This is a genomic window from Mesorhizobium sp. B2-7-1, assembly GCF_006440735.1.
Taxonomy (GTDB): Bacteria; Pseudomonadota; Alphaproteobacteria; order Rhizobiales; family Rhizobiaceae; genus Mesorhizobium.
This window is the reverse complement of the sequence record NZ_VFUA01000004.1, coordinates 1-113,129: the sequence shown is the minus strand read 5'-3', so window position 1 is coordinate 113,129 and position 113,129 is coordinate 1. Positions and strand designations below refer to the sequence as shown.

Annotated in this window: 108 protein-coding genes and 1 tRNA gene (1 of these 109 running past the window's edge); 65 read left to right on the top strand and 44 right to left on the bottom strand. The window is 64.3% G+C overall.

Annotation, left to right across the window (positions count from 1 at the left end):
* The 8 genes from FJ471_RS03220 to FJ471_RS03185 all read left to right on the top strand — a co-directional run.
* Window positions 1–1,290, top strand: partial view of a ribonuclease J gene (locus FJ471_RS03220; RefSeq protein WP_140801715.1) — the 3' portion only. 381 nt of this gene lie to the left of the window's left edge; 1,290 of the gene's 1,671 nt are visible here — the last part of the coding sequence; the start codon falls outside the window, past its left edge; the stop codon is at window positions 1,288–1,290.
* A 110-nt stretch (window positions 1,291–1,400) separates the two neighbouring features.
* A complete protein-coding gene (mce, locus tag FJ471_RS03215) occupies window positions 1,401–1,805 on the top strand; it encodes a methylmalonyl-CoA epimerase (protein ID WP_140801714.1) in 405 nt (134 codons plus the stop codon).
* Window positions 1,802–2,086, top strand: a complete 285-nt coding sequence (locus tag FJ471_RS03210; RefSeq protein ID WP_140801713.1) for a DUF1467 family protein — start codon at window positions 1,802–1,804, stop codon at window positions 2,084–2,086. The genes mce and FJ471_RS03210 overlap by 4 nt, the downstream gene beginning before the upstream one ends.
* Before the next feature lie 573 nt (window positions 2,087–2,659).
* The gene (proS, locus tag FJ471_RS03205) at window positions 2,660–3,988 is read left to right on the top strand and encodes a proline--tRNA ligase (RefSeq protein WP_140801712.1); all 1,329 of its coding nucleotides are present in this window, start codon (window positions 2,660–2,662) and stop codon (window positions 3,986–3,988) included.
* On the top strand, window positions 3,985–5,271 hold the full coding sequence (locus FJ471_RS03200; RefSeq protein ID WP_140801711.1) for a lipoprotein-releasing ABC transporter permease subunit: 1,287 nt from the start codon (window positions 3,985–3,987) through the stop codon (window positions 5,269–5,271). Before proS ends, FJ471_RS03200 begins: the two co-directional genes overlap by 4 nt.
* Window positions 5,271–5,951, top strand: coding sequence for an ABC transporter ATP-binding protein (locus FJ471_RS03195; protein ID WP_140801710.1), 681 nt, complete (start codon window positions 5,271–5,273; stop codon window positions 5,949–5,951). The genes FJ471_RS03200 and FJ471_RS03195 overlap by 1 nt, the downstream gene beginning before the upstream one ends.
* Before the next feature lie 41 nt (window positions 5,952–5,992).
* Window positions 5,993–6,208 carry a hypothetical protein gene (locus tag FJ471_RS03190; RefSeq protein WP_140801709.1) on the top strand — a complete coding sequence of 72 codons (216 nt, stop codon included), beginning with the start codon at window positions 5,993–5,995 and terminating at the stop codon, window positions 6,206–6,208.
* 428 nt (window positions 6,209–6,636) lie between these two features.
* Window positions 6,637–7,887 carry an SRPBCC family protein gene (locus FJ471_RS03185; RefSeq protein ID WP_140801708.1) on the top strand — a complete coding sequence of 417 codons (1,251 nt, stop codon included), beginning with the start codon at window positions 6,637–6,639 and terminating at the stop codon, window positions 7,885–7,887.
* A gap of 182 nt (window positions 7,888–8,069) precedes the next feature.
* On the opposite strand, the gene lipB is transcribed toward FJ471_RS03185, so the two are convergent.
* The gene (lipB, locus tag FJ471_RS03180) at window positions 8,070–8,813 is read right to left on the bottom strand and encodes a lipoyl(octanoyl) transferase LipB (RefSeq protein WP_140801707.1); all 744 of its coding nucleotides are present in this window, start codon (window positions 8,811–8,813) and stop codon (window positions 8,070–8,072) included.
* Between the two features lie 239 nt (window positions 8,814–9,052).
* Between lipB and FJ471_RS03175 the strand changes: the two genes are divergently transcribed.
* Window positions 9,053–9,137: transfer RNA gene (locus tag FJ471_RS03175), tRNA-Leu, on the top strand.
* 157 nt (window positions 9,138–9,294) lie between these two features.
* On the opposite strand, the gene FJ471_RS03170 is transcribed toward FJ471_RS03175, so the two are convergent.
* From FJ471_RS03170 to FJ471_RS03145, 6 genes are all read right to left on the bottom strand, one after another.
* A complete protein-coding gene (locus tag FJ471_RS03170) occupies window positions 9,295–11,979 on the bottom strand; it encodes a phosphoenolpyruvate carboxylase (RefSeq protein WP_140801706.1) in 2,685 nt (894 codons plus the stop codon).
* 112 nt (window positions 11,980–12,091) lie between these two features.
* Window positions 12,092–12,991 carry a succinate--CoA ligase subunit alpha gene (sucD, locus tag FJ471_RS03165; RefSeq protein WP_040981997.1) on the bottom strand — a complete coding sequence of 300 codons (900 nt, stop codon included), beginning with the start codon at window positions 12,989–12,991 and terminating at the stop codon, window positions 12,092–12,094.
* A gap of 14 nt (window positions 12,992–13,005) precedes the next feature.
* Complete coding sequence (locus FJ471_RS03160; RefSeq protein WP_140801705.1) at window positions 13,006–14,193, bottom strand: malate--CoA ligase subunit beta; 1,188 nt, start codon at window positions 14,191–14,193, stop codon at window positions 13,006–13,008.
* 21 nt (window positions 14,194–14,214) lie between these two features.
* Window positions 14,215–15,165: a CoA ester lyase gene (locus tag FJ471_RS03155; RefSeq protein ID WP_140801704.1), complete on the bottom strand. Its 951-nt coding sequence runs from the start codon at window positions 15,163–15,165 to the stop codon at window positions 14,215–14,217.
* A gap of 10 nt (window positions 15,166–15,175) precedes the next feature.
* A complete protein-coding gene (locus tag FJ471_RS03150) occupies window positions 15,176–16,366 on the bottom strand; it encodes an aminotransferase class V-fold PLP-dependent enzyme (protein WP_140801703.1) in 1,191 nt (396 codons plus the stop codon).
* A 122-nt stretch (window positions 16,367–16,488) separates the two neighbouring features.
* Entirely contained in the window at window positions 16,489–17,160 is a 672-nt protein-coding gene (locus FJ471_RS03145) for a response regulator transcription factor (RefSeq protein ID WP_246684582.1), read from the bottom strand.
* 360 nt (window positions 17,161–17,520) lie between these two features.
* Here FJ471_RS03145 and mgtE point away from each other — a divergent pair, with 360 nt between their 5' ends.
* Complete coding sequence (gene mgtE / locus FJ471_RS03140; RefSeq protein ID WP_140801702.1) at window positions 17,521–18,939, top strand: magnesium transporter; 1,419 nt, start codon at window positions 17,521–17,523, stop codon at window positions 18,937–18,939.
* A gap of 143 nt (window positions 18,940–19,082) precedes the next feature.
* Complete coding sequence (locus FJ471_RS03135) at window positions 19,083–19,469, top strand: MerR family DNA-binding transcriptional regulator (protein WP_027168973.1); 387 nt, start codon at window positions 19,083–19,085, stop codon at window positions 19,467–19,469.
* A 9-nt stretch (window positions 19,470–19,478) separates the two neighbouring features.
* On the opposite strand, the gene FJ471_RS03130 is transcribed toward FJ471_RS03135, so the two are convergent.
* Both FJ471_RS03130 and FJ471_RS03125 read right to left on the bottom strand, forming a co-directional pair.
* Complete coding sequence (locus FJ471_RS03130) at window positions 19,479–19,958, bottom strand: isoprenylcysteine carboxylmethyltransferase family protein (RefSeq protein ID WP_140801701.1); 480 nt, start codon at window positions 19,956–19,958, stop codon at window positions 19,479–19,481.
* Complete coding sequence (locus tag FJ471_RS03125) at window positions 19,955–20,956, bottom strand: DUF1624 domain-containing protein (protein ID WP_140801700.1); 1,002 nt, start codon at window positions 20,954–20,956, stop codon at window positions 19,955–19,957. The genes FJ471_RS03130 and FJ471_RS03125 overlap by 4 nt, the downstream gene beginning before the upstream one ends.
* Before the next feature lie 228 nt (window positions 20,957–21,184).
* Between FJ471_RS03125 and FJ471_RS03120 the strand changes: the two genes are divergently transcribed.
* From FJ471_RS03120 to FJ471_RS03085, 8 genes are all read left to right on the top strand, one after another.
* Window positions 21,185–22,384 carry an MFS transporter gene (locus FJ471_RS03120; protein ID WP_140801699.1) on the top strand — a complete coding sequence of 400 codons (1,200 nt, stop codon included), beginning with the start codon at window positions 21,185–21,187 and terminating at the stop codon, window positions 22,382–22,384.
* A 232-nt stretch (window positions 22,385–22,616) separates the two neighbouring features.
* Window positions 22,617–23,690, top strand: coding sequence for an ABC transporter substrate-binding protein (locus FJ471_RS03115; protein WP_181179126.1), 1,074 nt, complete (start codon window positions 22,617–22,619; stop codon window positions 23,688–23,690).
* A gap of 30 nt (window positions 23,691–23,720) precedes the next feature.
* Window positions 23,721–24,440, top strand: coding sequence for an ABC transporter ATP-binding protein (locus FJ471_RS03110; protein WP_140801697.1), 720 nt, complete (start codon window positions 23,721–23,723; stop codon window positions 24,438–24,440).
* Window positions 24,437–25,201, top strand: a complete 765-nt coding sequence (locus FJ471_RS03105; protein ID WP_246684581.1) for an ABC transporter ATP-binding protein — start codon at window positions 24,437–24,439, stop codon at window positions 25,199–25,201. Before FJ471_RS03110 ends, FJ471_RS03105 begins: the two co-directional genes overlap by 4 nt.
* The gene (locus FJ471_RS03100; protein WP_140801696.1) at window positions 25,198–26,085 is read left to right on the top strand and encodes a branched-chain amino acid ABC transporter permease; all 888 of its coding nucleotides are present in this window, start codon (window positions 25,198–25,200) and stop codon (window positions 26,083–26,085) included. The genes FJ471_RS03105 and FJ471_RS03100 overlap by 4 nt, the downstream gene beginning before the upstream one ends.
* On the top strand, window positions 26,085–27,158 hold the full coding sequence (locus FJ471_RS03095; RefSeq protein ID WP_140801695.1) for a branched-chain amino acid ABC transporter permease: 1,074 nt from the start codon (window positions 26,085–26,087) through the stop codon (window positions 27,156–27,158). Before FJ471_RS03100 ends, FJ471_RS03095 begins: the two co-directional genes overlap by 1 nt.
* Window positions 27,155–28,045, top strand: a complete 891-nt coding sequence (locus FJ471_RS03090) for an MBL fold metallo-hydrolase (protein WP_140801694.1) — start codon at window positions 27,155–27,157, stop codon at window positions 28,043–28,045. Before FJ471_RS03095 ends, FJ471_RS03090 begins: the two co-directional genes overlap by 4 nt.
* A 31-nt stretch (window positions 28,046–28,076) precedes the next feature.
* On the top strand, window positions 28,077–28,649 hold the full coding sequence (locus FJ471_RS03085) for an isochorismatase family cysteine hydrolase (protein ID WP_140801693.1): 573 nt from the start codon (window positions 28,077–28,079) through the stop codon (window positions 28,647–28,649).
* Between the two features lie 13 nt (window positions 28,650–28,662).
* Here FJ471_RS03085 and FJ471_RS03080 read toward each other — a convergent pair whose 3' ends face one another.
* Window positions 28,663–29,268 (bottom strand): TetR/AcrR family transcriptional regulator, encoded by a 606-nt coding sequence (locus FJ471_RS03080; RefSeq protein WP_140801692.1) that lies wholly within the window; start codon window positions 29,266–29,268, stop codon window positions 28,663–28,665.
* A gap of 137 nt (window positions 29,269–29,405) precedes the next feature.
* On the bottom strand, window positions 29,406–30,581 hold the full coding sequence (locus FJ471_RS03075; RefSeq protein ID WP_140801691.1) for an aromatic ring-hydroxylating dioxygenase subunit alpha: 1,176 nt from the start codon (window positions 30,579–30,581) through the stop codon (window positions 29,406–29,408).
* A gap of 103 nt (window positions 30,582–30,684) precedes the next feature.
* Between FJ471_RS03075 and FJ471_RS03070 the strand changes: the two genes are divergently transcribed.
* The 3 genes from FJ471_RS03070 (at window position 30,685) to cobO (ending at window position 32,651) form a co-directional block, all read left to right on the top strand.
* Window positions 30,685–31,371 carry a gamma-glutamylcyclotransferase gene (locus FJ471_RS03070; RefSeq protein ID WP_140801690.1) on the top strand — a complete coding sequence of 229 codons (687 nt, stop codon included), beginning with the start codon at window positions 30,685–30,687 and terminating at the stop codon, window positions 31,369–31,371.
* A 124-nt stretch (window positions 31,372–31,495) separates the two neighbouring features.
* A complete protein-coding gene (gene cobU, locus FJ471_RS03065) occupies window positions 31,496–32,035 on the top strand; it encodes a bifunctional adenosylcobinamide kinase/adenosylcobinamide-phosphate guanylyltransferase (RefSeq protein WP_140801689.1) in 540 nt (179 codons plus the stop codon).
* 1 nt (window position 32,036) lies between these two features.
* Window positions 32,037–32,651, top strand: a complete 615-nt coding sequence (cobO, locus tag FJ471_RS03060; protein ID WP_140801688.1) for a cob(I)yrinic acid a,c-diamide adenosyltransferase — start codon at window positions 32,037–32,039, stop codon at window positions 32,649–32,651.
* On the opposite strand, the gene cbiB is transcribed toward cobO, so the two are convergent.
* Window positions 32,648–33,655 (bottom strand): adenosylcobinamide-phosphate synthase CbiB, encoded by a 1,008-nt coding sequence (cbiB, locus tag FJ471_RS03055; protein WP_140801687.1) that lies wholly within the window; start codon window positions 33,653–33,655, stop codon window positions 32,648–32,650. The genes cobO and cbiB overlap by 4 nt on opposite strands.
* Here cbiB and cobD point away from each other — a divergent pair.
* On the top strand, window positions 33,654–34,709 hold the full coding sequence (cobD, locus tag FJ471_RS03050) for a threonine-phosphate decarboxylase CobD (protein WP_140801686.1): 1,056 nt from the start codon (window positions 33,654–33,656) through the stop codon (window positions 34,707–34,709). The genes cbiB and cobD overlap by 2 nt on opposite strands.
* A complete protein-coding gene (locus FJ471_RS03045) occupies window positions 34,706–35,215 on the top strand; it encodes a tyrosine phosphatase family protein (RefSeq protein ID WP_140801685.1) in 510 nt (169 codons plus the stop codon). Before cobD ends, FJ471_RS03045 begins: the two co-directional genes overlap by 4 nt.
* A 9-nt stretch (window positions 35,216–35,224) precedes the next feature.
* On the opposite strand, the gene FJ471_RS03040 is transcribed toward FJ471_RS03045, so the two are convergent.
* Window positions 35,225–36,022, bottom strand: a complete 798-nt coding sequence (locus tag FJ471_RS03040) for a creatininase family protein (protein WP_140801684.1) — start codon at window positions 36,020–36,022, stop codon at window positions 35,225–35,227.
* 67 nt (window positions 36,023–36,089) lie between these two features.
* Entirely contained in the window at window positions 36,090–36,473 is a 384-nt protein-coding gene (locus FJ471_RS03035; protein ID WP_140801683.1) for a RidA family protein, read from the bottom strand.
* 251 nt (window positions 36,474–36,724) lie between these two features.
* Between FJ471_RS03035 and FJ471_RS03030 the strand changes: the two genes are divergently transcribed.
* From FJ471_RS03030 to FJ471_RS02990, 9 genes are all read left to right on the top strand, one after another.
* Window positions 36,725–37,729: an ABC transporter substrate-binding protein gene (locus FJ471_RS03030; protein ID WP_140801741.1), complete on the top strand. Its 1,005-nt coding sequence runs from the start codon at window positions 36,725–36,727 to the stop codon at window positions 37,727–37,729.
* Between the two features lie 15 nt (window positions 37,730–37,744).
* Entirely contained in the window at window positions 37,745–38,566 is an 822-nt protein-coding gene (locus FJ471_RS03025; RefSeq protein ID WP_140801682.1) for an ABC transporter ATP-binding protein, read from the top strand.
* A complete protein-coding gene (locus FJ471_RS03020) occupies window positions 38,553–39,404 on the top strand; it encodes an ABC transporter permease (RefSeq protein WP_140801681.1) in 852 nt (283 codons plus the stop codon). The genes FJ471_RS03025 and FJ471_RS03020 overlap by 14 nt, the downstream gene beginning before the upstream one ends.
* 33 nt (window positions 39,405–39,437) lie before the next feature.
* Window positions 39,438–40,739 carry a cytosine deaminase gene (locus FJ471_RS03015; protein WP_140801680.1) on the top strand — a complete coding sequence of 434 codons (1,302 nt, stop codon included), beginning with the start codon at window positions 39,438–39,440 and terminating at the stop codon, window positions 40,737–40,739.
* Window positions 40,739–42,142, top strand: a complete 1,404-nt coding sequence (locus tag FJ471_RS03010; protein ID WP_140801740.1) for an FAD-binding oxidoreductase — start codon at window positions 40,739–40,741, stop codon at window positions 42,140–42,142. The genes FJ471_RS03015 and FJ471_RS03010 overlap by 1 nt, the downstream gene beginning before the upstream one ends.
* On the top strand, window positions 42,142–42,723 hold the full coding sequence (locus tag FJ471_RS03005; RefSeq protein WP_181179124.1) for an NAD(P)H-dependent oxidoreductase: 582 nt from the start codon (window positions 42,142–42,144) through the stop codon (window positions 42,721–42,723). The genes FJ471_RS03010 and FJ471_RS03005 overlap by 1 nt, the downstream gene beginning before the upstream one ends.
* The gene (locus FJ471_RS03000; protein ID WP_140801678.1) at window positions 42,723–43,310 is read left to right on the top strand and encodes an NAD(P)H-dependent oxidoreductase; all 588 of its coding nucleotides are present in this window, start codon (window positions 42,723–42,725) and stop codon (window positions 43,308–43,310) included. Before FJ471_RS03005 ends, FJ471_RS03000 begins: the two co-directional genes overlap by 1 nt.
* Before the next feature lie 77 nt (window positions 43,311–43,387).
* The gene (locus tag FJ471_RS02995) at window positions 43,388–43,621 is read left to right on the top strand and encodes a hypothetical protein (RefSeq protein ID WP_140801677.1); all 234 of its coding nucleotides are present in this window, start codon (window positions 43,388–43,390) and stop codon (window positions 43,619–43,621) included.
* Window positions 43,618–43,815, top strand: coding sequence for a type II toxin-antitoxin system RelE/ParE family toxin (locus FJ471_RS02990; RefSeq protein WP_246684580.1), 198 nt, complete (start codon window positions 43,618–43,620; stop codon window positions 43,813–43,815). Before FJ471_RS02995 ends, FJ471_RS02990 begins: the two co-directional genes overlap by 4 nt.
* A gap of 142 nt (window positions 43,816–43,957) precedes the next feature.
* Here the strand turns inward: FJ471_RS02990 and FJ471_RS02985 are convergent, their stop codons facing one another.
* From FJ471_RS02985 to FJ471_RS02965, 5 genes are all read right to left on the bottom strand, one after another.
* Window positions 43,958–46,405 (bottom strand): FAD-dependent oxidoreductase, encoded by a 2,448-nt coding sequence (locus FJ471_RS02985; RefSeq protein WP_140801676.1) that lies wholly within the window; start codon window positions 46,403–46,405, stop codon window positions 43,958–43,960.
* Window positions 46,402–47,583 carry a pyridoxal phosphate-dependent aminotransferase gene (locus FJ471_RS02980; RefSeq protein WP_140801675.1) on the bottom strand — a complete coding sequence of 394 codons (1,182 nt, stop codon included), beginning with the start codon at window positions 47,581–47,583 and terminating at the stop codon, window positions 46,402–46,404. Before FJ471_RS02980 ends, FJ471_RS02985 begins: the two co-directional genes overlap by 4 nt.
* The gene (locus FJ471_RS02975) at window positions 47,583–48,482 is read right to left on the bottom strand and encodes a homocysteine S-methyltransferase family protein (protein ID WP_140801674.1); all 900 of its coding nucleotides are present in this window, start codon (window positions 48,480–48,482) and stop codon (window positions 47,583–47,585) included. The genes FJ471_RS02980 and FJ471_RS02975 overlap by 1 nt, the downstream gene beginning before the upstream one ends.
* Window positions 48,479–50,932, bottom strand: a complete 2,454-nt coding sequence (locus FJ471_RS02970) for an FAD-dependent oxidoreductase (RefSeq protein ID WP_140801673.1) — start codon at window positions 50,930–50,932, stop codon at window positions 48,479–48,481. The genes FJ471_RS02975 and FJ471_RS02970 overlap by 4 nt, the downstream gene beginning before the upstream one ends.
* Before the next feature lie 99 nt (window positions 50,933–51,031).
* On the bottom strand, window positions 51,032–51,619 hold the full coding sequence (locus FJ471_RS02965; RefSeq protein ID WP_246684579.1) for an XRE family transcriptional regulator: 588 nt from the start codon (window positions 51,617–51,619) through the stop codon (window positions 51,032–51,034).
* Window positions 51,620–51,854: 235 nt separating this feature from the next.
* Between FJ471_RS02965 and FJ471_RS02960 the strand changes: the two genes are divergently transcribed.
* Window positions 51,855–52,559, top strand: a complete 705-nt coding sequence (locus tag FJ471_RS02960) for a nitroreductase (protein ID WP_140801672.1) — start codon at window positions 51,855–51,857, stop codon at window positions 52,557–52,559.
* A gap of 7 nt (window positions 52,560–52,566) precedes the next feature.
* On the opposite strand, the gene FJ471_RS02955 is transcribed toward FJ471_RS02960, so the two are convergent.
* The 5 genes from FJ471_RS02955 to FJ471_RS02935 form a co-directional block, all read right to left on the bottom strand.
* Entirely contained in the window at window positions 52,567–54,009 is a 1,443-nt protein-coding gene (locus tag FJ471_RS02955) for an MFS transporter (protein ID WP_140801671.1), read from the bottom strand.
* Window positions 54,010–54,300: 291 nt separating this feature from the next.
* A complete protein-coding gene (locus FJ471_RS02950) occupies window positions 54,301–54,888 on the bottom strand; it encodes a sarcosine oxidase subunit gamma (RefSeq protein WP_140801738.1) in 588 nt (195 codons plus the stop codon).
* 7 nt (window positions 54,889–54,895) lie between these two features.
* Window positions 54,896–57,904 (bottom strand): sarcosine oxidase subunit alpha, encoded by a 3,009-nt coding sequence (locus FJ471_RS02945; protein WP_140801670.1) that lies wholly within the window; start codon window positions 57,902–57,904, stop codon window positions 54,896–54,898.
* Window positions 57,901–58,179, bottom strand: a complete 279-nt coding sequence (locus FJ471_RS02940; RefSeq protein WP_140801669.1) for a sarcosine oxidase subunit delta — start codon at window positions 58,177–58,179, stop codon at window positions 57,901–57,903. Before FJ471_RS02940 ends, FJ471_RS02945 begins: the two co-directional genes overlap by 4 nt.
* 14 nt (window positions 58,180–58,193) lie before the next feature.
* A complete protein-coding gene (locus FJ471_RS02935; protein ID WP_140801668.1) occupies window positions 58,194–59,453 on the bottom strand; it encodes a sarcosine oxidase subunit beta in 1,260 nt (419 codons plus the stop codon).
* Between the two features lie 193 nt (window positions 59,454–59,646).
* Between FJ471_RS02935 and FJ471_RS02930 the strand changes: the two genes are divergently transcribed.
* The 16 genes from FJ471_RS02930 (at window position 59,647) to FJ471_RS02855 (ending at window position 79,041) form a co-directional block, all read left to right on the top strand.
* Window positions 59,647–62,136 (top strand): mechanosensitive ion channel family protein, encoded by a 2,490-nt coding sequence (locus tag FJ471_RS02930; RefSeq protein ID WP_140801667.1) that lies wholly within the window; start codon window positions 59,647–59,649, stop codon window positions 62,134–62,136.
* Window positions 62,137–62,425: 289 nt separating this feature from the next.
* A complete protein-coding gene (locus tag FJ471_RS02925) occupies window positions 62,426–62,689 on the top strand; it encodes a hypothetical protein (RefSeq protein WP_140801666.1) in 264 nt (87 codons plus the stop codon).
* Between the two features lie 246 nt (window positions 62,690–62,935).
* Window positions 62,936–64,369 (top strand): UbiA family prenyltransferase, encoded by a 1,434-nt coding sequence (locus tag FJ471_RS02920; protein WP_140801665.1) that lies wholly within the window; start codon window positions 62,936–62,938, stop codon window positions 64,367–64,369.
* A complete protein-coding gene (locus FJ471_RS02915; protein ID WP_140801664.1) occupies window positions 64,369–65,721 on the top strand; it encodes an FAD-binding oxidoreductase in 1,353 nt (450 codons plus the stop codon). The genes FJ471_RS02920 and FJ471_RS02915 overlap by 1 nt, the downstream gene beginning before the upstream one ends.
* 123 nt (window positions 65,722–65,844) lie before the next feature.
* The gene (locus FJ471_RS02910; protein ID WP_140801663.1) at window positions 65,845–66,279 is read left to right on the top strand and encodes an EamA family transporter; all 435 of its coding nucleotides are present in this window, start codon (window positions 65,845–65,847) and stop codon (window positions 66,277–66,279) included.
* Complete coding sequence (locus FJ471_RS02905) at window positions 66,276–67,283, top strand: NAD(P)-dependent oxidoreductase (RefSeq protein WP_140801662.1); 1,008 nt, start codon at window positions 66,276–66,278, stop codon at window positions 67,281–67,283. The genes FJ471_RS02910 and FJ471_RS02905 overlap by 4 nt, the downstream gene beginning before the upstream one ends.
* Before the next feature lie 22 nt (window positions 67,284–67,305).
* Window positions 67,306–68,781 (top strand): aspartate aminotransferase family protein, encoded by a 1,476-nt coding sequence (locus FJ471_RS02900; RefSeq protein WP_140801661.1) that lies wholly within the window; start codon window positions 67,306–67,308, stop codon window positions 68,779–68,781.
* Between the two features lie 12 nt (window positions 68,782–68,793).
* The gene (locus FJ471_RS02895; protein WP_140801660.1) at window positions 68,794–70,026 is read left to right on the top strand and encodes a hypothetical protein; all 1,233 of its coding nucleotides are present in this window, start codon (window positions 68,794–68,796) and stop codon (window positions 70,024–70,026) included.
* Window positions 70,023–70,781 carry an FkbM family methyltransferase gene (locus FJ471_RS02890; RefSeq protein ID WP_140801659.1) on the top strand — a complete coding sequence of 253 codons (759 nt, stop codon included), beginning with the start codon at window positions 70,023–70,025 and terminating at the stop codon, window positions 70,779–70,781. Before FJ471_RS02895 ends, FJ471_RS02890 begins: the two co-directional genes overlap by 4 nt.
* Before the next feature lie 154 nt (window positions 70,782–70,935).
* Window positions 70,936–73,497 carry an FAD-dependent oxidoreductase gene (locus FJ471_RS02885; protein ID WP_140801658.1) on the top strand — a complete coding sequence of 854 codons (2,562 nt, stop codon included), beginning with the start codon at window positions 70,936–70,938 and terminating at the stop codon, window positions 73,495–73,497.
* Window positions 73,498–73,663: 166 nt separating this feature from the next.
* Complete coding sequence (locus FJ471_RS02880) at window positions 73,664–74,428, top strand: site-2 protease family protein (protein ID WP_140801657.1); 765 nt, start codon at window positions 73,664–73,666, stop codon at window positions 74,426–74,428.
* Between the two features lie 60 nt (window positions 74,429–74,488).
* Complete coding sequence (locus FJ471_RS02875) at window positions 74,489–75,430, top strand: phosphoribosylaminoimidazolesuccinocarboxamide synthase (protein WP_140801656.1); 942 nt, start codon at window positions 74,489–74,491, stop codon at window positions 75,428–75,430.
* 78 nt (window positions 75,431–75,508) lie between these two features.
* Window positions 75,509–76,351 carry a DUF1194 domain-containing protein gene (locus FJ471_RS02870; protein WP_140801655.1) on the top strand — a complete coding sequence of 281 codons (843 nt, stop codon included), beginning with the start codon at window positions 75,509–75,511 and terminating at the stop codon, window positions 76,349–76,351.
* A 113-nt stretch (window positions 76,352–76,464) separates the two neighbouring features.
* Window positions 76,465–77,415 carry an ABC transporter substrate-binding protein gene (locus tag FJ471_RS02865; RefSeq protein ID WP_140801654.1) on the top strand — a complete coding sequence of 317 codons (951 nt, stop codon included), beginning with the start codon at window positions 76,465–76,467 and terminating at the stop codon, window positions 77,413–77,415.
* A gap of 61 nt (window positions 77,416–77,476) precedes the next feature.
* Window positions 77,477–78,253, top strand: a complete 777-nt coding sequence (locus FJ471_RS02860; protein WP_181179122.1) for an ABC transporter permease — start codon at window positions 77,477–77,479, stop codon at window positions 78,251–78,253.
* Window positions 78,250–79,041 carry an ABC transporter ATP-binding protein gene (locus FJ471_RS02855; RefSeq protein ID WP_140801653.1) on the top strand — a complete coding sequence of 264 codons (792 nt, stop codon included), beginning with the start codon at window positions 78,250–78,252 and terminating at the stop codon, window positions 79,039–79,041. Before FJ471_RS02860 ends, FJ471_RS02855 begins: the two co-directional genes overlap by 4 nt.
* A 17-nt stretch (window positions 79,042–79,058) precedes the next feature.
* On the opposite strand, the gene FJ471_RS02850 is transcribed toward FJ471_RS02855, so the two are convergent.
* The 3 genes from FJ471_RS02850 to FJ471_RS02840 all read right to left on the bottom strand — a co-directional run bounded on the left by FJ471_RS02850 (window position 79,059) and on the right by FJ471_RS02840 (window position 80,978).
* The gene (locus tag FJ471_RS02850) at window positions 79,059–79,997 is read right to left on the bottom strand and encodes a GlxA family transcriptional regulator (RefSeq protein WP_254633786.1); all 939 of its coding nucleotides are present in this window, start codon (window positions 79,995–79,997) and stop codon (window positions 79,059–79,061) included.
* A gap of 310 nt (window positions 79,998–80,307) precedes the next feature.
* Window positions 80,308–80,442, bottom strand: a complete 135-nt coding sequence (locus tag FJ471_RS35500; RefSeq protein WP_112099240.1) for a hypothetical protein — start codon at window positions 80,440–80,442, stop codon at window positions 80,308–80,310.
* 350 nt (window positions 80,443–80,792) lie between these two features.
* Window positions 80,793–80,978, bottom strand: a complete 186-nt coding sequence (locus FJ471_RS02840; RefSeq protein WP_140801651.1) for a hypothetical protein — start codon at window positions 80,976–80,978, stop codon at window positions 80,793–80,795.
* Between the two features lie 219 nt (window positions 80,979–81,197).
* On the opposite strand from FJ471_RS02840, the gene FJ471_RS02835 reads away from it, so the two are divergent.
* Entirely contained in the window at window positions 81,198–82,097 is a 900-nt protein-coding gene (locus FJ471_RS02835) for a LysR substrate-binding domain-containing protein (protein WP_040981895.1), read from the top strand.
* 1 nt (window position 82,098) lies between these two features.
* Here the strand turns inward: FJ471_RS02835 and FJ471_RS02830 are convergent, their stop codons facing one another.
* Complete coding sequence (locus FJ471_RS02830; protein ID WP_140801650.1) at window positions 82,099–83,061, bottom strand: alpha/beta hydrolase; 963 nt, start codon at window positions 83,059–83,061, stop codon at window positions 82,099–82,101.
* Window positions 83,062–83,292: 231 nt separating this feature from the next.
* Window positions 83,293–83,478 carry a hypothetical protein gene (locus FJ471_RS34700; RefSeq protein ID WP_095765549.1) on the bottom strand — a complete coding sequence of 62 codons (186 nt, stop codon included), beginning with the start codon at window positions 83,476–83,478 and terminating at the stop codon, window positions 83,293–83,295.
* Window positions 83,479–83,770: 292 nt separating this feature from the next.
* Between FJ471_RS34700 and FJ471_RS02820 the strand changes: the two genes are divergently transcribed.
* Window positions 83,771–84,793: an acyltransferase gene (locus tag FJ471_RS02820; RefSeq protein WP_224667531.1), complete on the top strand. Its 1,023-nt coding sequence runs from the start codon at window positions 83,771–83,773 to the stop codon at window positions 84,791–84,793.
* 127 nt (window positions 84,794–84,920) lie between these two features.
* Here FJ471_RS02820 and FJ471_RS02815 read toward each other — a convergent pair whose 3' ends face one another.
* Entirely contained in the window at window positions 84,921–86,990 is a 2,070-nt protein-coding gene (locus FJ471_RS02815; RefSeq protein WP_140801649.1) for an ASKHA domain-containing protein, read from the bottom strand.
* Between the two features lie 89 nt (window positions 86,991–87,079).
* Here FJ471_RS02815 and FJ471_RS02810 point away from each other — a divergent pair, with 89 nt between their 5' ends.
* Window positions 87,080–87,322, top strand: a complete 243-nt coding sequence (locus FJ471_RS02810) for a hypothetical protein (RefSeq protein WP_224667529.1) — start codon at window positions 87,080–87,082, stop codon at window positions 87,320–87,322.
* Between the two features lie 79 nt (window positions 87,323–87,401).
* Here FJ471_RS02810 and FJ471_RS02805 read toward each other — a convergent pair whose 3' ends face one another.
* From FJ471_RS02805 to FJ471_RS02780, 6 genes are all read right to left on the bottom strand, one after another.
* Complete coding sequence (locus FJ471_RS02805; RefSeq protein ID WP_140801647.1) at window positions 87,402–88,376, bottom strand: methyltetrahydrofolate cobalamin methyltransferase; 975 nt, start codon at window positions 88,374–88,376, stop codon at window positions 87,402–87,404.
* A gap of 142 nt (window positions 88,377–88,518) precedes the next feature.
* Window positions 88,519–89,610, bottom strand: a complete 1,092-nt coding sequence (locus tag FJ471_RS02800; protein ID WP_140801646.1) for a methylenetetrahydrofolate reductase — start codon at window positions 89,608–89,610, stop codon at window positions 88,519–88,521.
* Window positions 89,607–90,197, bottom strand: a complete 591-nt coding sequence (locus tag FJ471_RS02795) for a methylenetetrahydrofolate reductase C-terminal domain-containing protein (protein WP_140801645.1) — start codon at window positions 90,195–90,197, stop codon at window positions 89,607–89,609. Before FJ471_RS02795 ends, FJ471_RS02800 begins: the two co-directional genes overlap by 4 nt.
* Window positions 90,190–90,492: a virulence factor gene (locus tag FJ471_RS02790; protein WP_112099163.1), complete on the bottom strand. Its 303-nt coding sequence runs from the start codon at window positions 90,490–90,492 to the stop codon at window positions 90,190–90,192. Before FJ471_RS02790 ends, FJ471_RS02795 begins: the two co-directional genes overlap by 8 nt.
* A 134-nt stretch (window positions 90,493–90,626) precedes the next feature.
* Window positions 90,627–91,409, bottom strand: a complete 783-nt coding sequence (locus tag FJ471_RS02785) for a formyl transferase (protein WP_140801644.1) — start codon at window positions 91,407–91,409, stop codon at window positions 90,627–90,629.
* Between the two features lie 91 nt (window positions 91,410–91,500).
* Window positions 91,501–92,076: a DUF4893 domain-containing protein gene (locus tag FJ471_RS02780; RefSeq protein WP_140801643.1), complete on the bottom strand. Its 576-nt coding sequence runs from the start codon at window positions 92,074–92,076 to the stop codon at window positions 91,501–91,503.
* A 126-nt stretch (window positions 92,077–92,202) separates the two neighbouring features.
* Here FJ471_RS02780 and FJ471_RS02775 point away from each other — a divergent pair, with 126 nt between their 5' ends.
* Entirely contained in the window at window positions 92,203–93,117 is a 915-nt protein-coding gene (locus FJ471_RS02775) for an NAD(P)-dependent oxidoreductase (RefSeq protein ID WP_140801642.1), read from the top strand.
* 5 nt (window positions 93,118–93,122) lie between these two features.
* On the opposite strand, the gene FJ471_RS02770 is transcribed toward FJ471_RS02775, so the two are convergent.
* Window positions 93,123–93,752, bottom strand: coding sequence for a DUF1638 domain-containing protein (locus FJ471_RS02770; protein WP_140801641.1), 630 nt, complete (start codon window positions 93,750–93,752; stop codon window positions 93,123–93,125).
* 53 nt (window positions 93,753–93,805) lie between these two features.
* Between FJ471_RS02770 and FJ471_RS02765 the strand changes: the two genes are divergently transcribed.
* A complete protein-coding gene (locus FJ471_RS02765; RefSeq protein WP_041003961.1) occupies window positions 93,806–93,940 on the top strand; it encodes an entericidin A/B family lipoprotein in 135 nt (44 codons plus the stop codon).
* An 85-nt stretch (window positions 93,941–94,025) separates the two neighbouring features.
* Here the strand turns inward: FJ471_RS02765 and FJ471_RS02760 are convergent, their stop codons facing one another.
* Complete coding sequence (locus FJ471_RS02760; RefSeq protein ID WP_140495658.1) at window positions 94,026–94,724, bottom strand: B12-binding domain-containing protein; 699 nt, start codon at window positions 94,722–94,724, stop codon at window positions 94,026–94,028.
* Between the two features lie 272 nt (window positions 94,725–94,996).
* Here FJ471_RS02760 and FJ471_RS02755 point away from each other — a divergent pair, with 272 nt between their 5' ends.
* The 8 genes from FJ471_RS02755 to FJ471_RS02720 all read left to right on the top strand — a co-directional run bounded on the left by FJ471_RS02755 (window position 94,997) and on the right by FJ471_RS02720 (window position 103,628).
* Window positions 94,997–96,571, top strand: a complete 1,575-nt coding sequence (locus FJ471_RS02755; protein WP_140801640.1) for a trimethylamine methyltransferase family protein — start codon at window positions 94,997–94,999, stop codon at window positions 96,569–96,571.
* A gap of 89 nt (window positions 96,572–96,660) precedes the next feature.
* The gene (locus FJ471_RS02750; RefSeq protein ID WP_140801639.1) at window positions 96,661–97,356 is read left to right on the top strand and encodes a 4Fe-4S dicluster domain-containing protein; all 696 of its coding nucleotides are present in this window, start codon (window positions 96,661–96,663) and stop codon (window positions 97,354–97,356) included.
* 86 nt (window positions 97,357–97,442) lie between these two features.
* Complete coding sequence (locus tag FJ471_RS02745) at window positions 97,443–98,120, top strand: FadR/GntR family transcriptional regulator (RefSeq protein ID WP_140801638.1); 678 nt, start codon at window positions 97,443–97,445, stop codon at window positions 98,118–98,120.
* Window positions 98,117–99,418: an MFS transporter gene (locus tag FJ471_RS02740; protein WP_140801637.1), complete on the top strand. Its 1,302-nt coding sequence runs from the start codon at window positions 98,117–98,119 to the stop codon at window positions 99,416–99,418. Before FJ471_RS02745 ends, FJ471_RS02740 begins: the two co-directional genes overlap by 4 nt.
* Before the next feature lie 117 nt (window positions 99,419–99,535).
* The gene (locus tag FJ471_RS02735; protein ID WP_140801636.1) at window positions 99,536–100,267 is read left to right on the top strand and encodes a dienelactone hydrolase family protein; all 732 of its coding nucleotides are present in this window, start codon (window positions 99,536–99,538) and stop codon (window positions 100,265–100,267) included.
* A 182-nt stretch (window positions 100,268–100,449) separates the two neighbouring features.
* Entirely contained in the window at window positions 100,450–101,010 is a 561-nt protein-coding gene (locus FJ471_RS02730) for an RNA polymerase sigma factor (protein ID WP_140801635.1), read from the top strand.
* Window positions 101,011–101,012: 2 nt separating this feature from the next.
* Window positions 101,013–103,202 carry a VWA domain-containing protein gene (locus FJ471_RS02725; RefSeq protein ID WP_140801634.1) on the top strand — a complete coding sequence of 730 codons (2,190 nt, stop codon included), beginning with the start codon at window positions 101,013–101,015 and terminating at the stop codon, window positions 103,200–103,202.
* Between the two features lie 120 nt (window positions 103,203–103,322).
* Window positions 103,323–103,628: a hypothetical protein gene (locus FJ471_RS02720; protein ID WP_246684577.1), complete on the top strand. Its 306-nt coding sequence runs from the start codon at window positions 103,323–103,325 to the stop codon at window positions 103,626–103,628.
* 10 nt (window positions 103,629–103,638) lie between these two features.
* On the opposite strand, the gene bmt is transcribed toward FJ471_RS02720, so the two are convergent.
* From bmt to FJ471_RS02705, 3 genes are all read right to left on the bottom strand, one after another.
* A complete protein-coding gene (bmt, locus tag FJ471_RS02715; protein ID WP_140801633.1) occupies window positions 103,639–104,661 on the bottom strand; it encodes a betaine--homocysteine S-methyltransferase in 1,023 nt (340 codons plus the stop codon).
* 83 nt (window positions 104,662–104,744) lie between these two features.
* Window positions 104,745–105,347 (bottom strand): urea carboxylase-associated family protein, encoded by a 603-nt coding sequence (locus tag FJ471_RS02710; protein WP_140801632.1) that lies wholly within the window; start codon window positions 105,345–105,347, stop codon window positions 104,745–104,747.
* Window positions 105,348–105,398: 51 nt separating this feature from the next.
* Window positions 105,399–106,256 carry a helix-turn-helix transcriptional regulator gene (locus FJ471_RS02705; protein ID WP_140801631.1) on the bottom strand — a complete coding sequence of 286 codons (858 nt, stop codon included), beginning with the start codon at window positions 106,254–106,256 and terminating at the stop codon, window positions 105,399–105,401.
* A gap of 228 nt (window positions 106,257–106,484) precedes the next feature.
* Here FJ471_RS02705 and FJ471_RS02700 point away from each other — a divergent pair, with 228 nt between their 5' ends.
* Together FJ471_RS02700 and FJ471_RS02695 are read left to right on the top strand one after the other, a co-directional pair.
* On the top strand, window positions 106,485–107,495 hold the full coding sequence (locus FJ471_RS02700) for a fatty acid desaturase (protein ID WP_140801630.1): 1,011 nt from the start codon (window positions 106,485–106,487) through the stop codon (window positions 107,493–107,495).
* A gap of 74 nt (window positions 107,496–107,569) precedes the next feature.
* A complete protein-coding gene (locus tag FJ471_RS02695) occupies window positions 107,570–108,406 on the top strand; it encodes a PhnD/SsuA/transferrin family substrate-binding protein (protein ID WP_140801629.1) in 837 nt (278 codons plus the stop codon).
* Here FJ471_RS02695 and FJ471_RS02690 read toward each other — a convergent pair.
* The 3 genes from FJ471_RS02690 to FJ471_RS02680 all read right to left on the bottom strand — a co-directional run.
* Window positions 108,374–109,714, bottom strand: a complete 1,341-nt coding sequence (locus tag FJ471_RS02690) for a Xaa-Pro peptidase family protein (protein ID WP_140801628.1) — start codon at window positions 109,712–109,714, stop codon at window positions 108,374–108,376. The two genes, FJ471_RS02695 and FJ471_RS02690, sit on opposite strands and share 33 nt — an antisense overlap.
* A 15-nt stretch (window positions 109,715–109,729) precedes the next feature.
* Complete coding sequence (locus FJ471_RS02685; protein WP_181179120.1) at window positions 109,730–111,124, bottom strand: glycosyltransferase family 39 protein; 1,395 nt, start codon at window positions 111,122–111,124, stop codon at window positions 109,730–109,732.
* 201 nt (window positions 111,125–111,325) lie between these two features.
* Window positions 111,326–113,129: FAD-dependent oxidoreductase (locus tag FJ471_RS02680; RefSeq protein ID WP_140801626.1), on the bottom strand; the 1,804-nt coding region annotated here is incomplete at its 5' end.

Sequence of the window (113,129 nt, the reverse complement as noted above, 5' to 3'; positions counted from 1 at the left end):
GCCGGCGAGAAGTTCACCGTCGGACCTTTCGAGATCGAGGCCATCCCGGTGGCGCATTCGATCCCCGAGCCGATGTCGCTGGCGATCACCACGCCCGCCGGCACGGTGATCCACACCGGCGACTGGAAGATCGATCCGGCGCCGACGATCGGCCCGAAGACCGACGAGGCGCGCTTCCGCGCCTATGGCGACAAGGGCGTGCTGGCGCTGATCTGCGATTCCACCAACGCGCTGCGGGAAGGGGAGTCGCCCTCGGAAGTGGCGGTCGGCGAAGGCCTCAAGGGCGTCATCGAGAAAGCCAAGGGGCGCGTCGCCGTCACCACCTTCTCCTCAAATGTCGGGCGTATCGTTTCGATCGCCAGGGCGGCGCGCGATGCCGGCCGGCAATGCCTGGTGCTCGGCCGCTCGCTGAAGCGCGTCATCGATGTGGCGGGTGAGCTCGGCTACATGGATGGCCTGCCGGAGTTCATCGCCGAGGAAGACTACGGCTATATCCCGCGCGAGAACCTGGTGATCATCTGTACCGGCAGCCAAGGCGAACCGCTGGCGGCGCTGGCAAAGCTTTCGCGCGACGAGATGAAGTCGGTGGCGCTGACGGCAGGCGATACGGTGGTGTTTTCCTCGCGCACCATTCCCGGCAACGAAAAGGCAATCCTCGAGATCAAGAACCGGCTGATCGACCTCGGCATGAAGATCATCGAGGACGGCGACGCGCTGGTGCATGTCTCCGGCCATCCGCGCCGCAGCGAATTGCGCAAGATGTATGAATGGGTGCGGCCGCAGATCGGCGTTCCCGTGCATGGCGAGGCGGCGCATCTGGTGGCGCAGGGCTCGCTGATGTCGATGTCGGGCATCGGCCAGGTGGCGCAGGTGCGCGACGGCGACATGCTCAGGCTCTGGCCAGGCCCGGCGACGATCATCGACCAGGTGCCGTTCGGCCGGCTTTACAAGGATGGCAATCTCATCGGCACCGACCAGGCAATGGGCATACGCGACCGCCGCAAGCTCTCCTTCGCCGGCCATGTCGCGGTCAATGTCGTGCTCGATGACAAATATGAGCTTGCCGGTGATCCCGACCTGGTGGCGATCGGCGTCGCCGAGGCCGATGCCAGGGGCGAGACGCTGGAAGACCTGATGCTCGATGCGGCAGTCGGCGCCGTGGACTCGATCCCGCGCCAGCGCCGAAAAGACCTCGACCTGGTGCAGGAAGCGGTGCGCCGTGCCGTGCGCAGCGCCGCCAACGAAGCCTGGGGCAAGAAGCCGCTGGTGACGGTGTTCGTCACGCGGTGACGAATAAGGGAATAGGGGAGTAAGACAGTAGGGCAGTAGGGAAAGCGAGCAGTTGCTTGTTTTCTTGTTTTTCCCCCTACTCCCTTACTCCCCTAAAAGCGGAGCGCTTTATGCTTGGACGCCTGAACCATGTCGCGCTTGCCGTGCCGGACCTTACCGCGGCGATGGCTGCCTATCGCGATACGCTGGGCGCGCGATTGAGCGAGCCGCAGGCGCTGCCTGAACATGGCGTGACCGTGGCGTTCGTCGATGTCGGCAACGCCAAGATCGAGCTGCTGGAGCCGCTGGGCGACGCCTCGCCCATCACGGCTTTCCTTGAGAAGAACCCTTCGGGCGGCATGCATCATGTCTGCTACGAGGTCGACGATATCCTGGCTGCCCGCGATCATTTGAAGCAAAGCGGCGCCCGCGTGCTGGGCGACGGCAACCCGAAGATCGGCGCGCATGGCAAGCCGGTGCTGTTCCTGCACCCCAAGGATTTCTTCGGCACGCTGGTCGAACTGGAGCAGGTATGAACTGGATCCTGTTTGCCGCGCTGTTCTTCGTCACCTGGTGGGTGGTGCTGTTCGTCGTCCTTCCGTTCAGCCTGCGCACGCAGGACGACGATCAGGATGTCACGCTTGGCACCGTTTCCAGCGCGCCGCGCGGACCGCATATGCTGCGCGCCTTCATCCGCGCGACGATCGTGACGGTGATCGTGATGGGCATTCTCTACGGCCTGACGATTGGCCTGGGATTCAGCTTCGACGACATCATGCGGATCATGCCGGACTTTAGTCCGGACGTCAGTCATTGAGGCTGAAGATACAGTTTCCGCAAGTATTGGGAAGCATACGCCCGCAAAGGTTGAAATCGGAAGCCGGCTTTCGATTTCAACGGCTGATCACGCCTTATGCTGTGTGGCAGATGGTTGTGCTAAGCAGATGATTGCACAAAAAAAATGCAAGGCACGAGGCCTTGCAATTTAAACGCGTCCGATCCGTTTCCGGTGTCCGGCGGCAGCGAGTTACCGCGCCTAGATCGCATCCTCCCAAGACTTTGACCGCGTAGGAGAGCAGATTTTTTTCCGCCCTCTCGGTTATCGGGGCACACTAGACCAAGGCAGGTGAAAATGTCACGAAGAATTTTGCCTCGAAACAGGCAATATCGTGCTGCACTGCACAATAGTGCGGCAGGGCTTGCTTGTGAATCGATCAAAAAGCCATTTGCGGCACTTTGCAGCCAAAATTGCCTTTTTGGTAAGGTGCAGAAGGCCCCGATACTTTGGGGCACTCGGGTTCCCATTCTGCCATGAAATGGCTATGAAGCCCGGGCAAGCAGCCCTTTCGCGCCGATTCCCGCGCGTCATTTTTCATTCACGGACCAGTCCATGCGTTTGTCGCGCTACTTCCTGCCCATTCTCAAAGAAAATCCCCGCGAAGCCGAGATCGTCTCGCACCGGCTGATGCTGCGCGCCGGCATGATCCGCCAGCAGGGGCAGGGCAGCTTTTCGTGGCTGCCATTGGGCAAGCGCGTGCTGGACAAGGTCTGCCGGATCATCCGCGAGGAGCAGGACCGCGCCGGCGCGCTGGAAATCCTGATGCCGACGATCCAGTCGGCAGATCTGTGGCGCGAGAGCGGCCGTTACAACGACTACGGCAAGGAAATGCTGCGCATCAAGGACCGCCAGGATCGCGACATGCTCTACGGTCCGACCAATGAGGAGATGGTCACCGAGATTTTCCGCGCCTACGTCAAGTCCTACAAGGACCTGCCGCTCAATCTCTACCACATTCAGTGGAAGTTCCGCGACGAGGTGCGCCCGCGCTTCGGCGTCATGCGTTCGCGCGAGTTCCTGATGAAGGACGCCTACTCCTTCGACCTCGATTTCGAGGGCGCCAGGGCCGCCTACAACCGCATGTTCGTCTCCTATCTCAGGACGTTCACGCGCATGGGACTGCAGGCCATTCCGATGCGCGCCGACACGGGTCCGATCGGCGGCGACCTCAGCCATGAGTTCATCATCCTGGCCGATACCGGCGAGAGCCAGGTGTTCTGCGACCGCGCTTATCTCGCGCTCGACGTGCCGGGCGCCGGCACGGATTTCTCCAACGACGCCGAGATCGGCGACATCGTGAAGAAATGGACGACGCCTTACGCGGCGACGGACGAAATGCATGACGAAGCAGCCTGGGAGAAGGTCTCCGAAGGCGACCGGCTCTCGGCGCGCGGCATCGAGGTCGGCCACATCTTCCATTTTGGCGAGAAATACTCGAAGCCGATGAACGCCAAGGTGACCGGCCCCGACGGCAAGGACCATTACGCCTCGGGCGGCTCCTACGGCATCGGCCCGTCGCGTCTGGTCGCGGCGATCATCGAGGCGAGCCATGACGAGAACGGCATCATCTGGCCGGATGCGGTGGCGCCCTTCGACATCGGCCTGATCAATATGAAGGTCGGCGACGCCGAATGCGACCGCGTCTGCGACGAGCTCTATGCCGCGCTTAACGTCGCCGGCAAGGACGTGCTCTATGACGACACCGACCAGCGTCCGGGCGGCAAGTTCGCCACCGCGGACCTGATTGGCCTGCCATGGCAGGTCATCGTCGGACCGCGTGGCGTGGCCGCCGGCGAGGTCGAGATCAAGGACCGCAAGTCGGGTGAGCGCGAGACGCTGCCGATCGCCGAGGCCAAGAAGCGCCTGGGTGTCGCCGCATGAGCGAGGCGGCGACAGCGGCCAGATCAGCGGCGGGCGCTTTCTCCGGCTTCGAGCGCATGGTGGCGTGGCGCTATCTGCGGTCGCGCCGCAAGGAAACGGTGATCTCGGTCATCGCCTCGATTTCCTTCCTCGGCATCATGCTCGGCGTCGCGACGCTGATCGTCGTCATGGCCGTGATGAATGGTTTTCGCGCCGAACTGCTCACCCGCATCCTCGGCGTCAACGGCCATCTCATCGTGCAGCCGCTCGATTCGCCGCTGGAGGATTACGCCCAGGTGGCGAGCCGTATCAACGGCGTCCCCGGCGTCAAATACGCCATCCCGCTGATCGACGGCCAGGTGCTGGCGCAAGGCAATGTCGGCGGCGGCACGGGCGCCCTGGTGCGCGGTATTCGCGGCGAGGACCTCGGCAAGATTTCGATCGTCGCCAGCAACATCAAGCAGGGCACGCTCGACGGCTTCGACACCGGCGATGGCGTGGCGATCGGCAAGCGGATGGCCGAAAGCCTCGGGCTTGTGCTCGGCGACACCATCACGCTGATCTCGCCCGACGGCGACGTGACGCCGCTCGGCACCACGCCGCGCATGAAGGGCTACAAGGTGGCGGCGATCTTCGAGGTCGGCATGTCGGAATATGACAGCTCGATCGTCTACATGCCGTTCTCGGAAGCGCAGCTCTATTTCAACATGGACGGGCGGGCGCAGACCATCGAGATCTATGTCGACAACCCGGACAATGTCGACGCGCTGAAGCCGCTGGTCGAGCAGGCGGCGCAGCGGCCGGTCGACCTCGTCGACTGGCGCCAGCGCAACGAGACCTTCTTTTCGGCGCTGCAGGTCGAGCGCAACGTCATGTTCATGATTCTGACGCTGATCGTGCTGGTGGCGGCGCTCAACATCATTTCCGGCCTTATCATGCTGGTGAAGGACAAGGGCCACGACATCGCCATCCTGCGCACCATGGGCGCCTCGCGTGGCGCGATCCTGCGCATCTTCCTGATGACCGGGGCGGCGATCGGCGTCACCGGCACGATCGCCGGCGTCCTGCTCGGCGTCGTCATCTGCCTCAACATCGAATCGATCCGCCAGTTCTTCTCGTGGATGACAGGCAAGATACTATTCAATCCGGAGCTCTATTTCCTCAGCCAGTTGCCGGCCAAGATGGATCCGCGCGAGACGACTTATGTCGTCATCATGGCGCTCGGCCTGTCGTTCCTGGCGACGGTGTTCCCGGCCTGGCGCGCCGCCCGGCTCGATCCCGTCGAAGCCTTGAGGTACGAATGATGGCCGAGGCCATTATCGAATTGAAGGGCGTCGAGCGGCACTATGTCCAGGGGCCGCGTAAGCTCACCATTTTGAACGGCGCCGACTTTTCGCTCCGGCGCGGCGAGATGGTGGCGCTGGTGGCGCCGTCCGGCACCGGCAAGTCCACTCTGCTGCACACTGCCGGTCTGCTGGAGCGGCCCGATGCGGGCGACGTGATCCTCTCCGGCCGTGCCTGTGGCCGGCTGTCGGACGAGGAGCGCACCGCGATCCGCCGCAACGATGTCGGCTTCGTCTATCAGTTCCATCATTTGTTGCCGGAGTTCTCGGCGCTCGAGAACATCATGATGCCGCAGCTGATCAAGGGGCTTCCCGCCAAGGACGCTTCGGAACGGGCAGCGCAGCTTCTCGACTACATGCAGATCGGCAAGCGCGCGCAGCACCGGCCGGCCGAGCTTTCCGGCGGCGAGCAGCAACGTGTCGCCATTGCCCGCGCGGTCGCCAATGCGCCGCTGGTGCTGCTGGCCGACGAGCCGACCGGCAATCTCGATCCGGTCACCGCCTCCTACGTGTTCGACGCGCTGGAGGCGCTGGTCAGGCAGTCGGGCCTCGCCGCGCTGATCGCCACCCACAACCACGAGCTGGCCTCGCGCATGGACCGGCGGGTGACGCTGGCCGAGGGTAAGGTGGTACCGCTGTAGCGGCAAAACCAATCGGTCTGCCAACTGAAAAGGATGGGTTGGTGAGCAAGGCCGGACATATTGTCAGTTGGGGCTTGCTTCTGCTGCTACCGCTCTTCGCGGTAGTGCTTTGGCAATGTGATGTCGTGAACAATCAGGTCGATCTTTGCGACGATCCAACATCGGGGAAATATATCTGGAACGATGAGCAGCGGGCCAGAACATGCAACGGTCCGCCGGTCCTCGCGCCATCTCCGGTCGTCGACGGCGACCACTGATCGACGTGCCCTGGGGCCGGGTAGCCGGCACTCGTCAACCTTTCCTTAACCCTGCCCAAACGGACCGCGCGGATTCACTACAGCGCGCCGTCGACGGTCGTTGACATTCGAACAAAATTAGAACAAACTACGAACATACTAACAACGGAGAGAGTTATGTCTGATCTGGTTCAGGATGTCGTCTCGCTGGTTTGCATGAGCACCTTCCTCGTTTCCATGGCGATCTGGATCGGCGCCATGTGATCAGGCGGCCTGGCCGCTGTACGGGATGGGGAAGGCCCCGCCCGTTGTTCGGGCGAACAAGAGCCCGCTAATGTTTGGGACGGTAAGAGCCGTCCTGGGATGGGCAAGAACCCGCCTATTGTTGTTAAGTCTTTCTTCGCTGCGCCGCCGCTAGGCTGCTCCCCTAAGACAGGGAGCGAAGGCAAGTGTCGGTCATCGTCACGGTCACTCTCGTGGCCGGCAATCTTGGACTGATCTTTCTTCTGATGACCGTGCCGCTCGGACTGCGCACGGTGACGGTCAGCCGCGTGATCAAGGCCGACCGCGACCGCCTCTGGCAGGCGCTGTGGCCGTTCGGCAGCAATGCCGGATGGTCCGGCGAAATCCTCTCCGCCGAGCCGGTGGACGGCGAGGGGACGGCGCTGATCAGATTGTCCTGGGACGGCCGTGACGGTCGGCCCATCGAACGCAAGGCGCGGTTCGAGGACGTCGGCGAGGGCAGCCGCTTCGCGATGACCGTCATCGAGGACACGGCGCTCGATCCCTCGTTCTGGGCGAACTATCGAGAGACCGTCGCACTTGTGCCCTTGGGCGATGCGACGCGGGTCACGCTCACCCAGACCGACCGCTATCGCGGCGTCGCGTTTCTGGTCTTCCGTTTCTTTGCCATGCGCCGCGAGCTCAGCAAGCTGGATGTCTGGGCGGCGACCGGCACGTATCGCAAGGGCGGCTGGTTCGAGCACCCGGTGAGCCAGATCGGCTTCGCCGTGCTCTCGGCCCTGATCCTGTGGCCCTTCTTCGGCCTCAATCTCGGCGGCCTGGCTCTCGCCGCGATCCTGACCTCGGTGGTCGCCCTGCACGAACTTGGCCATATGGCGGCCTTCCGGCTGACAGGACATCGCCGGGCGCGGATGATCTTCATTCCGCTGCTCGGCGGCATCGCCATCGGCGGCAGGCCCTATGACAGCCGCTTCGAGGTGGCGTTCGTGGCGCTGATGGGCGCTGGCTTCTCCGCTTTCCTGGTGCCGGTGCTGATTGCCGCCAGCGGCTTTGCCAATGGCGAAGGCCATCGGCTTGCCGCCATGCTCCTGGCCACGCTTGCCGGCTGCGCGTCGCTGTTCAACATCGCCAATCTGGTGCCGGTGTGGAAATTCGACGGCGGCCAGGTGCTGCGCCAGATCTGCCCGGGGCCAGCGGCACTCGCGCTGGCGTCCTTCCTGCTGTTGTCGGCGCTGCTGGCGCTCGGATGGCGGGCCGGTTTCTCGCCGAGCTTCCTGCTGATTGCCGGCGCGGTGTTCGCGATCCTCAGCCTGATCACCGTGGGCAGCGGCGTGAAGCCGCGCCATGAGCTGAAGCCGATCAAGACCTTCGACCGGCTGGCCATGGCCGGCGCGCTGCTCGCCGTCTTTGCCATCCATGGCTACGGGATGCTTTGGGCTTCGGCACAGCTCATGTAAGGGTGTGCTGATATTCAGGTGATGCCGGCCTGCAAACGCTGGCTTCCTGCGCTTCCGGTGCTCACGTACTTAAGTACGCTCCGCCCCGGTTCTCGGAACCCTGCTTGTTTGGTCGCTTCGCGCCCGTCTTCGACTCCGACTCGGCCTGACCTGAATCTCAACACACCCTGGCCGGAGACAATTCAGCCAACCTTTCGAGCAGGCTCGGCAGCAGACACAGCTGCAGGGCCAAACACATCCTCGAACGCCGATTTCAGCGCCAGGTCGAGGTCGGCCATGGTGACCGGCAGGCCGAGATCGACCAGGCTGGTCACGCCGTGGTCGGAGACGCCGCAGGGCACGATGCCGCCGAAATGCCCGAGGTCCGGCTCGACATTGATGGCGATGCCGTGGAAGCTCACCCAGCGGCGCAGACGGATGCCGATTGCAGCGATCTTGTCCTCGGCCGGCGTGCCGTCGGGCAAAGCAGGGCGGTCCGGCCGCACCACCCAGACGCCCACGCGGTCCTCGCGCCGCTCGCCGCGCACGTTGAAGGCGGCAAGCGTGGCGATGATCCATTGCTCGAGCGCCGCGACGAAGGCGCGCACATCCTCGCGCCGGCGCTTGAGATCGAGCATGACATAGGCCACGCGCTGGCCGGGGCCGTGATAGGTGTATTCGCCGCCGCGCCCGGCGGCAAAGACCGGGAAGCGGTCGGGATCAATCAGGTCCTCGATTCGCGCGCTGGTGCCGGCGGTGTAGAGCGGCGGATGTTCGACCAGCCAGACCATCTCGTTGGAGGCGCCGCTGCGGATCGCTTCAGCGCGCGCCTCCATGAAGGCCAGCGCGTCCGGATAGGACGTCAGGCCGGGCTCGATCACCCATTTCACCGGCGCCGAGTCGGGGAGCGGTAGGAACGACGTGGCGATCTGGCTGCGTTCTGTCATGGAACTTTCTCGATGTCCCTCTCATATGGCGGCAATCGGCCAAAACGTCCAGTTTCACCAGCGTGAAGCCGGGCCGTGAAGGGTTGTGCATGCCACTTTGTCCGATGCATGTCGTTCTCCCAAAACCGCTCCGCACTTTTGGGCGACATGCATTAGCGATTATTCCGCTCAGCGCACTTGTTTCGCCGGAAACGATTTGCTACAGGCCCCGGGCCGGACGGTTCCGGCTCCTACCACGTGCGGTCGTGGCGGAATTGGTAGACGCGCAGCGTTGAGGTCGCTGTGGGGCAACCCGTGGAAGTTCGAGTCTTCTCGACCGCACCATTCTCTCCAAAAGCCAGCTGAATTCGGCATCGGCAAGCGGATTGTTCTTGTCGCTCCTGCGGCTTCCTCGGATCAAAATGAAAGCGGTGGCGGGCCATGAAGACCACACCGCCAAAGTCTGACGCGAGGACATTTTTCCGCAATTTGGCCAAACGGCCTACCCGGTCCAGCCAAGGCCTGCCGAAATGCAGTTGATCGACACCAGCAGGGCGTCGGTCGCCCGCTTCTGATCCGCCGTGCCGGTGCTTGCTCGGACTTCACGCAGCAGATCGACCTGCAGCCGGTGGATGTCATCCATCTGCCGGCGCAGATTGTCGAAACGCCGCTTGAACATCGGGAAGCGCGCGGAAAGATCACCTCCGGTGAGGTCGCCGATCAGGCGCCGCGTCAACTCGTATTCGGCCGCGATGCGGGCATAGATTCGGTTGGCCGCACTGCTGTCGGACACCAGGCCGGCATAGAGCCGCGCGATCTCCATATCCGACTGGTAGAGTGTCTTTTCGGCCTCGTCGACGATCAGGCGGAAGAAGCGCGAGTGCTCGAACATGCGCGCCAGAAGCTCGCGCCCGGCCTCGCCGCGCACGGTGACGAAAGCGCTCAGAGCGCTGCCGATGCCATACCAGCCGGTCAGCAGGTGACGGTTCTGGCTCCAGGCGAACACCCATGGAATGGCGCGCAGATCGGCAATGCCGCTGGCGCCGAAACGGCGATCCGGGCGCGAGCCCATTTTCAAGAGCGCCAGTTCCGCGACCGGGCTCGCCTGGTTGAAATAATCGAGGAAGCCCGGCTCGGCCATCAACCCGGCGTAGGATGCCTGCGACATGCCCGCCAGCGCTTCCAGCGCTTCGTCGAACTCCGGCGATTCCTTCGCGCCGGCATCGCCGGCCGATCGGACGCCGTGCGCCAGCACGGCCGCGGCGAGGACCTCAAGCTGGTTGAGGCCGGTGCCGCGATTGGCGAATTTCGACGATACGACCTCACCCTGTTCGGTAACCCGCATCGATCCGGCGACGGTGCCCTGCGGCTGCGCCGCGATCGCGCGGCCGGTCGGCGCGCCGCCACGGCTGACGGAGCCGCCGCGACCGTGGAAGAAGCTGATCCTGGTGTTGTGCTTGCGGCCGATGGCGGCGAGGCGCTTTTGCGCTTTTGCCAGTTCCCAATTGGAAGCCAGGAATCCGCCGTCCTTGTTGGAATCCGAATAGCCGAGCATGATTTCCTGGCGCGCGCCGAAATCGCGCACCGTGCGCCGCACCAACGAAACGCCAAGCAGCCCGTTCAGGATGGCAGGAGCGGCCTGCAGATCGGCGATGGTCTCGAACAGTGGCACGATCCGCAGCCTGATCGTGCCGCTACCACCTGGCGCGGTCGATAGCCCGCAATAATGCGCCAGCAGATAGACGGCGAGCAGATCGTCGACCGATCGGGTCATGCTGAGCACGAAGGAGCCGACCGCGTCGGCATCGGAGCCCGAGATTTGCCTGGCGATGACCGAGAAGGTCGAAAGCAGCTCGGCGGCTTCCGGCGAGAGCCGCCCTTCGTCGATCTCCAACCGTTCGCCCTGGCTGAGGCTTGAGCGAATGCGCGCCGACCATTGCGGCGTGCCGGGGACGACGGGATCGCCCGGATCCGCCAGCGCAAACAGTTCGGCCAGCACCCGATTGACGACCGTGGAGTTCTGCCGGATGTCGAGCGAGACGGTGCGGAAACCGAAGCTTCCGACCTGCCAAATGAGCGGCTGGACGAAACGCCTGGACACCGCACGTCCGCCGATCGCTTCGAGAACCGAAGACAGTGCGCTCAGATCGGCGCGAAACGCCTCTGCCGAGGAGTAGGCCGCGCCGCCGCCATCTCGCGCTGCCTGCAGCCTGGCAAGCATGGCCGAGGCAAACTGGCGAAGCGGTTCGTCGGGGTTGCGGGCGGCGATCTCGTCAGCCTCTCCGCTCTTCTCAAGCGCCGTTTGCAGCACCGGCTTGAAGCTCGCCGGCAGCTCGATGACGTTCGAGCTGGCGCTGAGCACCGACACCAGCCGCTGCACCTGCGTCAGGTACCAGCCTATGGCGGTGTCGCGGTATTCGGCCATGGCATGGGCGGTTACCGTGGCCGTCACATTCGGATTGCCGTCGCGGTCGCCGCCGATCCACGAGGCATAGCGCATGAAGGAGGGAATTCGGATCGGCCGGCCCGGATAATGACGCTCGAAGGCGCCCTGAAGGCTGCCATAGAGCTGCGGCGTCGCCTCGAAGATGACTTCGCGGAAGAAATGCAGGCCCCAGGCGATCTCGCGTTCGACCGTCGGGCGCTCGAGCCGCAGCTCGCCGGTCATCCACAGAAGCTCGATCTCGCTTTCCAGATCGGCGACCAAAAGGTCGCGTTCGCCCGGCGCCCAGCGCGGCTGGTCGAGCTCTGTCAGCTTGCGATAGATGCGGCGGTGGATTTCCAGCACGGTAACGCGTTTGGCCTCGGTCGGATGCGCGGTCATGGTCGGACCGACGCAAAGCTCATCGAGCGCCGCCTGGGCTTCCGCGACGGAATGAACGTTCGCCGCCATCTCGGCGACCACGCTGGCGAAGGACCCGGGCACGTCGTTGATACCCGCGCCCTGTTCGAGCTCGCGCCGCGCCCGCATGGCAACCAATTCGTCGGCAATCGTCAGCAACTGGAACCAGACGCCGCTCGCCTGGAGCGCCGGGATGCGCTGTTCGGGCGCGAGGGAGACAAGCGACCTGCGTCCGCTCAGGACCGCGGCGATCTCGGGCTCGCGCGCGCTTGCGACCTGAAGCAGCAGGCGCAGCAGCAGACTGCGCTCGTCTTCACGAAACTTGATGCGTTTGCTCTGTTCCAAGGCCGCTTTCCCGATCGTCCATCGAGCCGATCGGAGGCCGGCGATCGGCAAGACCGCCGGCCCGAGACTGGCTTCACATTCTGCATTCCGCGACTTTGGCTCTGGCCGGCTGTCAAGCCGCCTTCTTCGTCCGCGCCAGCGTATCGGCCACCACCTCGCCGAAGGAGGCCGGGGTCGGCACGATGACGACGCCAGCTTCCTTCAGGATCTCGACCTTTTCCTGCGCCGACTCGCCGAAGGCGGAGATGATGGCGCCGGCGTGGCCCATGCGGCGGCCCTTCGGGGCGGACAGGCCGGCGATATAGGCGATGAGCGGTTTGCGCATGTTGTCGCGCGCCCAGATCGCGGCTTCGGCTTCCTGCGGGCCGCCGATCTCGCCGATCATCACCACGGCGTCGGTGTCGTCGTCCCGCTCGAAGAGCTGCAGGATGTCCTTGAAGGACGAGCCGTTGATCGGATCGCCGCCGATGCCGACGCTGGTCGACACGCCGATGCCCAGCGCTTTCATCTGCGAGGCGGCCTCGTAGCCCAGCGTGCCGGAGCGGCCGACGATGCCGACGCGTCCAGGCAAATAGATGCTGCCGGGCATGATGCCCATCAGCGCCTGCCCGGGCGTTATGACCCCGGCGCAGTTGGGGCCGACCAGCCGCATGCGGTCCTCGAAGCGGTAGCGGCGCATGTAGCGCTTGACCCGCATCATGTCCTGCGAGGGGATGCCGTCGGTGATGCAGACGCAGAGCTTTATGCCGGCGTCCGCCGCCTCCATGATCGAATCGGCGGCGAAGGGCGGCGGCACGAAGACGATGCTGGCCTCGGCGCGGGTCTCCCGCACCGCGCCCTTGACCGTGTTGAAGACGGGCAGGCCGAGATGCGTCTGGCCGCCCTTGCCGGGGGTGACGCCGCCGACCAGCTTGGTGCCGTAGCGCTTCATGTCGTCGGCATGGAAGCTGCCGATCTTGCCGGTGAACCCTTGCACGATGACGCGCGTGCTGCGGTTGAGCAGGATTGCCATTTTCTCGACCTCCCTCAGGCTGCTTTTTTGTTCTTGGTGGCTTCGCGCCAGGCGGCGACCGCTTTCTCGGCAGCTTCGGCCAGCGTGTCGGCGACGATCACCGCCTCGCCGGAATCGGCCAGGATCTTGCGTCCTTCCTCGACCTTGGTGCCGGAAAGGCGCACCACCAGCGGCACGTCGACGCCGACCTCGCGGATCGCCTTGATGACGCCTTCGGCCACCCAGTCGCAGCGGTTGATGCCGGCAAAGATGTTGACCAGGATGGCCTCGACATTCTTGTCGCCGAGCACCGCGCGGAAGGATTTCGCCACCCGCTCCGGCGAGGCGCCGCCGCCGATGTCGAGGAAATTGGCCGGCTCGCCGCCGGCGATCTTGATCATGTCCATTGTCGCCATGGCCAGCCCTGCGCCGTTGATGATGCAGCCGATATTGCCGTCGAGCCCGACATAGGAGAGGCCACGGTCGCTGGCGAAGGTCTCGCGCGGGTCTTCCTGGCTCTTGTCGCGCAGTTCCGAGATTTCCGGACGGCGAAACAGCGCATTCTCGTCGAAGGACATTTTTGCGTCGAGCGCGACGAGGCTGCCGTCGCGCGTCACCACCAGCGGATTGATCTCCAGCATCGTGGCGTCATAATCGCGGAACACACGGTAGCAGCCGAGGATGGTTTCGGTCGCCTTGCCGATCAAATTGTCCTCGAGCCCGAGGCCGAAGGCGATCTCACGCGCCTGGAAGCGCTGCATGCCGACGCCTGGATCGACGGTGGCGCGGATGATCGAATCCGGCGCCGTCTCGGCGATCTCCTCGATCTCCATACCGCCGGCGGCCGAGGCGACGATCATGACGCGCTCCTCCTTCCGGTCGAGGACAAAGCCGAGATAGAGCTCCTGCGCGATGTCGACGGCTTCCTCGAGATAGAGGCGCGAGATCAGCTTGCCGCGCGGGCCGGTCTGCTGGGTCACCAGCTTTCGCCCGAGCATGGCTTCGGCCGCGTTGGAAATCTCCTCGTCGTTCGAGCAGAGCTTGATGCCGCCGGCCTTGCCGCGCGCGCCAGAATGAACCTGCGCCTTCAGCACCCATTTCGAGCCGCCGATTTCCCTGGCGCGGTAGGTCGCCTGTTCGGGGCTGTAGGCGAGGCCGCCGCGCGGCACATGCACGCCGTGGCGGGCAAGCAGTTCCTTGGCCTGGTATTCGTGGATGTCCATCTTGTCCTCCCGGTATTTTTTCTAATGCGCCTGGCCGGCGCGCTCGATCGCCTCGTTCACCACCAGCACGTTGCGCGCCATGCGCTCCGACGCCGCGTCGATCATCTTGCCGTCGAGGGCGGCGGCACCCTTGCCGAGCGCTTCCGCTTCCTTCAGCACTTCGAGGATGCGGCGCGCGCGCGTGACTTCCTTTTCCGGCGGCGAGAACACGTCGTTGGCAAGCGCGATCTGCGAAGGGTGGATTGCCCATTTGCCCTCGATGCCGAGGGCCGCGGCGCGCCGGGCGGCGGCCTTGTAGCCTTCGGGGTCGGAGAAATCGCCGAACGGTCCGTCGATGGCGCGCAGACCATAAGCGCGGCAGGCGACCGTCATGCGCGACAGCGCGAAATGCCACTGGTCGCCGGGATAATCGGGATTGAGCCCGCCGATGTTGACGGTGCGCGCCTTGTTCGAGGCGGCATAGTCGGCGACGCCGAAATGCATGGCTTCCAGCCGGCCGGGGGTGGCGGCGATCGCCTCGACATTGGCCATGCCGAGCGCCGTCTCGATCAGCGCTTCGAGGCCGACGCGGGTCTTGAAGCCCTTGGCCATCTCGATCTGGTTGACCATCGCCTCGACCATGTAGAGATCGGCCGGAACGCCGACCTTTGGCACCAGGATGGTGTCCAGCCGGTCGCCGGCCTGTTCCATGACGTCGACGACGTCGCGGTACATGTAATGGGTGTCGAGGCCGTTGATGCGCACCGAGACGGTCTTGCCCTTGGCGCGCCAGTCGATGTCGTTCAGCGCCTGGATGATGTTCTTGCGGGCGCGCTCCTTGTCGGGCGGCGCGACCGCGTCCTCGATGTCGAGGAAGACGAAGTCGGCGGCGCTGTTGGCCGCCTTGTCGATCATCTCCGGGCTCGAACCCGGGACGGCGAGCTCGCTGCGCTGCAGCCGCAGTTTCTTCAGGTGGTTGATGGTGTGGCTCATGATGCGCTCCTCACGCCGCCTTGGCGACAGGCACGTCGGACGTGCGGCGGAAGTGCTCGATCGCCGCCGCCACGCCGGAGCCAGGCGCCAGGCGCACGCCGCAATCGAGCAGCGTCATTTCGGCGGCCGACAGCGAGCCCAGCACCATCACTTCGTTCAGCCAACCGAGATGACCAATGCGGAAGACCTTGCCGGCAACCTTATTGAGGCCGCCGCCCAGCGATGTCTGGTAGGCGTTGTAGGCTCGCTTCACGACATTGGCGCTGTCGATGCCTTCAGGCACCAGGATGGCGCTGACCGTGTCGGAGTGCCATTGCGGGGCCTTGGCGCAGAGCTTCAGGCCCCAGGCGTCGACGGCCTTGCGCACGCCTTCGGCCAGGCGATGGTGGCGGGCGAAGATGTTCTCCAGCCCTTCTCCCTCGATCAGGTCGAGCGAGGCGCGCAGGCCACGCAGCAGCTGCGTCGCCGGCGTGTAGGGGAAATAGCCGGCATCGTTGGCGCGGATCATGTCCTCGAAGGAGAAGTAGCAGTGCCGGTGCTTTGCCACCCGCGAAGCCGCAAGCGCCTTCTTGCTCACCGACAGGAAGCCGAGGCCAGCCGGCAGCATGAAGCCTTTCTGCGATCCGCTGACGGCGCAGTCGACGCCCCATTCCTCCTGGCGAAAGTCGATCGAGCCGATCGAGGAGACGCCATCGACGAAGAGAAGGGCAGGGTGGTTGGCGGCGTCGAGCGCGGCGCGGCAGCCGGCGACGTCGCTGGTGACGCCGGTCGCGGTCTCGTTCTGCGTGCAGAACACCGCCTTGATGAGGTGCGCCTTGTCGGCCTTCAGCCGCTCCGCATAGATTTCGAGCGGAACGCCGGTGCCCCATTCGCAGTCGATGACGTCGACCTCGAAGCCGAGACGCTCGGCCATGTCGACCCACAGATGCGAGAACTGGCCGAAGCGCGACATCAGCACCTTGTCGCCGGGGCTGAGCACGTTGGTCATCGCCGCTTCCCAGGCGCCGGTGCCGGAGGAGGGGTAGATGAAGACGCGGCCGGTCTCGTTCTTGAAGACTCGTCTGATGTCCTCGAACAGCGGCAAGGTCAGGTCGGGGAAGGAGGCGGCGCGCATATCCTCCATCGGCAGGTTCATGGCCTGCCGGACCTGCTCGGGAATGTTGGTGGGCCCCGGGATGAAAAGATGCGTGAACCCAGCCATGTGCGAAACTCCTCCGATCGTTTGGGATGGTGGAAGAAGTTTCGTCTTGGCGAGGCTCGGCAACAACACCTTGCCGGGTAAGTTGTTGGCCCTTGCGGGTGGGAAGGTCCTACCCGGTCAACCTACCCGAGAGGCGATTTGGGCGTGCGGCGTTTCTCGCTCGAATAGAGCGCGACGGCCATGGCGCGGTTGCGGACGTCCAGCTTGTCGTAGAGATTTTTCAGGTGATACTTCACCGTGTTCTCGGAAATTCCGGTCCGCGTCGCGATCTGCAAATTGGTCCAGCCGTCGGAAAGCACCGCCAGCAATTCGCGCTCGCGCACGGTGAGCCTGGACAATGGCGTGTCGTTGACCTTGTTGATGTCGATATAGGGGATGCAGATGCGGCCATGCGCGACCGCCAGGATCGTCTCGAAGATGACCGGCGGATCGTCGAACTGGAAGCAGTAGCCCTGCGCGCCGAGGCGCACGCATTGCTTGAGGATGCCGATGTCGTGGTCGTTGGAAAAGATCGTGATGCGCACGCCAAGCTCGCGGCTCTGAACTTCCGTAAGCAGATCGGCGCCATCCATGTCGGCGAGCTTCCAGCCGACGACGGCGACGTCGAATTTCGTGGCGGCGGCCAGTTCCAGGAATTGCGCGCCGCTGTGCACGACACCGAGCAAATCGAAACGGCCGTCGCATTCCAGCATTTCGCGCAGCGCCGAAACGACGAAAGGATTGCGCTCGGCGACGACCAGGCGAACGCGCCGCTCGGCATTTCCCCCGCTTGTCTTTCCAGACTTGATGTTCAAGGGCAGCGTTTGTCCTCGGACCGGTTGGCGATGCGTTGATCCTGCTGGATCATGCATCATGACAATTCTGCCTCAATGGGGAAGGGGTGCTCTTTCCCCAGCGACATGCGCTGTCGCGCCGGCTGAAGGGATTGTCGCCGCTGCGACGCGATAGCCATACGCCCCCTTCGAGGGATCGGAGGCGAAGGCGGACGCCACATTTCCTTGGCTATTCCGCACGCTAGAGCGACATCTTTCCAAGACGAATCCTGTCACCGCGTTATCTGCCGCACAGGGTTTGGATTTCCCGAAAAGCGGTTTCCACTTTTCGGGATCATGCACTAGACCTCATTTCGGGATTCCTCGTTGCGGGAGGCGCTGGTGGAAGGTCAGGACAGACAGACGACCGGCGCCGCGCCCGCCGAGGAGCATCACGCCGATATCTATGGCGAGGACGGCGCGGTGCGCGCCTCCTTCCTTGCCCGGATCGGCGCGGCGATCGCCGACCGCGACACGATCACCCTCAAGCGTGAAGTCGACGACCTGCACCAGTCGGAACTCGGCGACGTGCTGGAGGCGCTTCACCCGGAACAACGCCGCGCGCTGGTCGGGTTGCTCGGCTCCGATTTCGACTTCTCCGCGCTGACCGAAGTCGACGAGGCGATCCGCCTCGACATCGTCGACAACCTGCCCAACGAGCAGATCGCGCAGGCGGTGCAGGAGCTCGATTCCGACGACGCCGTCTACATCCTCGAGGACCTCGAGAAGGAAGACCAGGACGAGATCCTGTCGCAGCTGCCTTTCACCGAGCGCATCAGGCTGCGGCGCGCGCTGGACTATCCGGAAGAAACCGCCGGCCGGCGCATGCAGACCGAGTTCGTCGCCGTGCCGCCGTTCTGGACGATCGGCCAGACCATCGACTACATGCGCGAGGACAAGGACCTGCCCGAGCGCTTCAGCCAGATCTTCGTCATCGATCCGAGCTTCAAGCTGGTCGGCGCCATCGACCTCGACCAGATCCTGCGCACCAAGCGCGCGGTCAAGGTCGAGGACGTGATGCACGAGACCTTGCATGCGATCCCGGCCACGATGGACCAGGAAGAGGCGGCGCGGGAGTTCGAACAATACAACCTGCTCTCCGCCGCCGTGGTCGACGAGAACGGGCGGCTGGTCGGCGTGCTGACCATCGACGACATGGTCGACGTCATCCAGGATGAGGCGGAAGAAGACCTTCTGCGCATGGGCGGCGTCGGCGACGAAGAGCTGTCCGACACTGTGCTCGCCACCTCGCGTTCGCGCGTGCCCTGGCTGCTCGTCAACCTTGTGACCGCTTTCCTCGCCGCTTCGGTCATCGGCCTGTTCGACCGCACGATCGAGCATATCGTGGCGCTTGCCGTGCTGATGCCGATCGTCGCCGGCATGGGCGGCAATGCCGGCTCGCAGACCATGACCGTCACCGTGCGCGCGCTGGCGACCAGGGACCTCGATATCTACAACGCCGCCCGCATCATCCGCCGCGAGCTCGGTGTCGGCTTCATCAACGGCGTGGTGTTTGCGGTGCTTATCGGCATGGTCGCCGGTTTCTGGTTCCGCGACCCCAATCTGGGCGGCATCATCGCGGCGGCGATGATCATCAACATGTTCGCGGCTGCGCTTGCCGGAATCCTCATCCCGCTGGTGCTCGACCGCTTCAAGATCGATCCGGCGGTGGCTTCGGCCGTCTTCGTCACCACCGTCACCGACTGTGTCGGCTTCTTCGCCTTCCTTGGGCTGGCGACGTGGTGGTTTAGAGTGCCCTAAATCAACAAGCCGGCGTTAATTGACTTTTACGTAAATGCCGTGCGAGGTTGCCTCGGGGTCACGTGCCGATTCCGGCGCGGGATGGGTCTGATTGGAGAGAAGGGCGACGCTCCAAGCGGCGATGCCCGGGCTTGGGAGCGGGAATGCGGGAATATTATACGATCACCGAGCTGACACGCGAATTCGACGTGTCGACGCGGACTTTGCGTTTTTACGAAGACGAGGGGCTGGTGCAGCCGGTAAGGCGCGGCCGCACGCGGCTGTTCAGGCCGTCCGACCGACACCTGATCCGCCAGATCATGCGGGGGAAAAGGCTCGGTTTCTCTATTAACGAGATCCGCGAGATCATCCAGATGTACAAGGAGCCGCCCGGCGAGGTCGGCCAGCTGAAGCTGATGATCAAGCGCATCGAGGAGAAGCGCGAGGACCTGCGCCAGAAGCGGCGCGACCTGGAGGAGACGCTGGCCGAGCTGGACCAGGCCGAGGAGTCCTGCGTCGAGCGGCTGGCCGAGTTGGGTGTGAATACCTAGCGAGCCGCCTCAAATCCAGCGGCGCACCTTTTTGGCGTAGTCGCGGTATTTCTTGCCGAACTTCGCCGCCAGGATCTTTTCCTCCTTCTCGATCGCCAGCTTCTGCGTCGCGAAGGCAGCGAGGAAGGCAAAAAGCAGGAACCAGGCGATGCCGCTGATGAAGGCAACGCCGATCAGCAGCAGCGTGTTGGCGAGATACATCGGGTTGCGGGTGATGCCGAAGGGGCCGGACGTCACCAGATGGTCTGGCTCGGCGTTCGGGTCGAGCGTCGTCTTGGCTCTGAACATGGCTCGGATGGCCGTGATCCACAGCATGGCGACGCCGAACAGCGCCACCCAGCCGACGCCGAACAAGAGATCGCCGAAGATGTCGCCGATCCAGGGCAGCGGGTAGAGCATGTCGAGGACGACGCTCGCCGCGATCGCCACGACATAGATAACCGGCGGCCAGGGAATGATCCCGTGTCTGGGCTTTGCGATCCCCGTCATTGCTGCCCTCCCTCCATCTGGTCCTCGGTCGCGGCGGTGCAGGTTTCCGCAAGGTCGGCCAGATGCGATTTCCAGACGCTGGACTGGTCGTTGGCGTAGAGCTTGTCGAGAGACCCTTCGCCCTTCAGCGTGTCCAGCATGCAGCCACAATAGCTCGTACAAAACTTGCTGTCCCGCTGCTGTTCGCACTGCGCCTGGCAAGCCGGCAGGAAGCCGGCTTCCTTGTCCTGAGGGGCGGCGGGCATGACCTGCGAAAACAGCCACACCGAGCCGAACAGAAGCGGCTGGTGGATCAGGTAGAAGGCGAGGCTGTGGCGGCCAATGAAGGTCAGCGGGTTCGACCAACGGCCGGGCACCCATGTTCCCAGGCGGGCGAGCAGGCCCGATGCGGAAGCGAGCTTGACCGTGGCGATGCCCGCAAGCACAGCGCCAAACCATGGGAAAAGCGGCACATAGTCGTTGGAACGCGGGTTGGTGGCGGAAAGGCCCACCCACCACAGCGCCGGATGATCGAAGAGCTCCGACCGCAGATAGTAAGGGGCGGCAATGACCGCCGCGGCAATGATGGCCGTCAGCAGCCACGGTAGCCGGAGAAAGGCGAGGCCGAGCAGGCTCGCCAGCGCGATCTCGTGCAGGATGCCGAAAAAGATGAAGCCGTCCGGCGTGACGAAATAAGTGACGGCGGAAATCGCTGCCGCCGCCGCGGCGACCATGGCAAAGCGCTTCCAGAAGCCCGGCCAGCGGATCTGGCGGCCGTGGGCGAGGAAGAGGCTGACGCCGACCAGAAACAGGAAGGTCGAGGCGATGCAGCGCGCGTAGAACTTCCACCAGCCGACGGCGGTGAGGGCTGGCGTTGTGTAACCGAAGTTTTCGAGATCCCAGGTGAAGTGGTAGCTCGCCATCGCGATCAGCGCGACGCCACGCAGGATGTCGAAGGCGGCGATGCGACCCTGCTTGGGCGCGTCCTGAACGGGTTCGCTCGTCGTTTGAAGGCTCATCGTCTGGCAATCCGATTCAGTCGTGCCAAACGACTATCACGGTTCAAGCCGGCGACAGAAGCGGGCGGCCATCAATGCGGTTCATGGCAGCCATGAAATTTCGCTTTAGGCCACAGGTGGAAAGCCTTTGGCAGGCTTCGCTTTTCGGCCTCTGGGGGTCGGTTTCCTGCTACTGGCCGGCAGCTGGTCCGGCCAGATTCGGCGCGCGATTCACGTCCCGGAGGGCCGATGTCCACCCATGTGCGCCATCCGATCTGGCTTCCGGCCCTGCGGCCGGCGGATGCGCGTACCTTCGCCTCGCTCTATGCGGTGGAGTCTTTCGCCCGCGCCACCATCTCCAGCGTGATCCCGATTCAGGCCTACGAGATCCTGCACAATGAGCGGATCGTCTCGATCCTCTACACCATCGTGTCGCTGATGGGCCTTTCGGTCACGCTGTTCATGCCGATACTGATCCGCCGCTTCGCGCGACGTTGGGTCTACACGGCCGGCTGCGTGCTGCTGGCGATCGGCTCCGCCTTCTTCGTCACCCACACGCTGCCCGGACAGATTGCCGGCATGCTCTGCCGCGTCATGGGGGCGAGCGCGCTGTCGATCACGCTCAACCTCTACATCATGGATCACATCCGCAAGACCGACTTCATGCAGGCGGAATCGCTGCGCATGGCCTGGTCGATGTTTGCCTGGACGGGCGGGCCGACGCTCGGCATCTTCCTCTACACGCATTTCGGCATCTACGCCGCGCATGGCGCGGTCGTCGTTTTTGCATTCGCGCTGCTTTGCCTGTTCTGGTTCTACCGGTTGACCGACAACCAGTCGATCCGGCCCGGCAGGTCGCGCCCGGCCAATCCGCTTGCCAATATCGGCCGCTTCGTCAAGCAGCCGAGGCTGAGGCTCGCCTGGCTGATCGCCTTCGGCCGCTCGTGCTTCTGGACGACGTTCTTCGTCTATGGCCCGCTGTTCATGGTGATCACCGGCCAGGGCGAACTTGCCGGCGGCTTGCTGGTTTCGGCCGGCAACGCGCTTTTGTTCGTGGCGATCTTCTGGGGCAGGGCGGGCAAGCGCTTCGGCGGAAGGCGCGTCATGACCTTCGCCTATTTCGCCATGTCGGCGGTGTTGTTCGCGGCGGGTGGCGTCGGCGAGGCCGCGCCGCTCCTGACCGGCGGACTGCTGCTTTGCGGTGCCCTGTTCACCATAGCGCTCGACGCGCTCGGCTCGACCGCCTTCATGCGCTCGGTGCGGTCCTATGAGAAGGCGCAGATGGCGGCGGTCTACCGCACCTATCTCGATTTCTCCGAGCTGACGCCGCCGCTCGTCTATTCGGTCGTGCTCATCTTCTTCGGCCTGGGATCGGTGTTCGTCACGCTTGGCATCCTGGCCGCCTTCTGCGGCTTCGTCACCTGGCGCTATCTGCCGAAGGCGTTTTAATCGGCGACCGGCTTCAGCCCCGACGCCATCCCCTCTTGCAGTCCGCGCAAAAGTGAATAGCATTCTGTTTTGACGCAGGGGGCGTTTCGCACCTGCGTCTAACAATGAATGGGGAACACAGGAGCTTCATATGACCAGGCGTGCATTGCTGACAGCAGCGTGCGTTGCGACTGCTCTATCTGTCGTGTCGTCTTCTGCCGGGGCGCAGGACAAACCGGTCTTTGGTTTGGTGATGTCGTTCAGCGGCTGGTTCCAGCCGATCGACGCGGACACGATTGCCGGCGCCAAGCTGGCGGTCGACGACATCAACGCGGCCGGCGGCGTGCTGGGGCAGCCGATCGAGACCGTCGAGTTCGACAACAAGTCCGAGCCGCAACTCGGCGCCGACGGGGCGATCGACGTCATCGACAAAGGCGCCAAGGCGATCCTTTTTCCGTCGGACTTCGATTTCGGCGCCCCGGGCGCGTTCGTCGCGCAGCAGAAGAATGTCGTTGCCTTCTCGGCGGCGTCGGACCCGAAGTTCGGCGTGCAAGGCATCGGCCCGCTTGCCTACTCGGTCTCCAATGCCGGCCAGGCGCAAGGCGCGCTGATGGCGGAATGGGCTTACAACAGGAAGGGCTGGAAGAAGGCCTATGTGCTGCTCGACAACACCATTTCCTACACCAAGTCGCTTTGCGGGAGCTTCGCCGAGCGCTGGAAGGAAATAGCCGGCGCTGACGGTTTGCTTGGCCAGGACACTTTCCTCAATGGCGATGCCTCGATCGCCGCGCAGGTGACCCGCATCACCGGTCTTGCGCAGAAACCGGACCTTGTCTTCCTCTGCTCCTATGCGCCGGGCGGCCCGAGCGCGATCCGCCAGATGCGGGCGGCCGGCATCGAGGCCGCCGTCCTGACCGGCGAGTCCATGGACGGTGACTACTGGATCGGCAGCGTTCCCGGTCTCAGCAACTTCTATGTCGTGAACTATGGCTCCAAATATGGCGACGATCCCGATCCCGACGTGAACGCCTTCTTCGAGCGCTTCGAGAAGAAATACGGCAAGAAGGCCGATGTCTCCTATGGTCTGCGCGGTTATTCCGCCGTCCAGGCCTGGGCGAGGGCGGCCAACAAGGCGGGCTCGCTCGATGGCGACAAGGTTGCCGCGGTGCTGAACACCTTCGACAAGGAGCCGCTGGTTCTCGGCCCGACGACCTGGACCGCCGATCGCCATATCGAGGCGACGCGTCCAATGGCGATAATCGGCGTGCAAAACGGCAAGTTCGCCGCCGAGGGTCGTTTCTCGGTCGAGAAATTCCCGCAGTTCTGACAGTATTGCCCGGATTGGGAGGCGAGCGCCTTGAAACTCGCGGCCGAACGCGTGTCTGTCCGCTTTGGCGGGCTGGTGGCGAATGACGATGTGTCGCTCGCCATCGCGCCCGGCGAGGTGCTTGGCCTGATAGGGCCGAACGGCGCGGGCAAGACCACGCTGGTCAATATGCTGTCGGGCTTCCAGCGGCCGCACTCGGGCGCGATCACGCTGGCCGGCAGCGACATGACGGGGCACAGACCGCGGGCTTTCGCCCGTGCCGGCATCGTGCGCAGCTTCCAGGCGGTGCGGCTCTTCCGAGGGCTGACTGTCTCCGAGAATGTCGAGGTCGGGCTTGTCGCATGCGGCCTCGGCCGCGCGGCGGCGAGACGGCGGGTGCGCGCGCTGCTCGCCGATTTCGACCTCCTCCGTCGCGCGGCACAGCCGGCAAGCTCGCTCAGCTACGGCGAGGAGCGCCGCGCCGGCCTGGCGCGCGCACTGGCACTCGAGCCGCGCTTCCTTTTGCTCGATGAACCCGCGGCCGGACTGGCGGCGGCGGAAGCCGAAGACCTCAAGCGCGCGATCCTTTCGATCCGCGACCGCTATGGCTGCGGCATCCTTGTCATCGAGCACAACATGGCGCTGGTCATGAGCCTCTGCGACCGCATTCACGTGCTCGGCGGCGGCAAGACGATCGCGTCCGGACGGCCCGACGAGATCATGGCCGATCCGGCCGTGCGCACCGCTTATCTGGGCCGTGCGGCGGCATGACGGTCCCTCGCGATCTCACCTCGCCGGGCGGACGCCTGGTCGAACTCGGCGGGCTGGTCATCCGGTATGGCGCCATCGCCGCAGTGCAAGGCGTCGACCTGGCCATCGATGCGGGTGAAGCCGTCGCCATCGTCGGACCGAACGGCGCCGGCAAAACCTCGCTCCTGTCGGCAATCGCCGGCATAGTCCGTCCCTCTGCCGGCTCGATCCGCATCGCCGGCAGGCCGCTCGCCGGCATCGCGCTTTCCGATGTCGTGCGCGAGGGCGTCGCGCTGGTTCCCGAGGGACGCAACATCTTCGGCAGCCTGACCGTGATGGAAAATCTCCGGCTCGGCGCAACGCCAAGGCGCGATGCCTCGGTGTCCGCCGACATCGACCGTGTGTTCGCCGACTTCCCGATCCTCGGCGAACGCCGCGATCAGCCGGCGGGCCAGCTTTCCGGCGGCGAGCAGCAGATGCTGGCCATAGCCCGCGCGATGCTTTCCAGGCCGCGCCTCCTGATGCTCGACGAACCTTCGCTCGGGCTTGCGCCCAACATCGTCGACAAGGTCTACGACATCTTGCGTCAGATACGCAGCCAGGGGGTGTCGCTGCTTCTGGTGGAGCAGAACGCGGCGCGAGCCTTCGCGCTCGCCGACCGCGCCTGCGTCATGAGCCGCGGCGTCTTCACCCTTGCCGGCACGCCGGCGGAGATCGAGCGCCACGACGCCTTCGATGCGGCCTATTTCGGCGTCGCCATGGCGAAAGCGGGAGCGGCATGATCGGGCAGGCAGTCCAGGTTCTTGTCGACGCGGTCAGTGTCGGCGGGCTCTACGCGCTCACCGCGCTCGGCATCGGCCTCATCTTCGGAGTGATGCGGCTGATCAACTTCGCGCACGCGCAGCTCATCATGATCGCGGGCTACGCCGTGCTGCTCTTCTTCGCGCAATCGGCGGTGCTTGCCGTGCTCGGCGCCGTCGCCGGCGCGGTGCTCCTCGCCCTTGTCGTCGAGCGCATGGCCTTCCGCCCTCTGCGCGGCGCCGACCCGGCGACACTGCTGATTGCCTCCTTTGCGGTCAGCTTCCTTATCGAGAAGATGATGATCATGCTGGTCGGGTCCCGGCCGAAGGGCGTGGACTTCCTGCCGATGCTTGCGGGCCAGGTCGAGATCGCGGGCGTCAGGCTGCAGCTTCTCCAACTCGTCACGATACTTGTCAGCGTCGTGCTCCTGGTGGCCACGACCTGGTTCCTGAAATCGACCCGGCTCGGCCTCGAAATGCGCGCGGCCGCCGAGAATTTCCGCATGGCCGAGGTGCTCGGCATCCGCGCCAATCGCGTCATCGCCTCCGCTTTCGCCATCAGCGGCCTGCTCGCCGCGGCGGTCGCCTGCCTGTTCGTGGCCCAGACCGGGCTGGTGCAGCCGCGCATGGGGCTCCAACTGGTCATCATCGCCTTCGTCGGCACCGTCATTGGCGGGCTGGGCAGCCTGCCGGGCGCGGCCTTCGGCGGCTTTCTCGTCGGCGTCGCCACGATCCTGCTGGAAGCGCTGCTGCCGCCCGAGCTTCGCGTCTTCCGCGAAGCCTTCCTGTTCGTTGGCGTCGCCGTCGTGCTGATCTTCCGGCCGCAAGGCCTTATCCCGGCACGCGGCCTCGCGGGGCGCATCTGATGGCCACGCTTCCCGCTGTTTCCACAAACGAGAGCGCCGGCCGCCGCTGGCTTCCGCTCGTCGCCCTGATCATCGTGGTGCTTGCGCTTGCCGGCGCGGCCGAGTTCGCGCCGATCGTCATGCAGCGGCGCATCACCCAGGGGCTCATCAACCTCGTCGCGGTGGTCGGGCTCTATGTCTTCGTCGGCAATTCCGGCGTACTCTCCTTCGGCAATGTCGCGTTCATGGCGATCGGCGCCTATGTCTCAGCCCTGCTGACCATGCCGGCCGCCGCGAAAGGAGTCTTCCTGCCGGATCTGCCTGCCTTCCTTGCCGCCGCCGAATGGCCCGTGCTGGGCGGCGCGCTGGCGGGCGGCGCATCCGCCGCGCTGGTCGCGCTGGTGGCCGGCTTTCCGCTGATGCGCCTTTCCGGCATTTCCGCCAGCATCGCCACTTTCGCCATCCTGGTAGTCACCTATGTCGTGCTCGGCAACTGGACCTCCGTCACCGGCGGCCAGAACTCGCTGATGGGATTGCCGATCTATGTCGGCCTGTGGACCTCCGCCGGCTGGGCGGTCGCCGCGATCGTCATCGCTTTCCTGCACCAGGAGTCGCGCTCGGGCCTGCTGCTGAGGGCCTCGCGCGAGGACGAGGTCGCCGCGGTAGCCTCCGGCGTCCACATGGTTTTGCACCGGCTCATGGCCTTCGTCGTCAGCGCTTTCCTCTCCGGCATCTCCGGCGTGCTGCTCGCTCATTTCCTCGGCACGGTCAGGGTCGAGACCTTCTATCTCGACCTCACCTTCCTCATCATGGCCATGCTGGTGATCGGCGGCATGCGCAGCCTGACCGGCGCGGTGGCCGGCGCGATCGTCATCACCGCGCTCACCGAGCTGATGCGCCAGGCCGAGGTCGGCGTCACGATCGGGACGACGACCCTGGCCGCGCCAGGCGGGCTCGGCGACGTGCTGCTGGCGCTGCTGATGCTCCTCATCATTCTCTTCCGCCCGGACGGCATAGCCGGCGGCCGGGAGATTTCGTGGCCGTTCCGGTCATCTGTCGCCGCTCCGGAAATCCAGTCGAGGAAACCGCAATGACCGATAATCTGCCCCCGCCGCCCGCGGTCGATCCCAACGAGGCGACAGAGGTCGCGCCAGGCGTTTACGTCATCGGCGACCGTCGCGTGCCGCTGGTGCCCAACATCGGCATCGTGCTCGGCAGGGACGCCGCGCTCGTCGTCGACACCGGCATGGGACCGGAGAATGGCCGCAAGGTCCTGGATGTCGCGAGGCGCCTTGCGGGCGGCCGAAAGCTCATCCTGACGCTCACGCATTTCCATCCCGAGCATGGTTTCGGCGCCCAGGCCTTCAAAGGCGCCGCGACCATCCTGTACAACAGCGCCCAGCGCGACGAACTGGCTGCGAAGGGTGCTGCCTATCTCGGCATGTTCCGCGGCTTCGGCCCCGGCGTCGCAGCCGCGCTCGAAGGCACCGAGCTCGTCATGCCGGACGAGATCTATGAGGGGCCATCAAGGACGATCGATCTTGGCGGCCGGGTGGTGGACCTCACCACCTACGGCCTCGCGCATACCAGGGGCGACCAGGTCGTCAGCGTTGCCGACGCAGGCGTCGTCTTCGTCGGGGATCTCGCCGAGGAGCGCATTTTCCCGATCTTCCCGTGGTTTCCCCCTGACGATGCGGACATCGACGCCGACAACTGGGCGTCCGTGCTTGCAGCGATCGAGGCGAGGGGGCCGAAAATCGTCGTTCCAGGTCATGGCTCGGTCGGCGGAGTGGAGATCCTGTCGGCCGTGCGCGGCTATATGCTCGACCTCGGATCACGCGTGGCGGCCGAGCTGAAGGCCGGCAAGGGCGCCGACGAGATCGTCGCCATCCTCGGCCCTCGGGTGCGCGCCGAGCATCCCGCCTGGGAGGCGCCCGAATGGATCGATTTCGCCATACGCTATTTCGCCGCGAAGGCTTGAGGCGGGCTTCGCCGACGACGAGGATGGGGTCATGAAGGCGCTGATCGCCTTGCACTTCCAGAACGACATCTGTCACCCGGAAGGGTTGATCCCTTTCGCGGTCGATCGCTCGGGGCCGGCCCCCGATCTGTTCCTCGACAGGTCACGGGCGCTTGTCTCCCGCGCCCGCGAGGCGGGTTGGCTGGTGGCCCATGTGCACATCGCCTTCCAGCCGGACTATTCGGATCTGTTGCGGAACGCCCCGCTGTTCAGGGCGGCGGGCGAGTTCGGCGCGCTCAAGCGCGGCACGTGGGGCGCAGCGCCCATGCAGGGCTTCGAGCCGGCGTCGGGCGACGTGACGCTGATCCATAGCTGCAACAATGCTTTCCAGGGCACCGGCCTCGAGGATATCCTGCGTGAGCGCGCCGTCACCCACGTCGCCGTCGCAGGCCTGGCCACGCAATATTCGGTCGAGCACACCGTCAGGCATGCCGCCGATCTTGGTTATACCGTCACCATGGTGCGCGACTGCTGCGGCTCGGCCAATAACGCGGCCGCGCAGGCTTCGTTCGCGGCGATGGCAATGCTCGCTCAGGTCGTCACGCTCGACGAGATGGAATTCTGACGCCTGGCCGCGATCAGCCCTTGATCGGCTTCAGGTCGGGTGCCGACGCACCGACGATCAGGTCCGTCATCGCCTCGATGGCCGGCACGGTCTTCTCGCCGCGCACCCCGAGATAGGCGCCAACGACAAAGCCGTTGAACGACATGAAGAGCACATGCGCCAGGCTGGAGTAGTGCGCCAGGCCATGCAGCGGCTTTGGTTCGGCCGCCTTCAGCATCCGCGCCACATGTTGCTCGCACCATTCGAGCAGATTGCCGCTGTAGTGATCGGCGGGGATGGCCGTCGACACGGCCTGCATCAGATTGTTGGCAAAGAAGTTCTGTTCATTCGGGATCTCGCGCCAAATCGTCGCGACTATGTGCTGCACCTTTGTCCTGTGGCCGTCGATCGATTTCAGCTCCCGTTCAAGCTGGTCAAGCCTGGCCTTCAGCCAGGGACTGTAGACCTGAAAAAAGAGATCAAGCTTCGAATCGAAATATCTGTAGATGGCCGAGGGCGCGACGCCCGCGCGCTGGCCGATCTCGCTCGCCGAGGTGCCGGCGTAGCCGTTTTCGAAGAAGAGCTGCGTCGCGGCTTCGAGGATCGCCCCGCGCACCTCCGCCTTCTTTACCTGCACCATCTAGCACCTCAGACATTCGACATTCTGCCCTAGCTGCTTGCCAAATCCTGATCAAGCTGCAGCCTTGTTCGTCAAAACCGCCTCGCCATAGAGACGCCCGCTTCTGCGGTTCTTTCATTTGGCGCTCAATGCCGAAGTCATTTTGATTGCTGGAACGCCGTGTGGCAGCCGCGTACCCAGTCGTGGAAACGGTGCAGGTCGTATTCCTCGGGCATCAGCACGCCGGCCTCGTGGCGCATCGAGCAGAGCCCCTTCTGGTTGATCTCGCAGATCGCGGCGTCTTCTTCGAGCACCTGGGTGCCGAAGGCGACGATGTTGTCGATATCGGTCTTCTCCAGTGCATCCGGCGCGAACAGCCATTCGGCGGTGAGTTCGGTCTGCTCGGGACCGAGCGGGGCGAGCCGTACGGTGCGCATATAGTCGACGTGGCCGACGATGAACATCGAGGGCAGCGAGGTGGCGTAGGTCTGGCCGGCGGCGCGTTCGGCCGGGGTCAGGGCGGAAAAGACCGGACCGTGGACATGGCCGTCCCGCGACCAGGTTTCGGCGCCGGCCCGCAGTCGGCCTGAGAATTCCGGATCGTCATTGTCGGCGTGGCGCGACCATTCGGGATCGTCATGCCTCGCCATCAGGCCGCGGCCATAGATCGGCACCAGCCGCGACAGGTCCTTGTGGACGCCCGGGCAGTGCAGGCATTCGTTGAAATTCTCCCAGAAGATCTTCCAGTTGCAGTTCATCACCTTGGTGAGCCGATGGCCGGTGACGAGCGTCTCCAGCGGCCAGTTGGAAAGATCGCCGGAGGCGGGATCGAAAGAGGTTTCCGCCGAGCCCACCGGATCCTCGGCGAGGTTGATGAAGACGAAGCCGCGCCAGACCGAAAGCGCCACGCGGTAGAGCGGGTAACCGGCCTTGTCGAAGCCCTCGGGCAGCGATTTCGACGGCACGCGCACGAGATCGCCGCGCAGCGAATAGGACCATGCATGGTAGGGGCAGGTCAGCAGCCTGGCCTTCAGCCGCCCGGCGCTTTCCTGGCAAAGCTGCGAGCCGCGATGCCGGCAGGTGTTATGGAAGGCCCGCAGCGCGCCGGTTTCGTCGCGCAGCACGACGATCTCCTGCGAGCCGATGCGGAATGTCCGGAAGGCCAGGAGTTCCGCCAGATCGGCCTCGCGGCAGACCATCAGCCAGCTTCGGTACCAAATGGCGTCCAGGTCGCGCCGATAGACGTCGACGTCCCAATAGGCGACCGACGGCAAGGTCGGCTGGAGGCTGGTCAGGCCGTTGTAAGGATCGCGTTCGCTCGGATTGGGCTGCATCGGCTTCTCCCTGGCTGGCAACAGCCGACACCCGGGCAAAGCTGTTGTCAATTGCCGGCTCCGCGCATTGTGGCGGCCGCGCGAGGACCTTAAGGTCGAACGCATGCTGCCAAGAACCATGTCGCTTACCGAGGAACTGGTCGCCCGCTGTTTTCGCGCGGTCGATGATGCGGGACCCGATCCTGACGCCGCGCATCTGGATGACGCCGACTATGACGCAATGACGCGCAAGCTGGAGGCTCAGCTTCCCGCCAACGAACCGCTCTGGCTGTTTGGCTATGGCTCGCTGATCTGGAAGCCAGAGATCGAGCATGTCGAGGAGCGGGTGGCGCTGCTGCGCGGCTGGCACAGATCCTTCTGCATGAAGATGACGCGCTGGCGCGGCACCAAGGAAAGTCCGGGCCTGATGATGGCGCTGGATCGCGGCGGGCAGTGCAAGGGCGTCGCCTTTCGGCTCGGCGACGGCGACCGGCGCGAGCAACTCGACAAGCTCCTGCGGCGCGAGGTCACGCTCAAGCCGACCAGCTACCATCCGCGCCTGCTCAATATGACGAGCGATGGCGGTCCGCTGCGGGCGCTGGCCTTCGTCATCAACCGCCAAGGGACCACCTATGCCGGTCCGTTAAGCGAGGAAGCGGTTGTCGAAAGGCTGGCGACCTCCTGCGGCCATTGGGGCTCGGGTGCCGACTATCTCTACAACACGGTGAAGAATCTCGAGCAGCGGGGCATCCACGACGCGCATCTGTGGCGGTTGCAGCAGCTCGTCGCGGCGCGGATCGCCGCTTCGTAGCGCCTGTGCCGCAATCACGCCGGGCGGTGGCGGAATTTGGTTTGCCGGCCGGAGAGCTTCTGCCTAAAGTCGCGCCGTCGGCCTGATGGCCACGACAACATTCATCCAAAGGTGAAGGCAGGAAATGACCGGCGCGACAGCCGCGAACGCAGCTTCCAATCGGAAACTGACTTTCGTCCTCGGCGGCGCGCGCTCGGGGAAGAGCTCGCATGCCGAAAACCTGACGACAGCCCATCTGTCGCCCTGGGCCTACATCGCCACGGCGCAGGCCTTTGACGACGAGATGCGCGAGCGCATCGCGCTGCATCGGTCGCGGCGCGGTGAGGGCTGGGTCACCGTCGACGCGCCGCTCGACCTGGTTGGCGCCATCGAGGCCTTGCCGGATCACCAGCCGGTGCTGATCGATTGCCTGACATTGTGGCTCACCAACCACATGCTGGCCGAACATGATGTCGAGGCCGAATGCCGGCGGCTGGCGGATGTGCTGTCGCGGCCGCGCGGGCCATGGTTCGTGGTCTCGAACGAAGTCGGGCTCGGCATCGTGCCCGACAACGCGCTGGCGCGCCGGTTCCGCGACGCCGCCGGCCGGCTCAACCAGCAGGTCGCGGCGATAGCCGACAATGTGCTGATGATGGTGGCGGGGCTGCCGCTCAAGGTGAAATGACATGACCGAAATCGAAGATAAGGATGCCGAGCGCCATCGCGCCAAGATGGCCAAGCGCAAGGCGGTGCAGGATGCCGAGGTCGCCGGCAAGACGATCGAGAAAGGACTGCTGATCGTCAACACCGGGCCGGGCAAGGGCAAGACCACCGCCGCCTTCGGCCTGGCGCTGAGGATGCTGGGTTACGGCAAGCGCGTCGGCGTCGTCCAGTTCATCAAGGGGAAATGGCATACCGGCGAGAAGGACGCCTTCGCGGCTTTCGGCGATCGCGTCGTCTGGCACGCGATGGGCGAGGGCTTCACCTGGGAGACGCAGGACCTGAAGCGCGACATCGCCGCCGCCGAGGCCGCCTGGGCCAAGGCGCTTGAGCTGATGGCCGATCCGTCGATCAGCCTCGTGGTGCTCGACGAGCTCAACATCGCCCTGCGCTACGACTATCTCGACCTGGAAAAAGTGGTCGCGGCGCTGAAGGCGCGCCGGGGCGATCTGCACGTGATCGTCACCGGCCGCAACGCCAAGCCTCTGCTCGTCGAGGCGGCCGACCTAGTCACCGAAATGGGGCTGACCAAGCACCATTTCTCGGCCGGCGTGAAAGCCCAGCAGGGCATCGAGTTCTAAAGCGCGTTGGCGCCTTGACCGCTGATCTGGATGGTCAGGTAGATCACGATCGCCGACAGGATCGCGAACAGGCCGAGCAGCAGCCAGTCCGCCATGCGGTAGAGCTTCAGCGCCTGGCGGATGTCGGTGCTTTCGGCCTCACGGCGGCCGCCTTCGCCCATGAAGGCGTCCTCGACGACCTCGCCGCCATAGCTGCGCGGTCCGGCAAGCGACAGCCCGAGCGCGCCGGCCATCGCGGCCTCCGGCCAGCCGGCATTGGGCGAGCGGTGTTTCCTGGCGTCGCGCCGCATGACCTGCCAGGCGGCGCGCGGATCGGCGCCCGGGACAAGGAAGGCCGCCAGCACGATGAGCAGGCCGGTCAGCCGCGACGCGGGCAGGTTGACCAGGTCGTCGAAGCGGGCGGCGGCCCGGCCGAAGGCCTCGTATTGCGGCGTCTTGTGGCCGATCATCGAATCGGCGGTGTTGGCGGCCTTGTAGGCCGCGCCGCCGCCAAGGCCGCCGATGCCGGTCCAGAAGGCGGGCGCGACGATGCCGTCGGAGAAATTCTCGGCCAGGCTTTCGATCGCGGCGCGCGCGACCCCGGCCTTGTCGAGCTTTTCGGGATCGCGGCCGACAATGCGCGAGACGGCGATGCGGCCGAGCGTCAGGCCGCCGGTCTCCAGCGCGTCGGCGACCTCCTCGACATGCTCGGCGAGGCTCTTCTGCGACAGCAGCGTGGAACCGAGGATGGCGGCGATGACGAGACCCGTTGGGAACATCGTCCACAGCAGGACATGCAGCGCCAGGCCGATGAGCCCGGGCACCAGCAGAATGACGAGCAAGGCCTGGACGCCGCGTCGGCGACGCAATTCGTCGGAATCGGTCGCGTGGTTGAGCCTGCGATCGAGAAAGGATATCAGCCTGCCGATCCAGGTTACCGGATGGCCGATGGCGTTGAACAGCCAGTCCGGATAACCGAGGGCGCGTTCGACGGCGAGTGACAGGAAAGCGATCAGGACAGACATGAAGCTTCTAAGCGGAGCAATTGCGGCGGTTGATCATGGCGGCAGCCTTGGCCGCGCAAGCGCGCTTTTTCCTCATGCGCCAAAACCTTTCGTGGACCTCTCGACGGGTATCAATCCGCACTCCTATCCGCTTTTCGACCTGCCCGCCACCGCCCTGTCCCGATTGCCGGAGGCAGGACAACTGCTTGAATTGGCCGAAATTGCGGCCTCGACCTACGGCGCGCCGTCGGCCGCCCATGTGGCGGCGGCACCCGGCACGCAGATTCTCCTGCCGCGCGTCGCCGCACTGGTGCGGCCCGGTAAGGCGCTGGTCCTCGGCCCGACCTATGCCGAACACGCCAGGGCCGCCGCCATCGCGGGCTATGCGGTTGCGGAAGTCGGTGATTTCGAGGCGCTGGCCGAGGCGGACCTTGCGGTGCTGGTCAACCCCAACAATCCGGACGGGCGGGTGATCGAAAAGGCCCATCTGCTCGACCTTGCCGCGCGGCTTCGCGCCAAAGGCGGGCTGCTGGTCGTCGACGAAGCCTTCATGGATGTCGGCCCGGTCGAGCATAGCCTTGCCGGCGATGTCGGGGCGGGCGGCGTTGTCGTGCTGCGCTCGTTCGGCAAGTTCTTCGGTCTTGCCGGTGTAAGGCTCGGCTTTGCGCTCGCCGATCGCTTGACGGCCGAGCGGCTGGATGCGCAACTGGGGCCCTGGGCGGTGGCCGGCCCTGCGCTGGAGTATGGCATCCGCGCCTTGTCGGACACGGCGTGGCAGGCCGATATGCGGGAACGCCTGGCACAGGATGCCCTGCGGCTCGACGCGCTGCTCGGCCGATACGATGTTCCGGTCGCCGGCGGCACCAGCCTGTTCCGCTATTTGTCGTTTGCCGAGGCCTCAATCCTGTTTTCGGCGCTCGGCGAGAGCGGCGTGCTGGTCCGCCATTTTGGCGACAGGCCGCAGGTCTTGCGTATCGGTTTGCCGGGCAGCGAGGCGGAATGGCAGCGCCTTGAAGGCGCTCTTGCCGGCTGGGTTGCGCGGCGCGAGGATGCGCCGAAGGAGATCGGGCAATGATCCATGTCTGTTCGCTGTCGAAAGTCGACGAAACCGTAACAAGGACCGGTGCGCAGCGCTTGCTGTCGCTGCTTGCGGCCGGCACCGAAGTGGTCCGCCCGGCTTCGATCCCGGCGGAAAACCATCTGCATCTGGTCATGCACGACATCGCCGTGGCGCAGGAAGGCATGACCATGCCGGGCGAGGAGCATGTCCGCGCCTTGCTCGATTTCGCCTATCGCTGGGACCGGGCAAAGCCGCTGGTGGTGCATTGCTATGCCGGCGTCAGCCGCTCGACCGCGTCGGCCTACATCATCGCCGCGGCGCTGGCGCCGCAGCGTGACGAAATGGAACTCGCCAAAACGCTGCGTTTTCTCTCGCCGACGGCGACGCCCAATCCACGGCTGATCGCCGTCGCCGATATGCTGCTTCAGCGCGATGGCCGCATGATTACGGCGATCGAGGCGATCGGACGCGGCGCCGACGCCTTCGAAGGCGTTCCCTTCGAGCTCGATATCAGAGCGTAGTCCATCGGCCTAAAGCAGCCACTCCGCAAGCTTCGCCTTGCGCACGTCCCTGACCAGATTGATAAAGCCTTCGGCCTGCATTTCCGCCGTCAGGCGGCCCTTCTCGGCCGTGGCGATCGAGGCATCGCCGACCACGCCGTTCGGATTGAGGTCGCTGGCGATCCAGGCGAAGGCGTGCGTGCCGGTGTGGCGCAGCAGGGCGAACTCCTTTTCGGCGCGACCGACATTGGAGACGAAATTGTCGGCCTTGCTCATGTCGACGAGGTCGGGCCGGAAGTGCAGCATCAGCGAGGTCTCGACATCGCCGCCATGGATGCCGTGACGATCCTCCAGCTCGGTGTACATGCCGGCCGGGCGGCCGAAGCGCTGCCAGCTCGTCTTCACCGACAGCATCTTGGCGCGCACGCGCAATTCGCGCGAGATGATGCCCATGATCTCTTCATTGCCGCCATGCGAATTGACGACGATCAGTTTCCTGACCCCGGCGCGCGCGACCGACAGGCCGAGCTCGGTCCAGGCATCGACCAAAGTGGTGGCCGGCAAGGTGAGCGTTCCCGGCGCGTGCAAATGCTCGTTCGACTTGCCGACAGCCTGCACCGGCAGGATGCGGATATCGAGATCGTCGGGCAGGCGCGCGATCACCGTCTCCAGCATACCCACCATGATCGAGGTGTCGGTCGAGACCGGCAGATGCGGGCCGTGCTGCTCGATCGCCGCCACCGGCAGCACGGCGATGGTCGCTTCGGCGTCGATCGAGGCGTATTCGGTCGTCCGGTAGTCGCCCCACCATACACGTCTTGTCGTCACTTCACTCTCCCTATGGTCTGCTGCGCCGCGAGGGCGGTCTAGTGCGCTTGGCGGCTGCGGGCAACCGTCAGCCCGCCGCCAGCACCTCGACCTCGACCTTGAACTCGGGACGGGCGAAGCCGGAAACGATCATCAGTGTCGAGGCTGGCGCGGGATCGGAAAAGAGCCGGTTGCGGACATCCATATAGGCCTGCAGGTGTTCGCGGCCGGTGACGAAGGCGTTGATGCGCACGGTATCGTTCAAGGTCAGCCCGGCTTCACTGAGAATCGCGGCGATGTTCTTGAAGCAAAGCTCCGTCTGCGCGCCGGCATCCTCCGGCACGGCATCGTCAGGCCCAATGCCCAACTGGCCCGAGCACAGCACCAGGCGCTTTCCGGCAGGTATTTCGACACCGTGGCTGTAGCGGGCGAAAGGCGGCTTGATCGTCTTGGGCGCGAGGTATTTCAACATGGCATTCTCCTGTCCGCCGACAGCCTAGTGGCGGATTCATGAAACATTCAAGATGCGGTGCATGCCGCCGGGGCGATTATGGACAGGCGTCCAAAAAATAGGCACGATGCCTCGCGTATGGCATGACCCGTCCGGTCTCGGCAACGACTGCCGCACAAGCAGGCGGCCCAGGCGGTGGCATGTGTCTTGCTTCTTGATTCCATGGTGTCGAGTCCGGCGCGTTGCGCCCGGGCCAAGAGAGGGTGATGTTTATGATCGGACAAGGAAAGATGCTGGCGGGCGCCGTCGTCCTGCTGGCGGCGGGCACGTTCGCTGCCGCGGCAAACGAGAAGGTGACATTCGGCACCAACTGGCTGGCCGAACCGGAACATGGCGGCTACTACCAGGCCGTTGCCGACGGCACCTATGCCGCCTGCGGCCTCGACGTCACCATCATGCAGGGCGGCCCGCAGGTCAGCGGCCGGCCGATGCTTCTGGCCGGCAAGATCGATTTCTACATGGGCGGCAATCTGCTTTCGGCTTTCGACGCCGTGCAGCAGGGCATTCCGATGCGTGTCGTCGCGTCCGACTTCCAGAAGGATCCGCAGGTCATCATGTCCCATCCGGGAGAGGGGCTGGACAAGTGGGAAGACCTGAAGAACGCCGACCAGTACATCATGGGCGACGAAGGCGCGCAGACCTTCTTCCAATGGATGGTCACCGATCTCGGCTTCGACGCCGCCAAGCGCGTGCCCTATACGTTCAACCCGGCGCCCTTCATCGCCAACAAGAAGTCGATCCAGCAGGGTTATGTGACGTCCGAGCCGTTCGCGGTGCAGAAGCAGGGCGGCTTCACGCCGAACCAGTTCCTGCTCGCCGACTATGGCTGGGATACCTATTCGACCACCGTCGAGGTGATGCAGGACACGATCGACAAGCGGCCGGAGGTCGTCCAGTGCTTCGTCGATGGCTCGGCCAAGGGCTGGTACAAATATCTCTACGGCGACAACAAGGCCGCCAACGACATGATCAAGAAGGACAATCCGGACATGACGGATGAACAGATCGCCTTCTCGATCGAGCAGATGAAGAAGTTCGGCGTCGTCGATTCGGGTGACTCGGAAAAGCTCGGCATCGGCACCATGAACGACGCCCGCATCCAGAGTTTTTACGACAAGATGGTCAAGGCCAAGGTTGCGCAGCCGGGCATCGACATCAAGAAGGCCTATACGCTGGCCTTCATCAACAAGGGTGTCGGGCTGGAGCTGAAGAAGTAAGGCGGCCTGCCTGAGATGATCCAGGACAAAGTGGCTGAGACGCCGGCGGCATCGGAAGAGGCCCCGATGCTGCTTGCGTTGCGCAATGTCGGCAAGGTCTTTTCCAACGGCGTGACGGCGCTGAGCAAGGTGGATCTCGCGATCCGGGAAGGCGACTTCCTGAGCCTGCTCGGCCCCTCCGGCTGCGGCAAGTCGACGGCGCTCAGGCTGATCGCCGGCCTGTCGACGCCGACCTCCGGCCAGCTCGACTGGCGCGGCTCGATCGACCGCTCGAACACCGGCTTCGTGTTCCAGGAGCCGACGCTGCTGCCCTGGGCCAGCGTCTTCGACAATGTCTGGCTGCCGCTCAGGCTGAAGGGCGTGTCGCGCGCCAAGGCGGAGCCGGCAGTGACGGAGATGCTGGCGCGCGTCCATCTCACCGGCTTCGAGAACGCCGTGCCGCGCGAGCTGTCCGGCGGCATGAAGATGCGCGTCTCGATCGCGCGGGCCATGGTGACCAAGCCGCGCATCCTTCTGATGGACGAGCCCTTCGCCGCGCTGGACGAGATCACCCGCTTCAAGCTCAACAACGATCTTCTGGAGCTGTGGCAGGACCAACGCTTCACTGTCGTCTTCGTCACCCACAGCGTCTTCGAAAGCGTGTTCCTGTCCAGCCGTGTCGTCGTCATGGCCGCGCGGCCGGGTCGCGTGCATGGCGAACTGCCCATCAGCGCGCCGTACCCTCGTGACGAGGCGTTCCGCACCTCGCCCGACTATGCCGCGCTTTGCCGGCAGGCCTCGGACGTGCTGGTCGACGCCATCAACTCAACCGCCGGATCCCGCCATGACGGTCATTGACAACACCACGCTGAAGCTCGATCCGGAGGAGGCGCGCCGCGCCCGCCAGGAGCGTCTGGAGCGCATCGGCAAATGGGTGCTGCCGCTGGCGATCATGGTGCTGGCGATCGTGCTGTGGGACCGCATCTGCGTCTGGAACGAGATCCCGCAATATATCCTGCCGCGCCCGGGCGTGGTGCTGCAGACGCTGCACAACGACGCGGGCCTGCTGTTCTCCTCGCTGTTGGTGACGCTCAGGATCACCTTCCTCAGCCTGTTGCTCGCCGTCATCGGCGGCGTCGGGCTGTCGGTTCTGTTCGCGCAGTCGAAATGGGTGGAGATGTCGTTCTTCCCCTTCGCCATCGTGCTGCAGGTGACGCCGATCGTCGCTATCTTCCCGCTGATCAACATCTATGTGAACAACCAGACCGTCAAACTGCTGCTCTGCGCCTGGATCGTCGCCTTCTTCCCGATCCTGTCCAACACCACGCTCGGGCTGAACTCGGTCGACCGAAACCTGCGCGATCTGTTCAAGCTCAACGGCGCGACGCGCTGGCAGCAATTGCGCTATCTGCGCCTGCCGGCGGCGATGCCGTATTTCCTCGGCGGGCTGAAGATTGCCGGCGGCCTGTCGCTGATCGGCGCGGTGGTGGCGGAATTCGTCGCCGGCGCGCAGGGGCAATCGTCGGGGCTTGCCTCGCGCATCATCGAGGCCGGCTACCGGCTCAACGCGCCGCGCCTGTTCGCGGCGCTGATCCTGATCTCGCTCACCGGTATACTGATCTTCCTGGTGCTGTCGCTGGTGTCGCATCTCATCCTGCGCCGCTGGCACGAGAGCGCGCTGAAGCAGGAGCGGTAGGGTGGTAGGGAAAATCGCGAAGAGGACCAGATATTGATACCTGCCTCTGGTTCCTACCGGCTTGCCAATGCCCGTGTTCATCGGTCGCTGACGCCCGGCCTTGCGGCACCCTTCGACGCGGACGGTTTCGCGCTGGCTGAATTGGCCGTGGCCGACGGCAAGATCGCGAGCATTGTCGCCCATGCCAACTCGAAGGCGCGGGCCGATGCGATCGACCTTGTCGGCCGGATCGTGCTGCCCTGTTTCGTCGACTGCCACACCCATATCGACAAGGGCCATATCTGGCCGCGAAAACCCAACCCCGACGGCACCTTCATGGGCGCGCTCAACGCCACCGGCGCCGACCGCACCGCGCGCTGGAGCGCCGAGGACATCGCGCGCCGCATGGATTTCTCGCTGCGCTCGGCCTATGCGCACGGCACCAAGGCCTTGCGCACGCATCTCGACAGCGTGCCGCCGCAGGAGGAAATCTCCTGGCCGGTGTTCGAGGCGATGCGGGAGAGATGGCGCGGCAGGATCAATCTGCAGGCGGCCTGCCTGCTCGGCATCGAAGGCGTGCGCGACAAAGCCTGGTTCGAGCGGCTGGCGAAACGCGTCGCGGCGGCCAAGGGCGTGCTCGGCGTCGTCACCTATATGGTCCCCGACCTCGAGGAACTGCTCGACAAGGTGTTCGCGCAGGCGATCAAACATGGGCTCGACCTCGATTTCCATGCCGACGAGACCGACGACGTCGCAGCCATCTCGCTGAAGAAGATCGCCGAGGCTTCGCTGTGGAACGGTTTCGAGGGCAACATCCTGGTCGGCCATTGCTGCTCGCTGGCGCGCCAGCCCGACCTCGAGGTTCTCGACACGTTGGACAAGGTGGCGAAGGCGCGTCTCGCCGTGGTGTCGCTGCCGATGTGCAATCTCTATCTGCAGGACCGGCGCGGCGACAACACCACGCCGCGCTGGCGCGGCGTGACCCTGCTGCATGAGATGAAGGCGCGCGGCATCAAGGTGGCGGTCGCCTCCGACAATACGCGCGATCCGTTCTACGCTTATGGCGATCTCGACATGCTGGAGGTCTATCGCATGGCGACGCGCATCCTGCATTTCGACCACCCGGTCGGCGACTGGCCGAAGGCAGTTGCGGCGACACCGGCCGAGGTGATGCGGCTCGACGGCGCCGGCACGCTGGCCGCGGGCGGCAGCGCCGACTTCATCGTCTTCAAGGGCCGCAGTTGGACGGAATTGCTGTCGCGGCCCGAATCGGATCGCATCGTGGTGCGCGAGGGCAGGGCGATCGAACGCCAGCTGCCCGATTATGCCGAACTCGACGAATTGATGGTGGAATGATGGATATCGCAGCGCTGAAGCGCGATCTCGACGGGATCAAGGTCGACGACCATCCGGCCATCGTCCAGCAGAAAAGCCGCGACTTCTACTGGTACAGCCCGGTCCTGAAGGCGCAGCTCGACCACATCAAGGGCGACCTGATCGTCACGCCGAAGAACGAGGACGAGGTCATCCGCGTGCTTGCCGCATGCCATAAGCACGGTGTCCCGGTGACGCCGCGCGGCAGCGGCACCGGCAATTACGGGCAGGCGATGCCGCTGTCGGGCGGCGTGGTGCTGAACCTCGCCGAGATGAACGGGATCAAGACGATCGCACCGGGGCGCGTGGTGACCGGACCCGGCGCGGTGCTGGCCGAGATCGACAAGGCGACGCGGGCGCATTCCGGACAGGAGCTGAGGCTCTCACCATCGACCTACAACACCGCCTCGATCGGCGGCTTCATCGCCGGCGGATCGGGCGGCGTCGGCTCGATCAATTTCGGCGGCCTGCGCGATTTCGGCAATGTGCTGCGGCTGCGCGTCGTGACCATGGAAGCCGAACCGAAGGCGCTCGAGCTCACCGGCGAGGACCTGCACAAGGTCACGCATGCCTATGGCACCAACGGCATCATCACCGAGGTCGAGATGCCGTTGACCGCCGCCTATGACTGGGTCGACGTCATCGTCGGCTTCGACAGTTTCATGGGGGCCGCCCGCTACGGCAATGCGCTGGCCTGCCAGGACGGCATCCTGACCAAGCTGATCACGCCGATCGCGGCACCCGTGCCGCAGCTCTATTTCAAGCGCCACCAGAAGTTCCTGCGCGAAGGGCAAAGCATCTGCGTCGTCATGGTCGCGCGGCACGGGCTCGACGCCTTCCTCGCCTTCACCCGGCGCGCCGGCGGCGAGGTCATCTTCAACGCGGCAACCGCGACGGACGAGGACAGGAAGGGCCTGCCGCCGGCTTATGAGCTGGCCTGGAACCACACGACGCTGAGGGCGCTGCGTGTCGATCCGTCGATCACCTACCTGCAGTCGCTTTATCCATTTCCCAACCAACTGGCGCTGGTCGAAAAGATGGATGCGATGTTCCCGGACGAGGTGTTCTCGCATCTGGAATTCGTGCGGCTGGACGGCAACATCACCTGCTTCGGCCTGCCGCTGGTCAAGTTCACCACCGAGGGGCGGCTCAACGAGATCATCCGGCTGCACGAGGAGAACGGCTGTCCGATCTTCAACCCGCATCGCTACACGCTGGAAGAGGGCGGCATGAAGCAGACCGACGAGATTCAGCTCGCCTTCAAACGCGAGACCGATCCGCAAGGGCTGCTCAATCCCGGCAAGATGATCGCCTGGGAAAATCCGGACTACGACTATCGCTCCGGCCGGACGTTCCTGTTCAAGGGCTTGCAAAAGGCGGGGTGATGAAAGTCCTCGTGCTCTTCGCGCATCCGGTGGAGACCAGCTTCAATGCCGGCCTGCACCGGACGATTGTGGAGCGGCTCGTGGCGGCAGGCCATTCAATTGACGATTGCGATCTCTATGCGGAAGATTTCGATCCGCGGCTGACGCGCGCCGAGCGGCTCGGCTACCACGATCAGCGCGGGCCGAACGACGCGGTCGCCGGCTACGTTGAAAGGCTGAAGAATGCCGACGCGTTGGTGCTGTCGTTTCCGGTCTGGAATTACGGCTATCCGGCAATCCTGAAAGGGTTTTTCGACCGCGTTTTCCTGCCCGGCGTGTCGTTCGATCTGGTCGATGGCAAGGTGCAGCCGACGCTGCACAACATCCGCAAGATGGCAGCCGTCACCACCTATGGCGGCAGCCGCTTTCGCGCCATGCTGATGGGCGATCCGCCGCGCAAGATCGTGAAGCGCATGCTGCGGGCGACCATCAAGCCCGGCGCTCCCGTCTCCTATCTTGCGCACTACTCGATGAACCTTTCGACCGACGAGACGCGCAACGCCTTCATGACGAGGGTCGCGACGACGATGGACGCCTTCTGATGCGCGTGCTGGTGGTCTATTGCCATCCAGTGCCGGAGAGCTATTGCGCGGCGATCCGCGATGCCGCCGTCGAGGTGCTGAGGGGGCGAGGCTGGGACGTGCGGCTGCTCGACCTCTATGCCGAGAATTTCGACCCGGTGATGAGCCGCGAGGAGCGGCGCTTCTACAATGACCGGGCGCCGGACGATCCGGCGCTCAAGCCGCATTTCGAGCATTTGAAATGGGCGCAGGCGATCCTGTTCATCTATCCGACTTGGTGGTACGGCCTGCCGGCGATGCTGAAGGGCTGGTTCGACCGGGTGTGGGCCACCGATATCGCCTTCCAGCTGCCGGCCGGGAAGGGCCGCATCAAGTCGCTGATGACGCATGTCACCAAGGTCGGCGTCATCACCACCTGCGGCGCGCCGACCTGGTGGAGCGTGGTCGTCGGCCAACCGGGCCGCAAGACCATCCTGCGCGGCATGCGCGCGATCTGCGCCACCCGCTGCAAGACCTTCTTCCTGGCGCATTATCTGATGGATGCCTCGACGCCGAAGAGCAGGGAGGTTTTTTTGGTCAAAGTTCGAAGGACGCTGGAGCGGTTTTAGGGGACTTCAGCTTCCCTGCGGGATCGCGCCGAACGGGTTTGCCTTTTTTATGCGGAAATGAAGTGCATATTAAAGACATGACCAAGCTCTTCGAACATGCTGTCCAACGTGTCCGCACCTTGCCTCCTGAATTGCAGGACGAGTATGCGCGCGTCCTCTTGCGCCTCGCGGGTGATGAAGGGGACGAACCTGTTCATCAACTGAGCCGAGAGGAAAAAGCCTCGCTCGCAATGTCCCGGGCGCAGGCTGCGCGTGGTGAATTTGCAACCGACGAGGCAGTCCGTGCTGTTTGGGCGAAGCACGGCCTGTGAAGCTTCGTTATACGCTGGCGGCGTTAGCCGAGTTGGATGAGGTTCTCGGCAATATCGCATTGCAATCACCCAAGGGAGCGAAGCGGATCCAAGCCAGGCTCCATGCGGTCATCAATTTGTTGCTTGAACATCCCCTAAGCGGCGTCGCTACAGACGAAAGGCCGATGCGCCGGATCGTCGTGAGGCCTATCTGATCTACTACGAGCTTCTGCCGACGAAATCGTGATCGTCGGTATTCGTCATGATGCTCGCGATCCTTCAACCATGCCGGACAAGTAAGAACGGTCCCCACGGTCACGCCTGCGGGCAATCCTGTCCGAAGCGGACAGAAGAAGGCTACATCCTTACCCGTTCCGCCTTCGGGTCATACATCGGCTTCAGCGACGCTTCGGCCGCGAAGCGCTCGCCGGCGATCTCGACCTCATAGGACGAACCCAGCACCTCCGCCTCGCTTTCGCCCTGGCAGGGCACATAACCGAGCCCGATCGCGCCGCCGAGATGGTGGCCGTAATTGCCTGAGGTGATCGGGCCGACAATCCGGCCGTCGCGCAGGATCGCCTCGTTGTGAAAGAGCAGGGGCTGCGGGTCCTTCAGGCGGAACTGAACCAGCCGGCGTGACAGGCCGGCTTCCTTCTTCCTGAGCACAGCGTCGCGGCCGATGAAGCCGGCTTTGCTCGTCTTCACCGCGAAGCCGAGGCCAGCCTCCAGCACATTGTCCTCGTCGGTGATGTCGTGGCCGAAATGGCGAAAGGCCTTTTCGATGCGGCAGGAATCCAGCGTATGCAGACCGCAAAGCTTCAGGCCAACACCGGCGCCGGCGTCTGCGATCGCCTCGAAGACATGGGCGGCCTGCTCGGTCGAGACATAGAGCTCCCAGCCAAGCTCGCCGACATAGGTGACGCGATGCGCCCGGGCGAGGCCCATGCCGATCTCGATCTCCTGGCAGGTGCCGAACGGATTGGCCTCGTTGGAGAAATCGTTCGGGCTGACCTTCTGGATCAGTTTTCGCGACTCTGGCCCCATGACACAGATGACGGCTTCGGCGGCGGTGACATCGGTCATGACGACGAATTCGTCGGCGACATGCTTGCGCAGCCAGGCAAGGTCTCGCTGCAGCGTGGCGCCCGGCACGACCAGGAAATAGGCCGTTTCCGAAAGCCGGGTCACGGTGAGGTCGCTCTCGATGCCGCCCTTGGCGTTGAGCATCTGCGTGTAGACGATCTTGCCCGGCGCCACATCCATGTCGTTGGCGCAGAGCCGCTGCAGGAACTGCTGAGCATCGCGACCCTCGACGCGGATCTTGCCGAACGAGGTCATGTCGAACAGACCGACGCCGTTGCGCACCGCAAGATGTTCCTCGCGCTGGTTGTCGAACCAGTTCTGCCGCTTCCAGGAATAGCGGTATTCGCGCTCCTGGCCGTCGCGCGCGAACCAGTTGGCGCGCTCCCAGCCGGCGACTTCGCCGAACACGGCGCCGCGCGCCTTCAGATGTTCATGCAGAGGCGAGCGGCGAACGCCGCGCGAGGTCGCCATCTGGCGATAGGGGAAATGGTCGGCATAGAGCAGGCCGAGCGTTTCCGACACGCGCTCCTTGAGGTAGCGGCGGTTCTTCTGGAACGGCTGGGCGCGGCGGATGTCGACCTCCCAGAGGTCGAAAGGCGCCTCGCCATCATTGATCCACTGCGCCAGCGCCATGCCGGCGCCGCCGGAGGAAACGATGCCTATCGAATTGTAGCCGGTCGCCATCCAGTAGCCTGCAAGCTCCGGCGCTTCGCCGAGATAGTAGCGGTCGTCCGGCGTGAAACTCTCGGGGCCGTTGAAGAAGGTGTGGATGCCGGCGGTGCCCAGCATTGGCATGCGGTTGACGCCCATTTCCAGGATCGGCTCGAAATGATCCATGTCCTCGGGCAACTGGTCGAAGCAGAAATCCTCGCGGATGCCGTCCATGCCCCATGGTTTCGCCACCGGCTCGAAGGCGCCGAGCATCATCTTGCCGGCGTCTTCCTTGTAATAGGCACACTCGTCCGGCACGCGCAGCACCGGCAGGCGGGACAGGCCGGGGATCGGCTCGGTGACGAGATAGAAATGCTCGCAGGCATGCAGCGGGATGGTGACGCGGTTCTGCCGCCCAAGCTCGCGCGCCCACATGCCGGCGCAGTTGACGACGATGTCGGTCTCGATCGTGCCCTGTTCCTCGCCCTGCGCCCAGGAGACGCCGGAAACGCGGCCGTTCCTGGTGTGAACCTTGGTGACCTTGACGTTCTCGATGATTGTCGCGCCGCGCTGGCGAGCGCCCTTGGCCAGCGCCATGGCGATGTTGGCCGGGTCGCACTGGCCGTCGAGTGGCAGATGCACCGCGCCGACCACGTCGGAGACGTTGAGATGCGGATACATCTCCTTGACTTCGCTCGGCGAAATCTCGCGCACGTCGACATCGAAGGCGCGGGCCAGCGAGGCCTGCCGGTAGATCTCGTGCTTGCGCTCCTCGGTCAGCGCGACGGTGATCGAGCCGACCTGGCGCATGCCGGTGCCGACATCGGTCTCGGCTTCGAGCCTGACGTAGAGGTCGGCCGAATATTTCGCCAGCCGTGTCATGTTCTGCGAGGCGCGCAACTGGCCGATCAGGCCGGCCGCATGCCAGGTCGTGCCAGAGGTGAGCTGCTTGCGCTCGAGCAGCACGATGTCGGTCCAGCCGAGCTTGGCCAGGTGATAGGCGACCGAGCAGCCGGAGACGCCGCCGCCGATGATCACCGCGCGGGCTTTGATGGGTATCGTCTTGGTCATGCGGCCTCGCGGCGATAGTTGGAAGCGAAGCGGCGCACGCGAAGCGCTGCTTCCTTGAGGATGGGTTCGGGCTGGCAGAGGCTGATGCGGATGTGCCCGGCGGCAGCCTCGCCGAAGCTCGAGCCGGGCATGACGCCGACCTTTTCCTTGTCGAGCAGCGCCCAGGCGAATTTCTCGTCGTCGGGCTCGACGGCAGTGACATCGAGCATGATGTACATGCCGCCTTCGGAGCCGCGCACGGTGACTTCATTGGCGCCGCGCAGGGCGTCGAGGAAGACGGCGCGTCGCGCGGCATAGCGCTCGGCGATGTCCTTCACGCCATAATGGTTCTCCAGCGCCTCGGCGCAGGCGATCGAGATGAAGGCCGGCAGACCGTAGGTCGTGACCAGATTGAGATCGATCATCAGCGCGATCATCGCTTTCGGCCCGGTCAGCCAGCCCATGCGCCAACCGGTCATGCCGTGGCTTTTCGACATGGAGTTGATGACCAGCGTGCGCTCGGCCATGCCGGGTAGCGAACGCGGCGAGATGTGCTCGCCGCCGCCAAGCGTCCAGTAGACCTCGTCCGACAGCAGCCAGAGGTCGTGCTCGTTGCAGATTTCGGCCAATTGCTCGAGTCGTTCGCGCGAATAGACGGCACCCGTCGGGTTGTTCGGCGTGTTGATCAGGATGGCGCGGGTGTTGGGCCTGAGCGCGGCGCGGATCATGTCCGCGCGGGGCTGAAACCCATCCTCGGCGGGCGTCTCGACCACGGTGAAGCTGGCACCGGCGGCGCTGAAGGTGTTGGGATAGGTGGCGTAATAGGGCGCGACGACGATGGCGTGGTCGCCCGGGTCGAGCACGCCCTGCACGGCGGCATAGAGCGCGCCCTGGCCACCGGCCGTGGCGATGACCTCGTCGGCTTCCGTCAGGATGCCGCTGCAAGCGGTCGAGGCCGCCGCCATCGCCTTGCGCAGGCGCGGCAGGCCGGGAAGCGGCGTGTAGTGATGGTTGCTGCCGCGCACGGCGGTCACGCAGGCCTCGATGGTCTCCGACGGCGTGTCGAAGTCGTGGTCGCCGACCGACAGCACGATGATGTCTTCGCCGGCCTGCTTGCGGGTCCAGGCGGCGAAGTGGACTTCCCAGCCATCCTTGCCCGAAGGCACGATGCCGGTAATGCGCTTTGACGGCTTTGGCATCATGAGACTCCCGAAATCTGGTGGCCGGCCCGCGTGAGCTTGTCGCGCAGGGCGGCGGTATGGGCGGGGCCGACCTCGCAGCAGCCGCCGACGATGCCGGCGCCGGCATCGACCCAGCCTATGGCCTGGTCCGCATAGGCTTGCGGATCGAGATCGTGGCGGGCGTGCAGCACATCCACCGTCCCGCCATGCTTCAATGCCGCGACCGCGGTGAAGCCATTGGCATAGGCGCCGACCGGCCCGCCCAGGGCGGCGAGTTCGGGCAATGCGGCGGCGATGGCTTCGGGCCGGCAGCAGTTGAGCAGCCGGGCCGCGACCGGCAGGCCGCCGAGGGCGCCGACCGCATCGGCAATGGTCTCGCCGCTGCGCAGGCGCGGCGCGCCATGGTCGGCGAGCGTCCACGACACCCACACCGGCTTGCCGCTTTCAGAGGCCGCGGTGACCGCAGCCCGCGCCTCGTCGGCGGACGCCATGGTTTCGCAGAGGAACAGGTCGACGCCGTCAGCCTGCTCGGCAACGATGCGGCGATAGATGTCGAGCGTGTCCTCGAACGATATGGTCAGCGCCGGCGCGTAGCTGCCGAACAGAGGCGACAGGCAACCGGCGATCGCGGTGTCGCCGGCCTCGTCACGGGCCTGCCTCGCCAGCTCGATGCCGCGCTTCTGCAAAGGCTTGAACAGGTCTTCCGCGCCTTCGCGCGCCAGGCGCTCCGGCGTCGCCGAATAGGTGTTGATGGTGATGACGCGAGCACCCGCCTGGATGAATTCGACATGTAGGTCGCGCACCAGGTCCGGCTCGTCGATCAACACCCTTGCCGACCAAAGCGGCGTCGGCTCGGACTTGCTGCGCCGGACCAGTTCCTGGCCCATGCCGCCATCGGTGAGGATGACGGAGGTCATGCCCGCAACCTCTCATTCTTCGGATCCCACAGCGGCTCGTCGTTCTGGACGATGGCTTTGAAGCGATCGCCAAAGATCTCGACCTCGATCGCCGTGCCCGGCTGCGTGAGATCGGCGCGCAGCATGCCGAGCGCGATCGACTTGCCGACGCGGTGGCCCCAGCCGCCCGACGTCGTCTCGCCGACGATGCTGCCGCCGTGCCAGAGCGTCGACATATAGGGCGCGTCGCAGTCGCCGGGATTTTCGACGACCAGCGTGACGAAGCGCTTCTTCACGCCCTGTTGCTTTTCATTGAGCAGCGCCGCCTTGCCGCGGAAGTCGGGCTTGTCCCATTTGACGAAGCGCTCCAGGCCGCCCTGCAGGATCGAATAGTCGGTCGAAAGGTCGCCCTTCCAGGCCCGGTAGCCTTTTTCCAGCCGCAGCGAATCCAGCGCATACATGCCGAACGGCTTCAGCCCATGCTTCTGGCCGGCGGCCCAGACAGCGTCGAAGACCGCAACTGTGTCAGCGACCTTAGTGTGAATTTCCCAGCCGAGTTCGCCGGCGAAGGAGACGCGCACCAGTTTCGCCCAGCGTCCGGCGACGGTCGTCTCCTGATGCGTCAGCCAGGGCAGCGCAAGATCGGCGCTGCAGACTTCGGCCAGTATCTTGCGCGAGTTCGGACCGGCGAGGATCTGGGTCGAGTATTCCTCCGTCCGGTCGGTCAGCGTGAAACCCGCGTCGGCCGGCATCCGCGATTTCAACAATTCGAAATCGTGCCACTGCGCCACCGCCGCGGTGATCAGCGTCATCTGGTCCTCGCCATGGCGCACGACCGACATTTCGGTGACGATGCGGCCCTTGTCGTCCGAGAAGTAGACAAGGCCGATGCGGCCGGGCTTCGGCACCAGGCCGGTGACCTGCCTTGCGAGCCAATCGGCCGCGCCCGGACCTTCGAGGTTGAAGCGCGAGAAGCCGGGCAGGTCGAGAATGCCGGCGGCGTCGCGCACGGCAAGGCACTCCTCGCGCACGGCCCGGTGCCAGGGTCCGTCGCGACGGAAGGTCAGCGTCGATTCCTCCGAAGTATTGTCGCCGGACTTGGCGTACCAGGTGGCGCGCTCCCAGCCATTATAGGCGTCGAACTGGCCGCCCAGCGCCTTGATGCGGTCATGCAGCGGCGACAGCTTGCGATTACGCCCCTCAGGCCAGGCATGGCGCGGGAACTGGATGGCGTATTCGTTGCCATAGATCTCCATGCCCTTGGCGACGCAATAGTCGGGCGCCGACGCAAAGGACGTGAAGCGGCGCGGATCGCAGGACCACATGTCCCATTCGGTCTGGCCCTCGGTGACCCATTCGGCCAGTACCTTGCCAGCGCCGCCGCCTTGCGCGATGCCGAAGGTGAAGACGCAGGCCTCGAAGGCGTTCGGCACGCCGGGCATCGGCCCAATCAGCGGGTTGCCGTCCGGCGCGTAAGGGATCGGGCCGTTGATCACCTTGGAGAGGCCGGCGGTGCCGAGGATCGGCACGCGGGCGACGGCGTCGGCGAGATAGTGCTCGAGGCGGTCGAGATCGTCGGGGAACAGCTGGAACGAGAAATCCTCCGGCATCGGATCGTTGTGGGTCGCCCAGTGCGCGCGGCAATTGCGCTCATAGGGGCCGAGATTCATGCCGCTCTTTTCCTGGCGCAGGTAATAGGACGTGTCGACGTCGCGCAGCAGCGGCAGTTTTTTCCCCTGCTCCTTCGTCCAAGCGGCCAGCTCGGGGATTTCCTCGAACAATATGTACTGATGGCTCATCACCATCATCGGCACTTCGCGGCCGAACATCTTGCCGACTTCGGCGGCGCGGTAGCCGGCCGCGTTGATCACGATCTCGCAGCGGATCTCGCCTTGCTGCGTCGCGACCACCCATTCGCCATTCTCGCGACGGACGCCGGTGACCGGGCAGAAGCGGATGATCTTGGCGCCCATGTCGCGCGCGCCCTTGGCGAGCGCCTGCGTCAGCTGCGCCGGGTCGATGTCGCCGTCGCTCGGGTCATAGAGCGCGCCCTTCAGCTCATGCGTCTCGATGAAGGGGTAGCGGCGCTTGATCTCGTCGAGGCCGACGACGTCGATGTCCATGCCCTGGTAGCGGCCCATGCCTTTGGCGCGCTGGAATTCCTGCATGCGCTCCTTGCTGTGGGCGAGCCGCAGTGAGCCGGTGACATGGTAGTTCATCGGATAGTCGACCGCGTCGGCGAGACCTCGGTAAAGCTCGGTCGAGTAGCGCTGCATGTTCATCAGCGACCAGGACGAGGAGAAGGTCGGCACGTTGCCGGCGGCATGCCAGGTCGAGCCGGAGGTCAGCTCGTTCTTTTCCAGAAGCACGCAGTCGGTCCAACCCGCCTTGCACAGATGATAGAGCGATGAGCAGCCGACGACACCGCCTCCGATGATCACCACGCGTGCCGTGGACGGCAAACCCGCCATGTTTCTTCCTCCAAGCGTAAGCGCTTCGCGCTTCGATTTTTGTTTTGATGCATATCGTTATCCCAAAACCGCTTCGCATTTTTGGGCGACATGCATTGGTCAATAGACAGGCGGTGAGACCACCCAGATGACGATCGCCGGCTCGACGCCAGGATTGCGCCAGCGGAACGGCTTGCCCTCGAAGCGGAACGAGTCGCCTTCGCCGAGGCGATGCCAGGCGCCGTCGATCTCGATCTCGAACGTGCCCGACGCGACATAGCCCGCTTCTTCCGTCGGACGGCGCGTTTCGGTCTTCAGCTCCGCGCCCGGCGCGAAGACCGAACGCAGCATCTCGAAGCTACCGCCGAGGTCGGGCGACAGAAGCTCTTCCACCAGGCCGGATTCACTTGTGCCAAGCGAACGGCGGCTGCCGGCGCGCACGATCACGCCGCGTTCCTCTTCGACAGGCACATCGTGACTGAAGAACAGGCTGATCGGAACATCGAAGAGGCTGGCGAATGCCCTGAGGTCGCCGAGCGAGGGGATGGAAAGACCGCGCTCGACCTGGCTGACCCAACCGACCGAACGGCCTAACTTGAGCGCAATTTCAGCGAGCGTGAGGCCGCGCGCCTTGCGGAGCGCGCGGATATCGCCGGCCAGCAGCCGTTCGCCATTGTCCTGCTCCGATTTGGTCGCGGTCGGGGTCAAAGGTTGCTCGTGAAAAAATCTGGATAAATTTCATGAGAGGGTAAAATCATGAAAAAATCAAGGAGATTTTCATAGTCCACAAGATTTACTTGCGCGTTTTCGGCGGTTGATGCAAAGGCTCGCGCACGAGCGGCGAGTGGGGCGTCCGGTCGGGACCAGTTTTAGCTTATAGTCTGCGGATGGTCGTTAAGGAAACCGGGTTGCGGGTTTCTGGCCATGCCGAAAGGGACGACCCATGCTTGAGAAGAACATCCGGATCGCGTCGGATGCGGAGATCGTCGATGAGGCGATCGTGTCGCGCCGGTCGGTGCGCGCCTTCCTGCCCGATATGGTCGATGACGATGCGATTCGCGCGATCCTTGCCGTCGCGGCACGCGCGCCGTCGGGCACCAACATGCAGCCCTGGCGTGTCTACGTGACCAAGGGCGAGGTCAAGCAGCGCATCAGCGATGCGATCCTCAATTCCGGCATCCGCGCCGAAAAGGCCGAGTGGGACGAATATCGTTATTATCCCGACCAGTTCTTCGAACCATACCTCACGCGTCGCCGGGCCAACGGCTTCGGGCTTTATGGCGCGCTGGGCATCGGCCGCCGCGAGGTCGATAAGATGCGGGCGCAGCACGACCGCAACTTCGTCTTCTTCGACGCGCCGGTCGGCATGATCTTCACGATCGACCGGAGACTGAACCAGGGCTCGTGGATTGACTACGGCATGTTCCTGCAGAACATCATGGTCGCGGCGCGGGGCAGGGGGCTGCATACCTGCCCGCAGGCGGCCTTCGCGCCCTATCACCGCCAGATCAGGCCGGTGCTCGACATTCCCGACGAGGAGATCGTCGTCTGTGGCATGGCGCTCGGCTACGAGGACACATCGAAGCCGGAGAACGAGTTCCGCACCGACCGCGCGCCGCTCGAGGACTGGGTGAGCTTCGCGGAATAATGCCGGCCTAATCGGTGCTCATATGCGCGCCATGGCCGCTGACATGGGCGCCGTCCTGCGGCGTGAGCCGCAGATAGGCCAACAGCGCGCAAAGCGTGATCAGCCCTTCGATGACGAACAGGATGCGATAGTCGTTGACGCTCGCCTTGCCGCCGCCGGCAAGCAGCGACAACAGCGCCGCCGCCAAGCCGACGCTGACCGCCACCGCGAGCTGCCATAAGATGTAATAGAGCGCGCTGAAGCGCGCGAGTTGCTCGGGCGCGATGTCCGAATAGGAGAGATTGCCGGTCGAGGCCCATTGCACCGAGCGGAAGACGCCGAAGGTGAAGATGTAGGCAAGCACGATCCAGGCCGGCAGGCTCTCCTGCATCAGGGCAAAGCCCGCGACCAGCAAGGCGACGATCGGTGTGTTGGTGACCAGCACGCGCTTGAAACCGAAGCGGTTCAACAGGCGCGGCATGAAGAAGCGCATCGCCAACGATCCGATCGCGGCGATGAAGGTCAGCGATCCGGCCTGCACCGCGCTCATGCCGAAGCCGAGCTGGAACATCAGCGGCAAGAGAAAGACCACCGAGCTCAGACCGATCGTGTCCAGTGCGCCGCCGGTGAGGAAAGCAATGCGGAAGGTGCGGATGCGCAGCAGGTTGAGGTCGAGCAGCGGGTTGCGCGCGCGCAGGCAGTAGAAGGCGGCAACCGCCAGGATGACGACCGCCAGCCCGAGCTCCATCGCTATGCTGTTCGCCGCCGCATCCTTGGCGGCGACCGAATCCATGCCGAAGACGAGCAGCGCCATGCCGCTGCCGACCAGCAGGAAGCCCGGAAAATCGAAGGGCGTGCGCACCGGCTTGGTCGTCGTGGGGAACATCGAGGCGGCCAGCAGCGCGGCGGTCAGCGCGATCGGGATGTTGATGTAGAAGATCCAGCGCCAGGAGACGTAGGTGGTCAGCGCGCCGCCGACGAGCGGTCCGACCAGCGGCCCGGACTGACCGGCGAGCGAGATATACATGTTGATCTTCAGCGTACGGTCGCGCGGGAAGCTCGACAGGATCACGACCTGGCCGAGCGTGCCCATCAGCGCGCCGCCGCAGCCCTGCAGGGCGCGCGAGCCGACCAGCATCCAGATGTTTTCCGAAAGGCCGCACAGCGCGGAGGCGCTGGCAAAGACCAGCAGCGCGAAGCAATAGACATTGCGCAGCCCGAAGCGGTCGGCCAACCAGCCGCCGAGCGGCATGGTGACGATGAGGCTCGCGACATAGACGGTGATCAAGAGGCCAAGCTGGCTTGGCGGGCGATCGAGGCTCTCGCCTATGCCCGGAAGTGCCGTCACTACGACATTCTGGTCGAGGCTGGTCATGAACACGCCGCAGGCGACGGTCGCCGGCAACAGCATCGACGGACCGCCCGCTGGAGCAAAGCGGGTCGTGGCCGTCGCCGAAGTCTCAACAGTCATGGAAGGGTATGGTCGAACTGGTTGCCTGAGCGGACGTTTGCCCCTGGCAAACGCCGATGATTCCTTATCTATCGCCCCTGCTGGTCCAACGCTCAAGCAGCAGTTGTGGCGGTTCATAATGCCAGAATACCGGCTGGACCAAAGGTGTGTTGATATTCAGGTGAGACCGGCCTGCAAATGCCGGGTTCCTGCGCTTCCGGTGCTCACGTACTCAAGTACGCTCCGCTCCGGTTCTCGGAACCCGCCATTTTCGGCTCGGCCTGACCTGAATCTCAACACACCTTAGGTGCTCTACTGCACCTCGTAGCCGACTTCCTCCGAGGCGTGGCACAAGGCCTTCCAGAAGGAGCGCGCGAAGGAGCGGAAGACGTAGATGTCGAACTGGTCGGCGCCCGTGCGCTGGATCTGGGCGAAGACGTCGTGATGGTTGGTCGAACGCCCGGCGCCGAGCGGGAAGGCCGGCAAGGTGAAGTCGATGGCGAAGAATTTCGCCATCACCCATTCCGCCTTCGGGCCGGCGATGCGGATCGCGGTGCGGCCATGCGACAGGTCGGTGAGCGTGCCGATGGCCGGCGTGATCGATCCGGCGAAGGCCTGCGCCAGGCCCTCGGCCTCGTCCACCACGGTGAATTTCCCCGGCGCGAAGCCGAAAACGGCGCGGGCGCCGCTGCTCACGCCGCCGCCGGCGCCGTCTGGCAGAGCGAGCCCGGTGACCTTGCGGATGATTTCGATCAGCCGCTTCTCTTCGCCCGGCCAGGCGGCGAGCTGCAGGATCGAGCCCGGGCGCGTCTCGGACAGGATGACATCGACGCCATGTTCGAAATTGCCGTGCGAACCCGGATGGTACTCCGGCTCGAGCGGCGACTGGCGTTCGGGCAAATGCTGCTCAGCCATGCATGCGGCTCCCGTCCGGATCGAAGAAATGGTTGGAAACGATCTCGACCGGCCCGAACCGGTTGCGCAGCGGATCGGAGACGAAGGCGCGGGTCCCGTGACGCGCCTTGCCGCCCTCGACCAGGGCCAGCGCGATGTACTTGCCCAGCGCCGGCGAATAGCAGCAGGCGGTGATGTGGCCGAGCGAGTCGTGCGGATTGGCCTCGTCCAGTTCCTCGACGATATGCCCGCCGCCGTTGAGCGCTCGGTTGTCGAGCGCGATCACCCCGACCAGCTCCAGCCGGTCGGAGCCGATCAGGCCCTCCCGGTCCATCATGGCCGAGCCGATGAAGGGCTTCTTCTTCGACAGCATCCAATCGAGATGGAGGTCGCGCGCGGTGGTGCGGCCGTCGATCTCGGCGCCGGTGACATGACCCTTCTCGATGCGCATCGTGCCCAGTGCCTCGAGTCCGTAGGTGACCAGGCCGAAAGGCTTGCCGGCCTCGATCAAGGCCTCCCAGACGCGGGTGCCGTAGCCGGCGCCCGAATAGACCTCGAACGCCATTTCGCCGGAGAAGGACAGCCGGCAGATCATCACCGGAACGCCGGCGATCCGGCCATGGACGATGCCCATGAAGGGCAGGATGGCGTTGTCGACGGCGGTGCCGGTGACGCAAGAAGCAAGGATGGCGCGCGCGTTCGGTCCTCCGATCGCCGCGCCCGCCCATTCATCGGTGACGGAGGTGACGGTGACCTTGAGCTCCGGCCAGATGACGTCGAGGAAATATTCCAGATGCTGCATCACCTTGCCGGCATTGGCGGTGGTGGTGGTCATCAGGAAGTCCTGCTCGCCGAGCCGCCAGGTGGTGCCGTCGTCGAAGGCAAGCCCGTCCTCGCGCAGCATCAGGCCGTAGCGGGCCTTGCCGACCGCGAGCGTGGAAAACATGTTGGTGTAGACGCGGTCGAGGAACTCGGCCGCGTCTGGTCCCTGCACGGCGATCTTGCCCAGCGTCGACACATCGACGATGCCGGCGCTGTCGCGCGTGGCTCGTGCTTCACGCACATAGGTCTGCTCGACCGTCTCGCCGGCGAGGCCGTAGATCATCGGCCGGTACCAGAGGCCCGCGGAGTACATTCTTGCGCCATTGGCGAGGTGCCAGTCATGCATCGGCGTCAGCCGCTCGGGCTTGAGGTCGCCGAAGCGTTCGGCGGCGAGCGAACCGATCGACACCGCCGTGTAGGGCGGGCGGAAGCGCGTCGTGCCGACTTCGGGGATCGGCTTGCCGAGCGCCTCGGCCATGATGGCCAAGCCCGGCACGTTGGAGTTCTTGCCCTGGTCGGTCGCCATGCCAAGCGTGGTGTAGCGCTTCAGATGCTCGACCGAGACGAAGCCTTCGCGATGCGCGAGCCGCACGTCCTCGGCGGTCACATCGTGCTGGAAGTCGACAAAACTCTTGCCCTTGGCCTTGATCTCGAAGACCGGCGCCGGATCGGGGTCGCCGGGGGCCGCCTCGACGACGGGCAGGGGAGCGGATGAAGCCGCGCCGCCAGCCGCCTGAAGGCCGGCCGCGCGGCCTTCGGCGATGGCTTCGGCAGTCGAAAAACTGCCGGTGAAGGCGCCGGCGCCGATCCATTGCTGATTTGGCCTGCGCTGCGTCGGCTTCGGCGGCAGGAAGGCTTGTCTCGCCGGATCCCATTCGGCCTTCGCGCCGACCTGGCTGGCAAGGTGGATGGTCGGCGACCAGCCGCCGGACATCAGAAGGCTGTCGGCATGGATGCTGCGTTCGTCGCCGCTCAGCGCCCCGCCCGTAGCGTCGAAGCGCTGCACCTTGAGGCCGGTGAGGGCCTTGCCGCCTTCGGTCGCGACCACGGCATGGCCGGCGAGCAGCTCGGCTTCCGCATCGCTCGCCAGCCGGCGCATCTCGTTCGAGACGTCGGCGCGGACATCGATGATGGCAACGACCGCGGCGCCGGCCTTCTTCAAGGCGACGGCCGAGCGGTAGGCGCTGTCATTGTTGGTGAAGAGCGCGATGCGCTGTCCAGGCAGCACGCCATATTCAACGGCATAACGTTCGGCCGCATGCGCCAACATGACGCCCGGACGATCGTTGCCCGGGAAGACCAGCGGCCGCTCGAAGGAGCCGGTGGCAAGAACCACCGTGCCGGCGCGGATCGCCCAGTAGCGCTGGCGCGGCTCGCCCTTGGCGGCGACTTCCTTGTGGTCGGTCACCCGTTCCAGCGCGGCCAGCGTATTGCCGTCGTAATAGCCCCACACCGTGGTGCGCGGCAAAAGGCGGACATTGTCGTTGCCTTCGAGCTGCCCGACGGCGCGCTGAGCCCAGTCGGCGGCATGCATGCCGTCGATGGTTTCGCCCGACCAGTTGGCGGAGCCGCCGAAATTGGCTTCGAGATCGGCGAGAATGACGCGGGCGCCCTGATCGGCGGCGGCCTTCGCCGCCATCAGGCCGGCCGGGCCGGAGCCGACGACCAGGACGTCGCAAAATGCGTTCATGCGCTCGTAGCGCGCTGGGTCATGGGCGGTGCCAGCCTTGCCGAGGCCGGCGGCGCGGCGAATGAAATGCTCGCAGAACATCCAGAAGCGCGTGCCCTTCAGCGGTCCGACCACCGGTCCCATGAAGGTCTTGTAATAGAAGCCGGCCGACAGGATCTTGCCGCCGAGCTGGTTGAGGGCGCCGATGTCCCAGGCGAGCGAAGGCGTGCGGTTCTGGCTGACGGCGACGAGCCCGTCGTAGATCTCGACCATGGTGGCGGCAATGTTGGGCTCGCGCACTTCGCCGCGCAGCACCGTCACCAGCGCGTTCGGCTCCTCGACGCCGGCGGCGAGCAGGCCGCGCGGGCGATGGTATTTGAAGGAGCGGCCGAACAGCGTCACGCCATTGGCGAGCAGCGCCGAGGCCAGCGTGTCGCCGGCATGGCCTGTATAGGGCGCGCCGTCGAAGGTGAAGCGGATGGTGCGCAGCCGGTCGATCCGGCCGCCGGTCTCGGTGCGGCGCGGGCTCACGAGCGGCCCTCCGTCTTGTGGCCGCCACGCGCGAAGGCGGTGCTCAGGATCTCATGCGTTACGGTGTTGCGCACGACCCTCAGATGCGCGCGGCAGCCGCCGGAATGCTGCCAGATCTCATTGTGGTCGCCGGCCGGGTTCAGCCGGTCGTAGACATAGGCATTCCAGGCGTCGAGGTTCTGCGAGGCGGGCTGCGGCCGCTCGCGGTTGCCGTCGCCCTGGTAGGTAAATTCGATGACGTCGCGCGGCCCGCAATAGGGACAGGTGATAAGCATTCTCTTTCAAAACCCTAATGCAGCCGCGGGTTCGCGCCCTGGCCTTTGTCGTCGATGATCAAGCCACGATAAAAGCGGTCGAGCGTGAAGGGCGCGTTGAATTCGTGCGGCTCGTCCTTGGCTATTGTGTAGGCAAAGCACCAGCCGGAGGCGGGTGTCGCCTTGAAGCCGCCGTAACACCAGCCGCAATTGAGATACATGCCCGGCAGCGGGCCGGCGGTGATGATCGGCGAGCCGTCCATCGTCATGTCGCACAGTCCGCCCCAGGAGCGCAGCATGCGCACCCGGGCCAGGCCGGGGAACAGCGCCAGCATCTCGCTCATCACCTCATCGACGATCGGCAGGCTGCCGCGCTGCGCGTAGCTGTTGTAGCCGTCGAGGTCGCCGCCATAGACGAGGCCGCCCTTGTCGGACTGCGAAATGTAGAAATGGCCCATGCCGAAGGTGAGAACTGTGTCGACGACGGGCTTCAGCGATTCCGAAACGAAGGCCTGCAGGACATGACTTTCGATCGGCATGTGCGAAATGCCGGCAAGCTGCATGACCTGGCCGGTGCTGCCGGCAACCGCAAGCGCGACCTTCTTGGCGCGGATTTCACCGCGCGTCGTCGAAACGCCGGTGATGCGCCCGCCGTCGCGCAGGAAGCCGGTGACCTCGCAATTCTCGATGATGTCGACGCCGCGCCGGTCGGCGCCGCGCGCATAGCCCCAGGCGACCGCGTCGTGCCGGGCGGTACCGGCACGCGGCTGCATCAGTCCGCCAAGAACCGGGAAGCGCGCCGAACCCGAGACGTCCAGCGCCGGCACAAGCCGCTTGATCTGGTCGACATTCATCAGTTCGGCGTCGACGCCGAGATGGCGCATGGCGTTGCCGCGCCTTGCATAATCGTCAAGCTGGGCGGGCGTGTGCGCGAGGTTCAGGCAGCCGCGCTGCGAGAACATGACGTTGTAGTTGAGGTCGTGCGAGAGGTTCTCCCACAGCTTCATCGAATGCTCGTAGAAGCGGGTATTCTGCGGCAAAAGATAATTGGAGCGCACAGCCGTGGTGTTGCGGCCGACATTGCCGGAGCCGAGCCAGCCTTTTTCCAGCACCGCGACATTGGTGATGCCGTGTTCCTTGGCAAGGTAATAGGCGGTCGAGAGGCCATGGCCGCCGCCGCCGATGACGATCACGTCATAGGACGCCTTGGGATCCGGCTTGCGCCAGGCGGGCTTCCAATCCTTGTTGCCGGTCAGCGCGTTCTTGAGCAGCGAAAAGGCTGAATATTCCGCCATTCTTTCTATCGTCCTTATGATGCGAGGCGGCAGACTATAGAGCAGGCGGGAGGCGCAAAGCCAAGATTGCGCCATCGCTTTTCGACAGGCCGACTCCCACCGACACGATCGGGACGGCTTGCCGCCCGATATGCCGGTCTTTATCAAGGGCGGAAATTTCGAGAATTTTCGGCCGCGAGTCGCCAACAAAGTCATGTCCTTCCGCCTGCTGCGCCTGATCCTGGTCATCATCGTCGCTGTCTTCGGGCAGCCGGCGCTCGAGGCGTCGGCGCAGGCGATCGGCCATGGTTCGTCGCAGCTCATCGCCGATCAGACCAAGGTCATCCAGGACCTGACGGCCAAGACCGATAGCCTGGAGAAGAAACTGAGCGACCCCGACCAGGACGATGCGGGGCTCGTCGACATCCGGTTGCAGCTCGAGGATATTTCGCGAGCGGCGCTGAACAGCGCGCTGGCGTTCCGGCAGCGCCTCACCGACATCAACAATCGTGTCGAGGTGCTCGGCCCGCCGCCGGCCCAAGGGCAGCCCCCTGAGCCGGTGATCGTCAGCAACGAGCGCAGCGCGCTCTCCTCGGAAAAGGCCCAGATCAACGCGGTCATCGCCAGCGCGCAAAACCTGTCGATCCGCGTCAACGGGCTGGTCGACAAGATCGCAGCCATGCGCAGCGAGCTTTTCCGCAGCGTCATCACCAAGCACTACGACCTGACCGAAGCTCTGAGCCCGCAGGCCCTTTCCGACGCGCATGACCAGTTCACGGGCCTCTACAAGGCGGTGTCGTCCTGGTTGAGCTTCGCCGTCAGGTTCAAGTTCCAGGCGATCCTTGCGGCGACGCTCATGGCGTTGGCGCTGGCGGCCGTGCTGTTGATCGGCGGCAGGCGCCTGTTCGGCCGCATATTCGAGGCCGACCCGGCGGTCGAGGATCCGTCCTATCTCAGCCGCCTGTCGGTAGCCTTCTGGTCGACGCTGCTGCCGACCCTGGCGCTCGGCGTCTTCTTCGCCTCGGCTGTGTTCTTCTTCAATTATTACAATGTGCTGCGTGGCGATATCGGCACGTTCCTCAACGCCTTGCTGACGGTGATCGGCATGGTGTTCTGCGTCAACCGGCTGACCAACGCGGCGCTCGAACCGCGGCTGCCCAATTGGCGGCTGATCCCGGTCGCGACCGGTCCCGCGCGCTGGCTCGTCGGGCTGACGACCGCAATGGCGCTGGTGCTCGGGTTCAATTACTTCCTGTCGGTCGTCAACGAGAAGATGGGTTCGCCGCTTTCGCTGACGATCGCCAGGGGCTTTGTCGCCACCATCATCGTCGGGGTCATCCTGATCCTGATGGGACTGCTGCGGCCGTTCAGGGCGGCCGACGGCTCATGGCGCCCCTGGCCGGCATGGCTTCGCTTCCTTGCCATCGGGCTCGGCCTGTTCACCATTGCCGCGGCGCTGCTTGGCTATATCGGCCTTGCGCTTTTCGTCTCGTTCCAGGTCGTGGTGACCGGCACCGTCCTGGTGACCGCCTATATCGGCTTCCTGTCGGCGCGCGCGATCGGGGAGGAGGGCGGCTTTGCCGATACTTCGGTAGGGCGATGGCTTTCGGAAAACTCCAGCTATGAGGATACCGCCCTCGACCAGCTCGGCCTGGTCGTCAGCATCGCCATCAACCTGATGATTGTGCTGGTGTTCCTGCCGTTGATCCTTTTGATGTGGGGCTTCCAGCCCGGCGATATCGAGGCCTGGGCCTACAAGCTGGCTACCGGCGTCGCGATCGGTTCGGTGACCATCTCCTTCCTCGGCATCCTCAGCGGCATCGTCGTCTTCGTCATCGGCTATTTCCTGACGCGCTGGTTCCAGGGCTGGCTGGACGGCTCGGTGATGGCGCGCGGCAAGGTCGATGCCGGCGTGCGAAATTCGATCCGTCTTGGCGTCGGCTATGCCGGCGTGGCGGTTGCCGGCCTAGTCGGCATCTCGGCCGCGGGCATCGATCTTTCCAATCTGGCACTGGTTGCCGGCGCGCTTTCGCTGGGTATCGGCTTCGGCCTGCAGAACGTGGTCTCGAATTTCGTCTCGGGCCTGATCCTGCTTGCCGAGCGACCGTTCAAGGTCGGCGACTGGATCGTCGCGGGCGACGTCAGCGGCACGGTGCGGAAGATCAGCGTGCGCGCCACCGAGATCGAGACCTTCCAGCGCCAGGCGGTGATCCTGCCCAACTCGAACCTGATCAACAATGCGGTCGGCAACTGGACGCATCGCAACAAGCTTGGGCGCATCGACATCAAGGTCGGCGTCGCCTATGGCAGCGACGTCAAGCGGGTCCATGCCATCCTGATGGATATCGCGCGCGCCCACCCGATGGTGCTGAAGAATCCCGAGCCGTTCGTTCTCTTCGCCAATTTTGGACTTGCCGCGCTCGAATTCGAAATCCGCGTGTTCGTCGCCGACATCATGAACGGCAGCGTCGTGCAGAACGACATCCGCTTCGCCATCTTCGACATCTTCGAGGAGGAGCGGATCGAGATCCCGTCGACGCCCCGGGCGGTTGTCGAGAGCAAGAAGCACGAAGCCTGGCCGATCGACGACGACAAGATCGAGGCCGAATTCGCCGAGCGCCAAAGGCTGGAAGCGGAAGCCGCGGCCGAGCGGGAGCGGCTCGTCAAGCTGAAGCGGAGGGGCCGCAAGCCCGACCCGGGCTGAGGTGCATCGACATTCGGGTGAGGCCGGCCTGCAAATGACGGTTTCCTGCGCTTCCGGTGCTCACATACTTGAAGTACTCCGCTCCGGTTCTCGGAACTCGCCATTTTCGACCCGGCCGGCCCGAAGCTCGACACACCTTCGGCGACGTTGTCTGCGATACCGAAACCGATTGTGGCATGAATGCGGCATTCAGTTGCGGTTCAGGTAACATCTCATATAAGCTTCGATGCAAAGGGCGAGAATGCCTTGCAAACTTGAACAGAGGCGGTGTGCAAACACCGGAATTGCAATGTGGAAGTCTGTCGTTGCCGCCATCGCTTTGTTGGCCCTGAGCGGTTCGGCTTTCGCCGCCAGCGCGATCAACAGGGACGCTCAGACGCGGACCCTGGTCGTGACCGAAGGCGGCGCCAAGAGCGAGCTGACGCTTGCCGCCGGCGAGACGGTGGAGTTCTGCTCGAGCGGCTGCTTCGTCACCCTGCCCAATGGCGACCTCGAAGCCCTGACCGGCTCGGAGACGGTCGAAATCTCGGGCGGCGCGGCCCGTATCAAGTAAACTTCACCGCAAGATTGGCAAAGGCCGGACCGATGTCCGGCCTTTTATCGTTTCCGGTAGCCGACGCTTAACGATGACGTCGAAAAACCGGTATGGCAGCGCGCTGCAACCGAGCGTTTTAACGTTCGCTGCGTCATGACCCGCTATATCCGACCCGAGGACGCCGGCATACGGCGTGGGTTGAGTTGGCGCATGATCTTTCCGTGATCGGAATTTCGGGATCTTGCGCTCGATCGGGGCAGGACAATGGACGCGAGGTCGGACAGGAACGCAATTCCGCTTGCGGTCGATCTCGACGGTACGCTGATTGCAACGGACCTTCTGTGGGAAGGCCTGTTCATCCTGCTCAAGAAAAACCCGCTCTATCTCTTTCTCCTGCCTCTGTGGCTGACAGGCGGCCCGGCACGGCTGAAGCAGGAGATCGCCAGGCGCGTCGACATGGACCCGGCCTCGCTGCCTTACCGTCAGGACCTGCTTGACCGGCTGCGCGCCGAGCACCGGGAGGGCCGCAAGATCGTGCTGGCGACGGGAACGCCGCGCAAATTCGCGGAGGCGATCGCGGCGCATCTCGGTATCTTCGATCATGTGCTGGCGACCGACGGCCCGCACAACATGACCTCCGGCAGGAAATGCGCAGCGCTTGTCGCCGCCTATGGCGACGCAGGCTTCGACTATGCCGGCAACAGCCGCCACGATCTCAAAGTGTTCGACGCCGCGCGCAACGCGCTCGTGGTGGCGCCCGACCTTAGCGCGCGGCGCTGGCAGGCGGCGCATCAAGCCGAGGCCATGCCGGCGCCGAAGCCGACGCTGGGGACCTACGTCAAGATGCTGCGCATGCATCAGTGGCTGAAGAACTCGCTGATCGCCGTGCCGATGGTGCTGTCACACGAATATTTCAATCCGGACATGATATGGCAGTGCCTGCTGGCGTTCGTCTCTTTCAGCGCCGTGGCGTCCGCCATCTATATCCTCAACGATTTCTTCGACCTGGCGCTGGACCGCAAGCACCCGACAAAACGCAACCGGCCTTTCGCCAGCGGCGCGCTGTCCATTCCGTTCGGTCTCGGCGCGATCGCCGGGCTGCTTGCGATCGGCATCGCCGCAAGCCTCTTCCTTCCGATCGAGTTCCTCGGCGTGCTTTTGGGCTACATGGCCGTCACCACCGCCTATTCGCTGTCGTTCAAGCGCATGCTGCTCGTCGATGTGCTGACGCTCGCCGGCCTCTACACGATCCGCGTGCTGGCGGGTGCGGCCGCCACCGGCGTCGATGTCTCCTTCTGGCTGCTCGCCTTCTCGATCTTCTTCTTCTTGTCGCTGGCGCTGGTGAAGCGCTTCGTCGAACTGCGCACCACGGCCATTCCTCCAGGCGAGCGCATCGCCGGCCGCGGCTATCGCACCGAGGACCAGGAGATCGTCGCCCAGGCCGGCATGGCGTCGGCTTTCTCGTCGGCGATGGTCCTGGCGCTCTATATGGACAGCCCGGCGGTGCGCGAGCTCTATCCGCATCCGTGGCTGATATGGCCGCTGGCGCCGATCGTGCTTTACCTGACGATGCGCGTCTGGATCCTCGCCCGGCGCGACGAGATGCATGACGACCCGGTCGTCTTCATCATCCGTGACTGGCGCAGCCAGATCGTCGTCGCCATCGGCGCGGTCTTCCTCGTCGCCGGAGGCTGGTGATGGGGCGGGAGCGCTTCGGCAGCTTCGGACTGGCGACCCCGCCGGCGCGGAAGGCGATCACGGCGGACGAGGCGATCGCCATTCTGAAAAAGGGCGCGGCGACGCCGGGATCGCTGCTCGGCTATGGCAATGGCCGTTCCTATGGCGACAGCTGCCAGAACGATGCCGGCATGGTGGTCGATATGCGGCCGCTCAACCTCATCCGTTCCTTCAACGCCGAGACCGGCGTGCTCGAAGCGGATGCCGGCACGCTGCTTTGCGACATCATCGCTTTTGCCGCACCCCACGGCTTCTTTCCGGCCGTGGTTCCAGGCACGCAGTTCGTGACGCTGGGCGGCGCGATCGCCAATGACGTCCACGGCAAGAACCATCATCGGCGCGGCACCTTCGGCTGCCATGTCGAGGCCTTGACGCTGCTCCGGTCCGACGGACGAACCTATCATTGCTCGGCAACCGACAATGTCCGCCTTTTCGGGGCAACGATCGGCGGCATGGGCCTGACCGGGCTGATCCTGTCGGCATCGATCAAGCTGATGCGGGTGCCCTCGCTCGACATAGCCGAAAAGGCGACGCGGTTTCGCGATCTCGGCGAATTCTTCGATCTTGCCGAGGCGGCCGACCAGGCCAACGAATATGCCGTCGCCTGGATCGACCAGCTTGCCGGCGGCCACGGGCGCGGGCGCGGGCTTTTGTTCACCGGCAATCATGCCGAGCACGGCTCGCACGCCGCCGCCAATGCCGGCAGCCGGCTTTCCGTGCCGGTGCAGCAGCCATTCAATATGCTGAACCGGCCTTTCCTCACCGTCTTCAATGCGGCCTATCGCTGGAAAAAGGGCAAGTCCGAGGCTCCGCGCCAGGCGAGCTATCAGGGCTTCTTCTTTCCGCTCGACGGCGTCCGCGACTGGAACCGGCTCTACGGGCCGCGCGGGCTTTTCCAGCACCAGAGCGTGGTGTCGGACGAAGATGCCCGTCGCATCGTCCCGGCGTTGCTCGAGGCTGCGCGGCGGGCGGGCGAGGGATCGTTCCTGACGGTGCTCAAGCGCTTCGGCGACGTCCGCTCGCCGGCGCTGCTGTCGTTCCCACGGCCGGGTTACACGCTGACGCTCGATTTCCCCAACCGGGGCGAAAGGACGTTGCGGCTGCTCGCCGAGCTCGACCGCATCACGGTCGAGGCCGGCGGGGCGGTGAACCCCTACAAGGACGCCCGGATGGGGCCTGAGATATTCGCCGTGTCGTTCCCGCAATGGCAGCAGCTGGAGGCGCTCCGCGACCCGGCTTTCCTGTCGGGTTTCTGGGCGCGGACGGCGAAAAGACTGGATGTAACGAGAGGAGTTTCGGAAGCTGCGGAATAGATAAAAGTCGAATAAATCGTGGTAAATGAAACGTTGCGCCCTGGTTTACGCAAAACACCGTCCGAGCTTCACGAAATATTTGCAGGTCTGTAATAGGACCGCCCAAGGGGCGGGGTAGCAACAATGAAATACATAATCTTCATTCTCTTCACGGTCATGACCAATGCCGCGGCGCAACTGATGCTGAAGCAGGGCATGATGTCGATGGGGCCGATCTCCTTCGAAGGCGTCAATCCGCTCGTCAAGCTCCTGCAGATCGTGTTCAGCCCCTGGGTGTTCCTCGGCCTGTGCACCTTCGTCATCTCGATGGCGTCGCATCTTTATGTGCTGTCCAAGGTCGAGCTCAGCTTCGCCTATCCGTTCCTCAGCCTCGCCTACGTCGCCGTGGCGATCTTTGCCTATTTCGTCTTCCGCGAGGACCTCAATGGCTGGCGCATCGCCGGCATCGCCTGCATCTGCGTCGGCACGGTCCTGATCGCGCAAAGTGGACGCGGGCATGAGGACAGGACCGCATCCATCAATCCCGACAAGATCGGCACAAGCGAGGTCGTTCGATGAGACATGTGATTTTCGGCGGCGATGGCTTCGTCGGCCGTCACCTTGCCCCCAAGCTCGTCGCCGATGGCGAGACCGTCGTCGTCGCCGATATCGTCAAGAGCGACCTGCCGCATTACCGCTCGCTGCGCTTCATCACCTGCGACGTCACCGATCCCGCCTCGGTCGCGAAGGTGGGGCTCAAGGCCGATGACATGGTCTACAATTTGTCGGCCAAGATGCTGTCGCCGATCCAGGTGCGCGCCAAGCGGCATGATTTCTTCTTCCCGGTGAATTTCCACGGCTCCGAGAACATCATGCAGGCGATGGACAAGGCCGGTGCGTCGAAGCTGGTCCACTACACGACCGACATGATCTACGGCCATACGGTGGTGCTGCCGATGACCGAGGACCATCCGGTCTCGCCGCTCGGCGAGTACGGGCTGTCGAAACTCAAGACCGAGGAGCTCGCCGCTGAATGGCGCAAGCGCGGCATGTCGGTCTCGTTGTTCAGGCCGCGCCTGATCATCGGCCCCGGACGCCTCGGCATCCTGGAAAAGCTGTTCAAGCTGATCGACTGGAGCCTTCCGGTGCCGATGATCGGCTCGGGCAGGAATCCCTATCAGTTCATCTCGGTGTTCGACTGCGCGGAGGCCGCCCGCGCGGCCTGGAAAGCCGGCGTGCCGAACGAGGCCTATAATCTCGGCTCGCTCAATCCGCCGCCGGTCAAAAGATTGCTCGGCGACCTGATCCGCCATGCCGGCTCGCGGTCGATCCTGCTGCCGACGCCCGGCTGGGCGGTCAAGCGCACGCTCGACCTGCTCGATCTCGTGAACATGCCGATCATGGATCCGGAACAGTATCTGATCGCCGACGAGGAGTGCGTGCTCGACGTGTCCAAGGCCGAGCGCCAGCTCGGCTGGGTGCCGCAATATCGCGACGAGGACATGCTGATCGCCGCCTACAGCGAATACCGCGCCAAGAAGGACGGCCATGCCGTCGCCACCACACACGTGCCTGCCGAATAGGGCGACGAAGGGAGATTCAGAGATGACCGTCATGGCCAAGCCGGAACAGACAGGCGCGCGCACGCTGGTCGACGCGCCGGCGCTTTCGCCCACCTCCATCGCCAAGCCCGAGCTGATCAGCGTCGAGCAGGCGAAGGCGATGGACGTCGCCCGCATCACCGACCTGTTCAAGGCGCATCTCAACCCCGGACAGCTGCATTTCATGAAGCTGCTCGGCTTCCACAAGGTCAAGATCGAGCGCGCCGAGGGCATGTTCTACGTCGACCAGAACGGCCGCAAGATCCTCGACTTCTTCGGCGGCTTCGGCTCGCTCGCCTTCGGCCACAACCATCCGCGCATCCTGGATGCCCGCAAGAAGTTCCAGGAGGAAAAGCGCCAGGAGATCGCCATCGCCTTCATGTCGCAATATGCGGCAGCCCTTGCGCACAACATCGCCAAATGCTCGCCCGGCGACCTCGACATGGTGTTCCTCGGCTCGTCCGGCTCGGAGGCCATGGAAGCGGCGGTGAAGCTCGCCGAGCGCGCCGCTGGACCGAAGCGGCCAAAAATCGTCTATGCCGAGAATTCCTTCCACGGCAAGACCAAGGGTGTGCTCGGCATCACCGACGGCCAGCTCTACCGCGCCGACTTCAAGATGGCTGACAATACGGTCCGCGTTCCCTTCGCCGACATCGACGCCGTCGAGCGGCTGTTCAAGAGCGATCCCGAGATCGGCGTCATCGTGCTGGAGACCATCCAGGGCGGTGGCGGCATCGTCCAGGCGCCGGCCGAATATTGGCAGAAGCTGCGCGCGCTTTGCGACCGGCATGGTGTGCTGTGGGTCGCCGATGAAGTGCAGTGCGGCTATGGCCGCTCGGGTCGCTTCTACGCCTTCGAGCACTACGGCGTGGTGCCGGATGTGACGGCGCTGGCGAAGTCGCTTGGCGCCGGCAAGGCGGCGGTCGGCGCCATGATTGCCAGGCGCGACGTCTACATGAAGGCCTATGGCACGCCGAAGACGGCGATGATCCATGCCATGGCGACCTTCGGCGGCATGGGCGAGGCCTGCGTCACCGCGATCGAGGGCATCAATGTGCTCTATGACGAGGGGCTGATCGACAACGCCGCCTCGACCGGCGAGTACCTTTTGCAGCGGCTCAAGGCGCTCAAGGAAAAATATCCGAAGATCATCAAGGACGTGCGCGGCAAGGGCTTTATGATCGGGCTCGAGTTCCACGATTTCTCGCAGACCCTGCCGATGGTGCTCAGACCGGTGGTGAGCGTGCTCGACGACAAGCTGAAGGGCTCCCTGTCGGGCTTCGTCGGCTCGTTGCTTCTGCGCGACTACGACGTGCTCGTCGCCTTCACCGAATACAACCGCAACGTCATCCGGCTCGAGCCGCCGCTGATCTGCCAGCCCGAGCATATCGACCGCTTCGTCGATGCCTTCGACAGCTTGTTGTCGCGCGGCATCGTGGCGATCGTGAAGGATTTCGTGAAAAGCCAGGTCGGCAAGTAGAGGCCGCCGAGCATGCTGACCAGGCCGTCCGCTCCGACCAATCCGCTGGAACGGCTGACCGGCGCCGGCCTGGCGTGGGGCGAGGGGGTTTACGCAAAATGGGGCGCGTCGATCGGCGCGGTCGCCTTCTCGCTCTATATCCTGCTGACCGCTGCGACCGCCTGGTTCATGCCCGACGCCAACTGGGACATGCTGCCCTATCTGGCGATCGCCGAGGAAGGCACCTATCCCGATCCGCAGGCGCTGCACGACTATGCCTACAGCACGGTCAAGACCGGCGTGTCGGCCGGTGACTACAAGACGCTGACCGACGACGGCGGCGGCTTCCGCAGCCACATGGCGGACAACGCGGCCGACTTCCATTCGCTGCTCGGCATGTACCGGATCAAGTTCCTCTATGCCGAGATCCTGTCCAACCTCAGCCATGTCGTCTCGCCGGTCGAGGCGATGCGGCTGGTGCAGGTGTTCGCGGTGCTTCTGTCCGGCGTCATCACGCTCGCCTGGCTGCGCGCGGAAGGCGCGCTGGCGCTGGCGCCGGTCGTCGGCGCGGTGCTGATCATGGCCGATTTCGGCGATGCGGCGCGGGCCTCGACGCCCGATCTGCTGTGCTCGGCGCTGTTCCTCGGCGGGCTCTTCGCCTATGTGCGCAAGCGCGAGGCGGCGACGGCGGTCCTGCTTTTCCTGGCTTTCATGGCCAGGCCCGACAACATCGTCTTCCTCGCCATTTTCGCGGTGCTGCTCGTCGCGTTCCGCGAGAAGGCATGGGGCGCGCTGGCCGGTTTCGCTGCCTCATTCATCGCCTATTTCGCCATTTCGCACTGGGCGCAGCATCCCGGCTGGTGGCCGCATCTATGGTTTTCCAGCATCGAGCAACATTACAACATGGTCGGGTTCGAGCCGCCGTTTTCGGTGGCTGCCTATCTGAAGGCCTTCGCCGCGTCGGTGGTGCGCGCCATCGGCGTCAACAGCTGGGTCGGTGTTTCGGTCCTGGCACTGGCGGGCTGGTTCGGCTTGAACCGTGCTGGCTTCCAACTCGACCGCCGCGCCGGCATTCTGCTGGCGGCGCTGGTGCTCGGCGTGCTGGCGAAGTTCGCCGTCTTCCCGATCCACGACACCCGCATCTATTTCCCCAATCTTCTGCCGCCCTTCCTGCTGCTCGCCGCGCCGCTGATGGCTCTGTGGGCCGCGGCGAGCCAAGGCGGGCGCCGCGCGGCGCCGCAGGTCATTCCCGGAGACAAGTCATGAGCTCGCTTTCCAGCTTCGCGCGCATTCTCCTGTCGCTCGGCCTGCCTGCGAGCCTGCTCGATCGCGGGCCGGCGTTGCACGGCACGAAGTTCCTCGCCAAGGCGGCGTTCCGGGCGCGTTTCGGTGGCAATGGCCGGCCGTTCCAGATGGTCAATGTCGGCGCCTGCGACGGCGCGCTGTTCGATGACGTGACGCCCTGGCTGCACCGGATCCCCGGCGCGCGCGCCATGCTGGTCGAGCCGATCCCCTACAATCAGAAGCGGCTTCGCGCCAATTACCCGGATGCCGGCCGCTTCGTCATCGAGCCGGTGGCGGTGACAAGGACCAAGGGCACGATCACGGTCCACACCTTCGATGCCGCGGCGCTGGAAGCCGGCACGCTGCCGATCGAGTTCATCGGCTGCTCGTCGGTCACCGACACCAATCTGATGTCGGGCAAGAACGCCTGGGGCGGGGCCGACGCCAACTTCAACAAGTTCGCGCCGCATCTGAAGGACATCGAGGTGCCGTCGGAGACCTTGCAGACGCTGCTCGACCGCAACGGCATTGCCCATATCGACGCTTTCCTGGTCGATTGCGAAGGCGCCGACTGGATGGTGTTCGAGCAGCTCGACCTCGAGCGCTACCGCCCCGGCATGATCAAGATCGAGGTCGGCGCGCTGCCGGCCGCCGAGATCGGCGAGGTTGTGGTCAAGCTCAAGACCGCCGGCTACCAGGTCGGCTTCCAGGCCGAGGACGTCTGGGCCTTCGCCTGAGCCAATTCGTCTAGGGTGACTGCTCAGCGCGTTGGGTCGCGCCGCACCTGCGGCGTGTCGCAAACAGGCGGTAGCTCAATCCGCGTCCTCTGCATATTGTGCGCCATTCGAAGGGGCGCACACGCGCCCGTCTATCGCTTTGGAGTCGCGGGCAATGGCAGAGTTTCCGAAAAAGGCGAAGGTCGTCATCGTCGGCCTGGGCGGTATCGTCGGCGCTTCGGTCGCCCATCACCTGATCGAGCGCGGCTGGGACGACATCGTCGGCATCGACAAATCGGGCATCCCCACCGATATCGGCTCGACGGCGCATGCCTCGGACTTTTGCTACACGACCAGCCACGATTTCCTGTCGTGCTGGACGACGCTCTACTCCATCGATTTCTACGAGAAAATGGGCCACTACGCGCGCGTCGGCGGCCTCGAAGTGGCGAGGGTCGGCGACGATGCCCGCATGGACGAGATCAAGCGCAAGATCGCCTCGGCCAAATCCTTCGGCACGCGCGCGCGTCTGATCGAGCCGGCCGAGATCAAGGAAAAATTCCCGCTGATCGAGGAGCATCTGGTGCAGGGCGGCCTGTGGGACCCCGACGCCGGCCTCGTCATCCCACGTTCGCAGACCGTTGCCGGCAAGCTGGTCGACCAGGGTGTCGCCAGTGGCAAGCTGCAGGCATTCGCCAACACTTCGGCCAAGTCGCTGATCGTCGAGAACGGCCGCATCAAGGGCGTGGTGACCGAGCGCGGCACGATCGAGGCCGATTACGTCGTGGTCTGCACTGGCATCTGGGGCCGGCTCACCGCGGCGCTGGTCGGCGAAGACCTGCCGGTCATGCCGATCGACCATCCGCTGACCTTCTTCGGCCCCTACAATGAGTTTGCCGGCACCGGCAAGGAGATCGGCTGGCCGCTGCTGCGCGACCAGGGCAACTCGGCCTATATGCGCGACACCGGCGATCCGAAGACCGCCGAGGGCGGGCAGATCGAATGGGGCTACTACGAGGAAACCAATCCGCGCCTCTGCCACCCGCGCGATCTCCTCGAAAAGGACCAGGCGCGGCTGTCGCCATCGCAGCGCGACCTCGACATGGAGCAGATCATGGCGCCGCTGGAGCGCGCCATGGAGCTGACGCCGATCCTCGGCGAGCTCGGTTACAATGAGGGCCACTCCTTCAACGGGTTGCTGCAGGTGACCACCGATGGCGGCCCGTCCATGGGCGAGAGCCAGAAGGTGAGGGGCCTGTGGTATGCCGTCGCCATCTGGGTCAAGGACGGCCCGGGCATGGGCAAGCTGATCGCCGACTGGATGACCGACGGCCGCACCGAGATCGACCACCACCAGATCGACTATTCACGCTTCTACCCGCATCAGACGCAGGAACAGTTCATCTGGGATCGCTGCACCGAGACGGCGATGAAGGTCTATAATCCGGCGGTCCATCCGCGCGAGCCGTTTTCGAAGGGCCGCAATATCCGCCGCTCGCCCTTCTGGGAACGCGAGAAGGAGCTCGGCGGCTATTTCATGGAGCTGGGCGGCTGGGAGCGCGCGCATGGCTATGCCGCCAACGAGCATCTCCTGGAGAAGTACGGCAACCGCGTGCCGGTGCGCGAGAACGAGTGGGACAACCGCCATTTCTGGCGCGTCTCCAACGCCGAGCACCTGGCGATGAGCGAGGATTGCGGCATCGTCAACCTCTCGCACTTCTCGATGTACGACGTTGAAGGGCCCGACCATGTCGCGCTGCTCGAATGGCTGTGCGCGGCCAAGATCGGCGGCGACAACAACATCGGCAAGGGCATCTACACCCACTTCCTCGACGAGGAAGGCATGGTGCGGGCCGACTTCACCGTCATCCGCATGGCCGACCGCTGCCGTGTGATCGACGGCGCAGATGCCGGCCCGCGCGACTTCCGCTACATGCAGCGCACCGCGCAGGACAAGGGCTTCGATGCCGCCGTCACCGACGTGACCGAGAAGTATGTCACCATCGGCATCTGGGGTCCGAACGCGCGCACGACACTGCAGAAAGTGGTCGAGAATCCGGAAGGCCTTTCAGTCGAGAACTTCCCCTTCGCCGCGATCAAGCCGATCAAGATCGGCGGCAAGGACGTCACCGCCTTCCGCATCTCCTATGTCGGGGAGCAGGGCTGGGAACTGCATATGCGCTACGAGGACGGCCTTGCCGTATGGGACGCGCTGCGCTCGACCGGCGTCATGCCGTTCGGCGTCGAGACCTATGCCAACACGCGCCGCATGGAAAAGAGCCTGCGGCTGCAGAATGCCGACCTTCTGACCGAGTACAATCTGCTCGAGGCCGACCTTGCCCGTCCGAAGGTCAAGGAGAACGACTTCTGCGGCAAGGCCAAGCATGTGGAATACCGCGCCCGCGAGCACCAGCCGGCCATGCTTTGCACGCTGGTGATGACCGAGAACACCGATTCCAAGGGCGTCGCGCGCTATCCGGTCGGCATCATGCCGGTGCAGGATCCCGCGACCGGCGAGACGCTGGTCGACGAGCTCGGCCGGCGTTCCTTCACCACCTCCGTCGCCTATGGACCGACCATCGGCAAGAACATCGCGCTCACTTATCTGCCCTGGGCCTTCGCCCAGGAGGGCCGCAAGCTGCAGGTCGAGTATTTCGGCGAGACCTATCCGGTCGAGGTGGCTGGCGTCGGCTACAAGCCGCTCTACGACCCGGAGAACCTCAAGCCGAGAAGCTGAGGATCGCGGACACAGAAAGATGCAAGGCCTGGCTTCGGTCGGGCTTTTGCTTTGTGCGGGCCGAGATTCTCAGTCTATCTCTTTGTTTTAGCGCAATTCCGGACGGAAAACCGCTCACACTTTTCCTGGAATTGCTCTAGCGTTGCGCAGGGTGGAGTAGGCAGGCTTGGAACGGTTCGGCTGGGACAGCAAGAACGACGCGTTCGTCTTCAGGATGAACGGAGACATTCCCGTTCATGTCAGCTGGACCTTTGCCATTCCAGCCATCTTGCCGTTCCTGCATGAGTGGTCGAGGCGTCCGCAGACCGCGCTGACCCATACCGTCATATTCGCCGTGCTTCTGTTCCTGTCGGTGTTCCTGCATGAACTTGCCCATGTCTGGGCAGCGCGACGGCGCGGCATCGGCACCCAACGGATAGACCTCTACCTCTTCGGCGGAATTGCCTGGTTCAAGCCCGGTATGGCCTCGCCCTATGGCTGGGCGTGGATCGCCTTCGCCGGGCCTTTGCTGAACATCGTCCTGGCGGCGGGCTTTGCCGCTGCCTATTACCTTTTTGCCCGGCCTTTATTGCCTGTCGAGCCGGCTGGTCTTTTCAGTTCGCCGCCTCCCAGACCGGACACGCTTCTTGCCTGGACGTGTTGGTTTGGCGCCTTGGTGAACGCGGTTCTGGCCATCCTCAACCTCCTTCCGGCCTATCCGCTCGATGGCGGGGCGATCGCCAGGCATCTGCTGGCGCCGCGCTTCGGCGCAGATACCGCTGTGCGGATCGTCGGCTTCTGCGGCGTCTTGCTTTCGATCCTGCGTTTCGCGGTCATTGTGCCTGCGGCCACAGCCGGAATCCTGCTGTGGATTCCGCCTTCCTTCAGGCCGAACTGGCGAGCGTTCCGCGCTGCCGGCAATAAGAAGCCCGCTCCGCAGCATCCGGCTTGATGTGCAGGGGGCCAGCGGCTTATGTGGCCGCATCAGAAGCCCGCGAAAGCAACACGCCCCATGCGCATCCTGTCCGACGCCTTCATTCCCGAATTGCCCAATCGCTACAATGGCAAGGTGCGCGAAAACTACGATCTGCCGGACGGCCGCCGCATCATCATCGCCACCGATCGTCTGAGCGCGTTCGACATCATCCTGGCCTCGATCCCGTTCAAGGGAGAGGTGCTCACCCAGACGGCGCGCTACTGGTTCGAGGAAACCGCCGACATCTGCCCCAACCACGTGCTGGAATATCCCGACCCCAATGTCGTCATCGGCACGCGGCTCGACATGCTGCCGGTCGAGATGGTCGTGCGCGGCTATCTGGCTGGAACCACCAGCACCTCGATCCTGACCAAGTACCGGAAGGGCGAGCGGAGCTTCTACGGCCATACCTTTCCAGACGGGCTGCGCGACAACGAAAAGCTGCCGGAAGCGATCATCACGCCGACCAGCAAGGCCGCAAGCGGCGGCCATGACGAGCCGCTGTCGGAGGCGGAAATCATCGAGCAGGGGCTTCTCACGCAGGCGCAGTGGGACACCGTGTCTCGCCATGCGCTGCAGCTGTTCGCCCGCGGCCAGCAGCGCGCCGCCGAACGCGGCTTGATCCTGGCCGACACCAAGTATGAGTTCGGCACCGCGCCGGACGGCACTATCGTGCTTGCGGACGAAATCCACACGCCCGACAGCAGCCGCTACTGGATCGCCTCGACCTACGACCGGGCGTTCGAAAGCGGCGGGAGGCCGCAGAGTTTCGACAAGGATTTTGTCCGCTCCTGGGTGTCGGCGCGATGCGATCCCTACAAGGACCCGATCCCGCAAATTCCCGACGAGATCGTCAATCAGGCCTCGGCGGTCTATATCCAGGCCTATGAGGCGATCACCGGCGCGAAATTCGTGCCCGACCTTTCCGGCGATACCGTGCTGGAGCGCATTCGTTCGAACCTCGCGCGGTATTTTTAGCAAGGTCCGCGCCGGTGGAAATCCGATGCCCCGGATTCCCAGCTTTTGCATGCGGCGATTTTCGCCTAACCTTCCCCCATGTCTGCTTATGCCCGCGCAAGGCATATCCTTTCAGGCAGTGCCGCGTTGGCGCTGGCGCTCTGGCTGACACCGGCAGCATCTCCCGCAGAGCCAGTCGATGTCGAATTGGTGCTGGCGGTCGATGTATCGCTCTCCATGTCGCCGGCGGAACTGGAGATCCAGCGTCATGGCTATGCGGCGGCGCTGACGCATGACAACGTGCTGAAGGCCATCGCCGACGGCGCCTATGGCAAGATCGCCGTCACCTATGTCGAATGGGCAGGCACGACCTGGCAGCGCGTCGTCGTGCCATGGACGGTGATCGCCAATCGCGACGATGCCGAGAAGGTGGTGGCTCAGCTCAACGCCCGCCCGCCGGACAGCGCCCGGCGGACCTCGATCTCCGGCGCGCTGACCTTCGGCAGCGACCTGTTCGCCGAGAGCGGTTTTCAGGGCACGAAGCGCGTCATCGACGTCTCGGGCGACGGGCCCAACAACCAGGGCGCGCCCGTCAACCTCACACGCGACGGGGTGGTCAAACAAGGCATCACCATCAACGGCTTGCCGCTGATGACCCGCGGCAGGTTCAGCGGCGCCTTCGATGTGGAAAATCTCGACCGCTATTACAGCGACTGCGTCATCGGCGGGCCGGGCGCCTTCATGATCCCGGTCAATGACTGGACGCAGTTCCCCGAAGCAATCCGCCGCAAGCTGGTGCTCGAGCTTGCTGGCCCCGCCTCGCCGCAATGGGCGGCGGAAGAGGCCGCGCATCCGCCGGTCGTGCTCGCCGACGACAAGCCGGCCGCCGACTGCCTGGCCGGCGAGAAGATGTGGCGCAATCGCGGCTGGGGCATGCCGTGACGGATCGGAAGCGTCGGACTGGACCAAGGTCGAGTGCGGCTTCTGCTTCATTGACAAGCCTTTTGGCGTCTGTGAGACAATCTGCGCTCCACCACAAAAAAAGGGGAACCACAATGAACAGAACCTCCATCTTCGCGGCGGCGCTGACGGCGGTCGCGGTGCTCAGCGCGCCGGCGATGGCAGCCACCTCGCTCACCATCGGCATCAGCGGCTGGACCGGCTTCGCGCCGCTGACCTTGGCCAAGCAGGCCGGGCTTTTCGAAAAGCACGGGCTGGACGTGACGCTCAAGAAAGTGCCGCAGGCGAGCCGTCCGCTGGCCATCGCCAGCGGCGACCTGCAATGCGCGGCGACCACGGTCGAGACCTGGATGGTGTGGAACGCCAGCGGCGTCACCACCAAGCAGATCTTCCAGCTCGACAAATCCTATGGCGCCGATGGCATCGTCGTGCGCAACGACATCAAGAGCGTCGCCGATCTCAAGGGCAAGAACGTCGCTTCGTCCGCGCCCGGCACGTCGCCTTACTTCCTGCTCGCCTGGGTGCTCAACAAGAACGGCATGTCGACCAAGGACGTCACCGTCGTCAATCTGGAGCCCGACGCGGCGGCGCAAGCCTTCCTCGCCGGCCAGAACGATGCCGCCGTCACTTACGAGCCCTTCATCTCGGCCGTGCGCGACAAGGCCGACCAGGGCCATATCCTGGCGACCACGCTCGACTATCCGATGGTGATGGATACGGTCGGCTGCACACCGGACTTCCTCAAGGCCAATCCCGACGCGGCCAAGGCGCTCGCCGACAGCTATTTCGACGCGCTCGACATGATCAAGAAGGACCCGCAGAAATCCTATGAGATCATGGGCGCCGACGTGAAGCAGTCGGCCAAGGAGTTCGAGGATTCGGCCAAGTACCTGAAATGGGCCGACAAGGCGGAGAACAAGCAGTTCTTCACCAAGGATTTCCAGGACTTTTCCAAGACGGCTGGCGAGCTGCTGCTGCAGATGGGGCTGATCAAGGAAGCGCCCGATGTGTCGACGCTCGCCGACACCAGCGCGGTGGCCAACTGATCGCGCATCACCCGATCGGCGGCACCGCGCCGCCTATCCCTTCTTTCGAGGACAGGGCCTGATGCTGCGTCCCTTGCATCCCGTTGCGCCGGGCACGCGAACCGTGCTCGGCATCGCTTTCTTCGTGCTGTTCGTGGCCTTCTGGGCATGGATCACGCTCGGCGGCCATGTGAACCGGATCTTCCTCGCCGATCCGCTGTCGATGCTGAAGGACGGCTGGCGGCTGCTCGTCGAAGACCGTTTCTGGCTCGATATCCTGATCACCATCTGGCGCGTCTTCGGCGGCTTCGTGCTGGCGTCGATCGTCGCGGTGCCGATCGGTATCGCGATGGGCGCCTGGAAGCCGGTCGAAGCCTTCCTCGAGCCGTTCGTGTCGTTTGCGCGCTACCTGCCGGCATCGGCCTTCATCCCGCTGCTCATCCTGTGGGCCGGCATCGGCGAGCTGGAAAAGCTCCTGGTAATCTTTGTCGGCTCGGTGTTCCAGATCATTCTGATCGTCGCGGTCAAGGTCGGCGGCACGCGCCGCGACCTGGTCGAAGCCGCCTATACGCTGGGGGCCACCGACAACGGCATCGTCAAGCGCGTCATCATGCCGGCCAATGCGCCGGAGATCGCCGAGACGCTGCGGCTGGTGCTCGGCTGGGCCTGGACCTATGTGATCGTCGCCGAGCTGATCGGCTCATCGTCGGGCATCGGCTACATGATCATCAACAGCCAGTCGCGGCTGGCGACAGGGCAGATCATCTTCGGCATCATCGTCATCGGGCTGATCGGGCTTCTGTCCGATTTCGCCTTCAAGGCGCTCAACCGCTGGCTCTATCCATGGAGCCTGGCATGAGCAAGCTGCTGATCGAGGGCGTTTCACGGACCTTTGACGGGGTCAGGGGCGGGCAGCCGGTGCAAGCGCTGCAGCCCGTCGACCTCGCGGTCGCGGCCAATGATTTCATCACTATCCTCGGACCGTCCGGTTGCGGAAAGTCAACGCTGCTCAGGATCGTCGCCGGGCTTGAAGCGCCGAGCACCGGCCGCGTGCTGCTCGACGGCAAGGCGGTCACGAGGCCCGGACCGGACCGCGGCATGGTGTTCCAGTCCTATACGCTGTTTCCCTGGCTGACAGTCGCCGAAAACATCGGCTTCGGCCTGCGCGAGCAAGGCAGGCCAGAGCGCGAGCGCAACGAGATCGTCGCCTCCTATGTCGATCTCGTCGGCCTCAAAGGTTTCGAGAACCATTGGCCGAAGCAGCTGTCGGGCGGCATGCAGCAGCGCACGGCGATCGCGCGCGCCTTGGCCAACGATCCCGCGATCCTCTTGCTCGACGAGCCGTTCGGCGCGCTCGACAACCAGACACGCGGGCTGATGCAGGAATTGCTGCTCGGCATCTGGGAACGGCGCAAGAAAACGGTGCTGTTCGTCACCCACGACATCGAGGAGGCGATCTTCATGGCGTCGCGGGTGATCGTGATGAGCGCCCGGCCCGGCCGCATCAAGTCGGACGTGCCGGTCGACCTGCCGCATCCGCGCCACTATACGCTGAAGACCAGCCCGGAATTCTCGGCGCTCAAGGCGCAGCTCACCGAAGACATCCGCGTCGAGGCGATGCGGACGGCGCAGACGCAATCCGTATAGAGAACCGCGCCTGCCTGTTATGCCGCCAGCAGCTGCTTGCGGTCGACGCGCTCCTGCTGCGGCGAGCGGGCGTAAAGCTCGCGGTAGCATTTGGAGAAATGCGAGGCGGAGACGAAGCCGCAGGCCACCGCCACCTCGACCACCGGCATCGACGACTGGATCAGCAGGTGCCTGGCGCGGTCGAGCCGGATCTCCAGATAGTAGCGGGCGGGCGACCGGCCCATCTCGGTGCGGAACAGGCGTTCGATCTGCCGGCGCGACAGATCGACATGATCGGCGATCTCGATCAGCGACAGCGGCTCGGAAAGATTGGCCTCCATCAGCTCGATGATGGTGAGCACCTTGGAATTCTGCACGCCGAGGCGAGCGCGCAGCGGCAGGCGCTGGCGGTCGGTCGGGCTGCGCACGCGGTCGGTCAGCACTTGCTCGCAGACGCGGTTGACGAGGCTTTCGTCGAAATCGTCGCCGATCAGCTTCAGCATCATGTCGAGCGCTGCGGTGCCGCCGGCGCAGGTGTAGACGTTCTGGTCGACCTCGAAGAGGTCGGCAAAGACATTGGCCTTCGGGAACGCCTCGGAAAAGCCCGGCAGGTTCTCCCAATGGATGGCGCAGCGCTTGTTGGACAACAGGCCCGCTGCGGCCAGGATATGCGCGCCGGTGCACAGGCCGCCGACGGCGACGCCGCGATTATACTCCTCGCGCAGCCAGGCGAAGGCCGATTTGTTGTGGTAGCGCTCGACATTGATGCCGCTGCAGACGATCGCCATGTTCGGCCGATCCGGCCCGGCCATCTTCTTGCGCTCTTCCTCGAGCGAGGTGTTCACGGCGCATTCGACGCCGTTCGAGGCGCGCACCGGCTTGCCGTCGATGCTGGCCAGCCGCCAGCGATAGGCCTCGTAGCCGAGCATCCGGTTGGCGGAGCGCAGCGGATCAAGCGCCGTCGCGAAGGCGATCATGGTGAAATCGGGAATGAGGAAGAATACAAACGATCTCTTGATCGCATGCTTTACGGCATTCACGGGGAAACCTCACGCAGCCATGACGCGAACAGGATGTCGCGAACAGCATAGCGACAACAGGAAAAACCATTCCTGTCAATCGGGTAGGCGGCTAAGTGAAGATTATATTTGCGACATGGGTCGCAAATGGGCAATGCGTGCAACCGCAGCGCGCCGCTGCACGGGCGGCAGGTGTCCGCGCTCAAATGAAAACGCCGCCTCGGCGGAGCCGGGCGGCGTTGAATTCAACTTATTGGGCCGGATTGTCTTAGGCAATGAAGCCGAGACGGGCAGCAGCCACGGCACCGGTCTGGCCGGGCATGGTCTTGGCGAGGCGCTGACGCTCCAGGGCGGTCGTCAGGTTCATTTCGCGGCGGGCAAACAGGCGGGCAAAGAGCTTCATCATCATCTCCATTTGGTTGCTCAGACGGGTCGCCTTCGCTTAAGGAGTGGGGCAGCTCGTTTTTGCTGACGCTCATATAGGCCTGCTTCAGCAAAAACTAAATCGCAAAAACGAAGCGCTTGATATGAAAAGCGACATGATTTGCGACGTTATTGTGCAGGCTGCCTAAAATTTCCTATTATCTACAGTGCTTTAATTTGCAAATTAACCCGCTATGCGAGTGGTTCATATGCGTCATGCAGCGGCCGCATGGCTGGAAAAGTTGTTTGAATGCAAACAAAAAGGCTCAAAACGAACAAAAGGCCTGCCGAGCTGACGCGGCAGGCCTTCAGAACTCCATACACACTTGATTACTTCGCTCCGGCCCAGCTTCCGACGCCGAGGCGCAAGCCGGGCTTGGCATCCGCGGCTTCCGGCCAGCCGATATCCTTCTGCAGTTCGATCGGCAGCGCATGGATGGCGCGTTCGGTCTGGTAGCGGGCGCGGGCCGCGCTGAATTCGGTCGCAAGCCGACCAATGGACGACAGGATAGACATTTCTTTCTCCTCTATGCGGGCAGGGAGGCGCCCGTCATTGCGTTAAGTCAGGTCTGTTTCAGCTTCATTTCGTGTTGATTGCAGGACTGTGTCGGGGTCGTTTGATGGCTGCTTTTGGCAGCATCCCGCATCGATCGAGTTGACTATGCGCCCGGAGTGATGTTCAATCAAACGAAATGGAATGATGGATTGCATCAGAAAAATTGAAGGCAGCCTGCCATGAACGCCCCGCTCAATCATCCTTTGCCGCTGCTTGATCTCGATGTGCTGCGCACTTTCGTGGCGATCGCCGAGACCGGCAGCTTCACCACCGCCGCCAATGCGGTGTTCCGCACGCCGTCGGCCGTCTCCATGCAAATCAAGAAGCTGGAGGACATCCTCGGCCGTTCCGTCTTCGCGCGCGATGCGCGTTCGGTGACGCTGACCACCGATGGCGAGATGCTGCTCGGCTATGCGCGCCGGCTGTTGTCGATCAACCGCGAAGTGGTGTCGAAGTTCATCATCCCCGACATTGTCGGCGTGGTGCGCCTGGGCTCTCCGGACGACTATGGCGAGCGTGTGCTGCCGCATGTGCTGAAGCGTTTCGCGCAGTCGCATCCCTCGATCGCCGTCGACGTCACCATCGACCAGAGCATCAATCTGCGCCGCCGCATGGACGACCGCGCGCTCGACATCACGCTCCTCACCAATTCCTACAAGACCAGTGCGATCGGCGCCGAGGTGCTTTTGACCGAGCCGATCGTATGGGCGGGCGCCAAGGGTGGCTGCGCGCATCTGCGTGAACCTCTGCCGGTGTCGCTGTGGGAAGAAGGCTGCGCCTGGCGGGCAGGAGCGCTTGAAGCGCTAGGGCGCGAGGGACGCAACTACCGTATCGCCTATATGAGCGCCCACACGGCCGGCCAGCGCGCCGCGATCATGGCTGACCTCGCGGTGGCGCCGCTGCCGAAGTCGTTCCTCGGCGACGAGATGGTCTCGCTGGGCGCCAAGGACGGCATGCCCGAGATCGGCACCTACAATCTCGCCATGGTGGTGGCGCCGGACGCCAGCGCGCCGGTGAAGGCCGTCGCCGACCACATCCGGGCGACGTTCGAACTGTTCCGCGAAACCGGCAAGTTCTGAACTATTCGGCCGCCGGCGCGGGCCGGGCCGCGAAGGCAGCCTTTGTCCTGCGCCGCGCGCGAGCCCGTCGCGGTGGCGGAGTTGCAAGAAAGTCGACGATGCTGTCGCGCGCGCGGCGTGCTTCAGGCATCTCGATCAGCGGCCAGACGTGGAACATGCCTTCCTCGTAGACCAGGTCGACCTCGACGCCGGCAGCGCGCGCGCGTTCGGCGAAGATGAGATTATCTGGTGTCAGCATGTCGCGTGAACCAGTCAACAGCAGCGTCTTCGGCAGCACGGATAAGTCGCCGTAAAGCGGGCTGATGTGCCAGTCGTTGCGGTCGAAACCGGCGCTGTAGAGCCGCACCGCTTCCAGCCCACCCGGAATACCCAGCCACGGATCCTGCCGCTCGGCCTCGAAGACTTCAGGATTTGCAAGCGAAACGTCGAGGCCGGGCGAGATCAGTACATGACGCGACGGCGAGGGCAGGCCCTCCTCGGCCGCCATCATGGTCAGCACGACGGCCATGTTGCCGCCGGCGGAATCGCCCATGAAGACGATGTCCTCGGCGTCGGTGTCTTCGAGCATGCGCCGGTAGACGCCGCCGACCATGCCGAACATGTCATGGAAATCATGCTCGGGCGCGATGGGATAGATCGGCACGGTGATGCCGAAACCGAGACGCTCGGCCATCTCGGCGATCAGCCCCCAATGATAGGACGTGATCTGAAAAACATAGGCGCCGCCATGCATGTAAAGGATGCGCCGGCTCTCGCCCGGTTTCGGGGTGATCTCATAGACGGGAAAGCCGTCGATTTCGGTCTCGGTGATGTCCAACCGTGCCTTGAGCAAGGCCGGAGGATGATAGTCCTCGGTCTTGCGGGCGTAGGCGATCCAGCGCTGGAGGTTCTCGGGACTGGAAAACGCCTTCTTGCGGCTGTGCCGCAGAACGAATGAAACGAGATGGCTTTTCAAACTGGGCATGCGGATACACGGATCTCGGCGGAGCCGACTAAGAGAATTCCCCTGCTATCCGAAGATTGTACCTCAGTTAAAAATTTCAAGGTTCGCCGCTGGCACATCGGTGTGATCCGATGGGGCCAGTGTCAACGCCGCTTCGGCAGCAGCGCCGCGCGCAATTGTTATCGTCGGTCGCCGAGGCCGCGTCGCGGCCCCGGCGTTTGCCGAGCAGTTTGCATTTGTCGGCGAGGGTCATCAGCGCGGCGTGCCCAGAAGCAGCGCGTGGAGGGCTGCCTGCGGGTCGCTTGGCGGCGAAGCCGGCCAGCCGATATCCTTCTGGACATGCGCCGGCAGGCTGTTCAGCGCGCGGATCGCCTTGTTCCTGGCGTGAGCCTGCCTGATGGTCACACCGAAGCGGCTGAGGTTATCGTACATCGACATTTTCATCTCCCTTGAAGACCGGCGACGGCCGCGGATTGTCCGCAGCCGCCGTTCGATGTCCGGTTAAATCGCTCACGCATGTATCGGATCGATTTCGCGAAAACAGCGTTTCGGTTTCCGGATCGCGCGAATCCGGAAACATTTGCATACAAACGAATTGCGAGGCTGCTATGCCGGTTTCTATCCCGATAGCCGCCCTCGGCGGTTGACAGAGGCGAGCGGCTGCTTTGTTATTGTGCAATGCGGCGTGGGCATGTGCACCGCAACATGATGCGATACGGGTCAGGGCATCGTGACGAGCATTCATAGTGTTCAATATCTGCGCGGCCTTGCCGCGTGCGCAGTCGTTTGCTTCCACGTCAGCGAACAATTCGGCGGCCCGTTCCACGTGGGAGCAGCCGGCGTCGATGTCTTCTTCGTCATCAGCGGCTTCATCATGTGGGTGACGACCGCCGGCAGGCCGGCCAACCCTTGGCGTTTCATGGGGCGCCGCATCACCCGCATCGTGCCTCTCTACTGGATCGTCACGCTGCTGACCGCTGCGGGCATCCTGCTCAAGCCGCAGTTCTTCTACGGTCATTTCTTCAGTGTCCCGAATTTCGTCGGCTCACTGTTCTTCCTGCCGGTCCTGCAGGAGGGCGCGCTGCATCCCATCGTCATACAGGGTTGGACGCTTTGCTATGAAATGATGTTCTATCTCGTTTTCACACTGGTCCTCTTCATGGGCGAGCGCTGGCGGTTCGGTGTCCTTACCGGTGCGCTTGTCGCCATCGTCGCGCTACATTTCGTCCTTCCCGCGGGATACGCACGGGCCTTCACCGATCCAGTCGTGATCGAGTTCGCGGCCGGCGTCGTCGTGGGACGCTTGTGGCTCCAGGGTGCCAGGCTGCCGCTCGGCGTGGCGCTGGCGATGGCTGGCGCGGGATTCCTTCTGTTTGCGGCCGGCCCGCTGTTCGATGCCGATTTGCCTCGTGCCTTGCGTTGGGGGCCTCCGGCCGCGCTGATCGTGGCAGGCGCGGTCTTTGCCGAGCGGGCACGGCCGTTCAAGCCGGCCGCCTTGCCGAGCTTTCTCGGCGATGCGTCCTATTCGATCTATCTGTGGCACGTCGTGGTCGGCGTCCTGGCGACGGGAGTCGTCCTGAGGACCGGAGTTCCGGCGGCGCTGCAGCCGACGACGATCCTGGTTGCCACGCTCGCGCTCTCGGCGATGCTCTATCTGGTCGTCGAAAAACCATTGATCGGGCTGCTGCACCCGCAACGCCCGAAGGCCGCCATCAAGGCAAGCAATGCCGCGGCCGCAGGGGCCGCGGAATGAACTCGCTGCACGCTTGAACTTGCTTTAAAGCGCGCAGCGATCTTTCAGATTCGCTCCCTGCGCTTTAGGTTTTTGATTTTACGCATGTCCTTATCCGAAACCGGTTCCCACTTTCGGGAGACATGCTTTAGTCGCGGCCGCGCCGTGCCGCGCGCTCCTCGCGGGAGCGCCGGCGCGGGGTGGCATCGCCGGCGGTGCCGTCCTCGCTCATCGCCTTGCGCGGCGGTAGCTTCACCGCGGCCGACAGCTTGGGGAAGGGATCGACCTTGTTCGGCAGCGCCATGGCGTAGACGAAGTGCTCCTGGAACTTCGGCTCGAGCGCGGTCTCGATCTTCTCGATCCTGCTCACCGTTTCCTCGATCTCGCGGCGGTAGCCGCGATTGAGCAGTGCCATGCGGGCGCCAGCGCCGGCGGCATTGCCGACGGCCGAGACCTTGTCGAGGTCGCAATCCGGGATCAGGCCAAGCACCATGGCGTATTTCGGATCGATGAAGGAACCGAAGGCACCGGCGAAATGGATCCGGTCGACATGGTCGGTGAGCTGCTTTTCCATCAACAGCTTGGTGCCGGCATAGAGTGCCGCCTTGGCGAGCTGGATGGCGCGCACGTCGTTCTGGGTGATGGTGATCTTCGGCTCGCCCTCCTTCAGCACGTAGGAGAAGGTGCGGCCGTTGGCGACGACGCGCGGCGAGCGCATGCTGAGCGATCCGTCGACGACGCCGTCTTCGGAAATGATGCCGGCCAGATACATCTCCGCCACCACCTCGATGATGCCGGAGCCGCAGATGCCGGTGACGCCGGTCGCCTGCACGCTGTCGATGAAGCCGGGCTCGTCCGACCACAGTTCCGAACCGATGACGCGGTATTTCGGCTCCAGCGTGTCCGGGTCGATGCGCACGCGCTCGATGGCGCCGGGCGCGGCACGCTGGCCGCCAGAGATTTCGGCGCCCTCGAAGGCGGGACCGGTGGGCGAGGAGGCCGCGACGACGCGCGTCGAGTTGCCGAGCACGATCTCGGCATTGGTGCCGACATCGACGATCAGCATCATCTCGTCCTGGCGGTGCGGGCCTTCCGACAGGGTGACAGCGGCCGCATCGGCGCCGACATGGCCGGCAATGCAGGGCAGCATATAGAGGCGGGCGCCCTGGTTGAGCTTCAAGCCGATGTCGGAGGCCTTGATGCGCACCGCGCCGGAGACGGCAAGGGCGAAGGGCGCGCCGCCGAGCTCGGTCGGATCGATGCCCAGGAACAGATGGTGCATGATCGGATTGCCGACGAAGACGGAATCCAGGATGTCGGCGCGCTGGACGTTGCCTTCGGCGCAGACCTTGTCGACGAGGCCGGAAACCGCCTCGCGCACGGCGACCGTCATGCCTTCGCGGCCGTCGGGGTTCATCATCACATAGGAGACGCGGCTCATCAGATCCTCGCCGAAGCGGATCTGCGGATTGGAGGTGCCGGAAGACGCGGCGACGCGGCCCGACAGCAGCGACACCAGATGCATGGCGATGGTGGTCGAGCCGATGTCGCAAGCGAGGCCGTAAGCCTCGTTCTTGAGGCCGGGCCACAGCGCGATGACGCGCGCGATGTCGCTCTCGGCATCCTTGTGGATGGCGGCGGTGGCAGCCCAATTGCCCTTGCGCAGGATGCCCTGCACCTGCGGCAGCAGATAGAAGTCGAATTCGAGGTTCTTGAGGTCCCAGTCCTTCATCAGGGCGATCTTGAGCCGGTCGAGATCGCCGAGCGGCTTGTGCATGTCGGGCTCTTCGATCTCGACATAGCACATGCGGATCGCCGTATCGCGGGCGATCACCCTGGTGTCGGCGTCCTTGCGGATGGTCTGGGCGTTGATGACCGTGTCCTGCGGCACATCGATGACCAGGTCGCCGAGGATCTGCGCCGAGCAGGAGAGGCGACGCCGTTCAGGCAGGCCGCGCACGCGTTCGTAGCGCTCTTCCTTGGCGCCCTTGGGCGAGATGTGGTCGTTGGACGAGACGATCTTGTGCTTGGCGAAATTGCCTTCCTGCACTTCGATCTGGCAGCGCCCGCAGGTGGCGCGGCCGCCGCACACGCTTTCGACATAGACGCCGAGCTGGCGCGCGGCATCGAGGACCGGCGTGCCGACCGGGAACCGGCCGCGCTTGCCCGACGGCATGAACAGCACGAGCGGATCGGTGATGTGGGGGGGAGGATTCATGCTGGCACGTGTCTCGATGGCAATTGCCGATGCCGTTTAACGGATCGTTTTACTATTGGGCGGAGAGTCCGTTGGTCCAGGGGCCAACCATGTCGGATCTGCTGATCTCCGCCGTCCTCACCGCCTTCACCATGGTGCGCGTGATCAAGGGCTCGTGGCTGCGCAATCCGCAATACCTCGCCACCGGGATTGTCGGCGCGATCGTCGGCGCGCTGGTGCTGCACACGTACTGGCCCGCCTATGACGATGATTTCATCGTCGGCGGCGTGACAGGCATCTTCGGATCGTGGGCGGGAATGGCGCTGTTCGACGCCATACTGGGCATGGCCTGAACGCAAAGCAGAGCTGTCCGGCCGCATCCACGATGCGATCGGACAGGCATTGTTTGCGGTGCGGCTCACGATTGCGCGCTTATCCCCTGGCCATGCGGGCTTCACGACCGCCGCGGCGGCGGCCGCCGGCGGCAGCGCCGTCGCCCGGCGCGGTCACCGCGACTGGAGCGGCAACCGGATGGCCGCCTTCGGCCGGCTTGTAGTCCTTGTAGGTGCGGATCCAGTTGGTGCAGTTCTCGTCGGTGCCGTTCAGCACATTGGCGCCGCGCACGGCTTCCATTTCCTGCGGACGGACCGGGTTCATGATGGCGCTGGTCATGCCGGCGCCGATCACCATCGGGATGAAGGCGGCGTTGATGCCGTGGCGGTGCGGCAGGCCGAAGGAGATGTTGGAAAGGCCGCAAGTGGTGTTGACCTTGAGTTCTTCGCGCAACCGCCGCAGCAGCGCGAACACCTGGCGGCCGGCATCGCCCAGCGCGCCGATCGGCATCACCAGCGGATCGACGACGACGTCATACGCCGGGATGCCGAAGTCGGCGCAGCGCTCGACGATCTTCTTGGCGACGGCGAAGCGGACGTCCGGGTCCATCGAGATGCCGGTCTCGTCGTTGGAGATGGCGACGACCGGGACGTTGTATTTCTTGACCAGCGGCAGGATGGCTTCGAGCTTTTCTTCCTCGCCGGTGACGGAGTTGACCAGCGGCCGGCCCTTGGCGACCTTCAACCCGGCCTCGATAGCGGCGGTGACGGAAGAGTCGATCGACAGCGGCAGATCGACCAGCCCCTGCACGATCTCCAGCGTCTGGACCAGCAGACCCGGCTCCGTCTCATTCGGGTTGACCGAGGTGACGCCGGCATTGACGTCGAGCATGGTGGCGCCGCAGGCGGCCTGCTCCAGCGCGTCCTTGATGACGGTCTCGAAGTTGCCGGCCACCATCTCGGCGGCCAGCTTCTTGCGGCCGGTCGGGTTGATGCGTTCGCCGATCACGCAGAAGGGCTGATCGAAGCCGATGACGATTTCTCGGGTCGCCGAGGCGACGATAGTGCGGGTCATGCGATCTCTCCGTCGGGATATAAAGACTTCTTTATATCGTTATCTGATCTGGTTCAAGCGAATGCGTTCCGACAGCGTCCTTAGACTCCAAGTCAATGTATGTCGTTGTCCCAAAACCGTTCCCACTTTTGGGCGACATATATCAATGCGCGGTCTTCACCATATCCACCTGGGTTTCGGTAATCTCGTCGTGCAGAATGTGGCCGAGCCGCTCGGCGACCAGCTGGTCATCGCGGCGGATCTCGCGCTTCCAGGGCTGGCGGCCTTTCAGCACGCCGGATTCATCGACGATCTCGGCGACATATTCCTCCTGGCGGTAGGCCATCACATGGATGCCGGCGACGCCCGGGATTTCCTTCACCTCGTTGATGATGTCGATGCAGAGCTGCTTGCCTTCCTTCTTCTGATCCTGCGCGCCCTCGAGCCGCTTGATCACCGCGTCGGGGATGTGGATGCCCGGCACGTTGGAGCGGATCCATTTCGCCGTCTTGGCGGAAGCGAGCGGACCGACGCCGCAGAGCAGGAAGAGCTTTTCGGTGTGACCGAGGTCTCGGGCCTTCTGCATGAAGGTTTTGAACATCGGCACGTCGAAGCAGTACTGCGTCTGCGCGAATTGCGCGCCAGCTGCGATCTTCTTGCCGAGATGGATCGGGCGGAAATCGTAGGGTGGCGCGAATGGATTGACCGCGCAGCCGAGGAAGATCTGCGGCGGCGTCGTCAGCTTGCGGCCGGACAGGAACTTGCCGTTGTCGCGCATGATGCGGCAGGTCTCGAGCAGCGACATGGAATCGAGGTCGAACACCGGCTTGGCGCCGGGCTGGTCGCCGGCCTGCACGCCGTCGCCTGTGAGGCACAGCATATTGGCCACACCCATCGCGGCGCCGCCCAGCACGTCACCCTGGATGGCGATCCGGTTCTTGTCGCGGCAGGCGATCTGCATGATCGGCGCATAGCCCATGCGGGTCAGCAGCGCGCAGATGCCGACCGAGGACATGTGGCAGTTGGCGCCCGAAGCATCGACAGCGTTGATAGCGTCGACCCAGCCGTCGAAGATCTTGGCACGGTTGTAGACGTCTTCCGGATCGGCGCTATCGGGCGGGTTGAGCTCGGTCGTCACCGCGAATTCGCCACGGCGCAGCACGCGCTCCAGCCGGCCGCGCGACGTGTGACCGGGCAGGGGATCGAGCGGCAGGTGGATGCCGGCCGGGTTCTCGTCGCGCTGGCGGCCGGTCATGCCGAAGCTCCGGGGTTCTGGGTCGGCTCGCGCGCCGCGGCGGATTGCGCGGTCACCCGCAGCCAGGCCGAGGTTTCGCGCAGCGACTGATCGACCGGCTTCTGCACGGTCAGGATCTTGTCGCCATGCACCATGTTGCGCGAACCTTCCCAGGCCTTGACCCAGACGCAGGGCATGTCCGGCTCGACCTCGCAATTGCCGTTGGCGCGCACGCCGCCGCATGGGCCGTTGCGCAGCTGCTTCGGGCAGTTCATCGGGCACGACATGCCGGTGGAGGAGAGCACGCACTGGCCGCACATGCGGCAGTCGAACATGAAGCCCTTGACGCGCTTCTCGACGAATTTCACCGGCGCTTCGACGCGGCCGTAGCCGATGCCTTTCCACAGAGGGTGCAACAGCAGGAAGGCATCGGCGAACCGGCTGTAGAACCATTCGAGCAGTCGCGAATGGCGGATCGACCACAGGCGCACCGCAAAAGTGCGCTGGACGCGCCGCTGCGGCGACACGTCGGCAGGCTTGTAGTCGGATTTCGGCGCTGCCTTCTTGACCAAAGTGGCCTGGGTGACCGCCGGCTCCTTGTCAGACATTTTCTTTCCCGCCAGCCTTGACCAGAGCGACCAGCCGCTCGCGGTCGTATTTCGCGTCGAGTTCCTGAAAAGCCTTCTCGACCTCGGCCTCGATGTCGTCGCCGACCGGGATCGGGTCGGCCTTGCGCCACTCGGCCAGATAGTCGTCGGTGCCGCCGGCGCCGGTGCGCATGGCGCACATGTCGATCGCCTCGGTGAAGCGCAGCGGCAGTTCGCGCTTGGCGTTCTGCCGGCCCTTCTTGACGATGACCTGGGCGGGGATGTCGCGCCAATAGACGACGATCAGATCGGCCATGAAACTCTTGCTCCTTGATGTTGCGAGCATTGCCGCAAGCGCCATGAGGCCGCTTGTTATGGGACGACGCGCGCGCCTTCAAAAGCGACGCTGTCAACGACGCAAGGCGAATGCCGGAATCCGTTGCCGGCTGATCACCAGACGCGCTTCGTCAGGCCGGTCCACAGATAGAACCAGATCGTCGGGTGATACCACTGCTTGGACGGCAGGCCGGGATCGATGATTTCCAGTCTGCCGGCCAGCGCATTGCCGACCGCGTCGACGCAGATATCGCGCGAAAAGGCTGCTTGCCGCAGAGCGTAGCTGGCGATCGTGTCGCCGGTCTTAGGCTTGCCGCGCGATTGCTTCAGCACGCCGCCGGTGTCGACGCCGGCATCGACCAGGTGAACGGTCGTGCCGAAATTCCCTTGATCGCCGGTGGCCAGCGCCCAGTAGCCGCCATTCATGCCGCGATATTTTGGTGCGATGCCGGCGTGATAGTTGAGCACCGGGCAAGGCATCTTGGCCAGCGTATCCTTCGACAGCAGCCTGCAGCCGGCGAGCAGGACGACACCCGGTTTGATATTCGCGATTTCCTTCAGGCATTCCGGCCCATTGGCCGAGGGCACGTGGATGATCGCCTGGCCTTGCCGCGGTTCGGTGTCGAGCTTCTCCTCGGCGATCAGCCGTTCGGCATGACCGGCCAAGAATCGCTTGCCGAGCCTGGTCAGCACCATGGTGCCGAGCTGGCCGACGGCCGAGACCCAGCCCTGGCGCCGCGCGCGGCCAATCAGCAGGCGCTTTTTGGATTCAGCGGATTCGAGGATGACGCTGACGGGGCCGACGCAATCGGCAAGCGCATTGACGATGGCCCAGATATGCGGGCCACCTTCAGTGACGACCACGACCGGTCGCGTATTCGATTCCAACGCTGCCACGGCAAGCCCCACTCTGAAGACTGGCGCATGCTATGCGGGGCGGGTTAATCCTTGGTGTGCCGAAGGCGTTTCAGCCAGCGTCGAAGGCCGTTCAGCGCCTCAATTCCATGATGTCGAGCTTCGATTCGTAATAGGGCGCGGGGAATTCGATGCGCCATTCGGTGGCGCTGTTGCGGAAGGCGTAGCCGACCTGGTCGCTTTCGGGGCCGCTGCCATAGGGCTTGGCCTTGTCGTCATTGACCGAGAACGAGCCGAGATAGATCGAGCGCTTGTCGCCATCGTCGAAGAAGCGGCCGGTTGTGCGTTGCGAGCCGCTGATCTTCGTAAGCCGCCAGCCGGAGCCGTCGTCGGTCACCTTGCATTTGAACCAGCCATAGATGATCAGCGGGCTGATGCCGCCCGCCTTGATGGTGCGGCACTTCCAGTTGCCGGTGAGGTCCTTGTCGGAGAAGGCGACAAGCGGCTTGGCGAGCAGGTCATCCAGTTGCTTGACCTCTGACGGATTGCCGGCCTTGGCCTCCTCGAGGGCTGCCTTGCGCGTTTCGCCATACTTATCCAGTCGGGCCTTGTCGGCGGCGGTGATCAGCTTCTGCACTTCGCCGTCGGCATGGGCGGGCAAGGTGAGGGCGATGAGGCCGAGGGCGGCAAAAAGCAGGCGAGGCGTCATGAAATGTGTCTCCTCAAATCAATGGCTGGAACAGTTTTTTCTATCACTGGCGCACAACTTACCGGTTCGCGATCGCCTGTCATCCGTGCTTAACAGCGTGAGCTCGAAAAAATGGCGGTTCGATCGATGCGGATCTTGCTCACGGGATCGTCCGGCTGGCTGGGCAGCGCGTTCAAGCCAAGGCTCGAAGCGCTCGGCCATGAGGTCATCGGCCTCGATCCGGTCAGTTCGGCGCTTACGCAGGTCGTCGGCTCGATCGCGGATCGCGATCTGGTGCTCAAGACTGTCCGCGAGTATCGCATCGAAGCCATCATCCACAGCGGCGCGCTGCACAAGCCGAATATCGAGCATTTTGAGAACACGGCCTTCGTCGCGACGAATGTGCAAGGCACGCTCAACCTGCTCGACGCGGCGGTTGCCTGCGGCGTCGAGCGCTTCGTCTTCACCTCGACGACATCGCTGATGATCTCGCAGGCGATCCGCGCCGGTTTCCGAGGCGGCGCGCGCAAGGCCGCCTGGCTGACGGAAGAAATGTCGCCGGAGCCGCGCAATATCTATGGCGTCACGAAACTTTCGGCCGAGCATTTGTGCCGTCTCTATCATATCGAGCATGGGCTGCCCGTCGTCGTGCTGCGCACGGCGCGCTTCTTTCCCGAAGCGGACGATATGGCGCATGCGATCGAGCAGTCCGACGCCAACACCAAGGCCAACGAATTGCTGTTCCGCCGCCTCACGGTTGAGGACGCGGCGGAAGCCCATGTCGCAGCCTTGGAGAAGGCGCCGCAGCTCGGTTTCGACACCTTCATCATCTCGGCGCCGACGCCGTTTCGGCCGGAGGATTGCGCCGAGCTGATCGCCGACGCGCCGTCTGTCGTCGCGCGCTATTTCCCGGATTACCCCCGGCTCTATGTCGGGAAGGGCTGGACGATGTTCTCATCGATCGACCGCGTCTACGATCCGTCGCGGGCGAGGCAGAAGCTGGGCTTCGTCTGCAGAACGAGTTTTGCCGATGTGTTGAGGGCGCTCGAAACGGAGGCGTGAAGCCCTCAGGCGCCGGCTGCCGCCCGCGCCAGTTCGCCGGTCAGGTCGCCATAGCCGGTCGAGCGGCGTTCATACACCAGGCCGAGCATAACAGCGGCTTTCTCGGCGACCTTGTCGAGCGCCGGGTCGTCGGTCTGGGCGAGATAGATCAGCTTCTCGTAGTTGCCGAAATAATCCTTGATCAGTTCGGGATGCCTGTCGAGACCGAGCGGCTTGATGAAGAAGGCGTCGAACTGCCGGCAAAGGAAGTCGGTCATGTAGAACGACATCATGTCGTCATCGGCGACCTTCGCATAGGCATCCATGCCCTGGTAGAAGGCAAAGCAATGCGGTCCGGCCATGCGCTCGACGCCGTGCTTCTCGATGACGCGGTCGAGCAGGCCGCCGGTGCCGCAATCGGCATAGCCGACGAAGATGTGCCGGTAGCCTTCGGCCTTGGCCTTTTCGATCGCCTTGTCCATCGCCGGCGCGATGCGGTCCGGATAGAAGTGGAACTCGGCCGGCAGGCAGGTCAGCTCGAGATGATCGAGCTTTAGCCGTTGCTTGACGGCCAAAACTTCGCGCGCAATCATCCCGCAGGCGATGACGAGCAGCCTGTCTGTGTGATTCGGTTCCGTTTTTTGCGTCTTGACCAAGTCGGGCCGGCTTTCGCTGCGGGGCTTAATATCTGTCGAGGGAGACACCGTCCATGAAACTGCTACGCATCGCGCCGATCGCCATCCTGGCCTGCGCGCTTGCCCTCACGGCCTGCGCCAACACCATCCGGGGCGTCGGCAAGGACGTCAAATCGACGGCGAGGGCGGTCAAAGACACTGTCAACTGATCGGCAGCCTCACCCATCATCTGGGAACAAAAAAGCCGCGCTGCAAGGCGCGGCTTTTCTTGTCGATCCATCCTGATGCCTCGGGTCAGGCGGAAGCGCGAACGTTGTGCTTGCGCTTCATGTAGTCCTTGGCCGTCTCGACCGCGACCGCGGCATCGCGGCAATAGGCGTCGGCGCCGACGGCCTTGCCGAATTCCTCGTTGAGCGGCGCGCCGCCGACCAGCACGACATAATCGTCGCGGATGCCCTTTTCCTTCATCGTGTCGATGACGACCTTCATATAGGGCATGGTGGTGGTGAGCAGCGCCGACATGCCGATGATGTCGGGCTGGTGCTGCTCGATCGCGTCCAGATATTTCTCGACCGCGTTGTTGATGCCGAGGTCGATGACGTCGAAGCCGGCGCCTTCCATCATCATGCCGACAAGGTTCTTGCCGATGTCGTGGATGTCGCCCTTGACGGTGCCGATCACCATCTTGCCCTGCTTCGGCGCGCCGGTGGCGGCAAGCAGCGGACGCAGGATGAACATGCCGGCCTTCATGGCGTTGGCCGACAGCAGCACTTCCGGCACGAACAGGATGCCGTCGCGAAAATCCTCGCCAACGATGCGCATGCCTTCAACCAGCGCCTCGGTCAGCACCTTGTAGGGCGCCCAGCCGCGTTCGAGCAGGATGCGGGTGCCTTCCTCGATCTCTTCCTTCAGCCCGTCATAAAGGTCGTCGTGCATCTGCTGCACGAGCTCGTCGTCGGAAAGCTCGGAAAGGATGATCTCGTCGTCGGACATTTTTTCCTCGGGCTCCTTGCTGCTCGGAATGACCGCCGCAGCCTAAAAATCGATGCGCCAATACCTAACCCGCGAGGGCAAGCTAGCCATAGCTGATTTGCGACTTCCCGCAAAAGGAAAGCGACTGAAAAATTGGCGCTTTTCTTGTCGATTTTGCGACAGGTGTTGGCGCTGGCTGGCCGTTTCCAATAGGGTGCATGGCTACGATCCGGCAAGAAGCGGCGACGATGGGCCGCCCAGCCAATTCAGGCCAAGTTATAGGAAGAACGATCATGAGCGATAACGCGGCAGTCGAGCAGGAAGCGTCAGGCGGACGGCGCGGACGCGGCGCCAGCGGCGGCGCGGCGGCGCGCCGGGCCGCCCGTTCGGGCGGCGGTCCGGGCACGCAGCTCACCTATATCAAGCGCAAGATCAACGTCTACGAGGTCCTCAACGAGGAAGGCCTGGCGCTGATCGAGAAGAACACCGACACGGTGCTGGAAGAGATGGGCATCATCTTCCGTGACGACGCCGAGGCGCTGGCGCTGTGGAAAGAGGCTGGCGCCGACGTCAAGGGCGAGCGCGTGCATTTCCCCAAGGGGCTGTGCCGCTCGCTGCTCAAGACCGCGCCTTCCATCTACACCCAGCATGCGCGCAATCCGGAACGTTCGGTGCAGATCGGCGGCAATGCGACCGTGTTCGCGCCGGTCTACGGACCGCCCTTCGTGCGCGACCTCGACGGCAATCGCCGCTACGCGACGATCGAGGATTTCCAGAATTTCGTGAAGCTCGCCTATATGGCGCCGTCGATCCACCATTCGGGCGGCACTGTGTGCGAGCCGGTCGACGTGCCGGTCAACAAGCGCCACCTCGATATGATCTACGCGCATATCCGTTACTCGGACAAGCCGTTCATGGGGTCGGTGACGGCGCCTGAGCGGGCCGAGGACACGGTGGCGATGGCCAAGCTGGTGTTCGGCGACGACTTCGTCGAGAACAACACGGTGCTGACCAGCCTGATCAACGCCAACTCGCCGATGGTGTTCGACGAGACCATGTTGGGAGCGCTGAAAGTCTATTCGCGCCACAACCAGGCCTGCATCGTCACGCCCTTCATCCTGGCCGGTGCGATGAGCCCGGTGACGGTCGCCGGCACGCTGACGCAGGTGCTGGCCGAGGTGCTCGCCGGCGCCTCGTTCACGCAGCTGATCAGGCCCGGCGCGCCGGTGCTGTTCGGCACCTTCGCTTCGTCGATCTCGATGCAGTCCGGCGCGCCGACCTTCGGCACGCCCGAGCCGTCGCTTGTCTCTTATGGCGCGGCGCAGCTCGCCCGCCGGCTCGGCCTGCCGTTCCGCACCGGCGGTTCGCTGTGCGCCTCGAAGGTTCCGGATGCACAGGCGGCCTACGAGAGCGCCAACACGCTCAACTCGACGATCCTCGCCGGCACCAATTTCGTGCTGCATTCGGCGGGCTGGCTCGAGGGCGGTCTCGCCTCCTGCTACGAAAAGTTCATGATGGACATCGACCAGCTCGGCATGCAGCAGAAATTCGCCGAGGGCGTCGATCTGTCGGAAAACGGCCAGGCGATGGATGCCATCCGCCAGGTCGGTCCGGGCAGCCATTATCTGGGCTGCGACCACACGCAGGCGAATTTCCAGACCGCCTTCTATCGCTCCAACATCGCCGACAACAATTCCTACGAGCAGTGGCTGGCCGAAGGCGAGAAGACCGCGCCGCAGCGCGCCAACGAGCTCGCCCGCCGCTGGCTGGAGAGCTACGAGGCGCCGCATCTCGATCCGGCCATCGACGAGGCGTTGAACGACTTCATCGCCAAGAAGAAGGGCTCGATGGCCGACGCCTTCACGTGAAAGGAGCCCGATTCAGGCCGGGCTAAAGTCGCCAACATCATTCACAAGGAAGTCTGGCGGAGCGCGTTCTCCGACCCGGACCGGAAGGGATGACTTTTTCCCGCGGCACGGTCGAGGAGATTGCGGCCGTGCTTGCGGCCAGTGGCCTGATCCTTCGCGGCGGTTTCGGCTTCGGCGACGAGGAGGCGGCGCCAGCCGGACCTTCCGGCGCCCCGGCAAAATCGATGCTGCTGGTCGGGCAGGCAGGCGCGGCGCCATGGCCGCATTTCCAGCGCTGGCTTCGGCAGCAGGCGAGGGACATCGCCAATCCACTCGACACCTGGTCGCGCGAGGTGATCGGCGCCGTCGCGCAGGGCTGCGGTGCGCGCGCTATTTCGCCGTCCGACCGGCCCTATCTGCCGTTCCAGCAATGGGCGATGCGTGCCGAGCGACTGAAGCCGTCGCCGCTCGGCATACTTATGCATCCCCAGTACGGGCTATGGCACGCCTATCGCGGCGCGTTGCTGTTCGAGGACGAGATTTCTCAGTCCGAAGCTCATGAGGCGATTCATCTTTGCGACACATGTGTCGCAAAACCTTGCCTTAAATCCTGTCCTGTCGACGCCTATTCTGAACAGGGTTTTGCGTATGAGAGCTGTCTCGGCCATGTGCGCGGCCCTCGTGGGGGATCGTGCCGGAGCGGCGGCTGCCTCGATCGCAACGCCTGCCCCTTTGGCGTGGCCTATCGCTACCCAGCGGAGGTCCAGGCCTTCCATATGGCGAGTTTCGCGCGCGCCGCCGCCTGATCGGTCGTCGTTTGTTCGCAAGCGCTTGACGGTGATCGGCTGTCGGCCTATTCATCAAGTCATCAGATGACTTGATGAATAGGCCGATGCAACCCGCCGTCAGAACCAACCTTACCACCAGCGCCACCGAAAGCCTGCGCGCTGAGATCGTCAGCGGCCGCTGGGGTGTCGGCGAGCGCGTGCCCAATGAGGCGGTCCTCAGCGATCTGCTTGCCGTCAGTCGCGGTACCGTGCGCGAGGCGGTGAGGGTGCTGGTCTCGCAAGGGTTGCTGGATACGCGCCAGGGCTCGGGCACCTATGTGCGCTCGACCGTCGACGCGTCCGCGGCTCTCGATCGTGTCAGGCGCACCGGCCTGCGCGATCAATGGGAGGCGCGGGCCGCGCTCGACCTTGAAGCGGCACGGCTTGCCGCCTTGCGCCGCACGCCCGCCGACATCAAGCGGATGCGTCAGCTGCTTGCCGAGCGCGGTAGCGTCGCCGACGGCGGAAGCGAAGCCTTCATCCAGCGCGACCTTGCCTTCCACAAATCGGTCGTCGCGGCGTCCGGCAACAAGGCGATGATGGAACTCTATGATTTCTTCACCGTCGCCATTACCGAAACCATCCACGCCACGATCGATGGCGAGCTGCCCGAACCGGACCAGCAGGCGCACGCGGCCATCCTCGATGCCATCGCCGCAGGCGATCCCGACGGCGCGGTTGCTGCCGTTCACGCCTTCATGGCGCCGGTGCTTGCCCAGTTTGAAAGACTGCTTTCCCAATGAACCAGACATTTCGCCAACCCGACCTGGAGGCGCAATCCCTCGAGGGGCTGAACCTCATCGACGCCGAGGCCGACAGCCTGCCGCCGCCGCAGCCCCCGCAGTTGCGCAGCCGCGCCGCGCGTATCGTGCTCGGCGCCAGCCTTGTGCTGATCGCCTTCAACCTGCGGCCGTTGTTTTCCAGCCTGTCGGTGCTGTTGCCCGAAGTGATGCAGGCGACCGGGCTCTCGACGACGGGCGCCAGCCTGCTGACGACGCTGCCGGTGCTCTGTCTCGGCCTGTTTGCCCCGTTTGCGCCGAGGCTTGCCCAGCGCTACGGCGCCGAACGGGCCTTGCTCGGCGCGCTTGTCGTGCTGGCGTTGGGAACCGGACTGCGCTGGTTCGGATCGGTTCCATTGCTGTTCGCCGCGACCTTCCTTGCCGGCGGCGCCATCGCCATCGGCAACGTGCTGTTGCCTGGACTGGTCAAGCGTGACTTCGCCGACAGCGCCGCGGTCATGACCGGCCTCTACACCATGGCGCTTTGCGCGGGTTCGGCCGCCGCCGCCGGCCTCACGCTGCCGATCGAGCATTTCGTCACCGGTTCGTGGTCGAGCGCGCTCGGTGCCTGGGCGGTGCCGACCTTGCTCATGCTGGCGATATGGATCCCACAGGCCCTGGGCAGCCGGCGGCAGGCAAGCCATCGCGGCTTTCGCGTCGTCGGCCTCTGGCGCGATCGTCTTGCGTGGCAGGTGACCTTGTTCATGGGCCTGCAGTCGGCGCTGGCTTATTGCGTCTTCGGCTGGCTGGCGCCGATCCTGCGCGAGCGAGGCTTCGATGCGGCAACCGCCGGCGCCATCGCATCGGTGTCCGTGATGGCGCAGGTCATCACCTGCCTTGCGGTGCCGTCCATCGCCGTGCGGCTGAGCAACCAGCGCGGCATCAACGTGGCGCTTGTTGCGATCGCGGTGGCCGCGCTGTTCGGCATTCTTTTCGCACCGACCTCGACGGTGCTGGTCTGGGCTGTTCTGCAAGGCATCGGGCAGGGTGGTCTGATCGCAGCCGCCATGACCCTGATCGTGCTGCGTTCTCCGGACTCGCATGTCGCGGCGCATCTGTCGGGCATGGCGCAAGGTGTCGGCTATGTGCTTGCCGCCTTCGGCCCGCTGCTGGTGGGGTTGATCCGCGGCTGGACCGGTAGTTTCTCGGGATCGGCCTTCCTGTTCGTAGCGCTCGGGCTCGGCGCGGCAATCATGGGGTTCGGCGCCGGCCGCGCCTTGCATGTCGGCGCAAGAACCTTGCCCATCGAGGACCAGAGTTGATTTCGTGGGTGGGACGCCGTAGCGCCCGCACGAAATGTTGACCGCCGGATCCGGCTGATGCCTTGCCCTGGTCATTGGCGCGGATATGTATCGCCCATCCGATAAATGGAGCAGGCGATGGCGAAGCAGGACCTTCAGATCAAGACGCTTGACGGCGTGGCAAGGGCGGGCCTTTTCCGACCGTCCACCAAAGCCGGTGCCGGCGTCATCCTCTATATGGACGCCTTCGGGCCGCGCCCGGCGCTCGACGAGATGGCCGAGCGGCTTGCCGGCGATGGCTATGCGGTGCTGGTGCCCGATCTCTTTTATCGCAACGCGCCCTATGGGCCGTTCGACGCCAAGACCGCCTTCGCGGTGGAGGAAACCAAGACCAAATTGATGGCGCTTGTCACCGGCACGACGCAGGAGATGACCATTCGCGACAACGCGGCCTTCCTCAATGCGCTCACGGCCGAAGGCATCGATGGGCCGATCGGCGTCGTCGGCTATTGCATGGGCGGAGCGCGGGCGCTGAACGCGGCGGCAGCCCATCCCGACCGCATCGCCGCCGCGGCGAGCTTCCATGGCGGCAATCTGGCCAGCGACGCGCCGGACAGCCCGCACCGCAAGGCCGCCTCGATCAAGGCGCGCGTCTATGTCGGGGTTGCCGGCGTCGATCGCAGCTTCCCGCCGGAACAGTCGGCGCGGCTGGCGGAAGCGCTCAGGGTCGCCGAAGTCGACCATGCGATCGAAAACTATGTCGGCGTCGGCCATGGCTGGTGCATCAAGGACCATAGCGTTTACGACGAGGCGGGCGCCGAGCGCCATTGGAAGCGGCTGGGGACGTTCTTCAAAGAGACGCTCGGATAACCATCTCTCGCAGGTCGCGGAGGGCGCGCTGTGCGGCGCGAGCCTTCGAATGTCAGCGCCGCCCCTCATCCGTCCTTCGGACACCTTCTCCCCGTAAACGGGGAGAAGGAAATGCGCTGCCGCAAAAAAATCTTTTCATCGCCCCAAGGATTGGTCATTAGCCTTCGTCCAACAGGCAAATGATGGCGATGATGCTGGACGACAGCGAAGCCTCCGATGCCGAATTGATCGGGCGGGCGAGGGACGGAGACAGGGGGGCTTTCGGCAGATTGCTCGAAAGGCACTATGGCTTCGTCTATCGCGCCGCCTATCGCTGGTGCGGCCGCAAGGCCGATGCCGAGGACATCGCCCAGGACGTCTGCGTGCGGCTCGGCCGCGCGATCCGCGACTATCAGGGCAGCGGTGCCTTCACGACATGGCTCTATGCCATGACGCTGAACGCTTCGCGAGACCTGATGCGCAAGCGCGCCCGCGACACCGCCAAGACCGATGCCTACGGCGCCTATGCGTCGATTGCGGGCGAAGCACTGGCCGAGGCCGACGATCCCGCCGAAACGCTTTGGGCGGCGGTGCGGACGCTGCCCGACAAGCAGCGCGACGCGGTGCTGCTTGTCTATGGCGAAGGTCTCAACCACGCGGCGGCGGCGGAGGTGATGGCGATCTCGGAGACGACGGTTTCCTGGCACATCCATGAAGCGAAGAAACGGCTGAAAGTGCTGATGCGTTCAGCCGGGGAAGTGTGACCATGGTCGACGACAACGAACTCGAAAGGCTGCGCGACATCGCGGTACCGGCGCCTGACGGCGAGGCGAAGGCGCGCGCGCTCGCGGCCGCGATGCAGGCCTTCGACTTGGACGAAAGAATTTCGGCTGTCCCCCAAGGAACGCCTGCGGGCCTTCGTCTCACGGAGCGAGCACAAAAGCTCTGGAGAGACATCATGCAACGGAAACTCATTGCCACACCGGCCATCACCGCGCTGGTCGCGCTGCCTATCGCCAGCTATGCCGCTTTCGAGATGCTGAAGGAACAGCCGCCCGTCATCGGCGGCAACGGAACGGTCACCGAGACCTTGGCCGACAAGCCGGCGGCGCAGAAGCCCGCGCCCGAACAGCCCGCGATCAACGAGCCGCTGGCAGCAGCGCCCGCCAAGGCGAAGAAGACCGACGCCGACGCTGAGTATCGAGCCAATTCGCAAGTGGTCCCGGCAACGCCGGCCAAGCCGGCGACGGAAGTGGACGGCCTGGTCAAGCAGGAAGCGGCGCCCGATGCGTTGCCCCCGCCGGCACCGGCCGAGAGCGGTCAGTTCGCGGCCGGCGGCAAGGACGGGTCGCGTTCCCGGGTGATGATGAACTTCAAGCCACAATCACAAGACGAAGCGGCGAGAGCCGACCAGGCTCCGGCCGGGGAAGCTGCTGCGATGCCGGCGTCTCCTCCCGCAATGGTCGATTCCAAGCTGATGGTGCAGCCCGCGCCCATGCCGGCCGACCAGATGCAGCCGCAGGAGGAAAACCGCGACCGCATCGAGACCTTCAAGACCAATCCGGTGCATGAAACGGCGCAGGACCCGGTCTCAACCTTCTCGATCGATGTCGACACGGCCTCCTATTCCTTCGTGCGGCGCTCGCTGAAGGAAGGCGCTCTGCCTCAGGCCGACACGGTCCGTGTCGAGGAGATGATCAACTACTTCCCCTACGACTGGAAGGGGCCGGACTCGGCCGCGGCGCCATTCAACTCGACCGTCACCGTCATGCCGACGCCGTGGAACGAGCACACCAAGCTCATGCATGTCGCGATCAAGGGTTTCGACGTGAAGCCGGCTGAGCAGCCGAAGGCCAATCTGGTCTTCCTGATCGACGTCTCGGGTTCCATGGACGAGCCGGACAAGCTGCCGCTGCTCAAATCCGCCTTCCGCTTGCTGGTCAACAAGCTCAAAGCCGACGACACCGTCTCGATCGTCACCTATGCGGGTAATGCCGGCACGGTGCTGATGCCGACCAAGGCGGCGGAAAGGCAAAAGATCCTTGCGGCGATCGACAATCTGGCGCCCGGCGGATCGACGGCAGGCGAGGAAGGCATCCGCGAGGCCTACAAGCTTGCCCAGCAATCCTTCGTCAAGGACGGCGTCAACCGTGTGATGCTCGCCACCGACGGCGACTTCAACGTCGGCCAGACCGATGACGACGACCTCAAGCGGCTGATCGAGAAGGAACGCAAGACGGGCGTGTTCCTCTCGGTGTTCGGCTTCGGCCGCGGCAATCTGAACGACCAGATGATGCAGACCATCGCCCAGAACGGCAACGGCACGGCCGCCTATATCGACACGCTGGCGGAGGCCGAGAAGGTGCTGGTCGAGGACGCTTCCTCGACGCTGTTCACCATCGCCAAGGACGTCAAGATCCAGGTCGAGTTCAACCCGGCCGCAGTGTCGGAGTACCGGCTGGTCGGCTATGAGACGCGAGCTCTGAAGCGCGAGGATTTCAACAACGACCGCGTCGATGCCGGCGATATCGGTTCGGGCCATTCGGTGACGGCGGTCTATGAGATCACGCTGAAGGGCAGCGGCGGTGAACAGGTCGACCCGCTGCGCTACGGCCAGGCCACGGTCGACAATGGCGGCGTCGCCAATGCCGGCGAATATGCCTTCGTCAAGATCCGCTACAAGCTGCCGAACGAGAACGTGTCGAAGCTGATCACCACGCCGGTCACTGCCGCCAACGAGGTCAAGTCCTTCGACGCGGCCGGCACCGACCAGCGCTTCTCGGTTGCGGTCGCCGCCTTCGGCCAGAAGCTGCGCGACGAGGATCAGACGGCGAATTTCGGCTATGACCGGATCGCCGAGATCGCCAACGCCGCGCGCGGTGCCGATCCGTTCGGCTACAGGGCGGAGTTCCTGTCGCTGGTGCGCCTGGCCGCATCGCTGGACGGCAACAAGTAGAGGGCCGAAGGGCAGGGACTGAATCGCGAAGGCCGGCGGGGCAAATCCTGCCGGCCTTTTTGCGATCGTTAAATTGCGTGGCTTTTCCGGAATATCATCGCAATGAGCTTCTGTTAGTCAATGCTGATAGAGTTTGAGGGATCAGCAGTGCATATCAATACAACCGGGAACGCGGGCGGGACGGTGTACAACATGCCGGTCCGGGCACCTTCTGCCCCCACGCCGGAATCCGCGCGTATCAGCAACGATGTCAGCGCGACGCGCAACACCGCACTTTCGGCGCTCAACAACGATCGTTTTCGCGCGATGCTGGAGCAGATCAGCGATCCGGGCGCGTCGGGCGCCCTGATGACGATGAGCTCCGACAGCCAGAACGTCGTCGATTTCAACACAGCGCTGTCGCGCTACGCTGAAAGCAGCGAATAAAGCAGGCCTGTCAGGCGCGGCTGCGCCTGCGTTCGCGGCGGCCTTCGCTGGTTTCCGGGGTATTTGCCGTCGCCACCTTGTTGCGCATCGGGCCGATACGCTCGACGATCGTCTCGACGGTTGGGCGCGTCGACTTGGTGTGCGCGTCGAGCGCCTTGCGCATGGCGGCGAGGTGGGCGAACGAGGTGCCGCAGCAGCCGCCGACAATTTTTGCGCCGGCATCGACCGCCAGCCGCACATAGTCGGACATCAATTCCGGCGTGCCGGAATAGTGGATCTCCGCGCCGCGGAATTCCGGAATGCCGCAATTGCCCTTGACGATCACGGTTGCCTCCGGCTTCGCCTCGGTCATGTCGAGCAGCGAGGCCAGGATATCGGAAGCGCCGACGCCGCAATTGGCGCCGACACCGAGCGGGGCCTGCGACAGGCCGTCGGCGACGGCGTGGATGTCCTTCGGCAGCAGGCCCATCATGGTGCGGCCGGCCGTGTCGAAGGAACCGGTATAGGTATAGGGCAGGCCGACGCGGATCGCGGCCTGCGCGGCGGCGCGGATCTCGTCGGGCGCCGACATGGTCTCGATCCAGGCGACTTCGGCGCCGCCGGCCTTGAGACCCTCGATCTGCTCGGCAAAGGCCTCGACGGCATCGTCGTAAGTCAGGGCGCCGAGCGGCACCAGCAATTCGCCGGTCGGACCGACGGAGCCGGCGACGATCACCTTGCGGCCGGCCTTGTCGGCAACGGAACGGGCGATCTCGGCGGCGCGCTTGTTCAGCTCGTGCACGCGATCCTGCGCATGATGCAGCTTCAGCCGGTGGCGGGTGCCGCCGAAGGAGTTGGTCAGAATGATATCGGCGCCGGCATCGACGAAATTCCGATGCAGGCTGGCGATCGTCTCGGGCGACGTCTCATTGAGCAGCTCCGGCGCTTCGCCGGCTTCCAGACCCATGGCGAACAGATTGGTGCCGGTGGCGCCGTCGGCCAGGAGCACGCCCTTTTCGGCAAGCAGGGCGTCAATCGGGTTGGTCGCGGTCATGACTTTGACTTTCGTGTTCGAATTCAAATAACGATATAAAGAAGTCTTTATGTCCAGTCAACGAACTTGCGACCGAGAAGATCTTACGAAGCCGGTGTGATCTCGACCTCGATCTCGGTGCAGGCATCGCCATTGGTCGGGTGGTGATCGACCGAGCATGCGGTGACGACAAGCAGGAGGTCCTGTTCGGCGCGCAATGTCACGTAGCCGCCCGGCGGATTGATCGAGGCCTCGACCACCAGGGTTCCGTCCGGCTGCGGCATTGAGTTCTGGAAGAGGTCGACCGGGTCGGGCGCGAAGGGGAGGTCGATGCCTTCCGCGCCGAGCGCCTTCATTAGATTGTCGCGGCAGTTCGGGTGGTTGGGCAGGCCGGCGCGTTCGTAGAGCGCGCTGTCGCAGGCCGGATAGAGCATGTCATGCGGTCCGGGCGAGGCGTCCTCGATCAGCGTCAGCATGATCTTGCCGGCGGCGCTGTAGAAATGGTCGCCGGGTTTCGGGAACAGCCGCTCGGTGATGTCGCGGGTCTGCGAGGTGCTCAGCCAGTCGAGACGGTCCCCGGTCGAGAAGGCCCAGAGGTCCGAGACCTGCTGGCCCTTGGGATCGACGATGCGGATCAGATCGCCGCGCCTGACGCGCATGGAACGGCCCGACTGAGGAGGGACAAGGATGTGACGCGATGCTTGCATGGGTTTTCCTGAAACGATGAGCGGCGGCCAGGATGATATCTATGCCGGCAATCAGACAGAGCCTGACGGGAAAGACATTGCGGCCAGCTTCTGCGTGAAGCTTGCCGCCTCATGCGCGTTGATGTCGGCGGCGCGGATCAGATTGTCGAAATGGCTGGTAAGCGTCCGGACCGGCTGGGTGGCGTTCAGCACCAGATACATGTCGCCGACATAGATCGCGGCCCTATAAGGACCGAAGATCGTGTAGGGGATCGAATAGCGCATGCGGCCGTCATAAAGGAACAGCCGGAAAGTCGGGTAAAGGTCGTCGAGCAGTGTTGCCATGTGCAGCAACTGCTTGCGCCTTTCGGCTTCCGGGAAACGATCCCAGACCCCGAGACCGCGCGCAAAGATCTCAAGCGTGTGGCGCGGCATGCAGACCTCCATGTCGGTCTCCGGCCGTCTTGTATAGTCGATGCGGTATTGCGTTTCGCCGGCCTGCGCCTCACGGCTCTTGTTGGTTATTCCGGCCTCATACTCAACAAGGGCTTCCGTGCGCAAAAGGTCAGGGATGCCTGCCGGCACGTAGCGGATTTTCGTGCCCGCCGCCTCGGCATGCCACTTGGCGAGCAACGTGCGGTCGAAGCCGTCGGGCGCCTCCTCGATCTCGAGGCTCTCTCTAATTTCGCCGGTGACGCCCTCGTCCTGGGAAAGGCCCAGCAGCCAATCAAGCGACACCTTGAACTCGGCCGCAATGTTGAGAAGCGTCTCGGCGCGCGGCAAGCGGGTCGAGGCGCCTGACAGGAGTTGTGAGAGCGCCGAGCGGTCGATGCCGACGGCAGTCGCGAAGGCCGACTGGTTGAGGTCGGACCGTGTCAAGAGCAATTTCAGCCGCTCCCTGAACAGGGTCGAAAGATCGCGCTTGTCCATGACGCTGCTCCTGCTTTGGAGAGGAAAAATTTGCGCTGAAGCCGATCTGAACGTGGCTCAGGCGGAAACGAATCCCCATATCTGTTTACAATGTATAACATATGCGGCTGAAAATGCGCACTCGCAACAGTTTGTGCGCTTTGTCGCGTTGATGTAACGGCAGGCTCCTGACACAATGCTGTCAGGAACCGAGTTGGTTCCGGCGACTGGAGGGCAGTGGTCGATAGCATGGCAAGCATGAATAAGAGACGTAGCAGCACACCGGCGGTCGAATGGCCGACTGTCTTCCTCACACTCTTCTGCTACGGCGCCTGGCTCGCCACGGGCTTCCTTCTCTGGCCATCCCATCCGCTTTTGGCGCTTGCCGTCCTGCCCTTCATCCTGGCTCTGCAATCCTCGCTGATGCACGAAGTGCTGCACGGTCACCCGACCCGCAACGCCAAGCTCAATGAAACCTTCGTCTTCCTGCCGATCGGGCTGGTCTGGCCGTTCCGGCGTTTCAAGACCATCCATTTGCGCCACCACGCCGATGAGCGGCTGACCGATCCGCTGGACGATCCGGAGAGCTATTACCAGGCGCTTTGGATGCATGAGGAACTGCCGCCGGCGATGAAGCTTCTGCTCAAGATCAACAACACCATGGTCGGCCGCTTCATCCTCGGACCGTGGCTGTCGTCGATCGGCTTCTTCATCGACGACGCCAAGCAGATCATCGTCGGGGACAAGGCGATCCGCAAGGCGTGGCTGCTGCACGCTATCGGCCTTGCCGTGGTGGTGCCGATCGTCACATTCGGTTTCGGCATTCCGCTCTGGCTCTACATATTGGTGCCGGTCTGGCTCGGGCAGTCGCTGATTTCGGTGCGTACCTATGCAGAGCATCAGTGGTCGGAACATCCGGAAGGGCGCACGGTGATCGTCGAGCGCTCTCCGCTCTCCTTCCTGTTCCTCAACAACAATCTGCATTTCGTCCATCACAAGAGCCCGACCATTGCCTGGTACAGGCTGCCGACGCTGTTTCGCGAGCGCCGCGAAGAGTGGCTGCGGATGAACAATGGTTATGCCTATCCGAACTATTTTGCGATGCTGAAAGCCCACGCCTTCAAGGCCAAGGAGCCGATCGTCCATCCGGTGCTGCGGCGCGCACCGGAACCTGGCCGCGCTTTCAAGCCGCGCGTGCGGGCGCGCAATGTCAGCGGGTTGGGAACAGCACCCGTTCCCGCGGAGCCGCCGAAAGAGTAATTTCGACTTTCCGCGGCCGCTTTCGTGGCGGAACACAGGCGCCGAAGGTTGCCTGTCTTTGAAAGCTATTCGACATGAGTAAGTTCGTTGCGGCCCTGCCGATGTATGACTGGCCCGAAGCGCGTGGCGAGGTCGATGCGCAATGGGCACGGCTTCGCGACGCCTTCCGGCAAAGGGGCATCGATGCGCCGGAGGCCGTCGTGCGCAGCAATGGCGAACTGCCGCCGGTGCCTGGCGGCATCCTCGACGACGCCGGCAAGCCGATCGCGCCCGACCCGGCGACGCTCCCCCCGGACGAGTTCGATTTTCACCAGCTCTGGCTGAGCCCGGCGCTGCTCTTCGGGCAAACATGCTGGGGGCCAATGGAACTCGGCCTCGCCCCGCATGTGCAGGTGATTGCCCAACCAAGCTACGATGCGTTCGAAGGCGGGCAGGGCGAGCTTTATTCCAGCGCACTGGTGATGGCTGCGGACGGTGGACCGTCGCTAGCCTCGCCGGCGGATGGCAAGGCTGCGGTCCCGCTCGATCTCATTCGCGGCAAGCGCTTCACCTTCAACAATCCGGACTCGATGTCCGGGCTGATCGGGCTGACGCGCGACCTGGAGGCCATGGGCGCAAGCCTCGACATCTTCGCCTCGCGCAGCGAAAGCGGCGGCCACCGGTCGTCGATCGTGGCGGTCGCCGAAGGCAGGGCCGATGTCGCGGCTATCGACTGCGAAAGCTGGGCGCTGGCGCAGCGTTTCGAGCCGGCGGCGAAAGGCTTGAAGGTGGTCGGCTGGACGGCGCGGCGCAAGGGCCTGCCCTACATCACGGCCAGGACGACGCCGGAGAAAGTCATTGCCGCGATGCGCGACGCCGTCGCGGCGGTCGAAAGCGGATCAGAGCAGCCGCTCGTCCAGCTTGTAGGCTGAAAGCTTCTCGTTGCCGGTCTCGGTGATCAGGATCTGCTCCTCGATCTTGACGCCTTCGCGTCCGCCAAGCCTGCCGATATAGCTTTCGACGCAAAGCACCATGCCAGGTTCGAGCACGCCGTCCGGCGTGTCGGCGGTCCAGTCGCCTATATGCGGCAGCGTCGGATATTCGTCCGCCAGGCCGACCCCATGATAAAGCACGCCGTAGCGCGTCGGGTAGCAGTCGTCCGGCGGCACCGCCGAGCGCTCGACGAGATCGCGGAAGGAGATGCCCGGCCGCATCAGGTCGGTGTTGTGGGCGATCTGGCCGGCGGCGATGCGGAACAGGTCGCGCTGCTCGTTCGACGGTTGCCTGTCGCCGCAGAGCCATGTGCGCGAAAGGTCGGCGCAGAAGCCATAAGGGCCGATAAGGTCGGTGTCGAAGGCGACAAGGTCACCGTTCTCGACGACGCGCGAGGAGCATTCCTGGAACCAGGGATTGGTGCGCGGTCCGGACGACAGAAGACGCGTCTCGATCCACTCGCCGCCGCGCGCGATGTTGCCGCGATGCAGTTCCGCCCACAATTCGTTCTCCGAGATGCCGGGCTTCAGCGCGGCTTCCATCTCGCCCATCGCCGCCTCGCAGGCGACGATGGCGCGGCGCATGGCGAGGATCTCGTCGGGCGATTTGATGAGGCGCGCATTCTCCATCACGGCCTCGCCATTGCCTATCGCGATGCCGCGGCGCGCGAGCTCCTCCACGCCTTCGGGGTTGATGTGGTCGACGGCGATGCAGCGGTTGCCGCCGCCATGCTCGGCAACGAGCTCGGCGATGCCCGCGCCCCAGCGCCGCACCTTCTGCTCGGTAAGCTCGCCGCTGTAGAGATACATCCACGACACGGCCGGGCGCACCTCGTCGACGACACCCGAATGGTCGGACAGGTGCTCGCAGGAGAAATAGTCGAACAGCACCACCGGCCCTTCCGCTGCGACGAAACAATGGCGTGTCGGGTTGTGCGCGACCCAGAGCTGCATGTTGGTCGAGTCCGTCGCGTAGCGGATATTGACAGGGTCGTAGAGCAGGGCACCGGCGTAGTCGCGGCGCTTCAGCTCGGCGCGGATGCGCTCCAGCCGGTATCTGCGCATGGCGGGTAGGTCAGGCGCTGCGATGCCGGCCGCGGCCCATTCCGCTTCGGCCGTCGCGCCATAGCCCAGCACATGCTGGTTGAGCGCGGCGGCCTTCTCGCGCGAGACCTCGCGCAGCGCTTCGACCGAGCCGGGTTCGAAGGGCATGATCTTGCGGTGGCGGCCGAAGCGTTGCTTGTCCATTCGTCCCCTGAACCCTTACTGCGCGGTCTTCTTGTGCAGTCTGGTGATCGTGACTTTGCGTGGCGGGAAGCCGAGCGCCTGCGGCACTTCGACAGTGCGGTGGACGGTGTCCATCACGTAGCCAGCTTTCGCCATTTCTTCAAAGACATCGGAGGGCGGTTCCCTGTCATCGGTCAGGACAAGCACCGCCGGCTCGCGGATCGACCGGGCGAAGTCCGGCGTCTCGTCATCGAGCGCGATGAGACCGGCATCGACCAGGCGAAGATTGCCGACCCAGAACCAGCTCGAGACCACGGTCTTGACCGGTCCGTCGGCGTTGATCTGCTTGTAAAGCGACTGGTAGTCCGTACGCACGATGCCGCCGCGGCTGTCGCCGCCGTGCAGGTGCATGTACCAGCTCAGCGGCAGCACCAGCATGGCAAGAAGAGCGCCGACAAAGACGATGGTGGCTTGCGTCTTTCGGCCCTTCTGGCCCATGGCGTCGAAGCGCATGGCAAGGGCCGCGGGCAGGAGGATGAAGATGGGCAGCATCCAGCGGTCGCGAAACTGCGTGATGCCAGCCGCCAGCACGACTGCCACCATCACCACCAAGCCAAGGACGATCGCCCGCCACAACAGCTTTTCCGGCCACCGCACCGGCTGAGGCGGCTCAGTCCGGTTTCTCATCGCCAGGACATAAGCGGCGGCAAAAATCACGGCAGGCAATCCGGCAAAATTGACGATCGCATTGGCCAGTCTGCGGCTGCCGAGAAGTGCTGTTTTCGCAATGCTGCCGCCTTCGGCGACGCCCAGGCCATCTTGGTGCGAGAGCAGATCTTCCAGATGCGTCAGGCTCCAATAAAGCGTCGGCAGGCAGGCAAGGACCGCTACCGCCACGCTGATCAGGAAACGGCGGTCGAAGATCGCCTCACGCGTTTCGCGAACCGAGAGGGATGCCAGGAACAGGGCGGCAAGGAAGATGACGATGTTGTATTTCGACAGCATCGCGGCCGCCGTCGCCAGGCCGAAAAACGCATAGGCAACGGCCGAACGCCGCTTCTCCACCTCGACAAGCGCCAGAAGCAACACCGAGGTGAAACAGAATATGGCGACCGAGTGGGTGAGGGCGTGCTGCATCTCCCAGAAGACCTGGGGAAACAGAAGCAGCCCGAACATGCCCGAGGCAGCGGCGCGGTTCGAGTAGCCGAGGCGGCGTATGGCGGTGAAATACGCTGCCAGCCCCGCGGCCAGCAGGCCGTATTTGACGATCTTGAGGGCAAGGACGCTGGTTCCGACCAACGAGGCCGCAAGCATGGCGAGCCAGGTGTACAAAGGCGGCTGCGAACTGCCGTAGCCGGCAGCCAGGAACCGCATTTCCATCAGTTGCTCGGAATCGTCGACACCGACGCCCGTGCCCGCAACGTGAGACAACAGGGCCATCACGACGATCTGGGTCAGACAATAGAGGAGGACCGACGCGATCGCGGCGCTGAATGGACCGACCCGTTCATCGCAGAGCCAATCGGTCCATTTCTCTAACTGCCGCAAGGGGATGGTCTTCTCATGCTGATGCGCCGGTAGCGGGCCCGACCATGCCATAGCGCCCGGCGCAATCCAATGATTCCCGAGGCTTCAGGTCCGCATCTTCTCGCCGCTCGGATCGAAGGGCGGCTCGACATTGATGCGGGCCGGGCGGCGGTGACCGAGGATCTCGATCTCGAACAGGCCGGCGCTTTCGTCCTCGGCAAGAGCCGCCGGCACGTAGCCCTGCGCCATCGACTTCTGGACGTAATGCGCATAGCCGCCCGAGGTGACCCAGCCGACGACGCGCCATTCGCCGTCGATGATGCCGCGCACGGCGGAAGCGCCCTCGGCTGCCTTCGAGCCACGCACTTCCTTCCCCGTCTCATCGAAGCGCGGCGCGCCGTAACCATGCGGCTTTTCGACCGTGCCGTAGTCCTTGCTGACCTTGGCCCAGATCGGCTCGTCGCCCATCACGTCGGCGTCTATGGCGTCGACGATGAAGGAAACGCGGCGCAGCTTCGGACCCTCGGCGTGTTCCTTGGCCGACGCCTCGCGCCCGATGAAGTCGTTCTTCTCCAGCTTGATGAAGCGGTCCATCGAACCTTCGAACGGCCCGTAGATCGGCCGAAGCTCGCGGAACCAGGTCGGGAAGTTCTTCTCCAGGCGCATGGAGAGCAAAGCGCGCATGCCGAAATCGACCAGGCCGAACTCTTCGCCGGCGTCCTTGATCGCCTTGTACACCAGGCGCTGATAGGCAGGCGCCATCCAGATCTCATAGCCGAGATCGCCGGTGTAGGTGATGCGGTTGACCATGCATGGCGCGCCGCCGACCGCCATTTCGCGGAAATCCATGAAGCGGAAGGCTTTGGTCGAGATGTCGACATCGACCAGCTTCTGCAGCAGGTCCCGTGACTTCGGCCCGGCGATCGAGAGACCTACCAGCGTCTGGTCGAAGCGGTGGATGCGCACCGACCCATCCTTCGGCAGGTGCTTCTCGAACCAGCGCATATGGTATTTCTGCGCCGCCGACGAGCCCCAGATCATGAAGCGGTCTTCACCGGCCTTGGCGATGGTGAAGTCGCCGATCAGCTTGCCGAACTCGTTGACCATCGGGGTCAGCACGATGCGGCCGACCTTCGGCATGCGGTTGGTCATCAGCCGGTTGAGGAAATCCTCGGCGCCCGGACCCGAGACCTCGTATTTGGCGAAGTTGGCGATCTCGGTGACGCCGACCTTCTCACGCGTCGTACGCACTTCCTCGCCGATCGGGCCGAAGTCGTTGGAGCGGTGGAAGGACACGATGTCCTTCGGTTCTTTGCCCTTCGGCGCGAACCAAAGCGGGGTTTCCAGGCCCCAGCTATCGCCCATGACGGCGTTGTTGGCGAGCATGGTATCGTAGAGCGGCGTCGTCTGCGCGGGCCTAGCGGCAGGCAGCTCTTCGTTCGGGAAGCGGATCGAGAAGCGCCGCGAATAGTTCTCGCGCACCTTGGCGTTGGTGTAGCGCAGGCTCGCCCATTCGCCGAAGCGGGCGACATCCATGCCCCAGACGTCGAAGCCCGGGTCGCCATGCACCATCCAGTTGGAGAGCGCGAGGCCGACGCCGCCGCCCTGGCTGAAGCCGGCCATGACCGCGCAGGCGCACCAGAAATTGGTCAGGCCCTGGACAGGGCCGACCAGCGGGTTGCCGTCGAGCGCGAAGGTGAAGGGGCCGTTGATGATCTGCTTGATGCCGGCTTTCTCGATGCCGGGGAAATGCTTGAAGCCGATTTCCAGCGACGGCGCGATGCGGTCGATGTCGGGTGGCAAGAGTTCATGGCCGAAATCCCAGGGCGTGTTGACCGGCGACCACGGCTTGCAGGCCTTTTCATAGGTGCCGAGCAAGATGCCGTTGCGCTCCTGTCGGGTGTAGATC

Excerpts from the sequence above, each read along its gene's own strand:
- mce (WP_140801714.1), top strand. The coding sequence starts at position 1,401 with ATGCTTGGACGCCTGAACCATGTCGCGCTTGCCGTGCCGGACCTTACC.
- FJ471_RS03210 (WP_140801713.1), top strand. The coding sequence starts at position 1,802 with ATGAACTGGATCCTGTTTGCCGCGCTGTTCTTCGTCACCTGGTGGGTG.
- proS (WP_140801712.1), top strand. The coding sequence starts at position 2,660 with ATGCGTTTGTCGCGCTACTTCCTGCCCATTCTCAAAGAAAATCCCCGC.
- FJ471_RS03200 (WP_140801711.1), top strand. The coding sequence starts at position 3,985 with ATGAGCGAGGCGGCGACAGCGGCCAGATCAGCGGCGGGCGCTTTCTCC.
- FJ471_RS03195 (WP_140801710.1), top strand. The coding sequence starts at position 5,271 with ATGGCCGAGGCCATTATCGAATTGAAGGGCGTCGAGCGGCACTATGTC.
- lipB (WP_140801707.1), bottom strand. The coding sequence starts at position 8,813 with ATGACAGAACGCAGCCAGATCGCCACGTCGTTCCTACCGCTCCCCGAC.
- sucD (WP_040981997.1), bottom strand. The coding sequence starts at position 12,991 with ATGGCAATCCTGCTCAACCGCAGCACGCGCGTCATCGTGCAAGGGTTC.
- FJ471_RS03160 (WP_140801705.1), bottom strand. The coding sequence starts at position 14,193 with ATGGACATCCACGAATACCAGGCCAAGGAACTGCTTGCCCGCCACGGC.
- FJ471_RS03155 (WP_140801704.1), bottom strand. The coding sequence starts at position 15,165 with ATGAGCCACACCATCAACCACCTGAAGAAACTGCGGCTGCAGCGCAGC.
- FJ471_RS03150 (WP_140801703.1), bottom strand. The coding sequence starts at position 16,366 with ATGGCTGGGTTCACGCATCTTTTCATCCCGGGGCCCACCAACATTCCC.
- FJ471_RS03135 (WP_027168973.1), top strand. The coding sequence starts at position 19,083 with ATGCGGGAATATTATACGATCACCGAGCTGACACGCGAATTCGACGTG.
- FJ471_RS03130 (WP_140801701.1), bottom strand. The coding sequence starts at position 19,958 with ATGACGGGGATCGCAAAGCCCAGACACGGGATCATTCCCTGGCCGCCG.
- FJ471_RS03125 (WP_140801700.1), bottom strand. The coding sequence starts at position 20,956 with ATGAGCCTTCAAACGACGAGCGAACCCGTTCAGGACGCGCCCAAGCAG.
- FJ471_RS03120 (WP_140801699.1), top strand. The coding sequence starts at position 21,185 with ATGTCCACCCATGTGCGCCATCCGATCTGGCTTCCGGCCCTGCGGCCG.
- FJ471_RS03115 (WP_181179126.1), top strand. The coding sequence starts at position 22,617 with ATGTCGTTCAGCGGCTGGTTCCAGCCGATCGACGCGGACACGATTGCC.
- FJ471_RS03105 (WP_246684581.1), top strand. The coding sequence starts at position 24,437 with ATGACGGTCCCTCGCGATCTCACCTCGCCGGGCGGACGCCTGGTCGAA.
- FJ471_RS03100 (WP_140801696.1), top strand. The coding sequence starts at position 25,198 with ATGATCGGGCAGGCAGTCCAGGTTCTTGTCGACGCGGTCAGTGTCGGC.
- FJ471_RS03095 (WP_140801695.1), top strand. The coding sequence starts at position 26,085 with ATGGCCACGCTTCCCGCTGTTTCCACAAACGAGAGCGCCGGCCGCCGC.
- FJ471_RS03090 (WP_140801694.1), top strand. The coding sequence starts at position 27,155 with ATGACCGATAATCTGCCCCCGCCGCCCGCGGTCGATCCCAACGAGGCG.
- FJ471_RS03085 (WP_140801693.1), top strand. The coding sequence starts at position 28,077 with ATGAAGGCGCTGATCGCCTTGCACTTCCAGAACGACATCTGTCACCCG.
- FJ471_RS03080 (WP_140801692.1), bottom strand. The coding sequence starts at position 29,268 with ATGGTGCAGGTAAAGAAGGCGGAGGTGCGCGGGGCGATCCTCGAAGCC.
- FJ471_RS03075 (WP_140801691.1), bottom strand. The coding sequence starts at position 30,581 with ATGCAGCCCAATCCGAGCGAACGCGATCCTTACAACGGCCTGACCAGC.
- FJ471_RS03070 (WP_140801690.1), top strand. The coding sequence starts at position 30,685 with ATGCTGCCAAGAACCATGTCGCTTACCGAGGAACTGGTCGCCCGCTGT.
- cobU (WP_140801689.1), top strand. The coding sequence starts at position 31,496 with ATGACCGGCGCGACAGCCGCGAACGCAGCTTCCAATCGGAAACTGACT.
- cobO (WP_140801688.1), top strand. The coding sequence starts at position 32,037 with ATGACCGAAATCGAAGATAAGGATGCCGAGCGCCATCGCGCCAAGATG.
- cobD (WP_140801686.1), top strand. The coding sequence starts at position 33,654 with ATGAAGCTTCTAAGCGGAGCAATTGCGGCGGTTGATCATGGCGGCAGC.
- cbiB (WP_140801687.1), bottom strand. The coding sequence starts at position 33,655 with ATGTCTGTCCTGATCGCTTTCCTGTCACTCGCCGTCGAACGCGCCCTC.
- FJ471_RS03045 (WP_140801685.1), top strand. The coding sequence starts at position 34,706 with ATGATCCATGTCTGTTCGCTGTCGAAAGTCGACGAAACCGTAACAAGG.
- FJ471_RS03035 (WP_140801683.1), bottom strand. The coding sequence starts at position 36,473 with ATGTTGAAATACCTCGCGCCCAAGACGATCAAGCCGCCTTTCGCCCGC.
- FJ471_RS03030 (WP_140801741.1), top strand. The coding sequence starts at position 36,725 with ATGATCGGACAAGGAAAGATGCTGGCGGGCGCCGTCGTCCTGCTGGCG.
- FJ471_RS03025 (WP_140801682.1), top strand. The coding sequence starts at position 37,745 with ATGATCCAGGACAAAGTGGCTGAGACGCCGGCGGCATCGGAAGAGGCC.
- FJ471_RS03020 (WP_140801681.1), top strand. The coding sequence starts at position 38,553 with ATGACGGTCATTGACAACACCACGCTGAAGCTCGATCCGGAGGAGGCG.
- FJ471_RS03010 (WP_140801740.1), top strand. The coding sequence starts at position 40,739 with ATGGATATCGCAGCGCTGAAGCGCGATCTCGACGGGATCAAGGTCGAC.
- FJ471_RS03005 (WP_181179124.1), top strand. The coding sequence starts at position 42,142 with ATGAAAGTCCTCGTGCTCTTCGCGCATCCGGTGGAGACCAGCTTCAAT.
- FJ471_RS03000 (WP_140801678.1), top strand. The coding sequence starts at position 42,723 with ATGCGCGTGCTGGTGGTCTATTGCCATCCAGTGCCGGAGAGCTATTGC.
- FJ471_RS02995 (WP_140801677.1), top strand. The coding sequence starts at position 43,388 with ATGACCAAGCTCTTCGAACATGCTGTCCAACGTGTCCGCACCTTGCCT.
- FJ471_RS02985 (WP_140801676.1), bottom strand. The coding sequence starts at position 46,405 with ATGACCAAGACGATACCCATCAAAGCCCGCGCGGTGATCATCGGCGGC.
- FJ471_RS02980 (WP_140801675.1), bottom strand. The coding sequence starts at position 47,583 with ATGCCAAAGCCGTCAAAGCGCATTACCGGCATCGTGCCTTCGGGCAAG.
- FJ471_RS02975 (WP_140801674.1), bottom strand. The coding sequence starts at position 48,482 with ATGACCTCCGTCATCCTCACCGATGGCGGCATGGGCCAGGAACTGGTC.
- FJ471_RS02970 (WP_140801673.1), bottom strand. The coding sequence starts at position 50,932 with ATGGCGGGTTTGCCGTCCACGGCACGCGTGGTGATCATCGGAGGCGGT.
- FJ471_RS02960 (WP_140801672.1), top strand. The coding sequence starts at position 51,855 with ATGCTTGAGAAGAACATCCGGATCGCGTCGGATGCGGAGATCGTCGAT.
- FJ471_RS02955 (WP_140801671.1), bottom strand. The coding sequence starts at position 54,009 with ATGACTGTTGAGACTTCGGCGACGGCCACGACCCGCTTTGCTCCAGCG.
- FJ471_RS02940 (WP_140801669.1), bottom strand. The coding sequence starts at position 58,179 with ATGCTTATCACCTGTCCCTATTGCGGGCCGCGCGACGTCATCGAATTT.
- FJ471_RS02935 (WP_140801668.1), bottom strand. The coding sequence starts at position 59,453 with ATGGCGGAATATTCAGCCTTTTCGCTGCTCAAGAACGCGCTGACCGGC.
- FJ471_RS02930 (WP_140801667.1), top strand. The coding sequence starts at position 59,647 with ATGTCCTTCCGCCTGCTGCGCCTGATCCTGGTCATCATCGTCGCTGTC.
- FJ471_RS02925 (WP_140801666.1), top strand. The coding sequence starts at position 62,426 with ATGTGGAAGTCTGTCGTTGCCGCCATCGCTTTGTTGGCCCTGAGCGGT.
- FJ471_RS02920 (WP_140801665.1), top strand. The coding sequence starts at position 62,936 with ATGGACGCGAGGTCGGACAGGAACGCAATTCCGCTTGCGGTCGATCTC.
- FJ471_RS02915 (WP_140801664.1), top strand. The coding sequence starts at position 64,369 with ATGGGGCGGGAGCGCTTCGGCAGCTTCGGACTGGCGACCCCGCCGGCG.
- FJ471_RS02910 (WP_140801663.1), top strand. The coding sequence starts at position 65,845 with ATGAAATACATAATCTTCATTCTCTTCACGGTCATGACCAATGCCGCG.
- FJ471_RS02905 (WP_140801662.1), top strand. The coding sequence starts at position 66,276 with ATGAGACATGTGATTTTCGGCGGCGATGGCTTCGTCGGCCGTCACCTT.
- FJ471_RS02900 (WP_140801661.1), top strand. The coding sequence starts at position 67,306 with ATGACCGTCATGGCCAAGCCGGAACAGACAGGCGCGCGCACGCTGGTC.
- FJ471_RS02895 (WP_140801660.1), top strand. The coding sequence starts at position 68,794 with ATGCTGACCAGGCCGTCCGCTCCGACCAATCCGCTGGAACGGCTGACC.
- FJ471_RS02890 (WP_140801659.1), top strand. The coding sequence starts at position 70,023 with ATGAGCTCGCTTTCCAGCTTCGCGCGCATTCTCCTGTCGCTCGGCCTG.
- FJ471_RS02885 (WP_140801658.1), top strand. The coding sequence starts at position 70,936 with ATGGCAGAGTTTCCGAAAAAGGCGAAGGTCGTCATCGTCGGCCTGGGC.
- FJ471_RS02875 (WP_140801656.1), top strand. The coding sequence starts at position 74,489 with ATGCGCATCCTGTCCGACGCCTTCATTCCCGAATTGCCCAATCGCTAC.
- FJ471_RS02870 (WP_140801655.1), top strand. The coding sequence starts at position 75,509 with ATGTCTGCTTATGCCCGCGCAAGGCATATCCTTTCAGGCAGTGCCGCG.
- FJ471_RS02865 (WP_140801654.1), top strand. The coding sequence starts at position 76,465 with ATGAACAGAACCTCCATCTTCGCGGCGGCGCTGACGGCGGTCGCGGTG.
- FJ471_RS02860 (WP_181179122.1), top strand. The coding sequence starts at position 77,477 with ATGCTGCGTCCCTTGCATCCCGTTGCGCCGGGCACGCGAACCGTGCTC.
- FJ471_RS02855 (WP_140801653.1), top strand. The coding sequence starts at position 78,250 with ATGAGCAAGCTGCTGATCGAGGGCGTTTCACGGACCTTTGACGGGGTC.
- FJ471_RS02850 (WP_254633786.1), bottom strand. The coding sequence starts at position 79,997 with ATGATCGCCTTCGCGACGGCGCTTGATCCGCTGCGCTCCGCCAACCGG.
- FJ471_RS35500 (WP_112099240.1), bottom strand. The coding sequence starts at position 80,442 with ATGAAGCTCTTTGCCCGCCTGTTTGCCCGCCGCGAAATGAACCTGACG.
- FJ471_RS02840 (WP_140801651.1), bottom strand. The coding sequence starts at position 80,978 with ATGTCTATCCTGTCGTCCATTGGTCGGCTTGCGACCGAATTCAGCGCG.
- FJ471_RS02835 (WP_040981895.1), top strand. The coding sequence starts at position 81,198 with ATGAACGCCCCGCTCAATCATCCTTTGCCGCTGCTTGATCTCGATGTG.
- FJ471_RS02830 (WP_140801650.1), bottom strand. The coding sequence starts at position 83,061 with ATGCCCAGTTTGAAAAGCCATCTCGTTTCATTCGTTCTGCGGCACAGC.
- FJ471_RS34700 (WP_095765549.1), bottom strand. The coding sequence starts at position 83,478 with ATGTCGATGTACGATAACCTCAGCCGCTTCGGTGTGACCATCAGGCAG.
- FJ471_RS02815 (WP_140801649.1), bottom strand. The coding sequence starts at position 86,990 with ATGAATCCTCCCCCCCACATCACCGATCCGCTCGTGCTGTTCATGCCG.
- FJ471_RS02810 (WP_224667529.1), top strand. The coding sequence starts at position 87,080 with ATGTCGGATCTGCTGATCTCCGCCGTCCTCACCGCCTTCACCATGGTG.
- FJ471_RS02805 (WP_140801647.1), bottom strand. The coding sequence starts at position 88,376 with ATGACCCGCACTATCGTCGCCTCGGCGACCCGAGAAATCGTCATCGGC.
- FJ471_RS02800 (WP_140801646.1), bottom strand. The coding sequence starts at position 89,610 with ATGACCGGCCGCCAGCGCGACGAGAACCCGGCCGGCATCCACCTGCCG.
- FJ471_RS02795 (WP_140801645.1), bottom strand. The coding sequence starts at position 90,197 with ATGTCTGACAAGGAGCCGGCGGTCACCCAGGCCACTTTGGTCAAGAAG.
- FJ471_RS02790 (WP_112099163.1), bottom strand. The coding sequence starts at position 90,492 with ATGGCCGATCTGATCGTCGTCTATTGGCGCGACATCCCCGCCCAGGTC.
- FJ471_RS02780 (WP_140801643.1), bottom strand. The coding sequence starts at position 92,076 with ATGACGCCTCGCCTGCTTTTTGCCGCCCTCGGCCTCATCGCCCTCACC.
- FJ471_RS02775 (WP_140801642.1), top strand. The coding sequence starts at position 92,203 with ATGCGGATCTTGCTCACGGGATCGTCCGGCTGGCTGGGCAGCGCGTTC.
- FJ471_RS02765 (WP_041003961.1), top strand. The coding sequence starts at position 93,806 with ATGAAACTGCTACGCATCGCGCCGATCGCCATCCTGGCCTGCGCGCTT.
- FJ471_RS02760 (WP_140495658.1), bottom strand. The coding sequence starts at position 94,724 with ATGTCCGACGACGAGATCATCCTTTCCGAGCTTTCCGACGACGAGCTC.
- FJ471_RS02755 (WP_140801640.1), top strand. The coding sequence starts at position 94,997 with ATGAGCGATAACGCGGCAGTCGAGCAGGAAGCGTCAGGCGGACGGCGC.
- FJ471_RS02750 (WP_140801639.1), top strand. The coding sequence starts at position 96,661 with ATGACTTTTTCCCGCGGCACGGTCGAGGAGATTGCGGCCGTGCTTGCG.
- FJ471_RS02745 (WP_140801638.1), top strand. The coding sequence starts at position 97,443 with ATGCAACCCGCCGTCAGAACCAACCTTACCACCAGCGCCACCGAAAGC.
- FJ471_RS02740 (WP_140801637.1), top strand. The coding sequence starts at position 98,117 with ATGAACCAGACATTTCGCCAACCCGACCTGGAGGCGCAATCCCTCGAG.
- FJ471_RS02735 (WP_140801636.1), top strand. The coding sequence starts at position 99,536 with ATGGCGAAGCAGGACCTTCAGATCAAGACGCTTGACGGCGTGGCAAGG.
- FJ471_RS02730 (WP_140801635.1), top strand. The coding sequence starts at position 100,450 with ATGGCGATGATGCTGGACGACAGCGAAGCCTCCGATGCCGAATTGATC.
- FJ471_RS02725 (WP_140801634.1), top strand. The coding sequence starts at position 101,013 with ATGGTCGACGACAACGAACTCGAAAGGCTGCGCGACATCGCGGTACCG.
- FJ471_RS02720 (WP_246684577.1), top strand. The coding sequence starts at position 103,323 with ATGCTGATAGAGTTTGAGGGATCAGCAGTGCATATCAATACAACCGGG.
- bmt (WP_140801633.1), bottom strand. The coding sequence starts at position 104,661 with ATGACCGCGACCAACCCGATTGACGCCCTGCTTGCCGAAAAGGGCGTG.
- FJ471_RS02710 (WP_140801632.1), bottom strand. The coding sequence starts at position 105,347 with ATGCAAGCATCGCGTCACATCCTTGTCCCTCCTCAGTCGGGCCGTTCC.
- FJ471_RS02705 (WP_140801631.1), bottom strand. The coding sequence starts at position 106,256 with ATGGACAAGCGCGATCTTTCGACCCTGTTCAGGGAGCGGCTGAAATTG.
- FJ471_RS02700 (WP_140801630.1), top strand. The coding sequence starts at position 106,485 with ATGGCAAGCATGAATAAGAGACGTAGCAGCACACCGGCGGTCGAATGG.
- FJ471_RS02695 (WP_140801629.1), top strand. The coding sequence starts at position 107,570 with ATGAGTAAGTTCGTTGCGGCCCTGCCGATGTATGACTGGCCCGAAGCG.
- FJ471_RS02690 (WP_140801628.1), bottom strand. The coding sequence starts at position 109,714 with ATGGACAAGCAACGCTTCGGCCGCCACCGCAAGATCATGCCCTTCGAA.